127 protein-coding genes, 4 pseudogenes and 1 riboswitch (1 of these 132 only partly in view) are annotated in these 115343 nt (G+C 46.1%); of the genes and pseudogenes, 112 read left to right on the top strand and 19 right to left on the bottom strand.

All coding sequences use genetic code 11. The annotated features are described in order from the left end of the window. Positions 1–340 carry the 5' end (the start) of an ABC transporter ATP-binding protein gene (locus ACOZB4_RS05005; protein ID WP_379407049.1) on the bottom strand. It extends 824 nt beyond the left edge of the window, so 340 of the gene's 1164 nt are visible here — the first part of the coding sequence; its start codon is at positions 338–340; the stop codon falls past the left edge of the window. 935 nt (positions 341–1275) lie between these two features. Here ACOZB4_RS05005 and ACOZB4_RS05000 point away from each other — a divergent pair. Next, positions 1276–2391 carry a protein kinase family protein gene (locus tag ACOZB4_RS05000; protein WP_379407050.1) on the top strand — a complete coding sequence of 372 codons (1116 nt, stop codon included), beginning with the start codon at positions 1276–1278 and terminating at the stop codon, positions 2389–2391. Positions 2392–2491: 100 nt separating this feature from the next. On the opposite strand, the gene ACOZB4_RS04995 is transcribed toward ACOZB4_RS05000, so the two are convergent. Continuing rightward, positions 2492–2917, bottom strand: a complete 426-nt coding sequence (locus ACOZB4_RS04995) for an exosporium protein C (protein WP_379407051.1) — start codon at positions 2915–2917, stop codon at positions 2492–2494. 221 nt (positions 2918–3138) lie between these two features. Between ACOZB4_RS04995 and ACOZB4_RS04990 the strand changes: the two genes are divergently transcribed. The 4 genes from ACOZB4_RS04990 to ACOZB4_RS04975 all read left to right on the top strand — a co-directional run bounded on the left by ACOZB4_RS04990 (position 3139) and on the right by ACOZB4_RS04975 (position 5821). Then, positions 3139–3591, top strand: coding sequence for a GNAT family N-acetyltransferase (locus ACOZB4_RS04990; RefSeq protein WP_422759493.1), 453 nt, complete (start codon positions 3139–3141; stop codon positions 3589–3591). 120 nt (positions 3592–3711) lie between these two features. Next, entirely contained in the window at positions 3712–3861 is a 150-nt protein-coding gene (locus ACOZB4_RS04985; protein ID WP_379407053.1) for a hypothetical protein, read from the top strand. Between the two features lie 108 nt (positions 3862–3969). Beyond that, a complete protein-coding gene (locus ACOZB4_RS04980; RefSeq protein WP_379407054.1) occupies positions 3970–5184 on the top strand; it encodes a macrolide family glycosyltransferase in 1215 nt (404 codons plus the stop codon). Positions 5185–5230: 46 nt separating this feature from the next. Then, positions 5231–5821 (top strand): haloacid dehalogenase, encoded by a 591-nt coding sequence (locus ACOZB4_RS04975; protein ID WP_379407055.1) that lies wholly within the window; start codon positions 5231–5233, stop codon positions 5819–5821. A 269-nt stretch (positions 5822–6090) separates the two neighbouring features. Here the strand turns inward: ACOZB4_RS04975 and ACOZB4_RS04970 are convergent, their stop codons facing one another. Then, the gene (locus tag ACOZB4_RS04970) at positions 6091–6909 is read right to left on the bottom strand and encodes a FlxA-like family protein (RefSeq protein ID WP_379407056.1); all 819 of its coding nucleotides are present in this window, start codon (positions 6907–6909) and stop codon (positions 6091–6093) included. 557 nt (positions 6910–7466) lie between these two features. Here ACOZB4_RS04970 and ACOZB4_RS04965 point away from each other — a divergent pair. The 15 genes from ACOZB4_RS04965 (at position 7467) to ACOZB4_RS04895 (ending at position 17737) form a co-directional block, all read left to right on the top strand. Further along, positions 7467–7970, top strand: coding sequence for a DUF4275 family protein (locus ACOZB4_RS04965; RefSeq protein WP_379407057.1), 504 nt, complete (start codon positions 7467–7469; stop codon positions 7968–7970). A gap of 46 nt (positions 7971–8016) precedes the next feature. Further along, positions 8017–8475, top strand: coding sequence for a hypothetical protein (locus ACOZB4_RS04960; RefSeq protein ID WP_379407058.1), 459 nt, complete (start codon positions 8017–8019; stop codon positions 8473–8475). A gap of 49 nt (positions 8476–8524) precedes the next feature. Then, positions 8525–9457 carry a phosphotransferase gene (locus ACOZB4_RS04955; protein ID WP_379407059.1) on the top strand — a complete coding sequence of 311 codons (933 nt, stop codon included), beginning with the start codon at positions 8525–8527 and terminating at the stop codon, positions 9455–9457. A gap of 317 nt (positions 9458–9774) precedes the next feature. Further along, the gene (locus tag ACOZB4_RS04950) at positions 9775–10224 is read left to right on the top strand and encodes a GNAT family N-acetyltransferase (RefSeq protein ID WP_379407060.1); all 450 of its coding nucleotides are present in this window, start codon (positions 9775–9777) and stop codon (positions 10222–10224) included. A gap of 65 nt (positions 10225–10289) precedes the next feature. Then, positions 10290–11474, top strand: coding sequence for an alanyl-tRNA editing protein (locus ACOZB4_RS04945; RefSeq protein ID WP_379407061.1), 1185 nt, complete (start codon positions 10290–10292; stop codon positions 11472–11474). Positions 11475–11797: 323 nt separating this feature from the next. Beyond that, positions 11798–12202, top strand: a complete 405-nt coding sequence (locus ACOZB4_RS04940; RefSeq protein WP_379407062.1) for a hypothetical protein — start codon at positions 11798–11800, stop codon at positions 12200–12202. A gap of 20 nt (positions 12203–12222) precedes the next feature. Continuing rightward, a complete protein-coding gene (locus ACOZB4_RS04935) occupies positions 12223–12381 on the top strand; it encodes a hypothetical protein (RefSeq protein WP_422759492.1) in 159 nt (52 codons plus the stop codon). A gap of 127 nt (positions 12382–12508) precedes the next feature. Further along, positions 12509–12892, top strand: a complete 384-nt coding sequence (locus ACOZB4_RS04930) for a hypothetical protein (RefSeq protein ID WP_379407063.1) — start codon at positions 12509–12511, stop codon at positions 12890–12892. After that, positions 12882–13316, top strand: a complete 435-nt coding sequence (locus ACOZB4_RS04925; RefSeq protein ID WP_422759491.1) for a GNAT family N-acetyltransferase — start codon at positions 12882–12884, stop codon at positions 13314–13316. The genes ACOZB4_RS04930 and ACOZB4_RS04925 overlap by 11 nt, the downstream gene beginning before the upstream one ends. Positions 13317–13414: 98 nt before the next feature. Then, positions 13415–14230, top strand: coding sequence for a GNAT family N-acetyltransferase (locus ACOZB4_RS04920; protein WP_379407065.1), 816 nt, complete (start codon positions 13415–13417; stop codon positions 14228–14230). 27 nt (positions 14231–14257) lie between these two features. Next, positions 14258–14794 (top strand): NUDIX hydrolase, encoded by a 537-nt coding sequence (locus ACOZB4_RS04915; protein WP_379407066.1) that lies wholly within the window; start codon positions 14258–14260, stop codon positions 14792–14794. A 53-nt stretch (positions 14795–14847) separates the two neighbouring features. Further along, positions 14848–15339 (top strand): GNAT family N-acetyltransferase, encoded by a 492-nt coding sequence (locus ACOZB4_RS04910; protein ID WP_379407067.1) that lies wholly within the window; start codon positions 14848–14850, stop codon positions 15337–15339. Positions 15340–15403: 64 nt separating this feature from the next. Continuing rightward, positions 15404–15874, top strand: a complete 471-nt coding sequence (locus tag ACOZB4_RS04905) for a GNAT family N-acetyltransferase (protein WP_379407068.1) — start codon at positions 15404–15406, stop codon at positions 15872–15874. A 594-nt stretch (positions 15875–16468) separates the two neighbouring features. After that, positions 16469–17116, top strand: coding sequence for a FusB/FusC family EF-G-binding protein (locus tag ACOZB4_RS04900; protein ID WP_379407069.1), 648 nt, complete (start codon positions 16469–16471; stop codon positions 17114–17116). Positions 17117–17212: 96 nt separating this feature from the next. Beyond that, on the top strand, positions 17213–17737 hold the full coding sequence (locus tag ACOZB4_RS04895; RefSeq protein WP_379407070.1) for a GNAT family N-acetyltransferase: 525 nt from the start codon (positions 17213–17215) through the stop codon (positions 17735–17737). A 138-nt stretch (positions 17738–17875) separates the two neighbouring features. Here ACOZB4_RS04895 and ACOZB4_RS04890 read toward each other — a convergent pair whose 3' ends face one another. From ACOZB4_RS04890 to ACOZB4_RS04880, 3 genes are all read right to left on the bottom strand, one after another. After that, entirely contained in the window at positions 17876–18652 is a 777-nt protein-coding gene (locus tag ACOZB4_RS04890) for a prolipoprotein diacylglyceryl transferase (RefSeq protein ID WP_379407071.1), read from the bottom strand. Between the two features lie 100 nt (positions 18653–18752). Beyond that, positions 18753–19514, bottom strand: a complete 762-nt coding sequence (locus ACOZB4_RS04885; protein WP_422759490.1) for a M56 family metallopeptidase — start codon at positions 19512–19514, stop codon at positions 18753–18755. Between the two features lie 35 nt (positions 19515–19549). Continuing rightward, complete coding sequence (locus ACOZB4_RS04880; RefSeq protein ID WP_379407073.1) at positions 19550–19981, bottom strand: BlaI/MecI/CopY family transcriptional regulator; 432 nt, start codon at positions 19979–19981, stop codon at positions 19550–19552. A gap of 209 nt (positions 19982–20190) precedes the next feature. Here ACOZB4_RS04880 and ACOZB4_RS04875 point away from each other — a divergent pair, with 209 nt between their 5' ends. The 24 genes from ACOZB4_RS04875 to ACOZB4_RS04760 all read left to right on the top strand — a co-directional run bounded on the left by ACOZB4_RS04875 (position 20191) and on the right by ACOZB4_RS04760 (position 40812). Continuing rightward, positions 20191–20697 (top strand): DUF6985 domain-containing protein, encoded by a 507-nt coding sequence (locus ACOZB4_RS04875; protein WP_379407074.1) that lies wholly within the window; start codon positions 20191–20193, stop codon positions 20695–20697. A gap of 100 nt (positions 20698–20797) precedes the next feature. Then, entirely contained in the window at positions 20798–21346 is a 549-nt protein-coding gene (locus tag ACOZB4_RS04870) for an HAD-IIIA family hydrolase (protein WP_379407075.1), read from the top strand. A 16-nt stretch (positions 21347–21362) separates the two neighbouring features. Further along, positions 21363–22055 carry a DinB family protein gene (locus ACOZB4_RS04865; protein ID WP_379407076.1) on the top strand — a complete coding sequence of 231 codons (693 nt, stop codon included), beginning with the start codon at positions 21363–21365 and terminating at the stop codon, positions 22053–22055. A 45-nt stretch (positions 22056–22100) separates the two neighbouring features. Continuing rightward, positions 22101–22640, top strand: coding sequence for a DinB family protein (locus tag ACOZB4_RS04860; protein WP_379407077.1), 540 nt, complete (start codon positions 22101–22103; stop codon positions 22638–22640). 197 nt (positions 22641–22837) lie between these two features. Beyond that, a riboswitch (adenosylcobalamin (AdoCbl) riboswitch) is annotated at positions 22838–22991 on the top strand. A gap of 456 nt (positions 22992–23447) precedes the next feature. Continuing rightward, positions 23448–24590 (top strand): 1-propanol dehydrogenase PduQ, encoded by a 1143-nt coding sequence (locus ACOZB4_RS04855; RefSeq protein WP_076325818.1) that lies wholly within the window; start codon positions 23448–23450, stop codon positions 24588–24590. A gap of 229 nt (positions 24591–24819) precedes the next feature. Beyond that, entirely contained in the window at positions 24820–25176 is a 357-nt protein-coding gene (locus ACOZB4_RS04850) for a BMC domain-containing protein (protein ID WP_076325819.1), read from the top strand. Positions 25177–25188: 12 nt separating this feature from the next. Then, positions 25189–25620 carry a EutP/PduV family microcompartment system protein gene (locus ACOZB4_RS04845; protein WP_076325820.1) on the top strand — a complete coding sequence of 144 codons (432 nt, stop codon included), beginning with the start codon at positions 25189–25191 and terminating at the stop codon, positions 25618–25620. Between the two features lie 88 nt (positions 25621–25708). Next, entirely contained in the window at positions 25709–26281 is a 573-nt protein-coding gene (locus ACOZB4_RS04840; RefSeq protein ID WP_076325821.1) for an ANTAR domain-containing response regulator, read from the top strand. Beyond that, positions 26274–27698 (top strand): sensor histidine kinase, encoded by a 1425-nt coding sequence (locus ACOZB4_RS04835; RefSeq protein WP_379407078.1) that lies wholly within the window; start codon positions 26274–26276, stop codon positions 27696–27698. The genes ACOZB4_RS04840 and ACOZB4_RS04835 overlap by 8 nt, the downstream gene beginning before the upstream one ends. A 134-nt stretch (positions 27699–27832) precedes the next feature. After that, positions 27833–29263, top strand: coding sequence for an ethanolamine ammonia-lyase reactivating factor EutA (eutA, locus tag ACOZB4_RS04830; RefSeq protein WP_422759489.1), 1431 nt, complete (start codon positions 27833–27835; stop codon positions 29261–29263). Between the two features lie 62 nt (positions 29264–29325). Next, positions 29326–30690, top strand: a complete 1365-nt coding sequence (locus tag ACOZB4_RS04825) for an ethanolamine ammonia-lyase subunit EutB (protein WP_379407080.1) — start codon at positions 29326–29328, stop codon at positions 30688–30690. A gap of 18 nt (positions 30691–30708) precedes the next feature. Further along, positions 30709–31662, top strand: a complete 954-nt coding sequence (gene eutC, locus ACOZB4_RS04820; protein ID WP_379407081.1) for an ethanolamine ammonia-lyase subunit EutC — start codon at positions 30709–30711, stop codon at positions 31660–31662. Between the two features lie 18 nt (positions 31663–31680). Beyond that, positions 31681–32334: an ethanolamine utilization microcompartment protein EutL gene (eutL, locus tag ACOZB4_RS04815; RefSeq protein ID WP_339291167.1), complete on the top strand. Its 654-nt coding sequence runs from the start codon at positions 31681–31683 to the stop codon at positions 32332–32334. Between the two features lie 11 nt (positions 32335–32345). Next, on the top strand, positions 32346–33149 hold the full coding sequence (locus ACOZB4_RS04810) for a BMC domain-containing protein (protein ID WP_379407082.1): 804 nt from the start codon (positions 32346–32348) through the stop codon (positions 33147–33149). Positions 33150–33254: 105 nt separating this feature from the next. Continuing rightward, positions 33255–34724, top strand: a complete 1470-nt coding sequence (locus ACOZB4_RS04805) for an acetaldehyde dehydrogenase (acetylating) (protein WP_379407083.1) — start codon at positions 33255–33257, stop codon at positions 34722–34724. Between the two features lie 91 nt (positions 34725–34815). Then, positions 34816–35106 carry a BMC domain-containing protein gene (locus tag ACOZB4_RS04800; RefSeq protein WP_076325828.1) on the top strand — a complete coding sequence of 97 codons (291 nt, stop codon included), beginning with the start codon at positions 34816–34818 and terminating at the stop codon, positions 35104–35106. 155 nt (positions 35107–35261) lie between these two features. Next, complete coding sequence (locus ACOZB4_RS04795) at positions 35262–36092, top strand: cobalamin adenosyltransferase (RefSeq protein WP_379407084.1); 831 nt, start codon at positions 35262–35264, stop codon at positions 36090–36092. Between the two features lie 13 nt (positions 36093–36105). Next, positions 36106–36732, top strand: coding sequence for an ethanolamine utilization phosphate acetyltransferase EutD (gene eutD, locus ACOZB4_RS04790; protein ID WP_379407085.1), 627 nt, complete (start codon positions 36106–36108; stop codon positions 36730–36732). Positions 36733–36759: 27 nt separating this feature from the next. After that, entirely contained in the window at positions 36760–37455 is a 696-nt protein-coding gene (locus ACOZB4_RS04785) for an ethanolamine utilization protein (protein WP_339266672.1), read from the top strand. A gap of 16 nt (positions 37456–37471) precedes the next feature. Beyond that, the gene (locus tag ACOZB4_RS04780) at positions 37472–37747 is read left to right on the top strand and encodes a EutN/CcmL family microcompartment protein (RefSeq protein WP_076325832.1); all 276 of its coding nucleotides are present in this window, start codon (positions 37472–37474) and stop codon (positions 37745–37747) included. Continuing rightward, positions 37740–38285, top strand: coding sequence for a BMC domain-containing protein (locus tag ACOZB4_RS04775; RefSeq protein WP_379407086.1), 546 nt, complete (start codon positions 37740–37742; stop codon positions 38283–38285). The genes ACOZB4_RS04780 and ACOZB4_RS04775 overlap by 8 nt, the downstream gene beginning before the upstream one ends. A 77-nt stretch (positions 38286–38362) precedes the next feature. After that, positions 38363–39469, top strand: a complete 1107-nt coding sequence (gene eutH, locus ACOZB4_RS04770) for an ethanolamine utilization protein EutH (protein WP_379407087.1) — start codon at positions 38363–38365, stop codon at positions 39467–39469. A 67-nt stretch (positions 39470–39536) separates the two neighbouring features. Then, complete coding sequence (locus tag ACOZB4_RS04765; RefSeq protein WP_379407088.1) at positions 39537–39809, top strand: aminopeptidase; 273 nt, start codon at positions 39537–39539, stop codon at positions 39807–39809. A 67-nt stretch (positions 39810–39876) separates the two neighbouring features. Next, a complete protein-coding gene (locus ACOZB4_RS04760; RefSeq protein WP_379407089.1) occupies positions 39877–40812 on the top strand; it encodes a hypothetical protein in 936 nt (311 codons plus the stop codon). Between the two features lie 203 nt (positions 40813–41015). Here the strand turns inward: ACOZB4_RS04760 and ACOZB4_RS04755 are convergent, their stop codons facing one another. The 6 genes and pseudogenes from ACOZB4_RS04755 to ACOZB4_RS04730 all read right to left on the bottom strand — a co-directional run. Further along, complete coding sequence (locus tag ACOZB4_RS04755) at positions 41016–41456, bottom strand: hypothetical protein (RefSeq protein ID WP_379407090.1); 441 nt, start codon at positions 41454–41456, stop codon at positions 41016–41018. Between the two features lie 16 nt (positions 41457–41472). Then, entirely contained in the window at positions 41473–41955 is a 483-nt protein-coding gene (locus tag ACOZB4_RS04750) for a DinB family protein (protein WP_379407091.1), read from the bottom strand. Positions 41956–42138: 183 nt separating this feature from the next. Next, positions 42139–43530: a hypothetical protein gene (locus tag ACOZB4_RS04745; protein WP_379407092.1), complete on the bottom strand. Its 1392-nt coding sequence runs from the start codon at positions 43528–43530 to the stop codon at positions 42139–42141. A gap of 251 nt (positions 43531–43781) precedes the next feature. Further along, a complete protein-coding gene (locus tag ACOZB4_RS04740; protein WP_379407093.1) occupies positions 43782–44651 on the bottom strand; it encodes a DUF4097 family beta strand repeat-containing protein in 870 nt (289 codons plus the stop codon). 33 nt (positions 44652–44684) lie between these two features. Continuing rightward, positions 44685–45107, bottom strand: a pseudogene (locus tag ACOZB4_RS04735) (ABC transporter permease); the annotation flags it as partial. Next, a pseudogene (locus ACOZB4_RS04730) lies at positions 45107–45693 on the bottom strand (ATP-binding cassette domain-containing protein); the annotation flags it as partial. The pseudogenes ACOZB4_RS04730 and ACOZB4_RS04735, both read right to left, overlap by 1 nt. 181 nt (positions 45694–45874) lie before the next feature. On the opposite strand from ACOZB4_RS04730, the gene ACOZB4_RS04725 reads away from it, so the two are divergent. The 10 genes from ACOZB4_RS04725 (at position 45875) to ACOZB4_RS04680 (ending at position 54577) form a co-directional block, all read left to right on the top strand. After that, complete coding sequence (locus ACOZB4_RS04725) at positions 45875–46594, top strand: response regulator transcription factor (protein WP_098747698.1); 720 nt, start codon at positions 45875–45877, stop codon at positions 46592–46594. After that, positions 46585–47679, top strand: a complete 1095-nt coding sequence (locus tag ACOZB4_RS04720) for a sensor histidine kinase (RefSeq protein ID WP_379407094.1) — start codon at positions 46585–46587, stop codon at positions 47677–47679. Before ACOZB4_RS04725 ends, ACOZB4_RS04720 begins: the two co-directional genes overlap by 10 nt. 13 nt (positions 47680–47692) lie before the next feature. Continuing rightward, the gene (locus tag ACOZB4_RS04715; RefSeq protein WP_379407095.1) at positions 47693–48247 is read left to right on the top strand and encodes a GNAT family N-acetyltransferase; all 555 of its coding nucleotides are present in this window, start codon (positions 47693–47695) and stop codon (positions 48245–48247) included. A gap of 133 nt (positions 48248–48380) precedes the next feature. Then, positions 48381–49028 (top strand): TetR/AcrR family transcriptional regulator, encoded by a 648-nt coding sequence (locus ACOZB4_RS04710; protein ID WP_379407096.1) that lies wholly within the window; start codon positions 48381–48383, stop codon positions 49026–49028. After that, entirely contained in the window at positions 49021–50319 is a 1299-nt protein-coding gene (locus tag ACOZB4_RS04705; RefSeq protein ID WP_379407204.1) for an MFS transporter, read from the top strand. Before ACOZB4_RS04710 ends, ACOZB4_RS04705 begins: the two co-directional genes overlap by 8 nt. Further along, on the top strand, positions 50304–52622 hold the full coding sequence (locus ACOZB4_RS04700) for an ABC transporter permease (protein WP_379407097.1): 2319 nt from the start codon (positions 50304–50306) through the stop codon (positions 52620–52622). The genes ACOZB4_RS04705 and ACOZB4_RS04700 overlap by 16 nt, the downstream gene beginning before the upstream one ends. Before the next feature lie 4 nt (positions 52623–52626). Then, positions 52627–53385: an ABC transporter ATP-binding protein gene (locus tag ACOZB4_RS04695; RefSeq protein ID WP_379407098.1), complete on the top strand. Its 759-nt coding sequence runs from the start codon at positions 52627–52629 to the stop codon at positions 53383–53385. Further along, positions 53386–53550, top strand: coding sequence for a KR domain-containing protein (locus tag ACOZB4_RS04690; RefSeq protein ID WP_422759519.1), 165 nt, complete (start codon positions 53386–53388; stop codon positions 53548–53550). Between the two features lie 61 nt (positions 53551–53611). Continuing rightward, entirely contained in the window at positions 53612–53836 is a 225-nt protein-coding gene (locus ACOZB4_RS04685) for a hypothetical protein (RefSeq protein WP_379407099.1), read from the top strand. A 165-nt stretch (positions 53837–54001) separates the two neighbouring features. Continuing rightward, positions 54002–54577, top strand: a complete 576-nt coding sequence (locus ACOZB4_RS04680; RefSeq protein ID WP_379407100.1) for a GNAT family N-acetyltransferase — start codon at positions 54002–54004, stop codon at positions 54575–54577. Between the two features lie 39 nt (positions 54578–54616). On the opposite strand, the gene ACOZB4_RS04675 is transcribed toward ACOZB4_RS04680, so the two are convergent. Beyond that, complete coding sequence (locus ACOZB4_RS04675) at positions 54617–55663, bottom strand: PocR ligand-binding domain-containing protein (protein ID WP_379407101.1); 1047 nt, start codon at positions 55661–55663, stop codon at positions 54617–54619. A 204-nt stretch (positions 55664–55867) separates the two neighbouring features. Between ACOZB4_RS04675 and ACOZB4_RS04670 the strand changes: the two genes are divergently transcribed. From ACOZB4_RS04670 to ACOZB4_RS04635, 8 genes are all read left to right on the top strand, one after another. Then, positions 55868–57004 (top strand): glycerol dehydrogenase, encoded by a 1137-nt coding sequence (locus tag ACOZB4_RS04670; protein WP_076325853.1) that lies wholly within the window; start codon positions 55868–55870, stop codon positions 57002–57004. Between the two features lies 1 nt (position 57005). Next, positions 57006–58766 carry a dihydroxyacetone kinase subunit DhaK gene (dhaK, locus tag ACOZB4_RS04665; RefSeq protein WP_379407102.1) on the top strand — a complete coding sequence of 587 codons (1761 nt, stop codon included), beginning with the start codon at positions 57006–57008 and terminating at the stop codon, positions 58764–58766. A 314-nt stretch (positions 58767–59080) separates the two neighbouring features. Next, positions 59081–59392: an ArsR/SmtB family transcription factor gene (locus ACOZB4_RS04660; protein ID WP_076325855.1), complete on the top strand. Its 312-nt coding sequence runs from the start codon at positions 59081–59083 to the stop codon at positions 59390–59392. A gap of 168 nt (positions 59393–59560) precedes the next feature. Beyond that, on the top strand, positions 59561–60682 hold the full coding sequence (locus ACOZB4_RS04655; RefSeq protein ID WP_379407206.1) for an MFS transporter: 1122 nt from the start codon (positions 59561–59563) through the stop codon (positions 60680–60682). A gap of 347 nt (positions 60683–61029) precedes the next feature. Then, a complete protein-coding gene (locus ACOZB4_RS04650) occupies positions 61030–61536 on the top strand; it encodes a DinB family protein (RefSeq protein ID WP_379407207.1) in 507 nt (168 codons plus the stop codon). A 56-nt stretch (positions 61537–61592) separates the two neighbouring features. Next, on the top strand, positions 61593–62387 hold the full coding sequence (locus ACOZB4_RS04645) for a hypothetical protein (protein ID WP_379407103.1): 795 nt from the start codon (positions 61593–61595) through the stop codon (positions 62385–62387). A gap of 62 nt (positions 62388–62449) precedes the next feature. Beyond that, positions 62450–63067: an SUKH-4 family immunity protein gene (locus tag ACOZB4_RS04640; RefSeq protein ID WP_379407104.1), complete on the top strand. Its 618-nt coding sequence runs from the start codon at positions 62450–62452 to the stop codon at positions 63065–63067. 38 nt (positions 63068–63105) lie between these two features. Beyond that, positions 63106–63510 carry an NUDIX hydrolase gene (locus ACOZB4_RS04635; RefSeq protein ID WP_379407105.1) on the top strand — a complete coding sequence of 135 codons (405 nt, stop codon included), beginning with the start codon at positions 63106–63108 and terminating at the stop codon, positions 63508–63510. 233 nt (positions 63511–63743) lie between these two features. Here the strand turns inward: ACOZB4_RS04635 and ACOZB4_RS04630 are convergent, their stop codons facing one another. Together ACOZB4_RS04630 and ACOZB4_RS04625 are read right to left on the bottom strand one after the other, a co-directional pair. After that, positions 63744–64622, bottom strand: coding sequence for a carbohydrate ABC transporter permease (locus tag ACOZB4_RS04630; RefSeq protein WP_379407106.1), 879 nt, complete (start codon positions 64620–64622; stop codon positions 63744–63746). Between the two features lie 37 nt (positions 64623–64659). Next, the gene (locus ACOZB4_RS04625) at positions 64660–65586 is read right to left on the bottom strand and encodes an ABC transporter permease (RefSeq protein WP_076325245.1); all 927 of its coding nucleotides are present in this window, start codon (positions 65584–65586) and stop codon (positions 64660–64662) included. Positions 65587–66044: 458 nt separating this feature from the next. Here ACOZB4_RS04625 and ACOZB4_RS04620 point away from each other — a divergent pair, with 458 nt between their 5' ends. From ACOZB4_RS04620 to ACOZB4_RS04540, 17 genes are all read left to right on the top strand, one after another. Beyond that, positions 66045–68324 carry a helix-turn-helix domain-containing protein gene (locus ACOZB4_RS04620; protein WP_379407107.1) on the top strand — a complete coding sequence of 760 codons (2280 nt, stop codon included), beginning with the start codon at positions 66045–66047 and terminating at the stop codon, positions 68322–68324. A 125-nt stretch (positions 68325–68449) separates the two neighbouring features. Continuing rightward, positions 68450–69967, top strand: coding sequence for a DUF3502 domain-containing protein (locus ACOZB4_RS04615; protein ID WP_379407108.1), 1518 nt, complete (start codon positions 68450–68452; stop codon positions 69965–69967). A 356-nt stretch (positions 69968–70323) separates the two neighbouring features. Further along, on the top strand, positions 70324–71697 hold the full coding sequence (locus tag ACOZB4_RS04610; protein WP_422759488.1) for an alpha-L-fucosidase: 1374 nt from the start codon (positions 70324–70326) through the stop codon (positions 71695–71697). A 3-nt stretch (positions 71698–71700) separates the two neighbouring features. Continuing rightward, positions 71701–74817, top strand: a complete 3117-nt coding sequence (locus ACOZB4_RS04605; protein WP_422759487.1) for a glycoside hydrolase — start codon at positions 71701–71703, stop codon at positions 74815–74817. Positions 74818–75114: 297 nt separating this feature from the next. After that, positions 75115–77406, top strand: a complete 2292-nt coding sequence (locus ACOZB4_RS04600) for a glycoside hydrolase family 3 N-terminal domain-containing protein (RefSeq protein ID WP_379407111.1) — start codon at positions 75115–75117, stop codon at positions 77404–77406. 196 nt (positions 77407–77602) lie between these two features. Next, a complete protein-coding gene (locus tag ACOZB4_RS04595) occupies positions 77603–78079 on the top strand; it encodes a DinB family protein (protein ID WP_379407112.1) in 477 nt (158 codons plus the stop codon). 136 nt (positions 78080–78215) lie between these two features. Then, positions 78216–78641, top strand: coding sequence for a hypothetical protein (locus tag ACOZB4_RS04590; RefSeq protein WP_379407113.1), 426 nt, complete (start codon positions 78216–78218; stop codon positions 78639–78641). Positions 78642–78947: 306 nt separating this feature from the next. Further along, positions 78948–79871: a DUF7638 domain-containing protein gene (locus tag ACOZB4_RS04585; protein WP_379407114.1), complete on the top strand. Its 924-nt coding sequence runs from the start codon at positions 78948–78950 to the stop codon at positions 79869–79871. A gap of 62 nt (positions 79872–79933) precedes the next feature. Then, positions 79934–80701, top strand: coding sequence for a class I SAM-dependent methyltransferase (locus ACOZB4_RS04580; RefSeq protein WP_379407115.1), 768 nt, complete (start codon positions 79934–79936; stop codon positions 80699–80701). An 84-nt stretch (positions 80702–80785) separates the two neighbouring features. Continuing rightward, positions 80786–81184, top strand: coding sequence for a DUF6508 domain-containing protein (locus ACOZB4_RS04575; RefSeq protein ID WP_379407116.1), 399 nt, complete (start codon positions 80786–80788; stop codon positions 81182–81184). Further along, the gene (locus ACOZB4_RS04570; RefSeq protein WP_379407117.1) at positions 81181–81390 is read left to right on the top strand and encodes a hypothetical protein; all 210 of its coding nucleotides are present in this window, start codon (positions 81181–81183) and stop codon (positions 81388–81390) included. Before ACOZB4_RS04575 ends, ACOZB4_RS04570 begins: the two co-directional genes overlap by 4 nt. Before the next feature lie 59 nt (positions 81391–81449). Further along, positions 81450–81545, top strand: a complete 96-nt coding sequence (locus ACOZB4_RS04565) for a putative holin-like toxin (protein ID WP_227793437.1) — start codon at positions 81450–81452, stop codon at positions 81543–81545. Positions 81546–81615: 70 nt separating this feature from the next. After that, positions 81616–82973 (top strand): IS3 family transposase gene (locus ACOZB4_RS04560; RefSeq protein WP_379407118.1). Its coding sequence is split into 2 segments (ribosomal slippage): positions 81616–82069 and positions 82069–82973, totalling 1359 coding nucleotides; the frame shifts between segments, so codons are not numbered across the junction. 308 nt (positions 82974–83281) lie between these two features. Then, positions 83282–83758 carry a hypothetical protein gene (locus ACOZB4_RS04555; protein ID WP_379407119.1) on the top strand — a complete coding sequence of 159 codons (477 nt, stop codon included), beginning with the start codon at positions 83282–83284 and terminating at the stop codon, positions 83756–83758. 58 nt (positions 83759–83816) lie between these two features. Then, positions 83817–84347, top strand: coding sequence for a GNAT family N-acetyltransferase (locus ACOZB4_RS04550; protein ID WP_379407120.1), 531 nt, complete (start codon positions 83817–83819; stop codon positions 84345–84347). A gap of 97 nt (positions 84348–84444) precedes the next feature. Then, positions 84445–84867 carry a VOC family protein gene (locus ACOZB4_RS04545; protein WP_379407208.1) on the top strand — a complete coding sequence of 141 codons (423 nt, stop codon included), beginning with the start codon at positions 84445–84447 and terminating at the stop codon, positions 84865–84867. Positions 84868–84918: 51 nt separating this feature from the next. Beyond that, positions 84919–85755, top strand: coding sequence for a PIG-L deacetylase family protein (locus ACOZB4_RS04540; protein ID WP_379407121.1), 837 nt, complete (start codon positions 84919–84921; stop codon positions 85753–85755). A gap of 83 nt (positions 85756–85838) precedes the next feature. Here ACOZB4_RS04540 and ACOZB4_RS04535 read toward each other — a convergent pair whose 3' ends face one another. Further along, entirely contained in the window at positions 85839–86633 is a 795-nt protein-coding gene (locus ACOZB4_RS04535; RefSeq protein WP_379407122.1) for a lipase family protein, read from the bottom strand. A gap of 255 nt (positions 86634–86888) precedes the next feature. Here ACOZB4_RS04535 and ACOZB4_RS04530 point away from each other — a divergent pair, with 255 nt between their 5' ends. From ACOZB4_RS04530 to ACOZB4_RS04460, 15 genes are all read left to right on the top strand, one after another. Further along, positions 86889–88439, top strand: coding sequence for a tetratricopeptide repeat protein (locus tag ACOZB4_RS04530; protein WP_379407123.1), 1551 nt, complete (start codon positions 86889–86891; stop codon positions 88437–88439). 244 nt (positions 88440–88683) lie between these two features. Then, positions 88684–89460 (top strand): glutamate racemase, encoded by a 777-nt coding sequence (gene murI / locus ACOZB4_RS04525; RefSeq protein WP_379407209.1) that lies wholly within the window; start codon positions 88684–88686, stop codon positions 89458–89460. A 96-nt stretch (positions 89461–89556) separates the two neighbouring features. Continuing rightward, a complete protein-coding gene (locus ACOZB4_RS04520) occupies positions 89557–89946 on the top strand; it encodes a hypothetical protein (protein ID WP_422759486.1) in 390 nt (129 codons plus the stop codon). Positions 89947–90280: 334 nt separating this feature from the next. Next, a complete protein-coding gene (locus ACOZB4_RS04515; protein WP_379407125.1) occupies positions 90281–90958 on the top strand; it encodes a class I SAM-dependent methyltransferase in 678 nt (225 codons plus the stop codon). A 202-nt stretch (positions 90959–91160) separates the two neighbouring features. Continuing rightward, a complete protein-coding gene (locus ACOZB4_RS04510; protein WP_379407127.1) occupies positions 91161–92069 on the top strand; it encodes a serine hydrolase domain-containing protein in 909 nt (302 codons plus the stop codon). Beyond that, entirely contained in the window at positions 92056–93168 is a 1113-nt protein-coding gene (locus ACOZB4_RS04505; RefSeq protein WP_379407128.1) for a Gfo/Idh/MocA family protein, read from the top strand. Before ACOZB4_RS04510 ends, ACOZB4_RS04505 begins: the two co-directional genes overlap by 14 nt. 38 nt (positions 93169–93206) lie before the next feature. Further along, the gene (locus ACOZB4_RS04500; protein ID WP_379407129.1) at positions 93207–93617 is read left to right on the top strand and encodes a DUF4830 domain-containing protein; all 411 of its coding nucleotides are present in this window, start codon (positions 93207–93209) and stop codon (positions 93615–93617) included. Positions 93618–93827: 210 nt separating this feature from the next. Further along, positions 93828–93971, top strand: coding sequence for a hypothetical protein (locus ACOZB4_RS04495; protein ID WP_422759523.1), 144 nt, complete (start codon positions 93828–93830; stop codon positions 93969–93971). A 92-nt stretch (positions 93972–94063) separates the two neighbouring features. Next, positions 94064–94636: a hypothetical protein gene (locus tag ACOZB4_RS04490; RefSeq protein ID WP_379407131.1), complete on the top strand. Its 573-nt coding sequence runs from the start codon at positions 94064–94066 to the stop codon at positions 94634–94636. Positions 94637–95486: 850 nt separating this feature from the next. Continuing rightward, on the top strand, positions 95487–96032 hold the full coding sequence (locus ACOZB4_RS04485) for an NUDIX hydrolase (RefSeq protein ID WP_379407132.1): 546 nt from the start codon (positions 95487–95489) through the stop codon (positions 96030–96032). A 253-nt stretch (positions 96033–96285) separates the two neighbouring features. Further along, the gene (locus ACOZB4_RS04480) at positions 96286–97179 is read left to right on the top strand and encodes a phosphotransferase family protein (protein ID WP_379407210.1); all 894 of its coding nucleotides are present in this window, start codon (positions 96286–96288) and stop codon (positions 97177–97179) included. Positions 97180–97370: 191 nt separating this feature from the next. After that, a complete protein-coding gene (locus ACOZB4_RS04475) occupies positions 97371–98168 on the top strand; it encodes a class I SAM-dependent methyltransferase (protein ID WP_379407133.1) in 798 nt (265 codons plus the stop codon). Between the two features lie 39 nt (positions 98169–98207). Then, positions 98208–98606 (top strand): DUF1801 domain-containing protein, encoded by a 399-nt coding sequence (locus ACOZB4_RS04470; RefSeq protein ID WP_379407134.1) that lies wholly within the window; start codon positions 98208–98210, stop codon positions 98604–98606. Positions 98607–98670: 64 nt separating this feature from the next. Next, positions 98671–99483, top strand: a complete 813-nt coding sequence (locus ACOZB4_RS04465) for a class I SAM-dependent methyltransferase (RefSeq protein WP_379407135.1) — start codon at positions 98671–98673, stop codon at positions 99481–99483. A 353-nt stretch (positions 99484–99836) separates the two neighbouring features. Next, positions 99837–100280: a GNAT family N-acetyltransferase gene (locus ACOZB4_RS04460; RefSeq protein WP_422759485.1), complete on the top strand. Its 444-nt coding sequence runs from the start codon at positions 99837–99839 to the stop codon at positions 100278–100280. Between the two features lie 78 nt (positions 100281–100358). Here ACOZB4_RS04460 and ACOZB4_RS04455 read toward each other — a convergent pair whose 3' ends face one another. After that, the gene (locus tag ACOZB4_RS04455) at positions 100359–100616 is read right to left on the bottom strand and encodes a VOC family protein (RefSeq protein WP_379407137.1); all 258 of its coding nucleotides are present in this window, start codon (positions 100614–100616) and stop codon (positions 100359–100361) included. Positions 100617–100869: 253 nt separating this feature from the next. Between ACOZB4_RS04455 and ACOZB4_RS04450 the strand changes: the two genes are divergently transcribed. From ACOZB4_RS04450 to ACOZB4_RS04400, 11 genes and pseudogenes are all read left to right on the top strand, one after another. Continuing rightward, on the top strand, positions 100870–101136 hold the full coding sequence (locus ACOZB4_RS04450) for a hypothetical protein (protein WP_379407138.1): 267 nt from the start codon (positions 100870–100872) through the stop codon (positions 101134–101136). Positions 101137–101216: 80 nt separating this feature from the next. Further along, positions 101217–101957 carry an SDR family NAD(P)-dependent oxidoreductase gene (locus tag ACOZB4_RS04445; RefSeq protein WP_379407139.1) on the top strand — a complete coding sequence of 247 codons (741 nt, stop codon included), beginning with the start codon at positions 101217–101219 and terminating at the stop codon, positions 101955–101957. Positions 101958–102011: 54 nt separating this feature from the next. Beyond that, positions 102012–102130 (top strand): annotated as a pseudogene (locus ACOZB4_RS04440) (NUDIX domain-containing protein); the annotation flags it as partial. A 71-nt stretch (positions 102131–102201) separates the two neighbouring features. Then, a complete protein-coding gene (locus ACOZB4_RS04435; RefSeq protein WP_379407140.1) occupies positions 102202–102723 on the top strand; it encodes a GrpB family protein in 522 nt (173 codons plus the stop codon). Between the two features lie 5 nt (positions 102724–102728). Further along, complete coding sequence (locus tag ACOZB4_RS04430) at positions 102729–103610, top strand: class I SAM-dependent methyltransferase (RefSeq protein ID WP_379407211.1); 882 nt, start codon at positions 102729–102731, stop codon at positions 103608–103610. 74 nt (positions 103611–103684) lie between these two features. Further along, positions 103685–104170 (top strand): histidine phosphatase family protein, encoded by a 486-nt coding sequence (locus tag ACOZB4_RS04425; protein ID WP_379407141.1) that lies wholly within the window; start codon positions 103685–103687, stop codon positions 104168–104170. Between the two features lie 144 nt (positions 104171–104314). Continuing rightward, a complete protein-coding gene (locus ACOZB4_RS04420; protein ID WP_076325210.1) occupies positions 104315–105010 on the top strand; it encodes a response regulator transcription factor in 696 nt (231 codons plus the stop codon). Then, a complete protein-coding gene (locus ACOZB4_RS04415; RefSeq protein ID WP_379407142.1) occupies positions 105007–106542 on the top strand; it encodes a sensor histidine kinase in 1536 nt (511 codons plus the stop codon). The genes ACOZB4_RS04420 and ACOZB4_RS04415 overlap by 4 nt, the downstream gene beginning before the upstream one ends. Before the next feature lie 177 nt (positions 106543–106719). Next, complete coding sequence (locus ACOZB4_RS04410) at positions 106720–107928, top strand: WD40 repeat domain-containing protein (RefSeq protein ID WP_379407143.1); 1209 nt, start codon at positions 106720–106722, stop codon at positions 107926–107928. 72 nt (positions 107929–108000) lie between these two features. After that, the gene (locus ACOZB4_RS04405; RefSeq protein WP_379407144.1) at positions 108001–108690 is read left to right on the top strand and encodes a stalk domain-containing protein; all 690 of its coding nucleotides are present in this window, start codon (positions 108001–108003) and stop codon (positions 108688–108690) included. A 301-nt stretch (positions 108691–108991) separates the two neighbouring features. Further along, a complete protein-coding gene (locus ACOZB4_RS04400) occupies positions 108992–109423 on the top strand; it encodes an STAS/SEC14 domain-containing protein (protein ID WP_379407212.1) in 432 nt (143 codons plus the stop codon). Between the two features lie 168 nt (positions 109424–109591). Here ACOZB4_RS04400 and ACOZB4_RS04395 read toward each other — a convergent pair whose 3' ends face one another. Beyond that, positions 109592–109852 (bottom strand): hypothetical protein, encoded by a 261-nt coding sequence (locus ACOZB4_RS04395; protein ID WP_379407145.1) that lies wholly within the window; start codon positions 109850–109852, stop codon positions 109592–109594. Positions 109853–110192: 340 nt separating this feature from the next. Here ACOZB4_RS04395 and ACOZB4_RS04390 point away from each other — a divergent pair. The 6 genes and pseudogenes from ACOZB4_RS04390 to ACOZB4_RS04365 form a co-directional block, all read left to right on the top strand. Next, positions 110193–110648: pseudogene (locus ACOZB4_RS04390) on the top strand (GNAT family N-acetyltransferase); the annotation flags it as partial. Between the two features lie 39 nt (positions 110649–110687). After that, positions 110688–111122, top strand: a complete 435-nt coding sequence (locus ACOZB4_RS04385) for a GNAT family N-acetyltransferase (RefSeq protein WP_379407213.1) — start codon at positions 110688–110690, stop codon at positions 111120–111122. 29 nt (positions 111123–111151) lie between these two features. Then, on the top strand, positions 111152–111835 hold the full coding sequence (locus ACOZB4_RS04380) for a hypothetical protein (protein ID WP_379407146.1): 684 nt from the start codon (positions 111152–111154) through the stop codon (positions 111833–111835). Further along, positions 111793–112038, top strand: coding sequence for a GNAT family N-acetyltransferase (locus ACOZB4_RS04375; protein ID WP_379407147.1), 246 nt, complete (start codon positions 111793–111795; stop codon positions 112036–112038). Before ACOZB4_RS04380 ends, ACOZB4_RS04375 begins: the two co-directional genes overlap by 43 nt. A 27-nt stretch (positions 112039–112065) precedes the next feature. Beyond that, on the top strand, positions 112066–112509 hold the full coding sequence (locus ACOZB4_RS04370; RefSeq protein WP_379407148.1) for a GNAT family N-acetyltransferase: 444 nt from the start codon (positions 112066–112068) through the stop codon (positions 112507–112509). A 39-nt stretch (positions 112510–112548) separates the two neighbouring features. Beyond that, on the top strand, positions 112549–113007 hold the full coding sequence (locus ACOZB4_RS04365) for an NUDIX domain-containing protein (RefSeq protein WP_098747528.1): 459 nt from the start codon (positions 112549–112551) through the stop codon (positions 113005–113007). A gap of 68 nt (positions 113008–113075) precedes the next feature. Here ACOZB4_RS04365 and ACOZB4_RS04360 read toward each other — a convergent pair whose 3' ends face one another. Continuing rightward, positions 113076–114284, bottom strand: coding sequence for an S-layer homology domain-containing protein (locus ACOZB4_RS04360; RefSeq protein WP_379407149.1), 1209 nt, complete (start codon positions 114282–114284; stop codon positions 113076–113078). Positions 114285–114653: 369 nt separating this feature from the next. Between ACOZB4_RS04360 and ACOZB4_RS04355 the strand changes: the two genes are divergently transcribed. Beyond that, positions 114654–115331 carry a class I SAM-dependent methyltransferase gene (locus ACOZB4_RS04355; RefSeq protein ID WP_379407150.1) on the top strand — a complete coding sequence of 226 codons (678 nt, stop codon included), beginning with the start codon at positions 114654–114656 and terminating at the stop codon, positions 115329–115331. Positions 115332–115343: the final 12 nt, after the last annotated feature.

Here is a 115343-nt window from a genome sequence, read left to right as displayed (position 1 = left end):
TTTGATCTGTTTTGTCTTTATCCCACTTTTTCAGACGTGGAACCACGCCCGCGTTCTTGGAGATATTCATATGCGGAAATAAACCAACGCTTTGAATGACATAGCCGATATTGCGCCGCAGTTCAACCGGATTCAATCTCGAGATATCTTTACCGTCAATCAGAACTTTGCCCGATGATGGCGTATTAAGCGCGTTGATCAGCTTCATGGTAGTCGATTTGCCACAGCCACTCGGTCCGATGAGGACGGTAATTTCCCCTTTTTTGAATTCCAGATTAATGTCTTTCAGCGCGTGAAAGCCATTATCGTAAACCTTGTTCACATGCTCCAGTACTATCATTCAATCGCCCCTTTGCAAGCAGTATCCATATTATGCGGAGCATTTGGCATATCATCCATCGGGACCCAAAGTTGTTGAAGGAAAAGTGTGGTGCCAGAGATAAGGGAAGGCTTCAGCCTTGTTATGTAGAAATGGAAAATGAAGCTAAGCAAGTTAGCTTTAAAAGAAATCAAAATGGAATAGGATTAAGCGCATGATTAAGGGGTGGAGAAAGATCTAAGAGGAAGCCCTGAGGGTACTAACAATTTAAGTTAAAAATCATCGTTATGGTATTGACTTACATACCCAAAATTCCACCTTTATATGCATTTTAGCTTTCCAAACTGTGCAATCCCATGTTACATCCATCCGAAGAAGTATTCCAAGCCTGTATGCCCCTGTTCGTATTCGGGAAAATATGCGATCTCATACATGAATCCCAGTTATACCTGCGAGAATCAAGCAGCTATGTCATGGTGCCACTGCTTCCCTCGGCCCAAATGGATATATGCAAAATGCGTAAGCAGGCAACGAGTCCCTTTCGAGAAGGACCGTATAACTGCCTAATGCATTAATATGTTTAATACTATTACCCAGTTAGCATTAGTTTGAAACATGTACATGGAATGATTTTGCAGTATTATTTACGAAGCACGGGAATACACGTACTATGGACGTGTTGTTAAAGTTTGTTTATAAGATGTTATGTGAAAACAGATGATTCGACATGCTATGACTTTTTTTGATATGTTTATACTAGAAGAATATAGAGGTCAAGGATTAGGGAAGAAGTTAACTGAACTTATTTAGAGTGGATGACTGGATTATTGGGAACAGCTGATGCACATGGTTTTCAAGCAGAGCTCCGATGAGCCTTGGTGCGAGCCGGATTTTAAAGAGGCAACTCAGCAGGCAATGTTTAACCAAAACAACAGAACGAAAGGATAATATTTCTTATGAAATTATCACCTGAAGAGCGATATTCGTCTTATGACACTCGACTTGCTCGCTATACGGCCGTGTCCACTGCCTTAACTCTGTTTAGTAATGAACAGCTTAGAAAGCGAGTGGAAAAAGCCACGGTTCTAAATACTGGCATTGGTGGTACGACAGCTTTCTTACAAATTGATGGTAAACCCGTATTCATAAAAATGGTGCCGCTTACGGAATTAGAAAGAAGCCCCGAAAATTTTATGTCTACTAGAAACGTGTTCAATCTTCCTCCATATTGTCACTATGGGATTGGTTCACCGGGTGGTGGAGTGTGGCGTGAGGTCGCCGCCCATACAATGACCACCAACTGGGTTCTAGCGAGACAGTGTGAGAACTTTCCCTTAATGTATCACTGGCGGGTGTTAAAAAGTCCAGAACGGCGTAATCCAATCTCTGAGGAATTGAGCGATGTTTCCCAAATGGTTGAGTTCTGGGGTTCTGCAAAAATAGGTGATCGTATTGAAGCAATTGAGGAATCCAATTACGATGTTGTACTGTTCTGTGAGTACATACCCTACAACCTGCATAATTGGCTCGCCGAACAGGTCGCTATTGGTGAAAGTGCAGCCAATTCAGCGTTTGCCTTGGTGGATTCAAGTCTGCAGTCCACTGTCTCCTTTATGAATGCGAACGGATTACTACATTTCGACGCTCACTTTAAGAATGTTTTAACCGACGGACACAGCGTTTATATTTCGGACTTCGGCCTTGCAACGTCTTCTCGGTTTGAACTTTCAGCTTCCGAATTGGAGTTTTTTGAATTGAACAAGACGCATGATGGATGTTATGTGGTAACACAATTAGTGAACTGGCTTGTAGCAGCATTGACTGGTACGGTGAATCGTTCTGAACGATTAGAATTCATACGTCGTTGTGCTGAGGGTAACGAATCCCTAAAAGTGATGGATTCGGCAGCGGAGATTATAATGCGGTACGCTCCTATAGCTGTAGTGATCAATGATTTCTACACAAATCTCGTTTCGAAGAACAGAAATACATCGTTTCCAGTCGAGGAGATTGAACGGGTCTTTTTGAAAACGGGGTTCCAGCTGCCTTTCTCGAATCCCAGGATTGTCTAGCTTGCATTCACGCTGTGCCCCCTGAAGAGCAAAAGCAGCCCGTTCTCTAACAAGGAACGAGCTGCTTATTTCTTTTCTTTCCTATCCTGAATATATGGGGTTAGTTTCTGGTTTTAACGGCTAAACCACTAAACGATATAGGCCCAACCACATCGGCTCTTGTATTTGCAGTAAGATTTTCTGCTGTGACTGTGTAAACATGGGCACCGGCTGATACATTTCGATCTTCCGCCTGGAACGTAACTGCATAATTTTGTTCAGACCCGGCAGATTCGATACCTTGTTGAGTGTTGAAGATCTCTCTTCCATCGCGGAAGATTCTAAACAGTATTTGCGCAATGCCAGTGACGCCTCGAACACCCACAGTTGCTACCAAATCTACCCGATTTGGTCGAGAGTTTACTGGAATTCGTAAAATGATTGTTGCAAGGCGCGATCTTGCTGGTGAACGTCGGATAATCAATGAGTTTGCCAAGTTGAACCTACGGCGCGGCTGGACGGCAGCTTTATCGAGAATTTGTGCCAAAATATATCAACTCCTCTTGTTTTGATATATTCAAGATATGCCCGACAAAAGGAGGGTGATTGGACAATTATGGAAGAATGCTTTGATTTGAATCAAATACCATACAGGAACCATGGTATAGAGCAACGAATGTTATAGGAACTCGGGGGAATAGCCGAGGAATCACAGGGTTCCCAGCGCTCCCAAGAGTCTATATAATCTTTGCGATGATGGAGGCAATGATGGATAAAAATGTTGCGTACAAAAAACTGCAAGTCGGGGATGAATTGATATTTTTTGAGTTAGTGTTGCTTTTCAATAAGGAGTTCGAATCGCCTAATAAGGACTACGTCAATATTGAAAATACTACGGATCTTTTACTTAACCCTTTTTTTGCTTGTATCGTTGCAATAAAGGGTGACGAGGTTATTGGCGGATTAACAGGCTACGAACTACCAATGTATGATCAAATGGGGTCTACTTTATATTTATATGACATAGCGGTAGGAATGAATTATCAACGCAAGGGAATAGGAAGCAGTCTTGTTAGGCAATTAGTTGAATATTGTAAATCAAAGCAAATCAATGATATCTTTGTTCAAGCAGAAGCTATTGATCAACACGCGGTTGATTTTTATAGAAAACTTGGCGGAGAGATTTCTAGTGTTTGTCACTTTACATTTACAGTTAAATAATTCTAACGAATCACAACAAGTGTTGTACCCATGTTCATTAAAAACTAATTTGAAGGGGAGCCTTATGTCATCCAAATTAACAGGCGCAGCGTCAATTATATTTGACGCCGAACGCTACGGATGCATAACGTCGGCCAAGGTTTTCCCCTCCACGCCGTATTGGTCGAGAACACGGTAGATCGAAACCGCTTTTTAGAGTTGACGGTTACGGTCCACGATCTGCAGCGAATCGATCCGCTTCATTTCCAATATTTTGATGGTTTCAGCTAATCCCGGCTCGGGAATGCCGTGACCGGATTCGTAATCATCACTTCATCTACAAACGGAATTTCATAGGTGCTTTCATTTTCATTTTGCAGGCGATAAGGAGTGGTAAAAATGGCGCGTGTTTTATTTATTAACGGCGGATCAGAGGGACATATCAATCCAACGATTGGCGTTGTGCAAGAGCTTATTTCGCGTGGAGAAGAGGTCGTGTACTTTTGTATAGAAGCTTTTCGGGAGCGTATGGAGAAGACGGGGGCAACCGTTCGAACATTTGATGATCAAAAATTTATTAAAGCCTTTATCTCAGGTGGGAGAGATTATTTGCTCGAAAGAGTCAACGGTCTTTTACTTACGGCTGATATCGTCATACCAAGCGTTCTTGAACAGATCAATGGAGAGCATTTTGATTATATCATTCATGATTCCATGTTCGGTTGTGGTCGTTTACTTGCTCAAATTCTTAAGCTTCCTGCAATCAACTCTTGTACTACTTTTGCGCAGACAAAAGAATCGTTCGATAAAATGCTGGAACAATTTTTTGTGAATGTCCCTGCAGACATCGCGAAACCCATAAACGATAAATTCCAAAGCCTGACGGCCATGGTGCAGGAAAAATATGATGTGGAGATCGATTCGCCTTATGAAGTGATTTGCAATCCTGCGCCGCTGACGATTGTTTATACAACAAGGAAGTTTCAACCTGAAGAAGAAGCATTCAACCAAACATATAAATTTGTAGGTCCATCCATCTCTTCACGATTAACCCATGAAAACTTCGACTTTACTGCCATCCAGGGGAAAAATCCCATTTACATATCACTGGGTACCGTGTTTAATCATGCGATAGATTTTTATAAGCTTTGTTTTGAGGCATTTGGGAACACGGATCATACGATTGTCATGTCGATTGGGGATAAAGTCCAAGTTTTTGATTTAGCTGATATTCCTAAAAACTTCATCGTAAAACATTATGTTCCACAAACCGATGTGCTGCAACACGCTAAATTATTTATTACACATGGTGGAATGAACAGTACCCATGAAGGTCTTTATTATGGGGTTCCGCTCATTGTAATCCCACAAAGCGCGGATCAGCCGATCATTGCGCGGCAAGTCGCTAATATCGGAGCAGGCATTACATTGCAAATGCAAAGCTTAACTGCAAATCATCTGCGTGATGCTGCAGATCATGTGTTAAGCCGCTCAACTTATAAGAAAGCTGCTATTAATATTGGGAAATCTTTTCGACAATCGGGTGGGTACCATCAAGCTGTTGATGAGATTTTCGAATTAGTAAGGAACGATCATTGGTTTGAGAAGGAATGACAGCCCGGCGAGGAGCGGAATTAATAAAGGATAAGGAGACGATTCAATGACTGAAAAGCCACAACTGGTATTGGATTTAGCCGGTGTATTAATCCGTAATTTTTCATCTGCGGTTTGGCTCCAGTTATCTGAGGGTTCAGAAATTTCATTCCAAGACATTCGAGAACAATTTGATGAGATTCGAAAGGATTTATGGACTGGAAAGATCAAAGAAGATGAATTCTGGGAATGGATGAGCCTTCGAATGAAGCGGATCAACAAAGAGCGGGCCAGAGCGTTGTTGATGCAATCACTGGAACCGCTGCCAGGACTAAATTACTTGGCTGAATGGAGTGAAATCGCAGATATTCATATATTAAGTAATCATTGTAAGGAATGGTTGGAACCGATTTTAGAAAGAGTAGAACCTTATACAAGGAGCATAACGATTTCAAATCAATTAGGGTTAAGAAAACCTGATATCCGAATTTATCAACATGTCGGGAAACAATTTGAACCAGGTCAAATGGTTGTTTATATTGATGATCAGGAAAAGAACCTAAAGCCTGTTATCGAACTTGGATGGAAAACCCTGTTAGCGGATAAAGAGCATAAATGGATAGAAAAAGTTGAACCCATGATAGGAACGAAGATTTAATGTACTGAGCAATATATACCACGCTTTTTTCCAGAAGCAATTCATAAATGATCCTTACTAACCGCAAGTCCACCAGCATGTTCCGTGTATTTCTTTCTAATAGTTCGCATATAAATATAGCTTTTTTAAACTCTATTCCAATATAACAATAGCACCGTTACAAACAGTCAATAACTGTTCGCACGGTGCTATTCATATTTTATGTCAATCCTTCACCCGACGGGTTCTCTCCGTATGATAAACATATGTATATTAAACATAATTTTCTTCTAAACGCGAATGTCAATACCAATATTCCGTTGTGTATGTAGAGTATTATCCTTTTTCTTGTCAGTATCCTGATTCCGCGTTAGCGTATCCGCAGCGTTTACAGTTTGAGTAGATACGGTTACATCCTCCTTATCATCAACCTTTCTGGTGACGAAATTCTTGTTATCGTTTTGAATCTCTTCTTTCGTGGCTTCGATCTTTTCACTCATTTTACGATCCAATTCAGTAATTTTCTTCTCGATGTTTAGCGCTTCATCTGTTTTCGATTTATTAACTGTCAATTCTAGATTCTTTCTCATTTCCGATTTGCCTGGGTCGCCGGGTTCATTCTCGCCTCCAAGAAGTTCTCTTCCCTTTCTTACTTCATGCCTAAGAGTGTCAGTTTCCACTTTCAGTGATCTACGTACACTTGCCATTTTGGTCAATTGGTCATGTAGATTACTAGCTTGTAAAAACTTTTCCATTGATATGCCTGATACATCTTGCTTACCTGTATCCATTTCGATTTTATTACTCGAATTCTCCTTTTGAGAAGAAGCACTATTGTTATTTTTATTCTCCTCAGTCTTCTCCATTCTCTTCTGCATAATTTGAGATTCAAGTAATTGCATATCCGTGGTTAAAAGTTTAATCCTTTCATCTTTTTGTTTAGAGTCCAGCTTTTCGTCTGATTTAATACTCGCGATTTTTTCATTAATAATTCCTTTTTGATTAATTAGCTGCTCAATCTCCCGGTCAATGGGAGACATAATATTTGTGCTGGACTTTACAGGCGGTGTAGACTGTGGTCTGCTTGATACGCTTGAAATTTGAGGCATTTAAACACGTCCTTATAACGAGATGGTGAATATTTCCTTATGGTTATTATCGGTTGTTAACCATAGGAATATTAACAAGTATTTTAGAGAAAAAATTATGACCTCTAATTGAATTTCAAGCGGATTTGAGCGAAAAAGTAAGGGTTTTTTTACTTCTCCATCGGTCTACACATTGTAGTGAAAATCCTTTATGTAGTAGATCAGATAACACAGTATTTTAACTATTGAACTACCACCGCTTGGTGGTCAGATGTATAATCATGGAAGAGATTACTTGAACATGAAATAAAACACCTGAAAATAGTAATATTAAACAATTGATTAAAGGGACAATGGGCCATAAATTAGTTTTTAGTTTTAATAAGGAGGCTAATATCTTGGATTTTTTTTGGATGGTAGCGTTATCTCAAATATTCATAATTTTATTAGTTTTATTGTTCTTTGTAGGATTATTCCGATTTGTGAATAGATTAATTTTACACACCAATAACTTTATAATAGGTATTTCGTGAATACAAGAATTAAGAACATGAACGACTTATTTAGGGGGAGAACGCTTGATTAGAAAAGAGATTCAATTAATATTAGATAGCTTGCCAGAAACAGAATTGCAAAAAATATATTGGTCAATAAAAATATTTCAAGAAAACTATTTATACAGGGAAAAATTAATTGAAAAAGCCGTAAACATCTCAGATGTATTTGATGGAGCAACAGAAATTATTGATAGATGGGATAAAACGTTTACACTAAATATTGGTGACGATATAAAAGAAAGCATTTATTACTATCAATACAAGTGGCATATTTTTAGTTATGAAATACAAGATTGTTTGAAAAAACATGAAGCAAGAAATGCTTTTAATACCGAAAATAAAGATGAATTATATGTTATGTACCAAAACTCTCCCAATGTATTTCTATACAGTAAAGCAAATGCCATAGTCGCGGAGGATTTCGATTCTCAACAAGATATATATATTTTTGATAAAAACTTTACTTGGACGTATGTGAATACCCATGAAGACATGTGTGGGCCATATTTTTATAAAGCGAAATAATTTCGACAGTAACCAGATTACTATACATTTGGGAGGGATTCAGGAAGTGGATAGAAAACCAGTATTCATTATTTTCGTCATCTTGTGCTTACTAATTAGCGTAAGTTGTAGTAATAAGAGAGAAGTTACTACAGACGACATTGACAATATTAAATTAGAATTAATAGAACAAACAGAAGAAGCAAATGGAAAAGTGTTCACATTAAAATTACATAACAAATCCAGTCATATTATAGTACAGAATATTGTATATTTAAGTTTTCCCATAAAAGTTGAAAACGGTATTAGAGGCAATGATTTTAAGATTGAAGCTAGAAATAATAAACTCAATATTAATCCAGGAGAAGAATTACTTCTCACCGTATTTGCTCCTAAGGAAATGTATGAAGGAAATCATAATATTGACTTAGAAGATCCTCATATCGAGATTAAAGGTTTCTTAAATGAAGTAACCGAAATCAATCAATTCAATATGATTGGAGGGCATCGTACTATGGACTCATAGATATAAAAGCGTTATATGCAATCACTGTAACGAGTTTCAAGGAGGAGAAATGTATATTGATCTTAGACAAACAATTCAGAGTACCATTGAACGATACATATCGCCAACCGCTGAAATTTTAAGTATTAATGATCTTGAGTTAGCCTACGGTTTATCAGCCGTTGCACTAAAGAGACATGAAATACGATTGAGAGATACTAATGATGAAAGAACTATTAATCTTATTTCAAAGCAAGCAACTCTGATTGAAAGGCGAGTGCTTTCACATCTTTTCGAACAATCAGCAAATGTACCTTTTAGTTACACACCTGATTTAATAAGTAGTAATAGAGTGTATCTTTGCATGCAAGATGTTGACTATAAGACAGATTACAGTCATTTGAATTATCATTTGCTTCAATCAAATGAACTATTGGCATTATCTCATATTCATGCGGTTAATTATCAAAAGTCGGATAAATTGAGTTGGCTCCCTTTTGCAGACCCCAATCATATTGAATATGCATTAAACGAAAAGTGGAGACCAAGTTGGGATGAGGCAAAGCTGGATGCAGATTTTATAAGTACATTTGGTCAATATATTTCTGAAGTTGAACAATCAGCAAAATATATTGTTAAAGACATCAAGGAAGTGCTTTTAGACCAAAGTTCCCATACCCTCATACATAATGATTTACATCCTGGAAATACATTAATTTATAACAATAAAGAAGTATATTTTATTGATTGGGAAGAAGCGAGATATGGGTCTTTGTACTTAGATATTTTACTTAGATTTAGAGAAGCTTCCCAAGCGGAAAATTATAGGCAATTGGTAAATTCGCGGGGGCTGAACTTATCAAAGGATATTTTTACGAGACGTTTTAATGTAGCTTCACGATATATGGGATTACGTTATATGTCATGGTTCCTGCAGGTATGGAAAGAAGAAGAGAGATGGCTGAATGAACTAAATAAGTATCTGAAGATGGCGATATCGTAGATAAGATGATGAATGTGATTCACAGTAGGGAATTTAGTATAAAGAATACACGAAATACAATGAGAATGCTCGACTCTTAGTATGATAAAATCATGATAGAAACGGAAGAAATGATTCTTTGGAAATATAGAGAAGGTCTCCGAGAATGCTGAGTTTGATTCTATTTTAAAAGAATATTTTGATGTTTTACAATCTGGTTTCATTACCCAGCCTAAGATAAGAAATGTCTAAGGCGGGGTTGTTCCGTTAATATCCACGTGAGCTACTAGGAGAAAACCTGTGAAGGACAAATAAATCACATAATGGAGTTGTATCTCATGTTGATACTAGAACGAGCAATAAAACGTGATGCATCAAAACTTGCTGAAATACAAAAGGCCAGCTTTGATGATGAATCGAAACATTTTAATAATAATGAAATCTGTGGCCCACTAGGATACGATTCCGTAAGTTGGCAAGAAGAGATGATGCATAGTTGTGAATATTTTAAAGTGCTCTATAATGGAGAAATCATTGGGGGCGCAATGATATTTATAGAAAGCAATCAAGTACATAATCTAGGGCGGATTTTTATTGATCCAAACTATCAGAATCAAGGAATCGGTAAGAAAGTAATGAAAAAAATTGAAGGAAGTTTTCCGGATAGCGTAAAATGGTGGCTGGATACTCCTAGGTGGAGTGTCAAGAATCATCACTTCTATACAAAGTGTGGATTCACCAAAGTCAGAGAAGAAGGTGACCTATATATTTTCGAGAAGACTATCTAGTTCCGTATCAGGAGTAAATAGCTGAGCTGAAGTAAATTTAATCTGAGAACTGTGAGGACATAGAGATGACGAAGAAGCTATATTACGAATCCGCTTATATACGGGAGTGGGAGACACGAATCACACGCACACTGGAGCGGGAGGACGGAACCTATCTGGTAATGGAGGAAACGGCCTTTTATCCGCATGGTGGAGGGCAGCCTTGTGACCTGGGGTGGATCGATAAAATTCCTGTTCTTGATGTCGTTCAAGAGGAAGGGGAAGTTCTGCATAAAGTTGAGCGTTTGCCTGAGAAGGAAGAGGTTAGCTGTCGTGTGGATTGGGATAGAAGATTCGACCATATGCAGCATCATAGCGGTCAGCATCTCCTGTCTGCCATGTGTCTGGAAGTATGCCAGGCGGAAACAATCAGTTTCCACCTGGGACAGGATTACGCTACGATTGATATCGCCCGATCTGACCTATCTCAGTCCCAACTGATGATGCTGGAACTGGAAGTTAATGATCAGATTTACCTTAATCGAAAGGTAACGAATTATATTGTGAACCGGGAGAAGGCTGCAACCCTGCCGCTGGTGAAGCAGCCGAAGGTAACCGACGATATCCGGATCGTAGAAACCGAAGGTATCGAGTATAACGCTTGTGGGGGTACACATGTCTCCGCAACGGGTGAGATCGGAATGATCAAACTGCTCAGAGCTGAGAAACAGAAGGGACATTTGCGTATCTATTTTAAATGCGGATATCGGGCGTTGAAAGAATTTAATGCCGGAATGGAGATTCTCGGCAGCCTATCAGCCAGGTTTAATACGGCAAAGGAAGAGATTCTAGATCGGATTGCAAAATGGGATCAAGAACAGAAGCAGCTCCAGGCTGAATTGAACGCCGTGAAAGCCGAGAATGATGCTTACCTGGCAGGAAAGCTGTTGGCAGACCGTCAAGGCAGCCTGATCCAATATGTTTTTGCGGACAAGTCGCTGAAGGATATGCAGAACCTGGCGGCCAAGATCATCGAAGAAGCTGATGTTATTGTGCTCTTCGTGTCCAACGCAGACCATAAGCTAGTCCTCGCTCAAGGAGGCGAGATCCAGCTCGCCTGCGGTACGTTCTTTAAGCAGTATCTGGCTGATTATAGCGGTAAAGGCGGAGGCAGCGACAAAATGGCACAGGCCGGTTTTGCCACCGGGGAGGATGCCATGGCGTTTTACCATTTTGCGGCGCAGTCATTAAATCAACCTGAAGAGGAATAAGTGATCTATAAGCAGATAGAGAAAGTACCCAAGCTGCTTAAGCAGCAGTTTTTGTAATGATGACGAGCATGGGCGTACATTTCATATATTCGATGTTAAAGATTGGCTCTGGCAAGCTTTAGCCCGCCTAAACACTGGCGTGAGTGTAAGCATTACTTACACTTTGGGGCTTACGCCCCTCGGTTATCAGATGTATAATCATGGAAGAAGCTCAACCAATAAACGCCTCAGCCTAAGATAAATGCTATCAAGGTTGGGGCGTTTTGTGATTACCGAACGTTAGATGGGAAGGTTCGGAAACTTTACTGGAGGGAAGTACAATTATGCATACCGTGTATCGAAGCAACTCTTACATACCTGAATTAGTTCTAACCACAAAGAAGCTTGCGAAAGAATATGGATTCACGGATTCATGCACAGATGAATTTGGACGATTATTGCGTGCGTTAGTTGGTCCAGTGAAGGGGAGTATCTTAGAAATCGGTACCGGTTTTGGGGTAAGTACGTCTTGGATAGTATCTTCCATGTCGTCAAACCACACCAACCTCATCTCGATTGATAAACAGCAGAATCAGATTAATGCTATTGCTCCGTTATTCAGTCATGCTAAAGTAGAGTTTATTGCTAGTGACTGGAAAAAAATTAAACATAAAGGCCCAATTGTTTCATTTTTGCTGATGTTAAAGATGCAAAGGAAACAAATGCTGAGGAGCTATTCAAGCTTTTGAGAGTAGGCGGAGTTTTAATTATGGATGATTTTATCCCAGAAGAGTATTGGCCGGAGGAGTGGAGAGGAAAGCCTGACTTAATACGCGAGTACTGGTTGAATCATCCTAAGCTCGCAGCAACCGAAGTGTTATTAACACCACGGGATGCCGTAATTATTGCTTCGAAGTTGTTGCCATAAGTTCGTGAGGGTTCATGAAGATCAGATAACATAGTATTTACGCATTGGATATTTAACATTAAGCAACGGTGGGATATGGATAATATAAAGTCCAAGAAAATCCGTAGTTAGAAGGAAGTGAGATGAAGTGAAATCTCCTGGCGGTTCAATATTTCCTTATTATTATAAGGGCGGTGAAATTCATTGTCTAAAGTATGGAAACAAATATAGAGATGAAGAAAAGTTTTTCGAATTGATGAAACAAGAAGAGGATTTCATAATCAAAACAAACAAGAAATTAAAAATATGGGTCGATATGTACACAACACCGGTGACAAGTAAGGTTCTTCAAGAATTAATAAATAATCTAAAGAATTTAGATAACTATATTGAGAGACTATCGTTTGTCGGGTTATCTGGAATAAACGAATGGAGGTTAAAAAGAAGTATCAAAAAAGCAGGAATTACCCTTAAAATTTCTTATTATTCTGACCCTGAAGAGGCCAAGACATGGTTAGTAAGTGAAAAATAAAATAAACGAGGGTTTGACTGTGAATTTGGAATATAAAATCAATGATAACTGTATTGTCAGCGAGGTTGAAGAAGTATTTATTCGATCAGGTATCAGGAGACCGGTAGGCGATTCAGATCGAATTCATAGGATGATAGATAATGCAGATGAGATTATAACGGTAAGAGAAGGAAGTAAACTGGTGGGATTTTTAAGGGCAATTACAGATTATTCATATTGCTGCTATATTTCAGATATTGCAGTGGATATGGACTATCAGGGATTAGGAATTGGCAAAGAACTAATAAGAGTATTGAAGGACAAATTAGGAGAAGACGAAATTCAATATGTCCTCACTTCAGCACCGAAAGCCGTAGGATTTTATGAGAGGATCGGATTTGAAAGGGCAGATAAAGCATTTGTAATAAAAAGAAAACGGAATTGAATATATGGATCAAAAATCCTCTCCGGTTCGTAATACAAGAAACTTATATGCTCCTTAATTCAGTATAATCAATAAATCATAGAATCGGGGATGTAACAATGATAACAGAACTGAATAAATCAGAGTTTTATAAAATAAGACACATTACGGATAAGTGTAAGAATATCGAGGTTAGGGCTGTGGTTAGCGGGAATAACCCGGGTGGTGTCTATGCAGATCATCCAACAGAACCCACAGCAGCATTAATTTGGATTGAAGGACAAAAAGGTTTTCAGATTGTTGGAGATGCTCGGAGTAAAACATTTTTAACAGGATTAGAAGAATACATGAGAAAGCATATAGAACCCAAACTACAGAAGCAAAATATGAATTGGGTCGAGATTGGCTTAGATCCTGATCCTTGGGATAAAACGATACAAAACATTTTTCAGCAGCGTAACATTTCGAGTGAAACTCAACATGTGTTTACATTAAGAGGGAATCCCCAATCTATTGAATTTCAAGATCAAGAGGTGAATATTCAACGGATAAGTTGTGAGTTATTGAAGTCAAGACGATTGGAAAACCATTCGTTTTTAGAAAGCAAAATATTACGGTTTTGGGATTCTACAGACTCTTTTTTAGAGCAAGGCTTCGGATACTTTGTTGAGGATAATAACTATGTGGTGAGTTTATGTTTTTCAGCATTTGTTGTGGATAAAACGCATGCAATTGATATCGAAACTCTTGAAGAGCATAAAAGAAGAAATTATGGCGCTGCAGTAGCTCAAGCATTTGTTCAGGAATGCCTACAACAAGGAATTCAGCCATACTGGGACTGTACTCCGGAAAATACAGGGTCTATTCGACTTGCAAAGAAAATTGGAATGTCCCCTGATTTTGACTACCAAATATCCTATTATGGTTTATCCTAATGGCATTTTAGAGAAACATCTCAGTTGATGAAAGGGTCTAAAGTTAATTTAGAGGAAGTGAGTAGTTTGGAATACCAGGTACCTAAACAATGTATTTCTGTTTCAGCACTGGTCACTAATGATCGTGGTGAGGTATTGTTGCTTAGAACACATTGGCGTTCAGATACATGGGAAATGCCAGGTGGCAATGTTGAATTAGGGGAACCCCTTGATAAAGCAATTTGCAGAGAGTTTCTTGAGGAGACGGGCATCGTTATTAAGCCAATTGGTATAACCGGTGTTTATATGAATACAACAAAACAAGTTTTGTCTATATGTTTTAGAGCTCAATATATAAGCGGAGAAATTAAAATACAAGAAGACGAGATACTCGAAGCTAGATACATAAAAATTGATCAATCTAATATCGAGGAATACATAACGAGACCGCAGCAAAGATCTAGATTATTAGATGCGATGAATGCAGCATGTTTTGTGCCCTTTGAAGCTTGGGAAGCAAACCCCAATTATATGTTGTTACATAGATTGGAAGGAGGTTGGAAACCAGGTAAACCGGATCTTTAGGCCGAATCTATGAAACTTCCAAGAGATAGTAGGATGATAACAAAGGAGACGTTATGGAAATCGAACTTATTCCTGTTACAGTTCAAGAGAAAGAAAGATTATCAAACATGTATCAATTTTATCATTATGATTTTAGTCGATATACTAATGAGGATTTAAATGATGATGGAACATACGGGGTGAGCATTGATTTCTATTGGGAAGATGACCCTAGATGGAACCCGTTTTTCATAGTATCGTCAGGAGCAATTGTAGGATTCTTGGTTGTGCTTTTTGAAAACTTAGACACGGATCCAGACCCAACGCATGTAATTTATGATTTTATGATTTTGAAGAAATATAGAAGAAACGGGATCGGTCGCACCGCAGCTAAGCAGGCATTTGGGTTATTCAAAGCAAATTGGAAAGTAGCTCAGATGGAGAGTAATATATCTGCCATATCTTTTTGGAGAAAAGTAATCAGTGAATTTTCCAAGAATAATTACACGGAGAGATATAAGGAAGATTCAAAGAAATACATTCAAGAATTCAGTACAAAAAAGTAACATCAGATAGTGTGTGGAGTTATTTGAAAGGTAAAGTGATTTTAATGAATTCTGGGGTGTTTCAATGATAATAAGACTTGCGACTAAGGAAGATATGGATCAACTCATTCAAATGAGATGGGATTTTACACTTGAGGACGATCTAGATGGAAAATTACAAAATGAAACCTATAGCGACTTTTACGAGGAGTGTTATGAATTTTTATTAGGTGCTTTTCAAAGTGATATTTGGGAAATATGGGTTGCTGAAGAAGACGGGATGGTCGTGTCCAACATCTATATTGAACTCATTCACAAGGTACCGAGACCAGGAAGAATCACACATCCATTTGCATATATGACGAATGTATATACGAAACCTGATTATCGAGGTAAAGGAGTAGGAAGTAAATTAATATCAAAAATCAACGAATGGGCAAAAGAGAACAAATATGAATTTATTATAGTATGGCCTAGTGATGGAGGGGTTAATTTTTACAAAAAGAATGGATACCAGCACTGCAATGAACCAATGCAAAACATGCTTTGTGAGTAAAACAGCCGGTATGAGTTCTAGAAAGACGAAGCGTGGAGGTAATCAATTCAACGAAAGAGAGTGAGCCCTATGAAAGTAGTCGAGCTCCATGAATTGAAGTTAGTCGGAATAAGAGTGGTATGTTCAGGTGACCAGTATGTCAATGAGATCCCCAAGGCTTCTGTTAAACTTAAAGAAAGATTGCATGAGATTCATGACGTTGTAACACCGGCAAGACTTGTCGGTGCCTGAGATCCTGGCATCTGGAGATTTCGGATGAATGGGGACAAGGGAAAGTGGATGATATTGAAGCAGACTTGTATGACACCATTAAATAGATTTATAGTTTGAGAAAGACGGTGTTCCATTCCAACGGAATAAATTGCGCCATCTGGCACTTGCTGTTATAATTTTGCGTATGATATGTGATTGGGGGTTATACTGATGGCAATACCGAATTGCTCATTAGCTAGGAAGTCCTCATGCAAAGCCTGATCTGGGGCGATACTTTGCGTGGGGTGCGATAGATGAATTCGATCGCCCAACCTTAACTTTATCGTTTCTAATAACAGGCTTTGCACCTTCATTTTTAATAAAAATAAGGGGCTGAAAGCTATGAGTACACCATTTATTAGAAACAACCAGTTTAATGTGATTAAAAAACAATCGGAGTTCCTTCTGAAAACATTGCGAACGGTCGCGGATCGAAAGGTTTTGGAAACGGTTAGATATCGTGCCGTAACGAACGCTATGGAAGCATTTCCGTCTTTGACAGAGGATCAGAAGCGGATGCTGGACGAAATATCAACCATCGAGAGGGCCGAGGATTTCCAGAAATATCTTAACGCATTAGAACCCTATCTGGAGCCTTATCCGACGATTACGCTGAAACAGATTCAGAAGCTATTTCCTAAAAATAAGAAACTGAAAGTTCCGGATCTGCAATCGATCGATTTTCGATATGTAACGTATTTAGGCTGGGTGGACATTGCCACTAACAAGTTATTTATCGTATATCCGTTCGAAGGAAGATTCATCGGGATCGAGGGAAGAATTACCCCGACCAACAAGAAAGGGTACTGTCTGTTCTGCAACCGGCATCAAGAGCTTGCCTTGTTCTCGGTCAAGACCAAGCCAGCCGTCGCTTCACCAGATAATCTTTCTTTCATTGGCCAATACGTATGTTTGGATAGCCGAGCATGTAATCACAGTATTACCGATACAGGGGCACTTGAGAAGTTCCTTCTCTCCGCCAGCAAGTAAACACAGTAACTAGAATAGGCTGCCTTTAGGGGCAGCCTATTTTGTACTATGTTCCCGTTTGAAGGACATAAAAAGCCATGAAAGGACGTTCAACATATGAACCATGTAAGATTAGTTAAGCCTCAGCCAGAGCTTGAAGAAGAATATTTATCATTTTATCAAGAATGGAAAGAATCCGGTGAGAATATGATCCCCTGGGTCATAAGTAAGGATCCAAGTGATTTTCAGGGAATGTTGAAGGAACTCTCTAATCAAGAGAAGGGTATTGGTGTAAAGGAAGGCTGGGTCTCCGATTCAACCTTTTGGTTGGTCGATCATCATCATAGAGTATTAGGTGCGGCTAATATTAGACATCAATTAACCGAACATTTATATAATGCTGGCGGGCATATTGGTTATGGAATCCGCCCGTTGGAAAGATTGAAAGGCTATGCGACTAAACTATTGGAATTGTCCTTGATTGAAGCTAAGAAACTGGGGATAAACGATGTATTAGTTGTCTGTGATGCCGATAATGTGGGATCGGAAAGAACCATTATCAAGAACGGTGGGAAGACGGATACAGATTACATAGAGGAAGATGGAAACGTAATTAGAAGATATTGGATTGAGAATAGGTGACATTAGCTATCAAGATTAGTTTCTACAAGAAGACAGGATATACTATCGGGGCTCAGTTTTTTCATTTGTTTAAGGCTGAGCCCCGCCATGTATCTAACGCTTTTACTCTAGGGAAGAAAACACGATATAGTGAAGGACTCAAGATTGTCCGTATCTTATATCGTGATCTTTTTTGGGAGCCTTAGTCAAGAATGCGATGCAAGTGACCAAAATAACAGCTAGTGCGATCCACTGCGAAGTAGCGAGGGCACCGAACTGTCCTCGGATGATATCGCCTCTGAAAAATTCGATAATAAATCTCCCTGAACTATAAAAAATGAGATATAGACCTGCTATTAGGCCGTTAGGTCTTTTTCTTCTTGCAATGTAGATTAATATAAAAAAAATGGAAAAGCTGAGTAAGCTCTCTAATATTTGTGTAGGAATGAGTTTGACATCATTCGGGGCAAGCTCGGATTCGTGAAACGTAATTCCAAACCAACCATCCGTTTCTTCACCATAACAGCAGCCGGCCAGAAGGCAGCCAATTCTTCCAAAGCCTTGCGCTAATGCAAGGGAGGGTACAAAAAGGTCAAGGTATTTTAGAAAGTTTATCCTTTTCTTCTTACAATAGACATAACCAACCCCAATTCCCCCGATAATTCCACCGTATACAACAAATCCTTCCGAAAAATTCAGAACCAATGAAGGATCATGGATGATATTATTTATTTGGGTTATCCAAAACAAAAGCTTAGCCCCGACCAATCCGCCTAATAAGCTCCAGAAAGTCAGAGAGGAAACATGAGAAAGTTCCAGTTGCCTAGATGCGGTTCTATTAACAACGATCTTGTAAGCGATAAGGATTCCGATTGCGATCATCAATCCATATCCATAAATGGTCACAGGTCCGATACGAATGAGTTCATTGTGCATATGTTCATACCCCCCTCATAGATTCCCGGATAAAAATATTCTGTTTTATGCTCGGCGTGATCAAACTACATGATGTAGTATAATAGTTCAAAAAAAGGGATTACGAATCCCCGGTCAACATAAAGAGTAGCAAAATGGAGCAGGATCTCAGAAAAGGCTTCAGCAGGGCTAGCGGAACATTCACCCCTCTGTCAGGCTCAAGAACCTGCATGACCCGGTATTGCAATGTCGTATCCGTGAAATGAACGGCAGCCTCATAACGCCGAAGCTTACCAAGTTGGGCTAATTTTAATAAGACACTGCCTAAATACAGCTCCGTGCCCATCTTCCGGATGGCGAATCGGTCAGCAAACAGCTCTTGCCACGTCTGATAGTACCGAAGAATCGGTTTAACGATTGGTAAATAACCAAAGGCGTCTGCCAGCAGGGTCGAAAAGAACGATTTTAAACCATCATGATTGCGACAGTGATATCGTTCATGCAGTAAAATTGCCTTTACTTCCTTGTCATTAAACATCTCTAAAACCGTAGTGGACACGACAATTTTCGGTCGCAGAAGACCAATTGTCAGAGCTACAAAGGCATTGTCCTGTACAACGATGATTTCCGTTCCCCAGCCGCGGTACTTGTAATTCAGGCGCATGGTTAATTTATCGTGCCTGTTGGCACGGAAGTGCTTTAACCATTTATGCGATAAAACCAATTGCCGGGTACTTCGCCAAATGAGCTGAACAATTGTATATACAATGACAATGTCGATTAAGGCGTAATTCAGAACGGAACCTTGAAATATTCCGCTTCGGACCTGGTAGGTAATGAACATTCCCATATGTACGATGACAACAGAAACGAATACGATCATCAGTGCATAGGTACATCTTAGCCGTGTGGTGGGATTCATTGCTTTTTCCCGTGTCTGATATCGTTTAATTTACGCTCCAGCTTTGCGATCACCTCGGGATCGACATCATCCAGCGCATCGATCATATGGTTCACGACCAAGCTCCCATACTCTTGAATGAGTCCCTGCGACACTTCCTTTGTCTGTTCGGTGAGAAATTGCTCCCTTGACTGCAGCGGACCGAACTTGGCTGCCCGTGTCCGGCCGGTTCCCGTCATCGTCTTTGTCAGCAGGCCTTTATCCAGAAGACGATTCATGACGGTCATCACCGTATTGATCGAGATCGGACTCTCCTGATTCAGGATCGACTGGACTTCCTTGATACTAAGCGCTTCCGAAGACCAGAGAATATCCATAATTCGAGACTCCAGTGGTCCAAAAAATCGATTCAGGCCTTCACCATCGATATTCATTTTTTTAATCTTCATTCCTATTCCACCTCATACTACATATCGTAGTATGGTTGTGGATAAAAGTCAACTTCCTTCAGCCAGTGCCTAGCCTGGGGGACCATGGAGTGTCCCGGTACATGCGAAGCGTCAGTGGCAAAAGGTTTTTTGCCGTGCAGTCGAGAATGAAGAATATAGCAATTGAATTATAAATCAAGAATAAACGGATTATTCGGGAGGAAGATAGCGTGAGCGAAAGATTTGAGTTAAAACACGTAGGAATAGAAGATCCTTCAGAGGAAACCGGCATGTCTGGGTTTGGGTATCTTGCGTTGTTCGAATGTGAAGTTGAATATCGTTTTAGCACGGAAGACATGAGTGTGGAAGAAGCGGAAATTTACATACAAGATCTGTTGAATCAGCTGCCGGATGAAACCATAAACGAAATATGCAAGAAAGTATGCGCGTGGAAAAATCTCAAAATGGCTAGCGATACGGCTGATTATTCTCCCGGCTTAGAGGGAGTGTATGGAGAGGATATTTTGAAGTTTATGTCCGTAGGGGAAGTTGACCTTTATCGAAATCCTTATGATCGAAACGATAATACATTCGGAGCAATCTTGGGTGGAGGTACAGCGTGGGACTCCGAAAATGGTATGGAAATTCTGATACGGGGCAGTAAGGTTCTTGAGGTGCGCGAGTATTTAGGCTACGGCGCATATGCTATTTGGAGCGAAACCGACGAAATTGAGTGAGAAAGCGATATGAATCGGGCAATCAGTGATGTTTAAATCGTCCGGGACATCCTGGTACTATCCAACGCAAAAAAATGAATAAGGAAAGGAGCATAACTAATTGCTAGAGCTCTCAAGACAAGCTGTTTTCATTGACAGGGACGGAACACTTGGAGGAACCGATCGGGTTGTTTTGCCCAGTGAATTTGAGCTATTTCCACAAGTACAGGATTCGATTCGTTCACTCAGAGCCGCAGGCATGCTTGTTTGTTCATTTACGAATCAACCTGGAATTGCTCGTGGCGAAGTAACACAGGACGAATTCGAATCGGAATTATTAGCCTTTGGTTTTGATAAGATCTATCTTTGTGCTCATGAGCATGGAGCGGGTTGTCCGTGTAGAAAGCCATCCGCAGGGATGCTGATGAAAGCCGCGGAAGAAAATAATTTGGACTTAGGGGAGTGCTTTGTCATAGGGGATAGATGGACGGATATGGTTGCTGCCAAAGAAGCCGGTTGCAAGAAAGTGCTAGTGAAGACGGGAGCTGGCCCCAAGGAACTAGAAAAATATAATAACAACGAGTATTTCGGCAAATGGAAAGAAGCGTATCCTGATTTTATCGCGACAGACTTTAATGAAGCCGTTACATGGATATTAGGGGGCGGCTAGAAAAGGATGGTTCTCCATGGATTTGAGTGAAAGAAAACGGTGGAATGAAAATCACAAAAAGCTAACCCGGATAATTCTGGATCCGGCCAAGCATCAGCGTGCGGTTGACCTATTCTTGCAGCAGCATCGCTTGTTACATTCATCAAGAATGAGCCATTCACCCATTGCGACCCTTGAGGATGAGTTAGTTAAAGATCTACAAGAGGAAACATATCGTCAATATCCAGTTACGGCTCCTGATACAAAAAACTCCATAATATGGCATATGTGGCATATCACGCGTATTGAAGACATGACGATGAGCGTGCTCGTAAATAACGATGTCCAAGTATTGCATTCAGGTCAATGGAACAAGAAACTTCACATTGATGATGTTCATTCTGGAAATGAAATGACGGAAGCAGAAATCGCTAATTTGAGTGCGGCTCTTGATATTGGTTCTTTATTAGCTTATCGGATTGAAGTTGGGCGAAACACTCGTGAAGTCATATCCCGTTTATTGCCAGGCGACTTTAAGCAAAAAGTTGAAGCGGCAAGAATTCATGAACTTAAAGTACAGCATGCGGTTAAGGAAGAAGCATCGTGGTTGCTTGAATACTGGGGAAACAAAACGATTGCGGGATTAGTGCTCATGCCGGCGACAAGGCATATTTTTCTGCACTTGAATAAATCGATACGGCTGAAACAAAGAATTCAAAAGTCCAAATAGTGAGGCTGGGATGCTATTTGTATTTACAAGGGAGGTTGTGCTAGGATGTTGTACGATTTGCCAGGCGAAGAGAGTATGTCAACGATCGTGGGAATGTTATATAGCGCTGTCAGAGAGAACAGCCAACGGCTAAAGTCCATATCAGAGGGCATGGCCCAAGAGGAAATAGACTTCAAGGGACCTTGTGACAATTTCAATAGTGCCGCTCAGTTAATGAAACATATCATGTACGTCGACCTGAACTGGATTTATAGGATTAAAGGGGAGGCGCTTCCCCAGTCATTCATAGATGAATACGGCCCCATGATCGATGGACATAACAGGCTGCCAATGGTCAAAGGGATGCCTTTGGACATGCTTATATCTAAATATGAAGTTGTATTAAATATGTTGAAGGAAACATGCACGCAATTAACGGATGCTGATCTGGATAGCATTGTCACCTTTGGTCACGAAAATGAAAAGCAAGCCACCATCCGGTGGGGATTATGGCATATGGCCGACCATAACCGTTATCATCAAGCCCATATTAATCAGCTTAGAAAGTGGTACTCTGAGCAAAAGAGAGACATGGATCATGAATAAAAGAATGGGAAAACCATTTCCTTGTTTATCTTTCTGAGACAATTCACCGTATCTACGCTGCAGCGTTCGTCCCTTGGTCTGCCCGAGGCATTTTATTTTATTTGAGTTTCATTCGGTCAATCATTTTTTTAAGGTTTATATCGCCAAACGCGTCGTTTGTGCTATAATGATGTCGAATGGGCAACTATTCGCGTCATGTACAATAGAAAAAGTTATAGGTAATGGAAGTTTGGTGCAAATCCAACACGGTCCCGCCACTGTGATAGACCGAATGATCGGTCTTAAGTCAGGTCTTTTGCCTAATAACTTTGGAGAGACCAGTCATTTCGAGGCGAAAATGGCTGGTTTACAAGTCTAGTGACGTTTCCCGCCTCGCTAGGCTTTTTTTAATTGCAGCAGAGGCTGCCGACGATGTTGTCGGCCACAGCCGGGTGTTCGCCGCCGAATATATACAATGAGGTATAGCTCGCAAACGGGGAGATTCTCCAAGGACGAAGAAGCACGTGCACTATGGGGTGCATATCCCTTTTTTTTATTGATAGAGGCTGTTCCCAAAGTCCGCTTTTGATGACCGACCTTTTTGAACAGGCACTTAAATTCGTGCAGTTAATGTGTCTGATCTAAGGACAAGTTCCGGAAGCGGTTGACGAAGATCGGAATGACGGTGTACAGTATATATGCAAAACTAAATGATAAGAAGCTGCACAATGGCGTGCATACATGATAACAAGCAAAGAGGCTTTTGAAGGGGATTTCCCTTTGAATGGCCTCTTTTTTTGTTGCAATTACTTCTTGGAGGTGCTTTACATGGATAAACTTTCGATTAAAGCCGACCTCTATATGGGTCAAGGCGCGATGGATCGTCTAACAGAGTGGCAAAACAAACGTATGTTCATCGTCACAGATCCATTTATGGTAAAGTCGGGCATGATTAACATGGTGTTTGATCGCCTGCACAGCAGTAACGAGCAATATGTTTTCAGCAATATCGTGCCTGATCCGCCGATTGAAGTCGTCACGGAAGGTGTCGAGGCGCTCTGTGCGTTCAACACCGATCTAATCATTGCCATTGGCGGCGGTTCTGCCATTGATGCCGCTAAAGCGATGAAGCTGTTTACGAAAAAGCTGCTTGACCAGCGAGATATCCCGTTCATTGCAATCCCGACGACAAGCGGGACGGGTTCTGAAGTTACGTCATTCTCCGTTATCAGCGACAAAGAAAAAAACATCAAATATCCGCTTGTATCCGATGACATGCTGCCGCAAGAAGCGATTCTCGATCCTGAGCTCGTCAAAAGCGTGCCGGACTTCATTACGGCCGATACCGGACTGGATGTTTTGACGCATGCCATTGAAGCCTATGTATCCACCAAATCCAATGATATCTCCGATGCGCTGGCGGAGAAGGCGATGAAGCTGGTCTTTGCTTATTTGCCGCGAGCTTATAAGGACGGAAATGATCTTGAGGCGCGTGAAAAAATGCATAATGCATCCTGCATCGCGGGGATGGCGTTTAATATTGCGTCGCTGGGATTGAATCATGGGATCGCGCATGTGGCGGGAGCCAAATTCAAAATTGCCCACGGACGCATGAATGCGATTCTTCTTCCGCATGTCATCGAATTTAATGCCGATTACAAGCCGGGTTACGGCAAGGAAGAAAGCAATAGAGCGGCGGTTCGGTATGCCGAAATTTCCAAAAGCTTGGGGTTATCCGCACCAAATGCCAAGAGCGGCGTCCGTAGTCTCGTACAGGCAATCAAACTGCTGCAGAAGCAATTGAATATGCCGCAAACGCTGCGTGAATGCGGTGTGGATCAATCGCTGTTTGGAGAGATGAGAGAGTCGATCGCCGAAGGCGCGCTGAAAGACGGATGCACGGCAACAAATCCACGCGTTCCTACGGCAGAGGACGTGCTTCAAATTTTGAACAAAATGTTTCAATTCTAAGATCGAGTCGAAATTTGACGGATTTCGTATTGACATCGCTTGCAATATTCAAATATAGTGAAAGTAACACAATGGCGTGTTGCATACAAATCAAAGCAAAGTGGCTTCTTAAAAATTCCGCATGGACTTTTAAGGGGCTTTTATTGTTTTTTTGCAGGTTTTCTTATCAAAAGTGGACTTTTTGAACAACCTCTTTTAGTGTTTTCGATACGAGAGTGAGATGAGAAGTATGGAACAAGGAGCCGAGAAACAACGTGTGATTCAGGAGTATGTGCCTGGCAAACAGGTTACGCTCGCTCACATTATCGCGAACCCGAACCCGGACATTTACAAGAAGCTGGGACTCGGAAACGAAGCGCATCAGTCCATCGGCGTTATGACGATCACGCCAAGCGAAGCCTCCATCATTGCAGCGGATATCGCTACAAAGGCGGCTGGCGTACAAATCGGCTTTGTCGACCGTTTCAGCGGTTCACTCGTCATTACGGGCGATGTATCATCGGTAGAATCTGCGATCAGCGCAGTGCTGCATGGATTGCAGAATATATTGGGCTTCTCGGCAAATACGAACATTACGAGAACGTAGGAGAAGCTTATGATGAAGAAAATTATTTTTGCCGGAAGTACAGGATCGGGCAAAACCACGCTGTGCCAATGGCTGCACGGTGAGGAGATTGCCTATAAGAAAACGCAAGCCGTCGAAAATTTCGATCAGGCGATCGATACGCCGGGCGAATGCATCGAGAACCGGTATTTATACAAAATGCTGTTAGTATCCAGTGTAGATGCCGATGTCATTGGGCTGGTTCAGGATTGCACGAAAGAAGACAGCTATTTCCCGCCGGCTTTTGCAACGGTATTCGCCAAGCCGGTTATCGGAGTGGTAACGAAGGTGGAACTGGCCAAGTCGCAAGAAGAAATCGCGCAGGCCAGAGCGCATTTAATGGCGGCCGGCGTGGAGCGGATTTTTGAAGTCTCGACGATCGAGAACGTGGGAGTGGATGCTCTTCGGGATTATTTGAGGGCGTAAACGACTTGGATTCTAGTTCAAATGCAAGCGGGGCTTATCGATAGACAAGCGACAAGCAAATAACGACAGACAATGAGGTGCATGACGCATGAATGGAAAAATTGTAATAGTCGATGACGAACCTATTACAAGAATGGATATTCGTGAGATGCTAGAAGAGGCTAACTACAATGTAGTAGGCGAAGCTTCCGATGGCTTTGAAGCTATCGAATTATGCAAGAAGCATCTGCCTGACCTCGTCATCATGGATGTTCAAATGCCCATTTTGGATGGGCTCAAGGCGAGTAAAAGAATTCTTTCAGAACAGCTGGCGGGCGGGATCATCCTTTTGACCGCCTACAGCGACAAACAGACGATTGAAAAAGCATCTTCTGTCGGTGCGCTTGGTTACTTGGTAAAGCCGCTTGATGAAAAGTCGTTCATTCCTATGGTGGAAGTCACGATAGCCAGAGGCAAGGAATTCCGAAAGCTGGAACAAGATCTCTCAAAGCTGACGCAGAAGATGGAAGAACGCAAAGCGGTCGAGAAAGCGAAAGGCATATTAATGAGAGAAAATGGCTACACGGAAGAGGAAGCCTATCAAATCTTGCGAAAACTCAGCATGGATCGGCGATGTCCTCTGATTGAAATTGCTAGTACCATCGTCATTTCCTATGATTGATTTCAAAGAACGGATCAGGCAGCTTTGCAGCCTTCATACCGGATTGTCGGAAGAGGATATAGTCCGGATCTGCGAAATAGCGGAGTCATTTCAAATGACCGAGGTAGAGGATGATGTGTTCATCGACGTATTGTCGAGCGTGGCAAGCGAAGCCATCGTGGTCTATCATCGTCGTCCATGTGACGGCAAATCGGTGTATTATTTTCCGGTTACGGGGGAGAAGGCGCTGCGCGAGAATGAACCTGGCGTCCTGCGGACGCTTGAAACAGGCATTATGTCGCAGGGGCTCGTCGCCAGGACGCAGGAGAATCATCTGGTTCGGCAAACGGTATATCCTATTAAAAATCAAAGCGGCGTCATTGCCGTTCTGATCTATGAAAAAGATGTCCGCGACAATATACAAGCCCACTTCAACAGGCAGAGAGCGTCATGCGAGGATGGGGAGATGTCCTCGATGCTGGGGGCTATGCTGCAGTTCAAGGATTCGATTATCAATCAATTGGAAGACGCCGTTCTGGTGTTCGATAAATATGGGTTTTTGAAGCTGAAAAATGAACAGGCGGACGTATATTACAGACAGCTTGGTTATTTGGAAGATATCCAAGGATTGCATTATGATAATTTGTCGCTTGATCAGACGATGTTCTCCGAGGTCATGAGCCAGCATTCATCCTCGCTATGTTGTCCGCTTACGGTGGAAGTGAAAGCCGCCGGACGTTACTATCAGGTGAAACGCTTGTTCATTGAGGAAAAGGATTTATGCGTAGGCGTTATTCTGCATGATATAACTGAGATTAGAAACAAGGAAGCTGAGATCGTTTCTAAATCGGTTGCCATCCGCGAAATTCATCACCGGGTAAAAAACAATTTGCAGATGGTAGCGTCTCTGCTGCGCATTCAGGGGCGGCAGTGCAAAAGCCCTGAGGCCAAGAAATGCCTTGATGACAGTGTCAGTCGCGTGCTCGCGATCGCCGCAACCCATGAATTGCTGTCGACGGAGATCGAAGCCGAAGTGGATCTCATGGATGTTATACGATTGATTACATCCAATATCGAACGCTGTTTTGTTGATTGCCGCGCCGTCAAGGTGGAGATTGCTTCAGAGCAAAACATTTGCTTGGACAGTGATCGGACCGTAACTGTCGCGCTGATTGTAAGCGAACTGCTACATAACAGTTATGAACATGCGTTCGGCGATTGTTCGGAGGGAAGAATTTCCGTCAAGACAAAAGTAGAAGGCGGGCTGGTGACGGTCGTCGTGGCAGATGACGGAGCCGGGTTCGTTGTCGGGGAAACTTCGCATAAAAGCTTGGGGCTGACGATTGTCCGCAGCTATGTCAAAGACAAGCTGAAAGGTAAGCTTTCGATCGTATCAAGCGATACGGGCACAACAGTGACTTTTACGTTCAAAAAATAATATCATCGGACTACAAGGGCGTAGTCTTCGAAGCAATGAGGCTTAAAGTAAACCTTCCGGTATATCCGGAAGGTTGTCACTTTAAGCCTTTTTGTAGTCCGAATGATCAGAAATCAAGCCAGGGGGTGAACAAAGTGGAAGAACAATTGCTCAGCGTTGGCATCGATATGGGAACTTCTACGACCCAACTGGTGCTGTCTAAGCTCCATATTCAAAACATGGCTTCTTCGTTTTCGGTGCCTCGCTTGGTTATTACGGACAAGGAAGTGGTCTATCGAAGCGACATTTGTTTTACACCCGTGCTGGAAGATAACCGGATCGATATGTTGAAGATTCAGTCCTTCGTGCAGGAGCAATACGAGAAGGCAGGCATCCGCAAGGATGAGATCCAGACAGGAGCGGTCATCATCACGGGTGAGACGGCACGCAAAGAGAATGCGAATGAAGTCGTGCTCTCGCTAAGCGGCTTTGCCGGTGATTTCGTAGTCGCAACCGCAGGGCCGGATCTGGAGAGCATTATTGCCGCCAAAGGCGCGGGTGCACATTCGTATTCCAAAGAGCATTCCACCTGCATCGCCAACATCGACATTGGCGGCGGTACAAGCAATTTGGCATTATTCGCCGATGGCGAACTGTTGGATACGGGCTGCCTCGATATTGGGGGGCGCCTGATCAAGGTTGATCAAAGTTCGCATGAAATCACGTATATCGCGCCTAAAATCAAGCAGCTTGCCGAGCAAAGGGGATTCCGTCTTGCTATAGGCCAGCGGGTCACTCCAGATGATCTTCAGCCGATTATCGGGGAAATGGTCAGGCTGCTCGAAGAAAGCGTCGGCCTCAGACCACCGGGAGACTTCTATAACACCATCGTCACCAACAAAGGGCTGAAGCTGGACCTTGCGATTCCGTGTATTTCCTTCTCAGGAGGGGTTGCAGACTACATTTATCATGAATCCACAGGAGACGTATTCGAGTTCGGAGACATCGGTATATTGCTTGGAAGAGCAATCGCCTCTTCTCCGCTAACGCAGCAGCTGACCGTTGCCCGTTCAGCCGAGACCATCCGGGCTACCGTTGTCGGAGCAGGATCCCATACGACGGAGATCAGTGGAAGCACGATTACCTATACGGACGAAAGTTTCCCGATCAAGAATTTACCGATCTTGAAGCTTTCTGTGGTCGACGAGTCCGGAAGCAGTGAGCAGTTGGCAAAGGCCATCACCGATAAGCTGGATTGGTTCAAACTGAACAATGATTTGCAGCGGGTGGCCATTGCGATTGAAGGAAAGAAAAATGCAAGCTTTCAGGAGGTTCAGAAATATGCCCAAGGTTTGTACAAAGGGATGTCTGAACTGCTGGAGCGGGAGTATCCGCTCATCGTAATTGTTCATCACGATCTGGCGAAGGTGCTGGGGCAAACATTGTACGCGTTGCTGAATTACAAGAAAGATGTCATCTGCATCGACAGCGTACAGGTAGACAATGGCGACTATATCGACATCGGCAAGCCGATTGCGGGTGGCAAGGTGCTGCCCGTCGTTATTAAAACGCTTGTTTTTCACTAAGAGTCGCACATTAACGATTCGAGTTTCATCTATTCGAGCTGCAAGTGGAAGGAGGAGCTTTTGTGATTTTAAAAACGAAATTGTTTGGGCGAGTCTATCAATTCAAGACGCTCATGGATGTCATGGCAAAAGCCAATGAAGAAAAGTCGGGGGATACTCTGGCCGGATTGGGAGCCACTTCGGCAGAAGAACGCGTAGCCGCCAAGGTAGTTCTTTCCCAGATCAAATTGTCGGACCTGCGCAATAATCCGGCGGTTCCTTACGAAGAGGACGAAGTAACACGTATCATTCAGGATGCGGTAAATGAGCGCATTTACAGTGAAATTCAAAACTGGACCGTCGAAGAGTTGCGGGAGTGGATTTTGAATGAGAACACAACGGAAGGCGACATCAAGCGCATCTCCCGTGGACTGACAGCAGAAATGATCGCTGCGGTTGCGAAAATCATGACGAACCTTGACCTGATTTACGGGGCCAAGAAAATTCGGGTTACGGCGCATGCCAATACGACGATCGGGCGTCCGGGCACGTTGTCGGCACGGCTGCAGCCGAATCACCCGACAGATGATCCCGACGGTATCATGGCTTCCCTAATGGAAGGCCTGACTTTCGGGATCGGGGATGCGGTGCTTGGCCTCAATCCAGTCGACGACTCCGTAGAAAGCGTGACGCGTGTCCTGAAACGGTTCGAGGAGTTTCGGCAGAAGTGGGAAATTCCTACGCAAACCTGCGTGCTCGCTCACGTTACGACCCAGATGGAAGCTGTTAAGCGCGGCGCGCCCACGGGACTTATTTTTCAATCGATCGCAGGTTCGCAGAAAGGGAATGAGGCGTTTGGCTTCAATGCGGCCACGATTGAGGAAGCGCAGCAGCTTGTGCTGAATCAAGGCCAGGTGGTTGGGCCAAATGTAATGTATTTCGAGACGGGGCAAGGCTCCGAACTGTCTTCCGAAGCTCATCATGGCATCGACCAGGTGACAATGGAAGCACGCTGTTACGGTTTCGCGAAGCGGTATAACCCGTTCCTTGTCAATACTGTTGTTGGATTCATCGGACCCGAGTATTTGTACGATGCGAAGCAGGTTATCCGTGCCGGCCTGGAAGATCACTTCATGGGCAAGCTGACAGGCATTTCGATGGGCTGCGACGCTTGCTATACGAACCATATGAAGGCGGATCAGAACGACTTGGAAAACCTGGCGGTTCTCCTGTCTACAGCAGGCTGCAACTTCTTCATGGGTATCCCGCATGGCGACGATGTCATGCTCAACTACCAGACGACCGGATATCATGAAACGGCAACGCTGCGTGAATTGCTCGGTTTGCGTCCAATTCGGGAGTTCGAGCAGTGGATGGAGAAAATGGGCTTTATCGAAAACGGCAAACTGACCAAAAAAGCCGGGGATGCGTCAGTATTTCTCAAGTAAGGAAAGGAGGAAGCTCACATGAACGAGAAAGATCTGAAATCGATGATTGAATCGATTTTGAACGAGATGGTAGGAAACAAGGCAGAGCAAGAAGTTGCTAAGCCTGTTGAAACAGCGACAGTTGCAGCACCGATTGCGCATAACGCGGAGCCGCACGAAGGTGGACTTGTACAGAAAACTGTACCTGAGGAAGCACAAGAGGACGACGGTGAATGCTTGGATGATATCACGGAAATTAACCTTCGCAAGCTGCTGCTCGTGCCTGATCCGGCGGATCGCGAAGGATACATGAGAATGAAAGCAAAAACGCCGGCCCGTCTTGGCGTTTGGCGCGCAGGTCCGCGGTACAAGACAATTACATCGCTGCGTTTCCGCGCAGACCATGCCGCTGCTCAAGATGCCGTGTTCTCCTATGTATCCGAAGATTTCGTCAAGGAGATGCACCTTGTGCCGATCGCCACCAAGTGTCAGGACAAGGATGAATATATTACGCGTCCGGACTTGGGACGTCAATTCTCGGATGAGACCATCGAGTACATCAAGCAGCACACGACCAAGCAGGCCAAAGTGCAAATCATGGTTGGAGACGGCTTAAGTTCGGCAGCGATCGAAGCCAACTTGCGGGATATCATTCCATCCATTACGCAAGGTCTTAAGATGTATGGCATCGACGCAGGCAATATCCTGTTCGTCAAGCATTGCCGTGTTCCTTCCATGGACGTCATTGGCGATGTAACGGAAGCAGATGTGGTTTGCCTGCTGGTCGGCGAACGTCCGGGGCTTGTAACGGCAGAATCCATGAGTGCCTACATTGCTTATAAACCAACAGTGGGCATGCCCGAAGCAAGACGTACCGTTATTTCCAACATTCATTCCGGCGGTACTCCTGCCGTAGAAGCTGGGGCGCATATTGCCGAATTGATCAAGACCATGATTGATCGCAAAGCATCAGGTATTGATTTAAAACTATAGGAAAGGCTGGAGGCACGTATGAGAAACGAACCGATTCATGCACAAGTGCTCGGGATGAAGCTCATTTCCAACGTAAGCCTGGATATGGCAAACAAGCTGGAGCTGAAGCCGCACCATAAAAGTTTGGGTATCATTACTGCTGACATTGATGACGTAACTTACGCAGCACTGGATGAAGCAACGAAAGCAGCCGCTGTGGATGTTGTGTATGCAAGAAGCATGTATGCCGGATCGGCTAATGCTTCAACGAAGCTGGCAGGTGAAGTCATTGGGATTCTGGCTGGGCCAAATCCCGAGGAAGTACGCAGCGGCATGAACGCTGTCGTTGATTTCATCGAAAGCGGCGCTCATTTCGTTAGCGCCAATGAGGATGACAGCATCACCTATTTCGCCCACTGCGTATCCCGAACAGGCTCCTATTTATCCGAGACGGCGGGGATCCAAGAAGGTGAGGCGCTCGCTTATTTGATCGCTCCGCCGCTGGAAGCGATGTATGCGATCGATGCAGCACTGAAAGCCGCCGATGTTACGATTGCAACCTTCTTTGGCCCACCGTCCGAGACCAACTTCGCTGGCGCACTGCTGACAGGCAGTCAATCGGCCTGCAAGGCAGCATGCGACGCTTTCGCAGACGCTGTCCAATTCGTTGCGGATAACCCAACGAGTTATTAAGGTAGCGGACCATGAGATATAGCGCGTTAGGGCTAGTTGAAGTCAGAGGGTATCTAGGTGCAGTCGCCGCAGCGGATGCCGCATTAAAGGCGGCAAGCGTTACCTGTATCGGCATGGAAATCATCGGGGGTGGACTGGTGACCGTCAAGCTGGATGGAGATGTCGGAGCGGTGCAGGCTGCTGTTGAGGCGGGAGCGGAGATGGCGAAGCAATTAGATGTGCTGCTGACCCGCCATGTGATTGCTAGAATGCATGAAGAAACGGCAGTTTTGGTGGAAGAACAGGATGATTCTGACGAAAGTCCGCTTCAGGCAGTCGCAACCATGGATGAACAGGCGCAGGAACAAACGACAGAAGCAGCTGAAGACGGTGCTGAACAAATCGCTGTAACCAACGACGCTGCTGATGAGGCCGTACACCTTGCCATCAAAGAAACTGCCGCTTCTAAAGATTTGGCGGAAGAAGGGGCAAGTTCAGAAGAACTCGAAGCGGCAGATACGGCTTGGCCGCAGGCATTAAAGACAAATGAAGCGAATGCTGCTGGGTCCCAGCCGGAGCGGAAACCTTCACCGATGAAGAAAATTCAAACTCAAGCGGAGGAGAAATCCACACCCGACGTCAGGGAAACAGAAGAAACAAAAGCCGCAGTAAAGCTTGTCCCTGAGCAGAAGGATGCCGATGATCCGGCAGCAACACCGGATAAGAAGCAGGCCGATGCGCCAAAGAGCAAGCACAATGACAGTAAACTCCGTGAGCAACCGAAGCAAAAATCGGCAGCCAAGTCCGGCAAGAAGTCAAAAAGGGCAAGCTCATAGGAGAAACATCTATCGATGAAAATACAAAGAAGACCGACCGCTTTTACTAAAGAAAACAAATACACATCTATCGATGTAAAAACGCAGTAGAGAGAAGGAATATTGATGGAAACATTGGATAAAGACCTGAGATCCATTCAAGAAGTCCGTGATCTGATCAACAAAGCCAAGGAAGCGCAAGTTAAGCTCGCCGCCATGACGCAAGAGCAAATCGACGCGATTGTCAAAGCGGTTGCCGATGCCGGATACAACCATCGCGAGAAGCTGGCGAAGATGGCCAATGAGGAAACTGGCTTCGGCCGCTGGCAGGACAAGGTCATCAAGAATGCTTTTGCTTCGCAGCAAGTCTACGAGTCCATCAAGGACATGAAAACCGTTGGCATCTTGAAAGATGACAAAGAGAATAAGTTGATGGAGGTAGCTGTCCCAGTCGGTGTCATTGCCGGTCTAATTCCATCCACCAACCCGACTTCGACGGTTATCTACAAAACGCTCATTGCGCTTAAAGCAGGAAACAGTATCGTGTTTTCCCCGCATCCGAATGCGCTTAAGAGTATTCTGGAAACGGTGAAGGTCATTAACGAGGCAGCTGTGCAAGCAGGTTGCCCGGAGGGCGCCATTGGCGTCATGACGGTTCCGACAATTCAAGGAACAGATCAATTGATGAAGCATAACGATGTCGCTTTGATTCTAGCAACAGGCGGAACGGCGATGGTCAAAGCCGCTTATTCATCCGGTACGCCGGCAATCGGTGTTGGTCCAGGCAACGGCCCTGCTTTTATCGAGAAGAGCGCGAATATTCCGCTTGCAGTCAAACGCATCATGGACTCCAAAACTTTCGATAACGGCACGATTTGCGCTTCGGAGCAATCCGTCGTCGTCGAAGCATGCAGCAAGGAAGCGGTTGTGGCTGAATTCAAAAAGCAAGGAGCTTATTTCCTTTCCGCAGAGGAAGCCGATCAGCTTGGCAAATTCATTATGCGGGCCAATGGCACCATGAACCCGCAAATCGTTGGACGCAGCGTAGATCATATCGCAAAACTGGCGAATCTGAATATTCCTGCTAGAGCTCGCGTGCTGATCGCCGAAGAAACCCGCGTGGGACGCAATGTTCCATATTCACGAGAGAAATTGGCTCCAATTCTGGCTTTCTACACAGAGGATAGCTGGGAAGCTGCATGCGAACGCTGCATCGAAATTCTGAATGGAGAAGGCGCAGGCCATACGATGTGCATTCACTCCGAAAATGAAGAGATTGTACGCCAGTTCGCTTTGAAAAAACCGGTATCCCGTTTGTTAGTCAATACGCCGGGTACGCTTGGTGGCATCGGCGCAACGACAGCACTTGCACCAGCGCTTACGCTTGGTTGCGGTGCGGTTGGCGGAAGCTCCACATCCGACAACATCAGTCCGCTTAATCTGCTTAACATTCGCAGAATCGCCTATGGACTAATAGAAATGGAAGATTTGGCGGACCGGAAGGAAGAATCGCAGCCGAAAGCCGCATGCAGCCTTCCGGAAGACAAAGAACAACTTATCGACATGATTGTGGCACGTATTCTTGAAAAAATGTAAGTTTTCGTAGATTTCATCGGCAAGACGAGCAACCCATTATAGGTAACCCTAAAATTCATTATAAATACAAATTATTAGGAGGAATTTTATCATGGCAAACGCAAACGCATTGGGAATGGTAGAAACAAAAGGTTTGGTAGGAGCAATCGAGGCAGCAGACGCAATGGTGAAAGCAGCGAATGTTACGCTGATCGGCAAAGAACAAATCGGAGCAGGTCTCGTAACGGTTATGGTTCGCGGCGATGTGGGCGCTGTTAAGGCAGCTACTGACGCAGGCGCAGCTGCGGCAGAACGTGTTGGCGAATTGCTTTCGGTACACGTGATTCCAAGGCCTCATGCCGAAGTGGACGCAATCCTGCCTAAAACCACAAAAGCAGAATAAAACTACTCTGACAAGCCGGAAGAGGAAGACAGCAGAATGCGGGCACTTCGCCCGCATTCCACTTCTGACTATGGCGATTTATCCTGGCTTGTAACAGTTCGGACGATCGCGTAAGGAAATATGAACACGCATTCGCCTTAGAAGGATGTGAAAACATGGCTGTGATTACGGAAAGCGAGCTGCGCAAGTATTTTCGAAATCGGAATTTGAAGGATGTTGCCGTTTATGAAACGGCTGCGGGAACGATACTGACGCCATCAGCCAAAAGTTTTTTGACCGATCATCAGATTGAACTGCGGTATGTGACAGCTTCTGAGACGGATAAGGATACGGTAAAGGAACCGGTACAGGCACCAGCGCAAGAATCGACGCTGCAAAAGGAAGTTAAGCTTCAAGTGACGACCAACCTGGATGTTGAACCAGCAACCGGCGGGAAAAAGCGATTTCGAACGCTGTACGGCGGATTTTTGGAAACGAAGCCTGAGCATATGACCCATTTGTATGGAAATATGCTCGTTTTTAAGGATCATCCACGGATATTATTCCGCGGCAAGCTGGACTCATTGGAAACAAAAATATTGGAAGCGCAAATCAGCTGCTTCAAGCTGAATATGACCAAGCTGGTCAACGATTTGGAAGAGATTTTGCAATTCGTTAGGCGGATCGTACGGTGCGAAGTGCTTAGCGAAAGCATTGAAGAATTCCATTTGCTTGGGCTGAACCCCAAGGAACTCAGGGAGCAATCCCATTTTCCCAAGAAATACTTTGGACTGGAACATTTTCAACCCAGCTATGATATGGGCGAAGCGGTTGTTGTCATAAATGCGTTACGCACATTGACGAGGGAGACGGAACTGCTGGCTTATCAAGCCTTCAAGAAGGAACACGGAGATGTAGAACGTGAAGATATCATTCGATCACTGAACAGGCTGTCTTCCTTGTTCTGGATTATCATGTTCCGCATCCGTGTTGGAGAGTACAACTGATGAGGTGACTAAGGTGGATAACCAACTGGTAGAGAGCATCATTAATGAAGTGGTTAAGCGGGTGCAGGATGAAACCTGTTTCGAAATCGAAGCATCCGGCAAGCATGTGCATTTGAATCGGGAAACAATCGATGCCTTGTTCGGCAAGGGATATCAGCTGACGAAAGCCAAGGATCTTTCCCAGCCGGGGCAATATGCTTGCAAAGAACGCGTGACGCTGATCGGGCCCAAGGGCTCTTTGCATAATGTCGTCGTGCTTGGTCCGGAACGCAAAGAATCGCAAGTAGAGCTATCGCTCACAGATTCGGTTGTGCTCGGAATATCTGCTCCGGTAAAAGAAAGCGGTAAGTTGGAAGGAACCCCGGGAATCGTCATCGCTTCGGGCAGCAATATGGTTCGGCTCGATCGAGGATTAATCGCAGCACAACGCCATATTCACGTGAAATCGGAGGATGCGGAGAAATACAACGTAAAAAACGGCGAAATCGTACAGGTAAAAGTGTATGGCAAACGTCCGCTTATTTTTGACGATGTGCTGGTTCGAGTGAGCCCGAACTTTGAGACCTACATGCATATTGACTACGACGAAGCAAATGCATGCGGTTTTACGAAAGGTACGAAGGGGAAAATTTTGAAGTAGGGCATCCAGGTTTAGGAGCGTGAAAAAATGAACATAGAAGCTCTGGATCGGGCAGCGATTATCGAAACCGTAACGGCTGAGGTGATGAAACGGCTGGAACTGGCACAGACGGAGAAGCCGGATGTATCCAAAAAGCAAGCGGTTCTTCTGACTGTGGAACCGCTGCCGGAACTGGAAAATAAGCTGAAGCCATATTATGAGGTGCGTTATTACGATGAGGCGCTCAGAGATTGTGATGTGCTGATTATTCCTACAATATGTATTCAGCTGTTATCCCACCTTGCGAACGGCATAAGCGCAGGCCCGCGTGAACGGTTCGTGCTCACGATGCTGCTGAAGGGACGAAAGGTGATTGCGTTCGAGGAAGGATTGCTTTACCGCAAATACAAGTCAACGGCCCCAGTTTTGCTGTACAAAATGTACGATGAATTTACAGACAAGCTGAGCGATTACGGAATCCGGATGGTCAAAGAAACGGAAATGCTTGCGGCTTGTATGGAGGAAGGGCGGCTTAAGGATATGACTCAGGTTGAGCCTCATACCGAATCCGTTTATGCACCGCATGATGCGGAAGTATTGAGCCGAAAAGTCATTACCGAAGCGGAAGTGAAAAAGCACCGTCTGCAGAACCGGACAGAGATCGTGATAGACCGGCATAGTATCATTACGCCGCTTGCTCAGGATTACTTACGCATGCAGCAGATGCAGATACGTAGAAGATAACGGGCGAGGTGAACTTATGATCATGGGACAAGTTATGGGAAGCCTGTGGGCTACCCGCAAGGATAATAAGCTGAACGGGATGGCCTTCCTCGTGGTCAAACCGTTATCATATGCCAAAGAACCCGTCACACGTGAATATTTTGTCGCTGCGGATAATGCCGGGGCGGGCATAGGGGATACGGTATTGGTAACGACCGGAAGTGCGGCCCGAACATCGTTTGCCAATGGAGACGTACCCGTTGATGCGGTCATCGTAGGGATCGTCGATTCGATCGAGGTGACACATGATTAGTGCAATAGGCGTTGTTGAGATGCGCAGCATTAGTAAAGGTTACGAAACAGCGGACCAAATGCTGAAGACTTCGCCTGTTGAAGTGCATCATATGAAGCCGATCTGTCCGGGCAAGTTTCTGATCGTCATGAGCGGGGATACCGCAGACGTACAGGCAGCGATGGAGACAGCCAAGGTCGAAGCCGGCGACTTCCGGATCAGCGACTTTGAACTGCATGGCGTACATCCCGATATCATCGATGGATTGAAACGCCGTCCTTCCTCCCCGCCTGTGAATGCGCTTGGCATTGTGGAGACGGCTACGGTGTCTCCCGGCATTTTTGCATTAAATGAAGCTTTGAAGCAATGCGACATTCATGTGAAAAAAATGAATCTTGGCATGGCGATTGGGGGCAAATTTCTCGCCGTGTTCACAGGAAGTGTCAGCGATGTGGAGCAGGGGATGAAGGTGTTTGTATCCTCCATGGATCCAAAGCGGATCATTCATCATGCGGTGCTTCGTTCCCCGTCCGAAGAAATTATACAACACTTCCGGTAAGGGAGTTTTCAGGGCACGATGGTCAATGAAAACCATTTGCTTTGGATCATATAGCGATAGAATGGGGGAGCATGTACGTGGAGATTAATGAAATTATCATATACGGCATGGTTATTTTCATGATTCTCGGTGCCATCGATAAGTGCATTGGGTACAAGTTCGGATTGGGACATCAATTCGATGAAGGGATTATGGCCATGGGTTCGCTTACGCTCGCCATGGTGGGGATCATCTGCCTGTCTCCGGTCCTGGCCAAAGTGCTAAGTCCGGTCGTCGTTCCGATATACAGCGCATTGGGAGCAGACCCCGCCATGTTTGCGACTACATTGCTGGCGAACGACATGGGCGGCTTCTCGCTGGCACAGGAACTCGCGCAGAGTCCGGAAGCGGGATTATTCGCAGGAACGATTCTGGGGGCTATGCTTGGCCCTACGATTGTATTCATCATTCCGGTTGCACTTGGCATTATTAAAAAAGAAGACCAGAAATTTTTGGCTACCGGCGTGCTGGCCGGTATCGTAACTATACCGCTCGGTTGCTTGATTGGCGGATTGGTTGCCGGTTACTCGATCACAATGATTTTGTCCAACCTGGTTCCAATTATTTTGTTTGCTGTACTTATCGTGCTGGGATTGTGGAAATTTCCGCAGGGTATGATCAAAGGGTTCACGGTTTTTGGGCAATTCATCGTTGTCGTTGCTACTTTGGGACTCGCAGCTGGCATCACGCAGCAGTTGACGGGGATTACCATCATTCCAGGGCTTGCTCCGGTTGAAGACGGAATCAAGATCGTTGGCGATATTGCTATTGTACTCGCCGGCGCTTTTGCGATGGTATTTGTAATTACGAAAGTATTTAATAAACCGCTTATGAAGCTGGGCAAGTTGCTCGGCATGAATGAGATTGCGGCAGCCGGGCTGGTTGCGACGCTTGCTAACGTCATACCCATGTTTGGCATGATGAAAGACATGGATGCGCGGGGCAAGGTCATCAACGTCGCATTTGCCGTGTCGGCCGCATTTGTTTTCGGCGATCATCTTGGTTTTACGGCCGGGGTCGCGAAGGAAATGATTTTCCCAATGATTGTCGGGAAGCTTGTCGGCGGAATTACGGCGGTTGTTGTAGCCCTGTTTTTGGCTAAGAAGATGGCTCCGGAACCGAAGGAAGAACTTCAGGAGTCATAATAGCGGTTTTTTTCAGAATATTATTTTTACGTATGCAGGTTTCTATCTAATCCTCTCATTTGAGCCCATGGGACCGATCACGGCAGCCGACCTGATCCGGCTGATTACTCTGCATGTTTACAAGGCAGGCGCCCATAATGTTCATGTGGAATACAATGATGATCAGCTGTCCAAGATTAAATACCTGCATGCACCGGAAGAAGTATTCTCGGAATTTCCGGAGTGGAAAGTCAAATCGATGGAGGAATCATTACCAGTGAATGCAACTCCAGTTTCTTTGAAGCAGGAGAAATTGGCATTGGCAACACAAATAATAAGAATGTTTTGGGAACTTTGGTGAGATTAGAAATCTATGCAAAAATCAATAAACGATTTCGAGGTTGGAATGAGAACAAATGTTCCAGGGAATGATTGACATATTATTAGATCAAATATATACTATTATCAAATCGAAAGAAGTGCGGGAGAAGCACCTCGCAGGACAGGCTATGAAGCCTTTCTTGTGGGGTGCTTTTTGCTCTTCCTTTGAGGATGATATGGATAAGGGAGATGATTGTTTGTTGCAACGAAGAAGAAAAAACCGCTATATAAACAGTCTAGTCGTTCTAATCATATTTTTCCTGCTTGTGGCCAGACCGCATTATGCAGAGGCTTCAAATACTGGGTGGGATGCTGCGTTAACAAGCATTGACCAGTTGTATGACAATTTTTCCGCATTGGAGTTAGTCAATAAACAGGATAAGCAGCAAATACAGGTGCTGCGCAAACAAAACAATGACAAACTTAAAGAAATTAATTCGAAAGTACAGCTCATTGACAAGGTAAAGCTCGACAAGTTAAAGACAGAAGCAGACCAGACTCAGAAAAAATACGCTCCTATGCTTGCGGAATATACTGATCTCGGCAAGAAAGCGACGGAAGCAAGGAAACGCAAAGATCGAAAGTCCGCTCTTCTGTATGATCTCAAGCGAAACCGTATAAAGGGTGCTGTTAATACGGCGCGACAGGAGATCAAATTGAAAAAGGATGCTCTAACAGCTGCGAAGAAGCAGGCTGCCGCAAAAGCCAAAATCGTCAAAGATGCTTTATTACCGGTGCAAACGCTAAAGAAACAAATCACAGCCGAGAACAAAAAAATAACAGACTTCAATAAAAATAAAAGTGAAGTGAATAAACGTTATAAAGCAGCTGTCAAGGAGGGAGATGCTGTGAAGGCTGCTGCAGAATTGAAACGGATCGTTGATGATGCTAATCAGATTCATGCTTTACAGAAGAAGATATTTGAATGGGAGGGGAATATTAGGAGTACAATTCATGCTGCAGATGCCAAGCTATCGAAATAAGTGTTTATTTACGGATGTACCCAGCTTCCAAATGATGAACGGAAGCTCGTTAATTCACTTGTTGTAGCTAAGCGGTGACATCAAATATCTGTAGGCACTCTGAATAAGCCAATCTCATAACCCAAGAGCAAAGAGCCCGTGCAAGACACAGGCTCTTTGCTGTAAAGCACTAGTCGAAGAAGAAATCCGACAGGCCGCGCCCTTTACCGGATCGTTTGATCTCTTCCAAAAGCACGGTTGCGCCAGCAATATATTGCCTCGAAAATCCCGAATACGCCGACGACTGCGGCGACCAGAATAACCGCCCAAACGCCGAAAGCGGTCATCGTCACTGTAGTTCCTTTATCCGCTAGCAGAAGCGCACTGCCGACAACCCAGAGGAAGTCGAGTACTGTAATAACAAGCACGGCCGCTGGAGAAACAATGCTCCTGGATGCAGTCCATACGAGAAATGCGACGAATACGAGCAGGAAAACACCCGTTGAGACCAAACCGGTTCTACTGTCTAATCCAATCCATTCAGCAACATACCCGGGAAATAATAACAATAGCAACCCGCATGCTCCGGACGAAACGGAATTTATCACCAGAACTTTGCGGATGAAAGTTTCTCCTGTAGGCGTTATAGCTTCATTTGGTTTCATATTTATCCCCTTTCATTTAGCACGCTTCATAGTCCGCTTGTACAGTTTTCACAAGCGAAGAAATGATCCCCAAGTGCATTGCTTCGTGGATGAATGCGAAGTTAAACAGCTCGCCTGCCGATTCGAACCTTAGCGGCCCCATTTCAAACGGTGGATTCAAAGGCATTATCAACGACTCGGGGTTTACCTTGGACAGATCGTCGTACTGCACGGATAAATATTGAATCAGTTCCTCCTTCGATGGGGGCGTGACAGTCCAGTCCGACGGTTTCGTTCCGGTCATGAATAAGCCGGAATAGTTTTCCGGCAGCTTCGTATTTAACGCCGGGCTTGCGGAGAGAAACCAATTCAGCATAGTCACGATATGACCGGTGTTCCAACGAATGGTATTCTTAAATCCTGCTGGAGTTATATCGTAGATTTCTTCCGGAATCGCTTGAATGGATCCGATCACTAATTGATGCACCGTTTTTGCGGTTTGGATGCTTGCTTGGGACATTGTACATTCCTCCTAATGGTTTGGTTATGCTCTAACAACCCGAGATTAGCCCAAAAACTACTGCCAAAACCATACTTTTCACTGCCATTTGGTGCCAATATGGCTTTTTTTTCGGTCAGCAATAAAAAGCGGTTGTTTTTTGGGTGGATATACCCAAGAAAACAACCGCCATCTAAGTCATCGTTATTGCGCCTTGATCAGTGCGTTTTTCTCCTTCAGACTTGTTGCTATAAGACGCGCGCCAGCATTCTGCCAATTGTAGCAGGTGCGCTCGGGCACGCAGGAACGGAACCACGCCAAAGCATCTTGGGAAGGGGCATCCAGCTGATTACCCGAATAACGTACGCTATATGGCTTAATTCCGACGACGTAAGGGAAGTACAAAGCATTGTAAAACTTCCATTCGTCCGTCGTGCCAAACGATTCATCCTGGCGCGGCTTTATTTGCAGTATACTTTCGATAAGCAGAGATTTAAGCTCGTTAGCCCGTTCCATTACACCATCAACCGCTCCTCGCTTCCGCAGCCTTTCGTCAATGAGCTTTAACTGCGTGAGCGGGCTTGACGCCAAACGCTCCAGGTTGCCCAAGTTGCTAGTTGCGCGCCGGATATGACGGTAGAGCTCCTCATCGTCCATCTCCTCCGGTTTCGCAGCCTCATCAATACGAGCCTGGACGCTTTCGACCAAACGCAGTTTGGAGCGTTCCAGACGCAGCTTCGGGAACATCATTAAAGCGAAGTTGTCGAGCAAAGCCCGAATCGGATACACAAACACTTGGAATGCAATGGAAACCATCATGCTGATCATCAATAACAACAGTGTAATAAAATCGAAACCCGTCCCCGTTCCAAGCCAAATAACAAGCGCAACCTGACCGGAAAAAATGAGCGTAAAAAAGACAGAGTAATCGAGGGACCGAAACAAATCGGGCAGCCAGGATTCCCCTTGCTCCCTGATTTCTTTGATCATCGTATACGCGCTGAACACCAGCATTCCCGTACCTTGTGCCATTATGACTCCCTTGTTCCATGCGTCGTTCGGATAAAAGAAGGCCAAAGCCGTCATGCAGGCAAATATAAGAAGCGGCACATAACTGAAGACATAGAAGGAAAGGGGCCGCTTTATCTTATCGGACAATGTTCCCCATAGGGAGAGCACTATAAACAAGATGAAAAATGTACATAACGCAGCTTTATAGGAAACAACGAATTCGTCAGGATTCACAGCGAAGGCCAGCCAAATCACGCTGCCCAGCGCCAGCCCTATTAAACCATACTTCCATAACGTCCATAAGGCGTTCCGTTTATCTTCTTTTCCCGCGACAGTGGATAGAACGGCACCTTGCCACAAAACCAAAGGCAGATAGGAGAAGATATCTTGTATCTTGCTAAGTGGCAGTGCGATGCGCTGAGGCTCTAGGCTGTAAGACATCAATACGGCTGCCCCAACACCGAACGAGCAAACAATTACGCCAAGACCGGCCAGCAATAGCCGAACGTTTCTTGCATCTCGGCTAACTATATATAAGCCGAACCAAAACATGAGTCCGAAATAAATAAGCTGCACAGTAATCATGCCGATGGTTCTCCTTTACTTGAAGCTATAGAAATAAAAGTCGAAATACTGGTCATGATTCTCTTCTAAATATAGGCCGAATGTTTGCGCAGCCAGTTTTTTAACGATATTGTAGCATGGAGGGCTCTGACACAACAATATGATAAAGCTATGGGTATACTCAGTTGACCTTGCAACCGGAGGTAGCGTGGGGGATTTCTGCTTTATTAAGGGTTGACGACAAAAATATGTTGCTACTCGTATGGATGCAGCTATTTTACAGCAATCGTTCCGGCGCGGCTGATAAGCTCCATTGAATTAGATGCATCCCCAATCGTGCCTTTGATTAATTTTTCCGTGCTCTGTTTTACCTTGAAGCCATCTAAACCAACGCTTATATCCGATGAGTCGCTGCTTGCGGTAAGCTTTAACGAAGCAGGAGGTGTTTTATAAGATACGGCGATATCTCCCGATTGTTTCTCTACTCGCAGCAACGTTCCCTCTTCGATCTCTTTGACGGATACTTCCCCATAGGTTGAAGTGATGTTCATCACGGGACTGGTCACGTCTGTCATATAGCTGGCGCCGCTGCCTGTGGTTACCGTTAATTCGTTTAGCGAGCCGTCTTTCAATTTGATATCCCCGTCTTTGGAAGTAAACACACCCTTTTCTGCTGAAAGTCCTTCGATGTTCTCAGACCCCGAATTGTTGGCGATGACAATGTTTTGCGCCGCTACATTCTTCATCTTGATGTCACCTGCATTATTGTTCAATGTAATTGTATCGACTTCACGGTCGGGAATCGAGATATAAATCGTCCCTTTTTTGCCAAAAGTGAACCCTGCCATGGCACTACCCTGGTCTTCCTGGGTAACAACAATTTTATTCCCGTCATGTATAATCGTTACAGGGGCGCTCTTATTGTTCTGCCGCTTGCCTTCGCAAGCGATGGTGATGTTCGGGGAATCGGAACGCTTGAATTCAATGTCCCAAGATTCGTTGTTGACATCAATTTCTTCAATGCGGTTAGCTTCGTAGGAAGATTCATGGTTATAACTTGTTGATTTCCCTACGCCTTGGCAGCCCATAACTAACCCGCCAACGGTAAGCAAAACAAGCGAAGCGGTTATGATTTTCCTCATGCTCTAGTCCTCCATTCATATACGGTGAAATTTTTAAGCCACGTCGGTTCGATCTACTTTATGAAAAGAAAGATAGCCAAGGATAAAGCCAAGCAGACAGAGAGCAATCGGGATGGCGATGAAATGAAACAGACTGGTCGAACTTCCCCCGTCGGACACCGTTGTGTTAACCACGAATCCAATGACGACAGCCGAGGTGATCGTGGAAGCCGTCGATTTTTTTCGCATGCCAAAAGATAAAGGAATCAGGCTGATTCCAGCTATCATAAATGCATGGATCAACGTTGCTGGAAGGGTAGCCGTCATGTCACCAATATGCACCGGGTCTTCGAATAAACCGATCATCGGATTCAAGAAGTACACTAACAAATTGATCACAAACGTAGAGACGATCATGCTGAAGAAGCTAAATCCAAACACAATCGATAACTTGGCTTGAATGATTTTTTTTCGCTTTCGATTTCGGATACGATATGACTCGAAATTAAAATGGTCGTTCCGTATCTCTCCTTTAAATGCAAGAAAAGCTCCCGCATTTCCTTAATCCCGATCGGGTTAAGTCCATTGATCGGTTCATCCAGAATGAGAATGTCGGGTTTCGTTACAATCGCGCGCAATCCCTAATCGCTGCTTCATCCCTAAAGAGAATTCATGGATTTTTTTCTTCCCCACACCCTGAAGACCGACGATCTCCAGCGCTTCCTTGATCGCAGTCTTATCCCGATAGTCCATGTATCTACAATGAAACTCCAAGTTGGCCTCCGCTGTTAGCCGGTCGTAAAACACGGGGTATTCAATGATGCTGCCGATTCTTTTTAAGTATTGAACCGATGTTAGCAGAACCAGATGATCGAATACTTGGATATCACCGGAAGACGGTTTTAGGATTTAAGATCATTTTCATAATGGTTGTTTTACCGGCCCCATTCGGACCTAAAAATCCGTAAATATCTCCTCTGCTGATACTCATAATTACGTTTGTAATGGTTTCCGTGCCCTTGAATGCCTTGCTTACTTGATTGATTTGAATGGCGGCGTTCACTTGTCATTTCCTCCCTTAATGATGTGCTACCCTAAGCTTGGGGAATGAAAGTAAAAATAAAGTAAACACAATGGAAAAAGCTCGTAACATTTTAACTAGAGTAAACTCGGGATCTTGGTAAATAGAGTAAGATAGAAAAGTGAATACACAGGATAAAGCTTGAAGTGAGGGGAAAATCGCAATGGAATCTGCATCCATACTAGCAGTCGATGATGAAATCGGTATTTTGAAGTTATTGGAGATCACGCTTCGCAAAGAGAATTTTACGCATATCGACACCGCATCATCGGGCAAAGGCGCGCTGCAGCGGATCAAAGAGAAGGCATATGATATGATTTTGCTCGATATTATGCTCCCGGATCTAAGCGGTTTTGAACTATGTGCGGAGATTCGGAAACATACGAATGCACCGATTATTTTTATTAGCGCACGCTCCACCGACTTCGATAAATTAACGGGTCTAGGGATCGGCGGGGACGATTATATTACCAAGCCGTTTAATCCACTGGAGGTCATTGCCCGAATCAAGGCGATCCTTCGCCGGCAAAGGTTTATGGAGAATGCTCATCAACAAAACACGGCGTTCGATTACGGCTATTTCTCTTTTCATCCGGAATCGGCAACGTTAACCGTGAAGCGTCAACCTGTAGAATGCACGGCGAAGGAGCTGGAGCTGCTGCATTTCTTTTGTAAACATCCGAATCATATCTTCACGACGGCTCAGCTTTACGAATTGGTATGGGGAAATGATGTGTACGGGGAAGAAAAAACGGTCACGATCCATATCGCCAAGCTGCGAAAAAAACTCGGCGATGATACCCGAAAACCAAAAATCATCGTGAATTTGCGGGGAATCGGTTATAAATTCATCCCCCCGAATGAGGCGCTGTCATGCGAATAAAAACTCGATTTACGATTCATTTGGCATTAGGGCTTATCTTATGGTTGCTTGGGACGGGTTTGCTCGGTGTTTTTATAATTGAAGGCATTCTTCCCTTGCTCGGTATCCATGTCAGTATAGATGAGGAAGGGCTTGTTATAGGATGGGTTTTTGGTATCAGCACGCTGCTGTGCATCGTCTTGTTTGGATGGTATTTCGGCGGCCCGATCGGATTCATCATGGCCTGGATTCATCGACTCTCGCAGGACAACTATGAGCAACCTGCCGATTTGCCTCAAATATATACCCGTAAAGGGAAACTTCGCATGCGGTTCCGCCTGTATCAGGAGGTGCTTGAGTATCTTCAATCCTTGAGAGTCAAACTGCAAGCGAACGAAATCGAGAGGAGCCAAATCGAAGAAGCCAAGCAGGAATGGATTGCGGGGATTTCTCATGATTTGAAAACGCCGTTAACCTATATCAAAGGCTACTCAGCGCTTTTATTGAATGAGCAGTACGAGTGGTCGAAAGAAGAGGCGATCTCTTTCATTCGGGAAATGGACGACAAAGGAAAGCATATGGAGGAATTGATTCAAGATTTAAGCCTCGTCACACAGCTCAATCGCGCTGACGGCGCTTTGCCATTACAGAAGACGAATCAAGATATCGTCGAATTTACAAAACGGGTAGTTGCCGATATCAGCAATAGTCCGCAAGCGAGCAGCTATCATTTGCATTTTCAAGCGGATCCACCTGCCATTTATGTTGATTTTGATTTGAAATTCATGCAGCGCATCCTGCAAAATATGATGATGAATTCCATCCTCCACAATCCTGAACATACGAATATATATGTACAGATTGCGGACACAGGAGAGCATGCTGTAATCCGCATCAAGGACAATGGCGTAGGGATGCCGGCCCATATGGTGGAGCACCTATTCCAGCAATATTACCGGGGCACGACAACGGATTCTACCTCTGAGGGCACGGGACTCGGAATGGCGATTGTCTACAAGCTGGTTCAGGTTCATGACGGCACAATTAGTGTAGAAAGTGAGCCTTCACAAGGAACTTCGTTCACGATTCGATTGCCGAAAAACTAAGGGGGAGAACCATTTGAAGAAACTGCCGACCATTCAATTGGAAAGATTGACATTACGGCCTTTCCGTCTAGATGATGCCAAAGTCGTTCAACAATTAGCAGGGGATCCATATATTGCGGAAACAACATTATATATCCCGCATCCGTATGAGGATGGGATGGCAGAACAATGGATAGAAACACATGCTCATAACTTTAATGAAGACCGATCACTGGAACTAGCTATCGTACATAAAGAAGAACAGCATGTAATAGGCGCTATCTGTATTGGATGTAATAGGAATTTTGATCATGGTGAACTTGCATATTGGATTGGGAGACAGTATAAGAACAATGGATATTGTACGGAAGCGGCAAAAGGTATCGTACGGTATGCGTTTGACGAAATGAAATTGAACCGTATATTTGCCCGTTATCTGGGGAAAAACCCTGCATCGGGTAAAGTCATGGAAAAGTTAGGAATGAAATATGAAGGTCGTTTAAGACAGCATGTGAGGAAATGGGATCAATATGAAGACCTCGTGTATTATGGCCTTTTAAGGGATGAATATATTTCGGAGAACAGCTAATGGATAACTAAAAGTGGCTCATTCCTCAATAGAGGATGGGCTACTTTTGTTTTTCAGCTAACTATTGACAATAACAGGAAACCTGTTATTCTATAACCGACAGGCAGTCGGTCTGTAATGGGGAGGTGTAACAATGAGAGTTGTAAAAAAAGCGGAAGAACGCAGGAACGAAATCCTCGACGCCGCGGATGAACTCTTTGGTCAGAAGGGTTTTGACGGCACAAGTACAAACGATATTCTCGAAAAGGTCGGGATTGCGCGGGGAACCTTGTATCATCACTTCAAGGCGAAGGAGGATATTATGGATGCGTTGATTGATCGGTATAGTGACGGTCTTCTGGATGCGGCACAGGTCATTGCCGCCGACAAGACGATACCCGTAGTCGAACGCATTATCCGCGTTGTGATGGCAATGAACTTAAGCGGCGGAAGCAGCAAGGAAATTATGGAGCATATTCACAAGCCGCAGAACGCGCTGATGCATCAAAAAATACAAAAGGTCATCATCAATGGCCTTCCGCCGATCCTGACCGCAATCATCCGCGAAGGCATTGAGCAGGGAATGTTCAGCACACCGTTTCCGTATGAATGCATGGAAATGGTTGTGATCTATGCGAATACCGTTTTTGATGACGATATGATTACCTTGACAAATGAGGAGCGCGGTTCACGAATGCTGGCCTTTGTTTGCAACGTAGAAAGGCTGCTTGGTGCAGCAAGCGGAAGTCTGATGGACGTCATGCAGATGTTTGGTGGAGGAGACGAAAGCAGCCATGAATAAAGCAGGGAAATCTTTCAAGAAATTTCTCCTACTGTGGTCGGGACAGCTTATTTCAACCATAGGAAACGGGCTCACATCGTTCGGGCTTGGGATTTATGTTTTCCAACAGACGGGAAAGGCTTCGGCCATGGCGCTTGTAACCTTGCTTGCGTTCATGCCGTCGTTACTCTTAAGCGCATTTGCCGGAGTGCTTGCGGACCGCTATGACCGCAGACTGTTAATGGTGCTAGGCGATAGTCTTTCTGCGATCGGCCTTGTATTCATCCTCATATGCATGCTTCGCGGAGAAGCACAGCTATGGCAAATTTGTGTGGGAGTTACCATAAGCTCGGTGTTTTCATCGCTGCTTGACCCCGCATACAAGGCTACGGTTACGGATTTGCTGACCGAGGAGCAGTATACAAGGGCAAGCGGTTTTGTTCAGGTGGCAGGATCGGCAAAATTTCTGATTTCGCCGATCCTTGCGGGATTTTTGCTCACCGTTACGGATATAAAACTGCTGCTTGTCATCGACATTTGCACTTTTTTTGTCACCGTTGCAACTACGCTTGCCGTCCGCAGGGGCCTCGTCTCCAAGACATACGAACACACGCAATCGTTCATCCACGAAATCAAAGCCGGTTGGAACGCTGTCTCTACTAACAGAGGTGTGCTTGTTCTTGTGATTATGACATCGGTGCTGACATTTTACCTTGGAGTTATTGAAACACTCTCCATTCCCATGCTGCTGACGTTTACAAGCAGCTCCGTCGTAGGGATGATAGAAACCATTATCGCTTCGGGAATGCTCGTATCCAGTGTCATTATAGGATTTCTTCCCATTCAAAAGGGTTATGTGAACATTCTTTCGATTTCTTTGTTTGGTGTAGGCGTGTTTATGATGGCGTTCGGATTTCGAGAACATATTGCCTTGATCTGTGTTTCGGGATTTCTGTTTTTTGCAATGCTTCCGTTTGCCAACACAAGCCTGGATTTTCTAGTTCGTACCAACATTGATAATTCCGTTCAAGGCAGAGCTTGGGCACTGATCGGAATCCTTTCCCAGCTTGGATTTGTAGTGGCTTATGCCCTTTCGGGTGTTTTGGCGGATTATGTGTTCACCCCTTTTTTAGTTGAAGGTGGCGTGCTTTCTGACAGTGTGGGAAAAATCATCGGTACGGGACTCGGCAGAGGGATGGGATTTCTCATTATCATCGCCGGGATGCTGTTATGTGTAACTTCGGTCATTCTGTATAAATTAAAGTCAGTTAAAATGCTTGAAAACAGAGGTGTCTTATGTACTCCAGAATAATCCGCAATGATCTTTTAAAAAGCAAAGCCACTACGCTAACAACTATGGTATTTGTCGCTGCTGCGGCAATGCTTGTTTCGCTCGCGGCGATCCTCGTCGTCAATCTCTCGGGTGCGCTTAACACATTGATGACGCAAGCTAAAACCCCGCATTTTATGCAGATGCATTCCGGTGAAATAGATACTGCGCGGCTTTCGACGTTTGCGGAGCAGCATAGCAATGTGGATGATGTACAAGTGATAGAATTTCTCAATATGGATGGTGCGCGGATACGATTAGGCGAACATTCGCTTGCGAATAGTGTCCAGGATAACGGATTTAGCATGCAGAGTCAAAAATTCGATTATCTTCTTGATCTCGACGGTAACATCATTAAACCCGCCATCGGCGAGTTGTATGTTCCAATAAGCTATATGAAGGATGGCACCACCAAGGTCGGTGATCAGGCGGTCATTAGTGGGAAGGAGTTTATCGTTGCGGGATTCCTCCGGGATTCGCAGATGAATTCTACACTCTCTTCATCCAAGAGATTTCTTGTACATGAACATGATTACGCGGAAATCAAGGGCCTCGGCAGCATGGAGTATCTGATTGAGTTTAGATTAAAAGATTTATCTGAGCTCGGTTCATTTGAAACGGCTTATGCCTCCGCAGGACTTGAAGGAAACGGACCAACCGTTACATATAAGCTTTTTAAAATGATGAATGCACTTTCCGATGGGTTGATGATCGCGGTTATACTTCTTGTGAGCGCGCTTGTCGTGGCCATCGCATTGATGTGCATACGTTTTACGCTCCTGGCGAAAATCGAAGACGACTACCGCGAGATTGGCGTGATGAAGGCAATAGGGCTGCGTGTTTCCGACATAAAGAAGATGTATCTTGCGAAATACGCAGCGATTGCCGCGGCGGGTAGTATGCTCGGTTTTGCACTGTCGGTTATGTTCCAAGGCATGCTTCTTGAAAATATAAGGCTGTATATGGGGGAAAGCGAAAATTCAGCTTATGCTTTATTGTTCGGAATCATCGGCATACTGCTTGTATTCCTTGCCATCATCGCCTATGTAAACGCAATGTTGAAACGTTTTCGAAAGATATCCGCCGCAGAAGCCATACGCTTTGGCACTTCACAGGAGAAAAACACAGGCGCCAAAGGTTTTAATCTAAGTGGAAACAGGCTGTTGAATACGAATGTTTTCCTCGGTATCCAAGACATTCTCGCAAGGAAAAGGCTTTATGCTACAAGCCTAACGGTGTTGGTGATTGCAGCTTTTATCATGATTGTTCCACAGAATTTGTACAACACCATCTCCTCTACAAGCTTCATCCAATATATGGGGATCGGAAACTATGATATACGTGCTGACATACAGCAGACCGATAACATTTCAGAGAAAACGGCTGAACTACGAAATGCGATGAGCAGCGACCGTGCCATATCCAAAGTTGCCGTCCTTACAACAAAAGCATTTAACATCAAAACAGAAGACGGTTCTGAGGAAAACATAAAAATCGAACTCGGTGACCATTCCATATTCCCAATTGCCTATTCCATAGGCAGAGCACCCGCCGCAGAGGATGAAATTGCACTTTCGGCTATGAATGCTGATGAGCTGAGCAAGAAGGTCGGTGATGTCATTACGCTGGTGATGGAGGGACAGGAGAAGGAACTAACGGTAAGCGGAATATATTCCGACATTACCAACGGCGGCAAGACCGCAAAGGCGGTATTCACCGACAATTCGGCGGATATGATGTGGAGCATGATCAATGCTGAACTTTCGGATAAATCTTTGGTCAGAGCCAGGATTTCGGACTACGTGGACAGGTTTGATTTTGCCAAGATTTCAGATATTGATGAATTTGTTACACAGACATTCGGCTCAACGATAAATTCCGTCAAGAAGGCTTCACACGCCGCAATGGCTGTTGCGCTGATAATATCGGTACTGATTACCCTGTTGTTTATGAAAATGCTTGTTGCTAAGGACCGATATTCCATTGCCGTTATGAAAGCTCTCGGATTTACGAACACGGACATTAAGGTGCAATATGCTTCGCGTTCTGTATTTGTTCTGATTGTCGGCATTGTTCTCGGAACCCTTCTGGCAAACACGCTCGGAGAAAAACTTGCGGGTGCGGTTATCTCTTCGTTTGGAGCGTCGGCGTTCCATTTTGCAGTCAATCCGCTTTCGGCGTATCTGTATAGCCCGCTTATGATGATCGCCTCGATACTAATCGCTACCATGATCGGCACATCGGGCGCAGGACAAATAACAATATCCGAAAATATAAAGGAGTAGGCAGATGAAAAAGATGATTATCGGTGATGATATCGTAAAATCTTTCGGTGAAGGCGGCGAACAGCACAATGTTCTGGACGGGGTGTCCGCCTATATTCACGATGGCGAGTTCGTAGCTGTTATGGGACCATCAGGCTCGGGGAAATCAACGCTATTGTTTGCACTGAGCGGGACGGATGGCGTGAATGGCGGAAAAGTCGTTTTTGAGGGTAAGGATTTATCGACGCTTGGGGAGAATGAGCTTGCAGATATGCGCAGAACCAAAATGGGTTTTGTGTTCCAACAGCCGACGATGCTGAAAAATTTGAATATCCTCGACAATATCATTCTCCCATCCATGCGGGATAACCGAAAAAACGCCGCGAACATTTCGGTGAAGGCAAGGGAGCTTATGAAAAGGGTAGGCATCGCAGAGCTAGAAAAACGCAGCATCACCCAGGTTTCGGGTGGTCAGCTTCAGCGTGCGGGGATATGCCGGGCGCTGATGAACAACCCGAGCATTATTTTCGGCGACGAGCCTACGGGCGCACTCAACTCCATATCCGCTCAGGAAACGATGGACATATTCTCTGAAATCAATGCAGACGGTACTGCGGTCATGCTTGTCACTCACGATGCACAAGTTGCGGCACGGACGGAGCGCATTATGTTTATGCGCGATGGGAAGATTGTAGGCGAACTCAAGCTTCCAAAGTTTGGGGGAACGGATATGGATGGAAGGGTCAAGAAAGTTATGGTGAAAATGCAGGAGATCGGAATATAAATTAATAATGGATTTCTGTTTAACAAAAATATAAATACATTTCGTGATGTCATAAGACCAAAGATTAATGGTACGGTAGTATTGGACGCTCTGACGAGAGGAGAGACGCTTGATTGCTTTATCCTGTTTTCTTTGATGACGAATAAAATTCTAGAAAGGCCATGATAGATCGTTTTATTGTGAATTAATCTTCATTTATCTTAATTGGAAAAGAGGTTTTGAATCAATGAATAGCAATATTATTTGGGGGATAGTATTATTAGCGCTGAGTTTGTTTCTTAAGCCATTATTGGCGATTGTGGGGCTGAATGAAAGGTTGTTCCAATTGCATTGGCAAGGCGAAAATGTGTTTTCAATGAGTCCATTCTTAGTTCGGATTATTCTAGCAGTAATTGGGATTCTCATGCTTATCATCGGCGGTATGCAAGTTGCAAAGCAGAAGAATAAATAGTTGAAAGGCTAGAGAGCCATTATGAGAAGATTCGTTCCAAACAAGAACTATCTCTCGGAAGTTTACTTAAGTGCAAAGGAACTATATTATACATAATTAAGGTTTTATGCAGATGTTATCTGTCTCTTTTCAAATCAATCGTGATAGCTTTGGAGGGTGAATGATATGCGGATCGAAGATGTCTTTTCGGATCTCCCCACGTTAGAAACAGACAGAACGATATTAAGAAAACTGAGGAGCGAAGACGAACAGGATATATTTCATTACGGCTCGGATGATGACGTATCGAGATATACGGCCTGGCCGACGCATCAAACGATTGAAGATACCCGTATTTATCTAAACAAAGTGCTGCAAAAATACGCCCATCATGCTGTTGCCCCTTGGGGAATCGTGGACAAAGAAACCGGAAAGATCATCGGGACCTCAGGATTTATGTCTTGGAATGTTCACCATGCTAAAGCTGAATTGGGTTATGCCCTCTGCAAGGATTATTGGAATCGTGGTTACATGACCGAAGTGATCAGGACCATCATCGCTTTTGGATTTGAAAGAATGGGATTAGTCAGAATCGAAGCCAGTTGTCACCCATTAAACGTAGGGTCAGCCAGAGTGATGGAAAAGGCCGGCATGTCCTATGAAGGTTTATTAAGAAAAGCGATTTGGGTTAAAGGGTCACATGAAGATTTAAAATTGTATTCGATTATTATGGATGATGTGCAAAAACCCTTTCGTTCATGAACGAAGGGGTTTACTTGTAATGATCGGTTGGTAAACCGATCACTTAGCCGATAGCCCGGCATGCATGTTCCGATACACGGCCGGGGTGAGGTGCTCGAACTTTTTAAATGTTTTGATAAAATAGCCCGTATCGCAGAAGCCCAAATCATCACTCACTTGATGGATCGGCGAATCGGTGGACTCCAACAGCTGCTTGGCCCATTCAATCTTGAGTCGGGCGATGAAGACGGAGAAATTCTCTCCCGTTTCTTTCGTAAATATGCGGCTGAAATAGCTGGGACTAATATGGCAAAGCTTGGCCATTTCCTTCAGGGTGAAATTCTTATGCTTGTGCGTAAAAATGTAGTCAAACGCAGGCTGAAGCACGGCATTCGATGAGACGAACCACCCAGCGCCATTCTTCAATTTGGTATCGATCAGTGCTCCTGAGAGCTCTTGCTGCATGGACTGGATGCTGCGGATCGCACGATCCGACTCGTTATAACCTTCCATGGAAGCTGGCGCATCCATGTTGGAAGTGAGCACTTTTTTGTATAAATCGATCGTGGTATGCTTCTGAATCGCTTCCTCCACGATATAGGTGCTTAATTGCAGCAGCAGATCCACGCATTTCGTCACCTCATCATAGGATAAGACGGGCAGTGCATCATAATCCCCTTCGAGTTCCTTAAACTTTCGGTTTGACTCCACATTGGGCGGCCGAGATACGATCTGCTCCAGCATCGGCGCGTCAGATTCTCGGAGCTTGAGCTGTCCCGCCATGATCGCACCAAGATATTGGTTATCAATAATGATCGGGATGGCGATATCGATAATGTTGAAATGGCATAAATAGATGTATGGCTTGTTTTGGCGAACCGCTTCAATGCCGGCACGCGCGTCGCATTTTTGACAATATGGAGAGAGATGGGAATCCTGGCGCACGCCTTGGCAGAAAGGCTGACAGTAGCTGTGCTTGGTGACGGGAACGCCCTTGTAATCGACCGTAAGGATCGCCATTTGGGTCACAAGCGATAAGGAATCCTGCAGCTTCTCCCATTTCTCCAAATCAATGATTTCTTCTAAATCATATCGGGATTTGGACATGACAACATTCTCCTATGAAAAGGTATAGAAACTCTACTGAATATTATAGCGAATGCTTCTACTGAAGAACAAGATAATACAATTTTCCATAGAGATGACAAAAAAACACGATAAGAAAACGCTTTATTCCGATCTCATTGTTTCATGCTTCCCGATTAAGTACAACCTATAATAATAAGTATAGTTTACTTAGGAGGAATGAACATGAGAAGAGCGTTTATCAGTCCGACAAAATATGTGCAAGGTGAGAACGAACTGTTGAATTTAGGTTATTTTGTGAAGACATTCGGTGAATCCGCTCTGCTGATTGCCCATCCCGATGATGTTGCACGGGTGAAAGACAAGCTGGAGTCAACGAAACTGAAATTTAATATAACGCTAGTTGAAAGCGGCTTCCGTGGGGAATGCTCCCGGCAGGAGGTTGCCAGATTGCAAGCTTTGGCGAAGGAGCATCAATGTGCCTGCACGATTGGCCTCGGCGGAGGCAAAGCAATTGATACGGCAAAATGCGTAGCCGAAGGTGAGGCCCTGATTGTTGTCCCGACAATTGCGGCAACCGATGCACCGACAAGCCATTCGGCGGTACTCTATACTCCGGAAGGCGAATTCGATGATTATGCTTATTTCAAACAAAGTCCAAGTGTCGTCATGATTGATACGACGGTTATTGCCAAAGCGCCGACTAGATTCCTTGTTGCTGGTATGGGGGATGCGCTCTCTACCTATTTCGAAGCAAGAGCGACGGCTCAATCTTACTCCAATGTCAATGCCGGTCTGCCGTGCGGTGTTCGCGAAGGCGTATGCGGTGACGCCAAAGGGACGATTACAGCGCTGGGACTTGCCAAGCTATGTTATGAAACACTGCTTGAGAACGGGTACAGAGCAAAACTGGCCTGTGATCAAAATATTGTGACGCCAGCCTTGGAGAATATCGTCGAGACGAATATTCTGTTATCGGGACTAGGCTTCGAGAGCGGCGGTTTGGCAGCGATTCACGCGATTCACAATGGCTTGACGGCTCTTGAAGGAACGCATCATTATTATCACGGCGAGAAGGTAGCCTTTAGTACGATTGCTCAATTGGTGCTTGAGAATGCCGACCGGGACGAAATGAAGGAAGTGCTGGACTTCTGCCTGTCGATCGGTCTTCCTGTATGCCTGGAGGATATCGGCGTAGAGCGTGTGACCTACGAGGAGCTGCTTGAAGTGGCCAAGAAGGCATGTATTGCCGAGGAATCCATCCATTCGATGCCATTCCCGATTTCGGAGGAAGCGGTAGCATCCGCGATTATGGCCGCTGACCAGTTGGGTCGTCAATACAAATTAAGTAAGGAGATATAAGATGAAGAAAATCATGAATAAACCGGAAATCTTGGTTCGGGAAATGTGCAATGGGCTTGTGCTGGCGCATCCTGAGTTAGCGTTCAGCCCTAAATTCAAAGTGATTTCCAAAAAAGAGATCAACCAAGATAAAGTTACGCTGATCAGCGGCGGCGGAAGTGGCCACGAACCAGCTCATGCCGGATTCGTTGGAAGTGGCATGCTGGATGCGGCCGTGTGCGGCGATGTGTTTGCTTCCCCGTCCCAAATCCAGGTGTATCAAGCGATCCGCAGCTCTGCGAGTAATAAGGGAACGCTGCTTATTATCAAAAATTACAGCGGCGACATCATGAACTTCAAAAATGCGGCTCACCTTGCGAGCGAGGACGGTATCCAAGTGGATTATGTGAAGGTCGACGATGACATCGCCGTTGAAGACAGTCTCTATACGGTAGGGAGAAGAGGGGTTGCCGGAACGGTGCTCGTTCATAAGGTAGCCGGAGCAGTCGCAGAAGCGGGACTGTCCCTGCCGGAAGTGAAAGAAGCGGCGCAGCATGCGATTAACCATGTTCGCAGCATCGGCTTTGCGTTTACCTCTTGCACCGTGCCCGCCAAGGGAACTCCGACGTTTCATATCGAAGATAACGAGATGGAATACGGTGTCGGCATTCACGGCGAACCGGGAATCCGCAGGGAGAACGTTGTTCCTGCAGATGAGCTGGCGCAGCGGATGGTCACATCTTTGCTGGACAACTTGCAGATGAATGATTCTGCAGAGAACGAAGTTGCCGTATTAATCAATGGGTTTGGCGGCACGCCGCTGCAGGAGCTGTACTTGCTGAACAATTCGGTGATGCGCGAATTAGCGTCCCGAAACAAGCGGGTATTCAAAGTATTCGTCGGCAACTATATGACCAGCATTGATATGGCAGGCGCATCGGTGACAATCATGAAGCTGGACGAGACGCTTAAGAAGTGGCTGTCTGCGCCATGCGATACGCCGGCACTGTCGGTTAAGGGATCTTTTGAGCCCGTGAACTATACCGAGGTTATTCAAGAAGAGAAGTCAGAGAGCGTGGTTTCGTATAAAAACAATACGGATGCTGACGCTGCGGTGATTAAGAACAACCGGCTATCCTTGCAAAATATCGTATATCTGATCGATCAAATGAGCGAGGTCATCATCGAGAACGAGGTGCCGTTCTGCGAGCTCGACGCCCATGCCGGAGACGGCGATTTCGGCATGAGTGTCGCCAAGGGCTTCAAGCAGCTCAAGGCGGAGTGGGACGATATTCTGACCCACCATCTCAGCGATATCGGCGATTTCCTCGACGCCTGCTCGTTGATCATCATGGAGCATTGCGGCGGGGCTTCCGGACCGATCTGGGGATCCGCATTCCGTGCAGCGAGTAAATCTGCCGGTCAGAAGCAGGAATTGTCCGTTCAAGAGGTCGCGGATATGATGCAGGCCGTTGTAAAAGGAATCCAGGATACGGGCGAAAGATCGTTCGGAAGAGGAGCTGTCGTCGGCGACAAGACATTGATCGACGCACTCGTCCCGTTCGCGGATTCCTGGACGCAGAGCGCAGAGCAAGGTGAAGAGATGAAGCCAGCAGCGATTAAGGCGGCTGAAGCGGCGGTGCTCGGAGCGCAGAAGACGGCAGACATCGTTGCCCGAATGGGTAGAGCGGGCACGGTAGGCGAACGCAGCATCGGATACCCGGATGCGGGCGCACACGCGCTCGGGGTTATTTTCACGGAGCTTGCTAAAGTGATGAGGTAATGTATAAGTATTCTATTTATACATTAATCAATCCAATCAATCATCATTGATTTCAGCTGAGTCGCACAGCTATTACCAACATCAAACCTTCGTTTCCAAATGAATTTATCCGAAGAAGAAAAAACAGACACGCTATTCAGCGTGTCTGTTTTTGTTCTGCATATTTATAATGCCAGTAGATTTCCTCGATGCACTCTTGGGAACTTGGCAATCCTTTGTCTAGAAAGTCTTTTACTCTAGATTATCTATTTAATCCAGCGGCCAGTATTCAAAAAAACATTTACAAATCTATATAAATAGATATAATGATCTGTATGGAACCTATTTTAATTTACAAAGCGTTATCCAATGAGACCCGTTGTCAAATCATGGATTGGCTGAAAAACCCGGAGCATCATTTTGAGGAGAAAAAATATATGGAATACGGCATCAGCTTCCGGACCGGAATTTGTGTAGCCGATATTCAAAAGAAGAGCGGGCTGGCGCAATCCGTCATTTCCAATTATCTGCTGACACTTCAAAGAGCAGGACTGCTTGAGTCCGAGCGTATCGGAAAGTGGACCTATTATCGCCGGAATGAACAGACTATCAAGGAATTTTCCGAGTATATTCAAAACAAACTATAAGGAGGTGTTTTTTTGCTTAAATCCATCTAGATATATAGATATATAATTGAATATAGATGGTGAAACTGCGGACTAACATATCTACATATACAGATATGAAAATACAAATGACAGAATAGGAGCATCATTTCTTTGAGACAGAAACAAGTGAACCCTTTACTTATTATCATGTTGGCTTTAGGTGTTTTTGGCATTATTACGACGGAAATGGGTATCGTTGGCGTTCTGCCCCAAGTGGCCCGGAAATTTAATATCACGGCATCACAGGCGGGTACGCTCGTCAGTGTGTTTGCCCTTGTGGTCGCCATCTCGGGGCCCTTTCTGACATTATTGGCATCCGGTATCAACCGGAAAGTGATTCTTCTTATCGCAGTATTCATGTTTGCGGTGTCCAATATCGTGTACGCCATGACATCGAAATTCGAAGTGATGCTGGCGTTCCGGATCATACCGGCCTGCTTTCATCCGGTCTTTTTTTCCGTGGCTTTGGTCACTGCGGCCCAGCTGGTTCCACCCGAGAAGAGCAGTAAAGCGGTCACGAAGGTATTTGCCGGGATTACGGTCGGATTTGCATTTGGTGTGCCTTTGACATCTTACCTCGGGGAAAAGGTTTCACTGGAAACCGCATTTTTGTTTGGAGCGGCTGTTAGTACGATTGCCTTTGCAGGTATATTGGCCTGGCTCCCGTCCATGCCGGTTAAGAACAAAATGTCATTCGGCAAACAGCTGGGGATATTGCGGAAACCCGCATTGTGGTTAAATATAACGTCGGTCATTTTTATTTTTGCGGCAATGTTTTCGGTGTACAGTTATTTTGCGGAATACCTCGGCCAGGTCACACCTATGAACGGATCGGCGATCAGTGTGATGCTGATGGGTTTTGGAATCATCATGATTTTCGGCAATTTCGTTTTTGGCGCCATGCTGCAAAAAAACATACGGGTGACCGTGTTGATGTTCCCTATGCTGTATATTACGGTTTACTTACTGCTGTATAGCCTGGCGCCATACTGGATTCCGGCCATGATCGTTGTGGTTTTATGGGGGATGGTCCATTCCGGAGGATTAATCGTCAGCCAAACATGGCTGACAACGGTGACTGAAGATGCACCGGAGTTTGGCAACAGCTTGTTTGTATCGTTTTCCAACCTGGGCATTACACTGGGCACCACGGTAGGGGGCTGGTTGATAGCCGTTGCGGGTATCCATCAGTTAATCTGGAGCGGAATCGTGTTTGCTATCCTTGCCCTGGCTTCGATTTTGCTCAAAATAAAATATGTTCCTTCGTAAATCAAGAAGCCAGCCTAGCGCAAGGTAATGTGCCGCAGGCTTTCCGTGCTTGATTCGTTGTTCCCAAATGCCCGTCCAACCGTTATATTTGTAAAACTGAAAGACCTCCTATAATGGATTTGCAGCGGGAAGAAACAATTTTTTTATTGCCATATTTGCACGCAGGGCTTACACGCCTCGGCTATCAGATGTATAATCATGGAAGTAGCAGACAGATCATGCCCCAGCCTAAGATAACAGCTATCTAGGGCTGGGGCATTTTTTATTGACTATTTTAGAAATGAAGATCGTCAACAATCCGGAAAAGCAATCGCACCTTAAAAAACCAATGGAAAGGAGTGGTTACCCTGGAATTTCAAGAAATTAATCAAAAATTAAAAGAAACAAGGGATGTATTGCTTACAGTCCTCAATGGATTGAGCGGAGAGCAGCTGAACAGGCGACACGACTCAAACAGTTGGAGTATTAGCCAGGTATGTCAACACCTATATAAGACAGAAGAATTATATGTCGTTGCAATAAAGAGAGGATTGAAGGGCAAGGAAGATTCATTTGTTGAAAATAAATCTGTGGAATTTCTGCTGGATAGAAGTAAAAAGTTAGAAGCTCCTGACATTGCTAAACCAACCGATGAAATTATGGAATATCAAGAAATTGTCGAGAAACTGCATCATTCAAGAGAGAAGCTGACGGAACTGCTCCATTCATTAGAAGACCTTTCCGTGCTAAGCAGAAGACATTTTATCCACCCCGTCTTTAAAGAGATGTTATTAATAGAATGGGTTAAATCACTGTACTTGCATGAACAAAGACATATTCAACAAATGAATGAAATTATCGAAGGATTTAAATAAATCTTTTGCTTGTTTTGATATGATAAGAGAAAGAAATTAATGGGAAGTGAGAAGCTGTGGACAAAAAGGCAAAAAAGATATTATTGCAAACGTTCTGGTCATCCAGCGGCTGGAAGAACAATCCTATGCCATTTGCTGGGGAGGATTTTGAATACGCGAAAAGCATGGGACTGATGTTTGATCCTATCACCATGGGCCATGATGAGCTAATCCAGCGACTGCAAAGCCTGCATCAGAGCGTTACAAAAGAAAAGGTTGCGGCTGCTTTTCTGCACAGCTTGTCTACGAAACAGGTGCATTTGCGAAGCGCGCTCTCCAGCTGGGCACTGACCTCGCGCCTGCCTCTTCATACATACGAAGAACGGCGCTCGGCAGTGCCGAATTACAGCAGCTGCGGGGATTGCAATCACGCCGGGATGCAGTCTGACCGGGATTATGTGAATACCGACTTGAACGTGCTGAATTTCGAACGGGTCAAATGGGGCGGCGTCCGCTTGAATCATCTGATCTACTGCTGGCTCGATCTGGAGCTGTTGAGCCATGAGGAGACCTTAACGGTGGGTGATGAAGATATCGGCATCCTGCGGGGCCTGATTGAAGCCGTTGAAGACTGTACCGAACAAGAAAGCCCACGTCACTTGGAGAAGCGATGGAAGGATATTCTGCCTTCAAGCAAGCATGAACGAGACGTGCTCATGGAAGTTTGGGGATATGCCGGCGTGTTGGTTCCGAAGGACACGCCTCGCACGCGCCCGAGGAGAGACGACGATTTCTTCTCGATGTCGGAGTGGCAAGGAAGCGATGGGTATTCCCGGGAAGCGCTGCAGTTCTATTTCGGCGAATATCTGTAGACCATTTCATCACCATATGCTAAAGACTGCGTACCAGTTTAGAATTTTAGGGGAGGGATAGAGTGGAGCAGCAATTTCACACGTTGTATGATCACGGAGTGCTGTCTTATACGAGGGAAAGCTTGGATCGTCTGGGAATGCCCGAGAAGACGGCGGAAATGCTCGTGCATTGGGGAATGCCGAACTTTGAGCTACAAGAGCCTCCTTTGGGTCTTCTGTTTCACCAAGCGTTACCGCTACAAGATGTTAATGGCGACTATATCGCGATCGGAAAGGAGATCTGGAGCGAAGGGCTTCATGTCGCGATCAAAACGGATACAGGGGAGATTTGGGCAGTAACGGAGGGCGGTATACAGAAACCGACCTACATGAACGCCTCCATCGAGAGCCTGCTCGCCTTTATGGACCGTGTGCTACGATTCAAACAGCAAACGGAGCGCTTGCAGCCCGATCCCCCTCCCATGATCTTGACGGCAGAAGAATCTCGTTTGAAACTTGAGAAGTTCAGGAGAGGGGAGATCAAGCCGAGAACACGACCGGACGCCTCGCAGACTCAGCGCGAGTGGAAGAGCGCCTTCGAACAAATGAAGCGGGAGCTGAAAGATATGGATCAACCAGCCGTCCGTTCCTCTTCATGGTGGGGAATTGTGCTGGAGGAAATGAGGGATCGTTTGCGTTAGCAGATATAGCATTTTAATTCAGGATGGGAGGATGAAATTTGGGCTTTCAGGATACATACAGATTTGGTGTGCATGCCATCATATCGAACGCCGACGGCAAGCTGCTCTTATTAAAACGGACCTATGGGAACAAGGGATGGAGTTTGCCCGGAGGCGGGGTGGACCCCGGTGAAACGATTCATGAAGCCATTTTTCGGGAATGCCGCGAAGAACTGGGCATCACCCTACATGATGCGGTTTTGACCGGATTTTATTATCACAGTCATATCAACGCGCAGGTCGGCATATTCCGCTGTTCGATCCCTCTTCATGAGGAAATTATCCTTAGTTCGGAGCACTCTGAGTATAAATGGGCCGAGTTGTCGGAGCTGAGCGAAGTTCAGCGGTTAAGGGTCCAGGATGCATTGGCTTATCAAGGAGAAGTTAAAAGCCGAGCGTTTTAGCATTCTTCCTGTTCTTCAAAGAGCGGATTACCGTTACTGACCCAATGCACAACATCAGGGTTACGCTAACATCCCCGTTGACGATGCTCCATCCGAAGCGGCAGACTTTGTATCCATAAAGACATCCATCATATAAAAAAGAGGCTAACCGTGTGAGCGGTTAGCCTCTTTGATTTCGGTTAAAGCTGATTCACAGTTTTTTTCCAAAGACCATGGCATGTGGATAAAACCTCTTACTCCTTCAAAGAGCCAATCAACAGCCCTTTAATAAAATATCGCTGCAGGAACGGATAGAACAGCACCACCGGGCCGATCGTGAGAATGGCGGTGGCCATCTTCACCGATTCCTGAGGAAGCGTCTGGGTGCCGAGAATGGCTCCGCTGCTCTGCATTTGTTGGATCATGCTGATCTCGGAGTTCAGCTTAAACAGCAGATACTGGAGGGGATACAGCTTCTCGTTGTCCACTAGCATGATGGCGTTGAACCAGTTGTTCCAGTAGGCAATGCCGTAGAACAGCGTGATCGTTGCAAGGACGGGCATGCACAGCGGGAAGTAGATCCGGAACGCGATATAGAAATCGCTCGCGCCGTCGATCTTGGCCGCCTCCGTAAGGGATGGCGGAATTTGGGACATGTAGTTGCGCACGAGAAACAGGTTGAACGGGTTAAACACCAAGGACGGAATGATCAGGGCCCAGATCGTGTTGTTCATGCCGAGATTGAGGTTGATCAGATACCAGGGAACCAGGCCCGTGTTAAATACCATCGTAATGAAAAAGAACAGTCCGAGCCCGTTGCGGTAACGGATATGCTTGGCGGCCAGCGTATATCCGGCCATGGACGTAATGGTGACCGCAAGGATCGTGCCGACCACCGTCACGAGGATCGAGATCATATAACTTCGGTAAAGCGGCGTGCTGCCGAACAGGAGCAGCTTGTAAGCATCAAGCGACAGCTCGCTCGGAAACAGCTGGTAGCCGAATTGTTTAATGCTGGCTTCGTCGGTAAAGGACACCATGAGCACAAGCAGCATCGGTAGGATGCAGAGGATGGAGATGATACCGATCACGGCGGTGTTTACGGCATCGAAAAATTTGGGTCTGGACGTCATCTAAGTTTCGCTCCTTTCCGAGTGGTTCCGGCACGCTTTAGAACAAGGCATGGTCCGGATTCACCTTTTTCACGATTTTGTTGCTGCCCCATACGAGAATAAAGCCGACCACGGATTGATACAGTCCGACGGCCATGGCCTGTGCCGGATTCCCGATGGTGCGGAGGGAACGGAACACATATGTGTCGATGACGTCGACGGTCGGATAGAGCAGCCCGTTGTCCTTCACGATGGCATAGATCATGTCGAAGCTGCCGTACATGATTTTGCCCAAGGCCAGCAAGGTCAGGATGGATATGGTCGGCAGCATGAGCGGAATGGTGATATGGCGGATGAGCTGCCAGCGGGTTGCGCCGTCGATCCGGCCGGCTTCGTAATAACTGTCATCAATCCCCGTAATGGCCGCCAGATAGATGACGAGGTTCATCCCGAGGTCCTTCCAGACCGCCGCGGTCGTAAGGATCCACGTCCAGTACTGTGGCGAGGCGTACCAGTTGACGGGATCAATATGGAAGAACGCCAGGATCCGGTTCAGGATGCCGTAATCGGTCGACAGCAAGCTATAGATGATGTAGCTGACGATGACCCAGGACAAGAAATGCGGGAACAGAATGGTGGATTGCGTCACCCTCGAGAACCAGCGGCTGCGTAGTTCATTGAACAGAATGGCCAGCGCCATGGCTCCGAGCGTGCCGACAATGATGAATAGAAAATTGAGCTTCAAGGTGTTGAAGGTGACCTCCCACGCCCGGGGCGACGAGAAGAAGAACTTGAAATTGTCAAAGCCGACCCAGGCGGAATTGAAGAGTCCTGTCTTGAAGTTGAATTTCTGAAACGCAATGAGCATGTACGGAAGCGTGAAATAGCCGAAGACCAGCGTATAGATGGCAGCCGGTACGACGAGCAGATAGGCGGATCCGTTCGAACGGATTTCGCTCAGGAAGCCGGAGCGGCTTTTTTTCATAGGTAGGCACGTCCTTTCGTAAGTGATGGGGGCTGCAAGCGTAGCAGTTCTGATTCGAGTGTAAAGAGAGTTGCCGCGTGCAGTAAACTATGAAAATGGAGTTTGAGCGGATTGAAAGGGGGAACGCCTGCTTTAAAAAACGGCAAAAACTTCGAATTTGAGTATTTCGCACAGTGTCGCCAGGATTGAATAATAACCGGAAAAGCTTGGTTTTATAAGGGGTTTAGCCGATGAAGTCTATGAAGGGGAGTTTGGGGAGGAAAATAAAGAATGCGTTTTCATATTGATGTATGCCCTGAGCAAATGTAAGATGAGAATAAAATATCGATCCGTTCCAAGCGATCGGATGGCTAGGCAACCCTATTAAATTAACATGTATATTACATATAATGTTAGTAATTTTCATGAATGATAAGATCTCAGTTGACTATACAGACCGAATGATAAGGAGGGAGAATATGATCCGGCAGCGATTATTCCGTTATGCAGTGTATCGAAATATGTTTCTCAGCTTTGTTTTGCTCACGGCAGCGATGATTGCCCTCGTAACCGTCGTCCTGTACATGATGTTCTCCTGGAGCACCGCGAAGGAGGTAGGGAAAATATCCGAGTCGATGCTGAAGCAGAACAGCGCCGTATCCAGCGTCATCCGCGACCAGGTGTATAACGTGGGCAACCTTTTGCTCAGCGACAAGGAGATCGTGAATGCCCTTTTGGACAAAGAGGCCGATCCGGTGAAACAGTATGGCGTGTTCGGCACCCTTAACCGAGTTCAGTCCACCTATCCGTTCATCCATTCGATCGGGATCTATAACGGCTCGAATAACACGTATCTGAATACGAAGGGGATTACCAAGGAGCAGGAGAAGGCGCTGCTGGAGGAGATCAACAGCAAGAATACATCTTATTTTCACCTGTTTCCGCGCAAGATTTCTTCCGCTACTTCGGCGAACCGGAGCGAAGATGTCCTTACTTTCGTCCTCCTTCCGAGCTATTATTCGCCGTTAAGCTCCAAGGGCGCGATCGTGATCAATATGAGCACCGACACCATTCAGGATCTGATCGGAGGCTACCGCAACGAAGCGGTGGATTCGCTGCACGTCATTGACGACAAGGGGACCATCATCACCCATTCGGATCGGTCCCGGTTCATGGAGGATGTATCGCAGGAATCCTATGTCCAGTCCATTCTGGGAACGGACGCGGAAAGCGGTTACTTCACCCGCTCCATCGACGGCCGCAAAAGCCTCGTTACCTACGTCAAATCCAGGGATATGAACTGGACGTTTATCAGCGTAAGCCAATATCAAAATCTGTTGTTCAACATGCAGGCCCTCCGAACGTCGGCGCTGGTTCTCGCTTTGGCATGCTTCGTCGTCAGCATGTTCTTGTCGATCTGGCTGACGCATCATGCGTACAACCCGATCCGCCACCTGCTGGAGAAAATGAGCGCCATACCGAAAATGAAGGAAAACCGGCGGCAAATCAACGAATTTGCCATATTGGATACAACCTATGCCGAAATGACGGAGAAAATGAAGTCGATGGAGTCCGAGGCTTCCGTCGCCAGGCAGGCGCACGTGCTGCAGCTGCTGAAAGGCGGCGACGAGACGGCATTCCGCCGTTTGGCCCGGGAAGGCAAGGGGCCCTATTTCTTGGCGGCTGTCCTTTTGCTCGACAGCTTAGACGGCTCGCCCGGGGGCGAGGACGAGGAGCTGCAGTCCTATACCTGCGCAGCCGTCGCCCAGGCGGCCCAGCAGATGCTGGAACCGGAGGGAGCGAGCGTGGCAACGGTGGGGGACGGGACCATTGCGATCATTCTCCCCATGAAGCAGAGCCGGCTTCCGCTCCATGTATTGGGCATGCTGGAGGAGCTGCAGGGCGAGATGCTCCGCACGCTCCGCGTGTCCGTCACCGTCGGCATCGGAACTGCCGCGCAGACGTACGAGGAGCTGCGCGAATCGTTCGATTGCGCGCAGTCCTGCTTCCAGCAGCGCTTCTTCGCAGGCAAGGGCAGGATGTTCCATGGCGATCCGGTCATCGCCGCGGAGTCGGAGCATAACGAGGCGCAGTATCCGGACAAGCGGGAAAAGCGCATCATCGAGGCCATCAAGCTGCAGCAGCGGGATAAATTAGAGAAGGAAATCGATCAGTGGATTAAGGAAATTCGCGATTACAACTATCATGAAGTCATGTTTTTCATCAACCAATTCATCGGGGGCCTGTACAAGCAGCTCAATGTCCATACGGTGAAAAATCGGGAAAGCGCGGATCTCTTCCTTGACTTTACCCGGCGGATTACCCGTTTTCAGACGCTGCAGGAAACCGCGGATGCCCTGAAGGATCTTGCCCTTAGGCTCTGCAGCCTGTCCGAGGAATCGGGAGCGGTCCGGCATGCGGAGGTGGTTGATTTTATCCAGATGTACGTACGCAAGTATTATGCAAGGCCGGATATGTCGCTCGAGCAGGTCGCGGGCGAGGTGAAGCTGTCCCGCAGCTATGTCGGCAAGCTCTTCAAGGCGCATTGCGAGCTGTCGTTCAACGATTACCTGAATGCCGTTCGACTGGAAAAGGCCCGAGAGCTCCTCGCAAGCACCGAGGAGTCGGTTCAATCGATCAGCGAGCAGGTGGGCATTCTGAATACGACCTATTTCTATACGCTGTTTAAAAAGCACTACCAGATCTCCCCGGCACAGTTCCGAAGCCAGCATGCGATCGAGACGAAAAAAGCGCAGTGACGGGCATTTTCAGTGTTTTAAAATGGCGAAAATCATCATTTTGAAGTATACGTCATCCCTAATGTCTCCTTAAGATAGGAATCGTACCGCATGAGCAAACCAAATGAAGACAGGGGGAGACACACATGAAAAAAAGGAAAGCGCTCGCACTATGGCTAGCCGCGATATTTATGGTATCCGTAATCGCAGGCTGCTCCGGCGGGGGTGATGCCGGCAGCGAGAACGGATCGGCGAGCAGCGAGAACGGCGGAGGGGACAAGCTGCCGGTCCGGTATCTGCTTCCGGGCTCCGCGCCGCAAGATTTGGAAACGGCGGTTAAAGCGATCAACGAGAAGCTGGAGGCCGACGGTCTGAACCTCACGTATGAACCGACTTACATCGCGTGGGACGTATGGGATCAGAAGACCAACCTCATGATGTCGACGGGCGAGGAGTTCGAGCTGATTGCCATCATGCACGATACAAAAGGACCGACGGTGCTTGCCGGCAGCGGCGGAATCATTCCGATCGACGATCTGCTGGATCAGTATGGCAGCGAGCTGAAAGCTTCCATGCCGGACTGGATCTGGGAGTCGTCGAAAATCAACGGCAAGATCACGTACGTGCCGAATTTCTGGGCGGATACCGCTTATAACGATGGCATGTTCACGATCCGCACCGATCTGCTCGAGAAAAACGGTCTGAAGCCACCGACATCGCCGGGGGAGCTGCTGGATGCGGCGGAGACGCTGCAGAAGAACTGGCCGCAGGACAACAAGAACGTGTATATCAAGATGCTGGAGGAGCCTGCCTACTTCCTGCATACGACGTACGACACCTATCCGTTTACCGTGGCGGACAACATGATATATATCGATCAGCAGGGGAACGTGAAGTCCTGGTTTGAAACCGAGGAGTTCAAAAAAGACGTGTTGTACATGAACGAGGCATACAAGCGCGGGCTGATTATGAGCGATCTGCTTACGACACCGACGGAGGTCATCAATCAGGAGGAGCTGGCCGGGCGTTATCTGTATCGACCGGGTGACGTCGGTTTGAGCGACGCCATTCTTCAAACATTCCCGGACGCGAAGCTGGATATTTACTATTTGGCGGACCAGCCGAAATTCAGATCCTACGCGATCCGGAATTCCAACGGGATCTCGGCCACGACTCCGCATCCGGAGGCCGGCATTCAATTTTTGAATTGGGTGTACAGCAGTCAGGAGAACATGGATCTCGTACAGAGTGGCGTGAAGGACGTCCATTGGAAGGATACCGGCAAGAATACGAAGGATTATCTGGCCAAGAACGAGAACGGTTCCCCGGCTTATGAGCTTCCGTACTGGCTGCTCGGCCACGTCGAGATGAACCGTTACCCGACGAATACAGATCCTGCGCGGCTGGAGCGCCGTACGACGGTTGCGGACGATGCCGTGAACAGCATCACGATCGGCTTCACCTTCGATCCGACAAACGTCGCTTCCCAGTACGCGAATTGCATCGCAGAGCTGAAGACCAGCGTCTATCCGGTCATGCATGGGGTCGTTAAATACGAGGACGCCTACGATAAAATGCTGGCCGCGATGAAGTCCGCCGGTCTCGATGAAGTCGTGGAGGAATATAAACGGCAATTCGATGAGTGGAGAGCCGGTCAGTCGTAAGTGCAGACGCGATCGGCGGCAATGAACATGATTTTTAAACAGGGCAATTCCTCCCGGCTAGTGCTGGGGAGGAATTGCTTTTTTTCGTGCATGAAGCATGAAGCAGGTCGTGAGGAATTTCGAATCGAGTCTAAGGGGATTCGGGAGTGATCATGGGCGCCGCCTTACGGCTTCAATTCTCCGATATTGGCCAAAATCAAAGTTTTCTCTCAAAAGTAAAGTGTTCAAGACAGGGATTCCCAGGCTAGAGTAAAGGTCATAAGAAGCCTTGAGACTGCTCAAAGAGTTAGAAGCGAAAGTCTTTATTAAGGCTGGCCGCACGGCAAGAGCCGTGCAGAATAAGGAGGACGTAGTTCATGACCAAGCAAACACAAGCCATCCGGGAAGGCTGGCAATGGTTTACGGAAAGCCGGTACGGCATGTTTATTCATTTCGGGCCTTATGCCCAATACGGGCGCGGCGAGCAGGTTCTGTTCCGGGAGCATTTGGACCAGGCCGAATACGCGCAGAAGGCCTGCGAGTGGAATCCGGAGTTCTTTGACGCCGAGCTTTGGGCGTACACCGCGCGCAAGGCGGGCATGAAATATGCCTGCTTGACGACGCGGCATCATGACGGATATTGCTTGTGGGATACGGCCACGACGGATTATTCCAGCGCGAAGCAGGCGCCCGGCCGGGATCTGGTGCGCGAGTTTACCGATGCGTTCCGGGCCCAAGGACTTCGGGTTGGCTTATATTATTCCTGGATCGATTGGCGGATTCCGGCTTACTTCGACGGACCGGAGAAGGATCCGGAGGGCTGGGAGACGATGAAGCAGTATTTGCATGCCCAAGTGGAAGAGCTGGTCACGAAATACGGGCGCATCGATCATTTCTTTTTTGACGGGGTCTGGCCGCGAACCGCGGAGGACCTGGACAGCATCAAGCTGGTGGAACGGATGAAGTCGATTCAGCCGGACATTCTGGTCAACAACCGCCTTGGGTTGTCCGAGGAGGAGAAGCTGCATGCGGACGGCGGCGGCGGCTCGGGCGATTCTGAGGTGCTGGGCGATTTCGGCTCGCCGGAGCATGTCATCGTTCCAGATCAGAAGCGGCTGTGGGAATCCAGCCAGGTAACAACGTGGCGGTTGTGGGGGTATACGAACGGCGAACGATGGCGTCCGGCCGACGTTCTGCTCGACATGCTGTGCGAGTGCGCGGAAAAAGGGGGGACCGTGGGCGGCAATCTTCTGCTTAACGTCGGACCGCAGCCCGACGGACAGCTTCCGCCGGCCTTCGTGGAGCGGGCGCTGAAGATCGGGGAGTGGCTGGACGTTCACGGCGAGGCCATCTACGGCTCCGACGGCGGGAACCTCACGGAGTTCATCACCTACGGGCGGCAGACGATGAAAGACAACAAGCTGTATCTCATCATCCGCTTCTGGGATGGGAGGCCGGTGCTGAGGCTGGCGGACTTGGTGACGCCGGTATCACGGGTGACGCTGTTGACAACGGGGCAGGAGCTGTCGTTCCGGCAGGAAGAGGACGTGCTGTGGATCGAAGGGCTGCCGCGGGAACGTCCGACCGAGCTGTTCCCGGTCATCCGCATCGAATGCGAGGAGCGGCCGCAGACGAATCAATGGGGAGTGAACCGCCTCTGGACCGGCGACCCTTCCCGGATCGCCGACTGGGCCCGAACGCGCGGAACATCCGTATACGTCGACGGCCAGCCGCGGACGAGAAAGGAGTAAGCGATGAGAACGCTGGTATTTTACGACGAACATTTTCCTTACGAAGGCGAACGTCCGTCTGCAGAGGCACTGGATCGATTGCGGGAATGGGCGGTGGTCGCAGGTGCCGCGGACGTGGCTGAGCGGCTGACGGAAGGCGGCTGGGACGCGCTGGTTCATCTGCACGGGCCGTACTTTCCGAAAGCGGCTTGGGCGGCCATCGAAGCCCACCTGAAGGCCGGCGGCGGTCTGGTTCATGCCGGTGGCGTGCCTTTCCGCAGGCCGATTCGAGAGCTGAACGGAAGCTGGCATGCCGAACGCGAGCAGCTGGCTTATCATCAGCGAATGGATATCCATGATGCGCTGGCGGTTGACGTATCGCGCGTCCGGGAGCTGAAGGCTTCTGCCGAATTTCCGATTCTGCATGGCCGCGAGGAGCTGTTCGGCATCGAGCCGACCTGGGGCTTGACACTGCATCCGACCAAAGCAAGCGACATCCCGTCCGAGATGGGGGCGTGCGGTCCGATGGATGCCGTCATCTCGCCGCTGCTGATCGGCATGGACCGTGATCGACGAGAGCGGTCCGCTCCGGTCGTCATGCTGGAACAGCATAAGGGCGATTACGCGGGGGGCCGCTGGATTCTGATCAACCAGCAGCTGAGGGCATCGTTCTGGGATACGAAAGGGATTGATGTCCTGCAGGATCTGGCCGAATACGCGGGAACAGGCATGACAGAGCTGTGGCTGAAGCCGAACTATGCCTCTTACGAGCCGGGCGAGCAGATGCGGTTGACGATCCAGCTGCAGGCCCTGTCCCGGACATCCGTCCCGGCGCAGACATGGCATTTTGCCGTGAGCGTCATAAAGGAAGACGATCGTGAGACCGTCTGGACCGGGCATGCGAAGTCGGAAGCCGGCATGGAGCAGCGGGATCTGCAGCAGCTTCGCTTGTCGGTGCCGATACGGCTGGAAGCGGGCATGTACCGGATCGTTTGCGAAGCCGAGTCTGAGTTCGGGGAGCGCCGCAAACTGATCCAGGCGGTTTGGGGCGTCAACCGTCCACTGCTGCAGGCAGGGGAACGGCTGGAATGCGGGCGAGATTACTTCCACCGCGGCGTACGAACGGTTCCGATCGTTGGCATGACGTACATGACCTCCGACGTCGCACGCAAATTTCTCCATCTGCCGAACGTGCAGCGATGGGATGCGGATATGGCGGAGATGAAGCGGGCGGGGATCAACCTGATTCGGACGGGTATATGGACAGGATACCGGATGATCATGTACGCCGACGGTCATGCTGCCGAGGACGTTATGCGGGCGATCGATGCCTTTATCCTGACGGCCAAGCGGCATGAGCTGGAAGTGACGTTTACGTTCTTCTCGTTTGCTCCCGAAGCCTGGGAAGGCGTGAACCCGTACCTGGATCCGCGATCGGTGGAGGCGCAAAAGCGCTTTGTCGCCTCCATCGTGGGACGTCACAGGGGCACGACCAACGTGCATTGGGACCTGATCAATGAGCCTTCGCTGTTCGATCCGAAGCGAATCTTCGAGGGGCCAGTATCGATAGGGGACCGGTTCGAGCGGCAAGCTTGGTCCGAGTGGCTCCGGGAGCGCCACAGGGATGATCTCGCGCTGCTTCAGGAGCGATGGAACATGACGCCTGGCGAGCTTCCGTCCTTCGACTCGGCGCCGGCGCCGAGTCCGGACGACAAGCTGTTCAACAGCGTGCTGCAGCCGAAGAAGTGGGGACCGTGGATCGATTTCACGCTGTTCACTATGGATATGCACAATCGGTGGGCATCCGAGCTCATCGGCACCATTCGCCGCTCCGATCCCCGCCAGCTAGTAACGGTCGGGCAGGACGAGGGCATCTGCTCCCAGCGCCCGTCGCCTTCGTTCTACGGCCCCGCAGTCGATTATACGACGGTCCACTCCTGGTGGCAGAACGATCACCTGGCTTGGGACGGTATATTTACGAAAACGCCGGACAAGCCGAATCTGATCCAGGAGACCGGCATCATGCACGTGCAACGTCCGGACGGCATCGCCAAGCGGACGGAGGAAGAGCTTCGCAGCATCCTGGAGCGGAAGTATGCGTATTCGTTTTCGACCGGGGGCGCGGGTGCCGTGCAGTGGATTTGGAATATTAACTACTTCATGGATAATGCCAACGAATCCAACATCGGAGCGCTTCGGGCGGACGGAACGCAGAAGCCCGAAGCGGATGTGTCCTATGACTTCGGCCGCTTCATGAAGGAAGCAGCCGGCCTGTTCGACGATGAACGGCAGCTCGAGGACATCGCCGTCGTTTACCCGTATTCGAATGATTTTTCCAGCCGCAAGCTGGCATACGAAGCAACAACGAGGGCTATGCGCGCGTTGACGTTCGGCATGAACGTCCATCCGCGAGGCATCGGCGAATACCAGTTGGAGGACCTGAAGCGCTATCCGGCCAAGCTGATCATTGTGCCGAGCGCGCACAATTTCGACGATACCGCGTTTGATCAGCTCCTCGACCTGGCAAGGGAAGGGAGCACGGTCCTGTGGACAGGCCCGCTGCGCACCGATGCGTATTGGGGGCCGGCGCCGCACCGCCTGCAGCAGGAGATCGGCGAAACCGTCCATGCTAACGTTCTTCGGGAAGAAACGCTGGAGCTGGCGGGAGAGCATTTCGCCGTTTCGTTCGGCGAACGGAAGATTAACGCGCTGGCGGTGGATCGTCCGGCGGGACGGTTGGATGGGACGCTAGAGCCCATCACGGTTATCTTGGGCGCGGGACGGTTCATCTGGTGCCCGCTCCCGGTCGAGATGAACGAGCGCTGGGAGCCGATCCAAGCGTTGTACGCGGAAGCTATCCGCTCCGCAGCCATTTCGCCTGAGCTGGAATGGCTGAAGGGAGGCGAGCTGCCCGGAATCTACGGCCGCAAGCTGGCGTTCGGGCATGGAAGCTTGTACGTCTTCGTCTCCGAGCATGGGGCAAGCGCAGAAGTTGAGGTAAGGGATCGGGTAACCGAGGCGGTTTATGCCTTCGAATTGGAACGGGAGCGGACCGTGATGTTCATGACCGATGCCGGGGGACAAGTGCGGACCGTATACCGGCCGGAGGAGGTACGGATCCGGCAGAGCCAACCATCTTGAGGCGTACTCGCCCCTTAAACGGTTGGAAGAGGGTTCTTTCTGTTGACCTGGATAGTCACGGCGCGGCCTTCTGCACGATACACATAGAGGGAGGTTCTCCGGTCGAGCGGATCGTGCCGGAGGGCCTTTTTCTTCAATTGGGAACGTCGGAAGGGCTGCTGCTTGGGCGGTGTGGCGTTGAATTCGATGGGAAAGAGCCTAAACCCGAACCCTTATAGGATGGGGGAACATTCAACGAACGGTTGTATGTAATCATATTTTGAACGATTTTAACTGGAAAAAGAAAGGGTGTGCGCCATGGACTACAAGGACGCTGCATGGCCAGTTTCGAGGCGGGTCGAGGACTTGCTGGAGAGGATGACGGCGGCAGAGAAAATCGGACAGCTGATCCAGCCGTTCGGCTGGAAAGCTTACATAAAGAACGACGACGGTACGATCAAGCTTACTGAAGAGTTCAAGTCGCAGCTTACGGAGGGAGGAATCGGTTCTTTGTACGGTACGTTGCGGGCCGATCCCTGGACCGGGGTGACGCTGGCGAACGGACTGTCCCCGCGGGAAGGGGCGGAAGCGGTTAATGCGATTCAGCGTTACGCGATGGAGCACTCGCGGCTGGGGATTCCGATTCTGTTCGGGGAAGAATGCTCCCACGGACATATGGCGATCGGGGCGACGGTGTTCCCCGTACCACTCACGATCGGAAGCACCTGGAACACGGAGCTGTTCCGCAGCATAAGCCGCGCCGTTGCCGCCGAGACAAGGGCTCAGGGGGGAGCAGCCACCTATTCGCCGGTGCTGGACGTGGTACGCGATCCCCGCTGGGGCCGTACCGAAGAAACCTTCGGCGAGGACCCCCATTTGGTGGCCGAATTTGCGGTTGCCGCCGTGCAGGGACTGCAAGGAGAGCGCCTTGATTCGCATACCAGCCTGCTGGCTACGCTGAAGCATTTCGCAGGCTACGGCGCTTCCGAAGGAGGGCGCAATGGGGCACCGGTGCATATCGGGCTCCGGGAGCTCCACGAAGTCGATCTGCTGCCGTTTCGCAAGGCCGTTGAAGCGGGAGCCTTGTCGGTCATGACGGCCTACAACGAAATCGACGGAGTACCTTGCACGTCCAGCCGGTACCTGCTGCAAGACGTGCTCCGCGAGGCATGGAACTTCGACGGCTTCGTCATTACCGATTGCGGCGCTATCCATATGTTGGCATGCGGTCATAATACGGCCGGAACGGGCGTGGAAGCGGCAGCCCAGTCGCTAAAGGCTGGTGTCGACATGGAGATGTCCGGGACCATGTTCCGGGCACATCTTCACCAAGCGCTGGAGCAAGGGCTGATCACCGAAGACGATCTGAATAAGGCAGCCGGCCGCGTGTTGGAACTGAAGTTTCGGCTGGGTCTCTTTGATCGGCCTTATATGGATCCAGCCTGGGCAGAGCAGGTCATAGGCTGCAAAGAGCATATCGCACTGGCCTACCAAGCAGCGGCTGAAGGAATCGTGCTCCTGAAGAACGAGGGGAACATGCTGCCTCTGGGTCCGAGTGTCGGAACGATTGCCGTCATTGGCCCCAACGCCCATGCGCCGTATAATCAGCTTGGCGATTATACCTCCCCTCAGCCGCCGGGGCAGATCGTGACGGTGCTGGACGGCATCCGCCGACGGCTGGGAGACAGCCGCGTTCTGTATGCGCCGGGCTGCCGCATTCAAGGCGATTCAAGGGAAGGGTTTCCTCGGGCGCTGGCGTGCGCCGAGCAAGCCGATGTCATCGTGATGGTGCTTGGCGGCTCCAGCGCACGGGATTTCGGGGAGGGCACCATCGATCTGAGAACCGGCGCCTCGGTCGTGACCGGGCATGCCGAGAGCGATATGGAATGCGGGGAAGGAATTGACCGCTCGACCCTGACGCTGATGGGCGTGCAGTTGGAGTTGCTGCAGGAGCTCCAAAAGCTCGGCAAGCCGGTGGTCGTCGTCTATATCAACGGACGGCCGATTACGGAGCCATGGATCGACGAGTTTATTCCGGCGATCGTAGAAGCTTGGTATCCCGGCCAGGAGGGAGGCAACGCGGTCGCGGACATGCTGTTCGGCGACGTCAACCCGTCCGGCCGTCTGCCGCTTTCCATTCCGAAGGAAGTCGGTCAGTTGCCGATCCATTACAATGCCAGACGGACCCGGGGCAAGCGTTATCTGGAGACGGATCTGGAGCCCCGATATCCGTTCGGCTACGGGTTAAGTTATACGGAATTCCATTACGGCCATCTGACGGTCGAGCCGGAGTTCATCCCAATAGGTGGCGAAGCCACGGTCCGGATCGACGTGACCAACTCGGGAGCACGAGACGGCGCGGAAGTCGTTCAGCTGTACGTCTCGGATCTGGCTGCCTCCGTGACCCGGCCGGAGAAGGCTCTGAAAGGGTTCCGAAAAGTATTCTTGAAGGCAGGGGAGACGCAGGAAGTGACGTTCACCATCGGCAGCGAGCAGCTGGAATTGATCAGCCTTGACCTGAAGCCGGTGGTGGAGCCCGGCGAGTTCCGCATTCAGGTCGGCCCCGACTCGACAAGAGGAGCGATCGCGAGTTTGCAGGTGAAAGGCTAAGAATCACAAGGTCCAATGGGGCTGAACGCGTTGAAAAAAGGATAACCGAATCCAATGGAGAATACCCATATATAAAGCCAATTGCTGTTCCATATCGGGTGTAGAATCCGGGAGCTTTTTCGACGAGATCGATGTTGTATTAGGATATCGTGCATTCCGATCGACCGATAAAGCGATCAAGAGAGGAGAGAGCAGAATGAACAAACCGTATCTTCAATTGTACGACTATCACATTTGGGCGAACGAAAGAGTTTTGAATCATTTGCAATCCTTGCCGGAAGGCGTGTTTCTCCAGGAAGTGAATCTGGGCTTCAACTCCATCGCGGAAGTCCTCGGTCACCTTGCAGCTGCGGAGGAAGTTTGGTTTGCCCGAATCAAGGAGGAAAGTCCTCCGTCGCTTGTCGCGAGACCATTTGCAAATATGGAAGCAGCTCGTCAATACATGAGCCAGCTCCAAACCGAGCATCGTGAATATTTAACGTCGGCTCACGATATGGGGAAGGTTGTGACTTATCACAACACTGCGGGGGAATCATTTCAAAATTCGATTTCGGAGATTCTCCAGCAGGTCGTAAATCATGGAACATATCATAGAGGCAATATCACGACCGTGCTTCGGCATTTGGGACACAAGGGGATCATAACGGATTACATTGCCTTTTTAAGAGCGTAGCTTAAACGCACCACACATAGGGGACTTCCTGTTGCCATGATTTTCATGAGCCGGGGGAGTCCTTTTGCTATTTTTACCAAACGGAAATTAGGATGTAATATAGAATGAGAATGCTAGGAACAAGAAGGATGGTATTATGAAAATATACAGGCTGGATGAGCTGGAAGGTTCATGTTACATAGAGGTATTGCCGGGGCCTTACCGGAATCGGTGCTGGAACGTGGATTCGATCTATATGGATGAAGAGACTTTCGGTTACCTGGAAAGCGCCGTTGAAAAAGAATATGAACCGTACGACCACTATGCATTCAATGAATTGGATGCAGAAAGATGGAGGCGGATCTTGAACAGACTTGAAGAAACCCTGATTTTTTTGAAAGGCCGTCCCCAAGCGGAGGAGTTGAAGGAGCATATTGGCTTCATATTTACTTCGTCTGAAACGGATTTTATCGAGGCCCTGGAAGAGAATATGGATCAATTAATCCGGCTCATGCAGGAATTCGTGGACTGGATTACGCTTCAACTGCAGAATCACAAGGTCATTAGCATATTAGGCATATAGATCAATCAATCATTATCGATTAAAAACCCAGCGTTAAATATGACTCCATTCGCTACGATGCGAAGAAGAACACCAGGGTCTTGCATGTGCCTTGGGAATCGTTTTAAGTAGAGATTATTTATAAATATAAATGGTATAGTTCTTTCTGTAGCTCTCTTATATGATGTAAGGAATGCCTCTAAAGAAATAGATTCTAATCGCTTCACCTAACATGCGGATTACAGGTTCAAACTTTACGATCCTGTTTAGCCACCAGGCTCGCAATAGACGGAAGCATCATTAACTATAATCGAAAAGGTGATTGCTATGAAAACAATTAGAAGATCCAAAATCGTTGAAGGTACAACCATCCCGGGGATGATTTGCAACGGAGGGCAGTACTTTTATATTGATGTAGATATTTATGATGATGGCATGACGAATTGCTGGGAGCTTGTTGACCTTAAGGGCTTAAAAAACAAGATCGACTCCAACTGGCTGACGCCTGTCGTACCGGTTGGCCAAAATCTGTCTATACATGGCCTGGGTGCGTTCCAAGTGAAGGAAGCGAACTGGAGATTTAATCAAGAAAGCTACTATGAGCACATTGAGGAGACCATTCGGCTCTTGAATCCGGAATTCGTGAATATATATGAAATTTCAGAGCGGGAGCAGAAGCAATGGGAAGCCAGAAGAGTGGCCCATTCCCCCCGTCCCACTGATTTTTATGTAAAAAGCGAACTGTTCTATCAGACGGTGGAGGGTGACGGCTTCAACATTTTCATGAAATACGAAGGTGCGAACTATTTAGTTAATCTGAATGTTTACCAGGACGGTCAAGTCATGATCTACAACCTGCCTCAAGACGTCCAGTGCCATCTTGACGAAGCAAACGTTTGGTTTCAGGACGGGACTTTGTTTACTACCTTTGATAGGGAATTGCCTATTCGCATGGCCGGACTTGGAGAGGTTACATTATCTGAACCGCTGTATGCGGCGGAGATCGAGGAGAAACATAAGGAATTCATGGATCTTCACAAGAAACTGAATGGAGAGAAAACAGCGCTCGAAGAATGCAGGGATGCTTATTATTTATATTTAGAAAATCCCACCCTGTTTTACAGAGAAAAACTTAGAGAGAAATATGAACGAGTACCTGAGCATGAGAGAATGTATCTAGGCGATATGGATACTAAAGATTGGGATTACCAAAGAATCCTCTATCGACCGGATGAGAAAAGAGAAGTGTAATGATACTGATTTAGAGGGCATTAACAGCAAAAAAATACATATAGATTGGAGAGTTTTATCCTATGTATAGTTTGTACGGAGAGCTGTGTACGGAAGTGTATGATCTGAGTAAACCATTAGGTTTCTCGTTTGGTGACGTGGAGTATTATTTAGAGCGTCTGAAGGACGTAAAAGGAAAAGTCCTGGAAGTCGGCTGTGGATCAGGCAGGGTGTTAATTCCGTTGCTTCAAGCGGGGATCGATATGGAAGGTGTCGATAACTCAGCAGCCATGCTGGATTCTTGCAGAAGAAAAGTCGAGGAATTGGGCCTTGCAACTAAACTGTATGAAGACGAAATGCATAACTTTGCGTTGACGGATTCATATGAAGCCATTATTATTCCCGCCGGATCTTTCCAATTAGTGGAGGGTCGGGAGCAGGCAGTCGCGGCACTGAAGCATTTTTATTCTCATCTGAAACCTGGTGGCAGATTAATTATGGATTTGTTTATTCCTACTGATATCCAAGCGAATCATGCCTCTACTAGAACTTGGGAAACTTCTGATCATGAAGTGATCATATTAGAAGAAAGAATCACGGAAATGAATCTGCTGGAGCAGAAAACTGTGTCGATTATGAAATATGAAAAGTGGAAGGAAGGGAATCTGATTCAGACCGAGCTGCAACGGTTTCCTCTAAGTTGGTATGGATATCACGAATTTGAACTCATGCTAGAGAAGCAGGGTTATGAAGAGATCACGAAATCGGCTGACTATGCATGGTTGAATAAACCCGTAAAAGCGGATCAGATGATTACATTCGAGGCTAGGAAAGCTCCGATAGGGCGCTAGTAGAACTAGTGCCCTCAGGGGGAGTATCCATAGGTGCCATGGGAACCCTGTGCAGGGATTAATTAGAATCAGTGAGGTGATTGAATGCCGTATGACGCAGACTTAACCTCCGCAGATGTGGATCGATTACTCCATTACCTCGAATATTTCCAGGATCCTGGGTCCGTTTTTTATCATGAAGTAAATGGATACATGTGCGAAAGTGAGAAAATTGGAAGTTTTCGTAAAGCGTTAGATGATGTCGGCTTCTTAATGGTATTTAACTGGAGCGACTGGTTAATGGAGAACGAGATCTATAGGAACTTAGATAACAATATGGATAGCAGCATCATGAACGCCGATCTGGAAACCCTTAGGAAATTAATGACCAGTTATATTCGCGGGGATCGATTTAACGAAGGGTTATTTATCAGCGTATGTATGAAAGGGCATGCAGCTCAAATTTTGTTAAGACTGAGGGAATTAAAGGGCACGTTATCATGATCATTCGCATACTTGTCATCGTCGGCATGTTGGTAGAGCAATATAAAACAGAGCAAGAAGCGATAGATAGGTATATCGAAACCGAGACAATAACAGGAACACTTATTCAATTCAATTTAAGTGATGATAAAAAGATACTTCTGGCCGAATATAAAAGCTGGTGTTATATTGGACTGCAAAACTTGGGATGGCAGTCAGCACGGTAAAATATAACTACAATTGAATCTTGGGTGGGCATGGTTTCCCTTCGAAAGGGGGTGAAGCCGTGGAGGTAAAGGATGCATTAACGATTATGTTTCTGTTTGGATCGTTCATTCTTGCTCTTTTAACATACATTAATAATAACAACAAGAAAAAGTAAAAAACCCACCCAAAGTGAACTGCACCCCAATTGTTAGACACCATCTAACATTGGAGGTGCAGTTTTTTCTATGGCTAATTTTAGTCCGGACGAAAAATTACAAGCGGTTATACGTTATCAAAATGGATCAGAAAGCATGAAATCGATTGCGAAATCAATAGGACTTCATCATACTGTCCTATTACATTGGATTAGACAATATGAGCACCATGGTGAAGAGGTCTTTAAAAAGCGCTATACACCGTATTCCGTACAGGATAAACTAGACGTACTTAATCATATGAAAGAACACGGGACGTCTATTAGAGAGACAGCTGCAGTATTTAATATTGCCAGTCATAGTACCATTCTAAGCTGGCAAAGAAGCTTAGAATTACACGGAATAGACGCCCTACAACCAAAGAAAAAGGGGCGTTTATCCATGAAAAAGGATCCAAAACAACTGAATGATCAAAAGCCTGTAGAGGGGTCTGTAGAGGCTTTACAAAAAGAGATAGAACTTTTGCGTATGGAGAATGCTTATTTAAAAAAGTTGAACACCTTAGTTCAAAACAAGGAAAAATCACCAAACAAGACAAAGCGCAAGTAGTCTATGAACTAAGGAACGAATTTTCGGTGAAAGCACTTCTGCAGCTCGCAGATATCCCTCGTAGCACGTATTACTACTGGGTAAATACATTCGGTATGCCGGACAAAGATTCTGAGTTAAAGGACGTTATTCAAGCGATTTACGAGGAACATCAGGGGCGTTACGGTTATCGCCGTATTCGAGATGAGTTAGTGAACCGCGGTCACCATGTAAATCATAAGAAGGTGCAGCGTTTGATGAACGTGTTGGGATTGAAGTGTCTGGTACGCATGAAGAAATATCGTTCATATAAAGGTTTGATTGGCAAGATTGCACCAAACATTCTAGAGCGTAACTTCCTCGCGGAAAAGCCAAATGAGAAGTGGGTAACGGATATAACAGAGTTTAAATTATTTGGAGAAAAACTATATTTATCTCCCATGTTAGATCTTTATAATGGGGAGATTATTACGTATACGATCGGTTCAAGACCAATCTATTCCCTTGTTTCAACAATGTTAGATCAAGCATTCAATCGACTAGCGGATGAAGATACGCTTTTGATTCATTCGGACCAAGGCTGGCACTACCAGATGAAACAGTATCGTCATGCCCTCAAAGAACGCGGTGTCAAGCAAAGTATGTCCCGTAAGGGTAACTGTTACGACAACGCCGTCATCGAGAACTTTTTTGGCATCATGAAATCTGAATTTCTATATATAAATGAATTTGAAAGTATTGAGCAGTTTAAACAAGAGCTCTCTACATATATCGATTATTACAATCACAAGCGTATTAAAGCAAAACTAAAAGGCATGAGTCCGGTACAGTACCGAACTCATGCCCAACAAGTTGCCTAATAAAATAATATGTCTAACTTTATGGGGTCACTTCAAAGGTTAAGCGCCGAAGGTGGGTTTTTCGTTCCTGAATGACTTAGAAGGGAATAAACCATCCAAGCCAACTGTACTGACCAAGTGTTCGCCGCACTTGGTCTTTATTACATATATAATACCATAAAATAAATATGTATCAAAGCTTAGAAAATTCTGATGAAACGTAGATGATGAGTTGTATGCAAGAAAGCTCTCATCTTGTAACATCGCTCTTTCGCTGTCGATAAAAATTGATCGGAGCATATAGAATCTGGTTAAGGAAAGGTAACAAAATGACCAAAAAATCCACTGTTTTTATATCGCTTCTTGTTGTACTTATTTCAATTCTAATGACTTTCATTTTACTCCCAAAATCGAATGAGGCTACCACTCCTAATAACTCCGTTACCCTGACATTAGATGAACATACAGACTCAGTTATTTGGAAAGATCTTATTAAGCTCATGGTTGGACAACAAGATGGTCCGACAGAACATGTGAGCATTCGAAACCATTCGGAAATAACGAACAAAGAAAGTATACACCTGCCAATTGGTCAGGCTACATTAATTAGATTTCTACATGGTGGTTCGGCAGCTTATCCAGCTCCGGATAAAGTATTTTATTTGATATATATTCAGAAACCCGTTAAAGAAAAGTCGGAGGAATTAATAAGAACTTATTATATTGAAGGAGAAGTTATAGGCGATAGTGAAATAGAAGCGAAAGAAGAACTCATAAAATTAGCACATGCTTGGAAGGTTGAGTAGAAAATATCGTATTTGTGTGTATGAATCGATACTATGATAGTAACAAGAAAGGAACCTTATGGAGATCTATGGAGAACACGTAATCTTATCTAGAATCACAAACGAAGACTTGGATTTTATATGCAGGATTGAATGCGATCGAGATTTATGGCAGTTTGAAGAATCCATACCGACCGACGAACAAGTTGTTCGAAGCACCTATCTGGAGAAAATCAATGAGGGAAACGAAACAAGCTATGATTTTATCGTTCGTTTAGTGAATGATGGGAATAGAACTCCAATCGGACTCGCTCAAGTGTGGAGTTATATCGACTACAGGAAGAGTTGGGAATTGGGATTCGCGATCCTCCCTCAACATGGCGGACAGGGGTACGGAAGTGAGGCTGCTCAGCTCCTTTTGAAATTTGCTTTTGAACAGCTGCATGCGCATAAAGTGGTTGGTATGTGCAATTCGCAAAATGCGCGATCTGCAGCTCTTATGGAGCATATCGGTATGACTCAAGAAGCTGTTTTTAAAGAAGAGCTTTTTTGGAAGGGAGAGTGGACGGATCAGTTCTATTACTCCATTCTTGAAAGAGAGTTTTTTTAAGGTAAAACAGTTGTAGGAAAGACTAGTTGAGCTCCCGGACGGGAACTTCATGATGATCGTACAAGAATTGAACAATCATATCGGAGGGGGAGAGAACATGATACAATCCATTGTCCATATCGCCTTAGTCGTGAAGGACTATGATGAGGCTATCGCATTTTATACCGAAAAGCTGAATTTCACCTTGATTGAAGATACATACCAGCCTGAACAAGATAAACGTTGGGTGGTCGTAGCACCTGCCGGCTCGGTCGGCACGACGATATTGCTTGCCAAGGCGTCCAAGCCGGAGCAAGAGCCATTTATAGGCAACCAATCGGGCGGCAGGGTGTTCCTATTCTTAAACACGGATGATTTCTGGAGAGATTATCGTGAAATGGTATCGCGGGGAATTGAGTTTGTAAGAGAGCCCAAAGAAGCGGATTACGGCATGGTGGCGGTATTCAAGGATTTATACGGGAACCTGTGGGATTTGCTGGAGTTGAAGGAAGATCATCCATTGATGAAACGGACGAAGTAATCGGTATCATATCGATCGTATATTCAAGAAACTACAAGGAGGAAGCAGCAGATGTCTAAAATTCTCAATGTGATTGTCATTGCAGCGCATCCGGATGAACCTGAAATCTATGCTGGCGCGATCTCGGCAGCTTACGCGGAGATGGGGCATCGGGTGAAGTTTGTAACGTTAACCGATGGATGCTGTGGTCATCATGAAATGAGCGGGCAGCAGCTGGTCGAACGTCGGATTCAAGAAGCGCAAGAGGCAGCAAAATGTCTTGGGGTACTGGAATACGTCGTTCTACCCATTCCCGATGGCGAATTGATGCCAACGCCCGAAGTACGCAAGGAAGTGATCCGTCAAATTCGTGGCTGGGAGGCTGATATCGTCATTACGTTCCATCCGGACGGTCCCGGTCATGTGGATAACCGCAATGTCGGGAAGGTAGTGCGGGATGCGGCAGATTTTGTTGCGAACGTACCTAATGCCGTCCCTGAAGTGCCGTCATTGAAGAAATCGCCGATATTTCTGCTGATGCCGGATTATGCAGCACGGGCGACGTATCAATCAGATATTGTCTTCGATGCAGGAAGCGTCATCGAGAAGAAATTGCTGGCCTGTGATGCCCACGCTTCCCAATTCTATGAGTTTGCACCTTGGCAGGGCGGTTTCTTGGATGCGGTACCGAATACCTGGGAAGAGAAGCGGGACTTTATTCTGAAGTATTGGGATCGGTTCCTGAGCGTCTCGAACGAAATGCTGCCCTCACTTGCGAAGCAATATGGCCAAGACCATGCAGCCAGCGTACAATATGCAGAGCCTTTCGAAATTGCTGAATATGGCAGAAGACCGAATGAAGCTGAAATGAAGGTTTTGTTCCCGATGTTAACCGGTACTCATGTGTAATCTATTCTTGGTTAGATCAGAAATAAAAGAGCGGATTCCTTTCTCAGGGAAATCCGCTTTCTTTTATGATCCGAAAAATAGGCTTACACCTTCTCCAAAGGTGATTCTACAACCGGACAGAACTCGGGATTCGTCGAACTTAAGCGTTCGGCAAATTGCGGCTGGAGCTTGGCAAGCTCCGTATAATAACTTCCGATCACGTGGTTTCCGCTCACCGACCCATTCTGGAAGGTCAAGGGCCATTGGGTATGCACATGGCTGTAATAGAATTTCTTCTCTCGTTTTGGCATCTTGTAGATATGAGGCGGGGCGTGCGTTACGACGTCAAACAGGTTAGCAATGCGGCAGCTGCTTCGAACATATTTGGCAAAGACCTTGGCAAAATCGGGATCTCCCACACGAGGGGACCCATAGGTAAACACATAAGGGTATTGGTGGTCCGTGTTGGCGGCCACATCGACTGCGCATAAGGTTGCGAGCGCTCCTCCAAGGCTGTGGCCGGTAATGAACAGTGTCTTGTGGGTAGGAAGTTGGTTAAGTGCCGACATAATCTGGCCGCGAGCAGAGGCGTATATGTTAGTGAAACCGCGGTGTGTGAGAGAAGAGTCCTTAATATATTTGAAGTTTTTTTGGGAGGCGATGGCATCTGAGATCCAGTTTGTCGTGGAACTGGTGCCCCGAAAGGCGATAATAATTTCATCCGGTGACTCTAGAATAAACCCAAAGCGCTCGGACACGCTGATTAAGGAGTTCGCCTCAATGGTGTCATAAAGCGAATAATTTAGCGGAAGGACAAATGAGCCGTCCGTATTGGTGAATTGTGTATAGGTCTGTCCGCAGATCGCTGCCAAGAAAATGGCCCATTGTTCTCGTTCCATGTTCGTACCCATGCACATCCCGCCCTTCTGTTCTCCTACACTATATTAGGGTGTGGAAGGAAAGGTGCCTATACGCCTAAGAATGGCATATTTGCCATCAAGCTCAAGCCTATACACAGGATTTTATGATTAGAAGGTTTGGGTAGAACCAAGTTATATGGTACGATTCAATAGACGTTCTTGGTCGACCGGTGCATATGAGCATGCACATCATCAGAGTGTACTTTAATGATACAGAGAGCAGGGTTATATAGAATGACGGACAATATTCAACAACGCTTCCGTTACAGTGAAGCACCCATTTGGGAACTACAGCGGAATTATTACGAAGAACTGGGGATGAAAGCCTGGAATAATGATCAGGTTCCACAGTATATTACGAGCAACCCTATGATTGCTACAGCTTACGCCGAAATTATATTCGGATTCCTTCGGGACCGCGCCGATCAAGGTGATCTCAACGAAACTGTAACAATTCTGGAATTGGGAGCCGGAGCCGGGCGCCTCGGTTATCATGTGCTGCACAAGCTGTGCGAGCTGAGAGATTTTGCGGGTATAGCACTGCCCCCTTTCCGCTATGTCATGACCGATCTGCCGATTAAAAATGTTACAGCATGGAATCAACATCCTGCCATGCAATCCTATATTGAACAGGGACTGCTGGACTTCGCGAGGTTCGATGCCGTGCATGACACGGAATTGAACCTGGTGGTATCGAAGACAACGATACGTCCTGGAGATCTGAAGCAGCCGCTGCTGGTTGTTGCTAACTACTTTTTTGACGGCATTCCGCAAGAACTGATTTATGTGGGGGAAGGCAAGATTTATGAGAGCGATGTTGTCATCGAATTTCCGGAGCAGCACAACAAGCTCAAGCCAGCTGAAGTACTGGAACGAATGAAACTGGCATACGAGCACCGCCGTGCACCCAGATTCGAGGAAGACACCTACCCGTACCGCGATGTGATTGACCACTACCAGCAAGAGCTGGAGGATTCGCATATCCTGTTTCCAGAGGTGGGTTTGACCTGCATGGAGCGTCTGAATCAGTTATCAACGTCGGGTTTTATGCTTCTCACAGCGGATAAAGGAGATCATCATATCGATAATTGGAAGTTCGCCGAACCGCCGCAATTAATTTTCCATGGCAGCTTCTCTCTAACAGCAAATTATCATGCGTTTCAGTATGTGTTTGAGCAAAGGGGCGCAGAGGCGATTTTCCCCACGCAGCATTATAAAAATATTAACATCGGCTGTATCCTCATGCTGGAAGCACCCACGAGTTATGCCAATACTCGGATCGCTTACCGCCAATTTATCGAACGCTTCGGACCGGATGAATTCTTCAGTATGAAGGAATGGATCGACCGGAATATTGAGAGCATGGGCATACAGCAAATTTTGTCTTTTTGGCGATTGGGCGGGTATGACGCCGAGTTCTTCATTCAAAGCGCGAAACGCATCTCGAATCTGCTGCCGGATGCCAATGACGAAGAAATACTGGATATCCGAACAGGCATATATAAGATGTGGTCATCGTACTATGTGATGGAGCAGCGTTATGATCTGGCATTGGACGCGGGGCTGGTGCTGTTCGAGATGGATATGTACGAGGATGCGAGGTTCTTCCTGAAGGAATCCGTGGAGACGGATGAAGACGAGCCGGTGCCAACGGTTTTATATTGCTTGGCGATCTGCTGCTATGAGCTTGGCCTTGACGAGGAGGCTTTGGAATACACGCGTGAGGCGCTTGTTCTGGAACCCGATCATGAAGAGGCCTTGGCACTGTTGAAATGTTTTGAGTAAAACACGCATTTCTTAATGTTTGCGAAGGAAGTTACATGTTTTTCTCAGAATTGCATAGAAACGACGCACGCGACCCGGCCTCTGAGATTACAATAAGGCTGGGTCGTTCTGTATTTTGAACCTGATCCACTTACGATCCCAATCGTACAGATGGCCCTGCGAAGATTGTAGTAGTGGAGTATAATGTATAAGGATATTTACGTAAGGATGCTGACAGAAAAACATACAACGATAGGTGAAAAACATGAGAATAGCTTTTTTTGATTCAGGTTTAGGCGGTTTAACGGTGTTATCGGCGGCTATGAAGAAGCTGCCGCATGAAGACTTTTTGTTTTATGCGGACACCCTCCATGTGCCATATGGTACCAAAGACAAGGAAGACGTGAAATCTTACATCCATCATGCGATGGAAACGATCATGAAGGAAGAAGTTAAAGCCATCGTCGTTGCATGCAACACGGCTACAAGCATGGCGATTTCCGATCTGAGGAAGGCTTATCCGATCCCAGTCATCGGGATGGAGCCGGCCGTAAAGCCGGCTGTCGAAATCAATCGTTCCAGCGGGAAGCGAATCCTGGTGCTTGCTACGCCGCTGACCTTAAAGGAATCGAAGTACAGGGATTTGGTTCGACGAGTCGATAGCATGCATATCGTGGACTCCCTGCCTCTGCCGGAGCTGGTAGAGCACTGTGAGGCTTTGAATTTCGATCAAAAGGTCATGAATGCTTACTTTACCAAGCAATTCGAATCCTTCGATATGAATGAGTATGGAACCATCGTCTTGGGCTGTACCCACTATCCTTTTTACAAAAGAATCTTATCGGATCTGCTGCCGGATCACATTCGCATGATAGATGGCAGTAAAGGAACCGTGAACAGGCTCATTCAGGTATTAAGTGACAAGGATCTGCTCAGCTCCAGCGGGCGTCAGGATGTTAAGCTATTAAATTCGTGCAACTCCATGGAGTACACAGAGAAGATGAAGAAGGCACTGAGCACTTATAGAGAAATAGAGGGGTAGGGAAACTGGTGGAGATTGGCTTTCTACCCAATCATTTCAAGGACGAGGTCGTGGTCAAAAGGTTCCTGCTATAAGGAGCGTCATGAGAGGAAGTGAGTGAAATATATGTATATGATCTCGGCCGTTTTGTATTTCCTCACGCATCACCCGATCTGGTCATTTTTGATAATCTTATTCTTCAGCTTTGCCATGGGTATCCTCCTATCGATATGGCGTAACGCCATTCTTATTCCGCCCAAGGGTGAAGTTTTCGTTGCCAAATATGTTCCAGGTTTCGAGGGTAATATCCTCATCATGAGCGACAAGTCAGATTATGGGAAGAAATGGGTACTCAATAAAGACCTGAAACCAGTTGCAAAAGCCGAAGCCCAGCTTGCAACAAGCCCCACCAATCCGACATTCATATCAGAATATCGCTTGGCACTTCAGGCGTTCATCGAAAAGCACCGTGATGGGCCCGATCCAGATCTAATACGGTCAGTATAGGCAAAAACTCGAGGCGCTTGAGGCGATGGAACGCGAGCGGCAGCCTTAGCATATGGAAGGATTCTAGCCATCTTCATCATCTTCAGTGCAGCGCTTGTGCTGCATAAATGGACGGGAAACGAGAGCAAAATAGAGTGATTCAGCAGGCTGTTGGCGATCGGAGCCTTGTAGTGACATCTATCTTGCATTCATTAGTTTACTCGTTTCCTAAATTCGTCGGTAGAGTTCAATTACATATAAATTCTCCATATCCTGTCAGGCTTGGTTGTAGCATAATAGCCGATATACGTTTAATTATGAAACGCTTGTGTTTGGCAGGCAAGGAGGTTGCAAGATGAAAGAACAAGAGGATATCATTAAAAGATCTTGGGATGAATGGTCAGACTCGTGGTATGTAGGATATCGGACCGAAGAGGTCATAGCCAACATCATCAAACAACCGGAATCCGCATTTCATCCTACAACGTTCTCCATGATCATGAAGGCTTTCCCAGACCTGCGGGGCAAAAGGATATGTGTTCCTTCAAGTGGAGACAATCATGCTGTGTTTGCTTTTCATCTCATGGGGGCTAAGGTTACTTCGTGTGACATTTCGGAACGACAGCTGGAGAATAGCTCGGTTATAGCAGAGAAATACAGATGGGATATTGAGTTCATCTGTGACGATACCATGAAGCTGAGTTGCATCAAGAGTGATGAATATGATTTCGTCTACACCTCGAATGGGGTCCATGTATGGATTCATGATTTGAATTCGATGTATACCCAGATCCATGGAATTCTTAAACTAGACGGGACGTACATGATGTTTGACATTCATCCGTTTATGCGTCCATTTGGAACCAGCTCTACAGAGAAGATCCTAGTGGTGAATCCATATGATTCTACGGGACCTTTTGGAGAAATACCGACGTATAAGTGGCGTATTCAAGATATATTGAACGCCATGATGTCATCCGGTTTGAACGTAAAACATATGGAAGAAATGTTCGCAGTGGACGGCAGATTCTGAGTGGATGAATCCAAAGACGAGGCTAGCCGTTTGTCAGATCAAGAGCTGGAAGATTTCCGCAACTGGCAACTGAACCCGCTTGCAGCGCTTCCTCAGTGGCTATCGATTTATGCAACGAAATAAAATAATAAGACGACGTTTGACCCGACCTGAGAAGAGCATGATCTAAAGGACGGGTTATGTCGTTTGAAAGGGACTTTCTATGAGTGATCCGTTCCAGAACCTAGTTTCATATACTCAAGCCTCTCAGGAAAAGTATGGTGCTTCTGCCTCCGCTTTGTTCATCATTCAAGATGCTCATGTCGCAACGGAATGGTATTCTGGTCAGCATCATTTTAAGAGCGGGGCATTGCCGGTAACCGGGGATTCTATGTTTAATCTATATTCCATCAGAAAGTCATACGTTGGTATGGCAACGGCCATTGCGGTTACAGAAGGGAGCATCTCCATCGATACGGTTGTCTCTGATATCGTTAAGGATATGCCAACAAGCGATTTAAAAGGAGTGACCATCCGCGATTTAGCAACCAAAACCAATGCCAAATACTTTGGTCCCCAGCGAATCGAACGCGAGGAAGTCGCAGGAAAACTAATAAAAGCGATAACAGGCAAGACGATCTCTCAATTAATAACAGAACGCGTATTTAAACCACTGGAGCTGAACCATTCGGAGTGGGTGTCTGTGCCATACTCCAATTTAGTATGTGATTTTCAGGCTGCGGAGGGGTATGCATCCATTCGAATAGAATCCGATGAAGGCCACGACCGAAATTTGTATGCGAGCGCCAAAGATTTGGCGATGTGGGGATACCTGCATCTACACCAAGGAGCCGTTCATAATCAACAACTCCTATCTAATGAAGTATTTCGTTTGATTAACCAATTAAGAGCTGAAACTCAAGATCAGCACCGGATTTTTGGATGGTATTTTCAAGAAAAATGGTTTTACGCTTCCGGAGCCGCCGGGTGTCATTGCGTAGTTATTCCTGAATTCAATGCGGTAGGGGTTCGGATGCTAAACAAATATACAGAGAATTATAGTGAAGATCAGACCATGTTTAATGAAACATTTTACGAGTGTTTGGGGTTATATTTCCATGAAAAAGATTAAGCTTGGCATGATCGGTAGCGGCCATGTCAGCAATCGTTATTTTGAACAGGCGGCAATGCTTGAAGGTGTGCAGATTGTAGCAACATACTCCAGACATTTGGAGAATGCGAAGAAGAAGGCAGCGGCATATGGAATTCGCGGGTGGTATGATGATTATCGACTCATGCTGGAACGAGAAGATTTGGATGGTGTAGTGGTTACGACTCCTCATTCCATGCATGCTGAGCCCGTGCTGGCTGCGCTGGAACAGGGATTGCCTGTTCTGAACGAGAAACCGATGGCGACCACATTTGAAGATTGTAAGCGTATGGTTACGCTCGCAGAGGGGAAGGGGCTGATTTTCATGAGCCTGCCTTTTGACTTGAACCCCGTCTTTCTAGCTGCTGCCGATTTCATTGATGAGCGTTACATTGGAAAAATCACAGGAGCGGAAGCACAACTCTCCCTTCCCGGCCCATGGCGCGATAACTGGTATTATGATAAATCTATAGCGCATGGGGGTGCGGTACTGGATTGCCTGGCTTATCCTGTTAGCCGTCTGATTGGTTTGTTAGGCCCCGCTGCAAGTGTGATGGCTGAAGTCAACACGCTGATTCCCAATCGCATCGTTGGTGATGGTAAGAAGGTGAACAGCGATGTGGATGATAATGTCACCCTCATCCTTCAATTTGCAGGTGGGCAGCATGCCGTTATTCGGTCGTTATGGGGAATGTCCTTCAAGCAGAATAATACACTGATCTACGGACGAAAAGGCACTATAGCTATGAATGACGGTGGATATCCTTTGGTTGTTCACACGTTGGGAGACGCTGTTCCAGATGCGGAGCCAGTCAATTGGCGGGGGAATGAGAACTGTTATGTGCCGTATCGTCAAATTGCGGAACAACGTGATGAGAGTGTTATTGCCCATTTTGTTCGCTGCCTTCGTACGGGTGAACAGCCCGTCCAGTCTGCGAAACAGCAGCTGCATGTGCACGAGATTCTGTTCGGTGCCTATCAATCTGCGGAATCCGGTGGGCGGTACGCATTGACGACAACTTTTACGCCAGCGGTAAAATTGGACCCGCACATATGGGATACTCGTAGCCGTTTTGTGTAGAAGGAATTAAAGGCTTCTCATTCGGATATATAATCCTGATGCAAGAAAGGACTGGAGAATTGAAATTAAAATTATTTTTCATTCTAATGTTAGTTATCCTTGTTGGTTGTAATAAAGAGGATGATGGGGTCGTCATAGAAATCCATAAAGAACAGCATATTAATTACTTGGAGGATTACGGATGGAGCATTGATAGATTTGCGTCCGAAACAAAATACGCTGCTCATACTTTACAATCCTTTAAGTCGCATGTGAAAGATATTAAAGAATTGGGTCATGTGGACCTGAAACCATTTTTGGATAAAGAGGTTATCGAAACAGGGTATATTCTGCAAGAAAAAACAATGACTTACAATCAGATTGTGGGATATATACTGGAGTCAGGCAATGAATCATTGGAGGGTATTTGGTATTTAATCATGAGGCAAAACAAGCTGATGGAACATTGAACATCGATCAAAGTAATATGAATCCTATTCTTCATCGCAAGGAGTTGGGTAGTGATGATCCGCCTTCGCATAGCAAGACGATGCGATCGGGATGATTTTTTATTTTCCTTAATTGATAAACCGGGGACGTACGCATCGATGTTACCCGATAACAAATATTATTAGAGATCAATCTAAGAACGGAAAGGATGCATTCTACATATGATCGGTTTGATTATTATCATTATGATAGTCGGCTTGGCCGGGATTATCAGCAATCAGTATTCTGCTCTGAGAAGGATGGAGCGCATGCAGCGTTCATTGGATGAGCTTAACACAAGAATACAAGAGGTTAACCATCATCCTAAACAGTGATATTTTTTTTCATTGAGCGTAGCTAGTCTTGCTAACCAGCAGAGAAGGAATGAGCGTATTCGCCTTAATTCAGATCAATGTGGGAGTATGATATGAACCCTTTTAAACATTCAAAAAAAGAAATCAGAACGAAGTTTGAGATCGATTTGCTGCACCAGGCACAAGCCAAAGAACCTACGAAACCACCACATCCTTGGAGTCATGAGGTTATCATTCCAGCTGCGGGGTGCATTGCGTGCGGATGGGATGCCGATGAGAACCTTGTTCTGATCAGCAGCTCCGGTTACAGCATTACACAGGCCAGAACCGGATACCGGCTGCACAGAGACCAGGATCCTAATGTAACGGATGATCATATTAGCGATAATTACTTGGATTTTCGTATTCCGCAGAACGGACAGGACATTTCTATTTTTGGATTTGAGTCTGGAGACGGGATTCATATCACGAACGATGGCTGGATGCTGGAAGTCATTTACCCCTGGTGGCCAAGGGCTTCCGTAGTCTTGGATCGGGTGTTTGTCCCTAACTATGAATATCTCAAACATGCCGCGATAATCGATTTGAACCGGCTGGATGGGAAAATAAAATGCGGTTTTTCCCCGTCTGGTCAACATTTCGTTATTCTGGGGTCTGGTGGTGCGCTCTTGTACTCGAGGGAGTAGTTGCTTGGAGTGACTATACATTGATAGCATTAGAGAGAGGTCATCATGTCTAAACAAAGTCTTAGAGATTTGATCTATGTGAATGGGAAGGAACAACATAACCTGTACTTTTATTCCTACGGCATTGAATTTTATGAATTTATGTCATGTGTAAGTAACCGACCGGAGAATTTGATTCTCCTTAAACACAAGTTCGAAGATGCCCAGTGGAGTATCCATTCCAGATTAGATTATGTGACATCTCAAGAACTTGATGGATTAGTGGAAGATAGCGTATACGATTATGGAGATTTTTCTGGGTTGATTTTGATAGGGAAGAAGATCTGGTCAAATTAACCAAACTACAAATTGCGGAATTATTAACCTTCGCTCATTTTGCAGAGCCCTTACATGAAATACCGAAAGCTAGGTTTGCTTACTACGCGCATGATGATGGATGGTTCAATAAGCTGTATGTATCTGACCTTGGGGATTATAAGACTCTGTTGTCTAGGGTCATCGTGTCCAAATTACATAGATTAACACGTCGGAAAATGGAAGACCTTCCAGATGACATAGCCGCCATGCTTCTGGAATCGACTAAGGAAGGCTTATTCATCGATTTCTCGAAAATCGTTAAAAGCAAAGCGGGTATAAGCGTACCTGTTACTGCAGTAGGGCATTACTTGGATATGGATAAGGTATATGAATTTAGAGATGAAATCACTGAGTACCAGGTCTGGTTAACTTACTCGAACAGGAAATGGAGTTTTGTCAAAGTAAACTGACATGAAGATGAACAGAAGCCAATCGAAGATAAGACCAGAAGCTTAACATAAGAGCAACCGATGCAGAAGGGGGATCCATTCAAATGATTAAATACAATATTTGTTTTGTTCGGCGCAGTGATGAGGTTTTATTGTTGAATCGTAAATCCCCGCCCTGGATGGGGTGCTGGAATGGCGTGGGAGGCAAGCTGGAGGCGAACGAAACCCCACGAGACTCGATGTTACGTGAACTGGAAGAAGAGACACATCTACAAGACTATAGTCTAACCTTTAAAGGCGTAGTGACTTGGTCCGTCAACGGTTCTATTACGGGTGGTATGTATTTATATCTAGCAGAGGTGCCTGAGGATTACATCTACCATACTCCAATCACGACAGCTGAAGGCATATTGGATTGGAAACCCGTTAAATGGATAACGGACGATGCGAATGTTGGAATTGCAGCCAATATACCGGGCTCGCTCAAACTTATCTTGCATGATCCCAATTGCTATGATCATCGCTGTACATATAAAGACGGTAAGCTCGTCGAACAAACCCCGATTCAGATCAGTGCCTTGATTGAAACGGATGAAGCGATGAGAGAGGCGTTGTTGAAGCCGTATCGGGAAGAGGGAGTTACGATCTAATCTCATTAGAAAAAAATACTCAAACACCACATGACCCGACTTAGATAGGAAATATCTTAGGCCGGGTTTTGCTTTCAGTATGAGGAGCTCTGGAACTCACTGGCAGAGTGAAATAGAATCCTAAAGGTGTTGAACGGATTGAAAAAGGTTGTTACCCCAATAATCATTGTCGTAGAAGTATTAGAATGAAGTAGACGATGAGAACTTTAAGATGATGCTATTACCGTTTAAAGGAGGTGCTGCCTTGTCAGCCATGGACAGTCTTTGTTCCCACTTGCAAACTGCTGCAGCGAATTTCGGCCTGACTGAAGTTATGCCAAAGATCTTAAGCTGCGGAGGAAATATCATCATTCACTTGGCCCCTCATCCGATCGTTGCCCGGGTTGCTGCGTTTACCCCTGAACAAGATCCCAAAATAGGCAAGAAACTTGAACAAGAGCTGCGCGTAGCTTCTCATCTTCACGAGGAGGGAGTTCCAGTGCTGCTGCCTGTGCATTTCTCGCAAGAAGGACCATTTGAGCTGGATGGGCACTGGATGACGTTCTGGGAGTACATTCCTCAAACAGCACTCCCATTCCCTTCACCGAGCGAAGTGGTCAACATAGTGAATACATTAACCCTTGCCATGGAGCAATATACCGGAGAACTCCCTATTCTGGGTGTGTGGGATAGGATCTATCAATCGGTTACGCGATTATCCGATCATCCAGATGATCGGATACAACGATTAATCCACAAATTTTATGAAATAGATCAACAGATGCGCGCAGAATCCCAGCTGTTAGTTCCCAGCCATGGCGATGCTCATGCCCGCAATTTAATGCCGAGCCCAAGGGGCTGGCTCTGGATGGATTTTGAAGATGTATCCTTGATGCCTCGTTACTGGGATCTGGCTTCATTTGTGGCAAATCTGGCTTTATTTAAAGGGGAGCAGGAGCCAACATTCCGGTTTATGATAAGCCGTCCCGACATTGTGGCAGACCGGGATGCCTTTGGATTTGCACTGTCCGCCCGCATATTAATGTCTACACTTGGCAACGTGGATTACGCCATTGCAGGTCATGGGGATATGGAATTCGCCTGTTCACAATTGGAACTTGCAGGGGAGTTTATCTACCGTGTGGAACATATTTGTAAGGGGCCTTAAGTCAGACGAAGCTTGATTAAGGATTCTGAAATCCAGGGAGATTATCAGCATAATGGGCAAATTTATTGAAAAGGCGTTAGTCCCCATATTTTTTGGACTCTTGCTTGCTCCCAAAGACGGTTTAAGATTTGGATCCACATTATTAACAATACTCGCATAAAAACATGCATTGTTCATAGGAGGGGATAAGGTTGAAGGACACAAGCTTGTATTTTTACAATGAGCTATCGGAAACATATCACCTGATATTTAAGAATTGGCCTGAAACGGTTCAATGGCAGGGGGCTTTCTTCGATAAGTTTATTCGTTCGTTATACGTAGAGGGCCATGAGGGTCCGATCGATCTCCTGGATGCATCATGTGGGATAGGAACACAGGCTTTGGGATTAGCGCAGCATGATTTTACTGTAACGGCAACAGATATTAGCCCCAATTCGGTTGAGCGAGCGAAGAGGGAAGCTGACAAGTTTGGGGTACATGTTCGTTTTGGAGTCGCGGATTTCAGGACGCTGGATAAGGATGTTCCTGGACAATTCGATGTCGTTTTGTCTGCTGACAATGCTGTTCCCCACCTACTGGACGACCAAGAATTAAGCGTGGCTTGCCGGAACTTCTATGAGAAGCTTAGAGACAAGGGGCTACTGATTATATCGATGAGGGACTATGACGAGATTCTGCAGAATCGACAGCGCTCCACGTTGCCCCGAGTTATGGATGAAGGAAAACGTATCGTTTTTCAAGTCTGGGATTGGGCTGAAGCTGGCAATCACTATATAACCAACCAATTTATTATGCAAGAGCTTGATGGGTCATGGAAGACTGAAGTCAACAGCACATCCTATAGAGCTTTATTGAGAACGGAATTAAGTGGGCTATTGGAAGAAGCGGGATTCACCGATATCAGATGGCATATGCCTTCGGAATCGGGTTTCTATCAGCCGATCTTGACGGCAAGGAAATTATGTATGAATTCCACCTGGGTAAAATGAGTTCCTTCAATTGCCTTAGTATATGAGGAGGAGTTATGGATGGCAAAATTAACAGGTCACGAACAAGTCGTGGAGTATCTTCACCATCTTGAGCATCCATTAAAGGCTGAAATTGAGGAAGTAAGAAGCTTCATATTAAGCGTCGATGATCAGATAACCGAGCAAATTAAATGGAATGCACCCAGCTTCTGCATTCAGGGCGAAGACCGAATCACATTGAATTTACAAGGGAAAGGCTTCTTTCGCATCATTTTTCATTGTGGGCCAAAAGTTCAAACTCATGACATCAAGGAAGCCATGCCTGAGGATACTCTATTGGAATGGGCCTCTAATGATCGGGCAATCGTGAAGATTTATAATTTAAACGATCTGGAGGAGAAGAAAGAACAATTAAAAGAAGTCATCGTTAGATGGATTGAAGTGACGAGTAAGGGCTAATCAGGGAGTATTGTGGTTGTTGTTCAGCTCTACAAGCAGGCGATTAAGTGAAGGGGTGAATCAGTTGAACAAAGTGATAGATTATTATAATGCCTTCGATGAATGGGGGCGCTTGGATAGGGAGCCCATTGAATTTATCGTCAATTTGCATCATATCTTGAGTATGCTGCCTGAGAAAGGTCATGTGCTGGATAACGGTGCGGGACCTGGGAAGTATTCGATGGAATTAGCGAAGAACGGTTACGATGTGACCTTAACAGACCTTACGCCAAGATTAGTCGAGATTGCGGCTGCTAAAGCCGAAGAATTCAAGTTAACAGGCCAGTTCAAGGGGTTTCACCGTGCCAATGCCAACGATCTTAGCCTATTTCAAGATGAGGTGTTTGACGGTGCACTTATGATGGGACCGTTATACCATTTACAGACAGAATCGGATCGGTCTACGGCTGTCCGAGAATTGAATCGTGTTACCCGAGCAGGCGGTTATGTATTTGTGGCATTCATGACTCGAATTCGGCATCTGATGACATCATTATCATTTCCGGAACAATGGAAACCGAATGATAATATCAGCAGCATTAAGGAATTTGTTAGGACCGGGATATTCAATCATAACGATGAAGGAAGATTTACCGGTGCGTATTATTATAACTTGGAGGACGTTAAGCCGTTCATGGAATCGCATGGCTTCGAGACGATCAAATTGATAGGTTCGTCAAGTATAGCAGGTTCCTTCAAGGCAGAGCAGTTCGATTATTGGCGGTCCCGTGGGGAAGAGGAATTCCAAGAAGTCATGAATCTGATCTACCGGGAAGCGGAGAACCCAAGCATTTTGGGAGTCTCATCTCATTTATTGTATATTGGGCAGAAACGATAAGGGTTATGAACAAAGTAATCAGAAGAATGGTTGCAATATTGGTACTAGTTCTCATCATTTTAGCAGTTACCTGCCCCAATGAGGCCGATTACAACAGATGGTTGTCGAAGGAATATGGAATTACGTGCGTAAACACAGGGATAGAAAATAAATGTAGTAAATCCGGGAAGGACATCCGGTTTAAGTCAGGGCATATAAAACATGCTGCCATTTATATGGGAGTCGAACAAATATATACGGAAGATAACAAGGATTATCAATTACGAGCGATTGGCATTCTGAATACTTTTTTTAAATACTAGACTCTACACAAATAATAAAAATTGCAGGGAAACAGAGGGTAATGATATACCATGAACAACATGATCGTTCACGAAGTTTCCGACCTGGGTGCAGTAGACATCACCGAGCTCCTGACTGAAAGCAAGGAAGAAGGATTTAGGAATATCCATAGGCTAGTGAATGAATATAAAGAGGGTATCAATACGTTTCAGCATGTAGATGAAGCCTTGTTTGAATGTCGAGTTGGTCATAGAGTCATTGGCATTTGCGGGTTAAATCGTGATCCGTATTCTGACGGAAGCATCGGCAGGATCCGCAGACTGTATGTGTTAAAGGAATTTCGGCGTCATGGAGCCGGGAGAAAGTTGGTTGATGCGGTAATTCATATGGCGAGCAGCCATTATACTAAACTCGTCTTGAAAACGGACAATCCCAAGGCGGCTGAATTCTATAAGAATTTAGGTTTTAAGGAAAATGCGGATGATGAACTAGTCACGCATGAACTGGAGTTATGATGTAATCACTAATGTCCCGCCTCGATCTGATAGAGAGCTTTCAACGGTTAAGAAAGGCTACCCTAAAGGCAGCCTTCCTTACCCCTCGTATGCTTGTTGTAACGTCTGCATGTCAATTTTTGATTTCGTCTGGAGTAAAGCTTTCATGACTCGTTCCGATTTTGCCGGATCGGGGTCGGTTATCATTTCGCTTAAATTAGCCGGGACGATCTGCCACGATACGCCAAACTTGTCTTTCAACCAACCGCATACTTGTGCTCCCTCGTCACCGTCCTCAGACAGCATCTCCCAAACATAATGCTGGGTTGCTTCCTCGGCTTGGTGATCAAACCACAAGTTTGGCGAAATCTTCTGGACCCTATTTTTTCATGATTTCAACTCCTTCATCACAGGAATAGTATGTAATGCAATCGTATCATGTCCTTTACCATGATTTCTTACCGATTGCGATTTATTCCTGCCACTTTTGGGTTCGCGTAACAATGCAGTTAGAAAATTGTGCGATGGTTGCAGGATAACGGATGTCTCATGTGAAATCCATTAGGTATAGACGATGGAAGAAAACAATAGGCGACTGGGGTGACTAGTGATGATTGAGGTGCTATTGCGAGATGTGTTCGAAGACGATCTTGCCATATTTTTTGAGCAACAACGAGACCCTGAGGCAAACTACATGGCGGCTTTTACAGCGAAAGATCCTTCGGATAAGGCAGCTTTTGATGCGCATTGGGCCAAAATCTTAGGCGATGAGACCATCATCAAGAAAACCGTTTTATATGAGGGACAAGTAGCCGGGCAGATTTTATTATTCGAACATATGGGTCAGCCCGAAGTCAGCTACTGGATAGGGCGCTAAGGGCTATGCCCATGCTCGTGGTGAAGAAGTGGAAGAATATATTATGAAGCTATCTTTTTAGAATAACGGAGGTTAAAACATTGAGTGGAGGTCATTTCATAATTACGGGAACCTCGAGAGGAATCGGCGAGCAGTTGGCCCACATGCTTCTAGAGAAGGGCCATGCCGTGCATGGGGTCGCGAGAGGAACGTCCGAGAGATTGAGCAGCTATCCAAAATACAGTCACCATGTATATAATCTGAGCGATACGTTGGGTCTGGAGGAGCTTGTAGATAGAGTGTTTGACGAGATTGATGCCGATCATGCGGATATGATCTGCCTTATCAATAATGCGTCCATGCTTGAACCACTGAAGGCCATTGAACTATGCGATGCGATAGATATTCATATGAATGTGCAAATCAGTCTGATTGCGCCGATGATCTTAACTTCCTGCTTCATCAAGAAAACGGAGGGGCTCTCCATTCGAAAGAAAATCATCAACATCTCTTCTGGCTCCGGAACATATCCAGCACCTACGATGAGCGTATACTGCACGGCGAAGGCTGGGATCAATATGTTTACACAGAGTGTTGGGACCGAGCAAAGGAACCGGCAGAACCCGGTGGAGATCATTGCGGTCAATCCTGGAATGGTGGATACGGAAATGCAAAGACTGGCGAGAGGGAAAAATGAGCAGGAATTTGAAATGGCCAAAGCCTTCGCCCATGCGCATGAGTCTGGACAGCTGCTATCTACAGAGGAAATCGGGGCGCATCTGCTACATATCATCGACAAGGATTTTGAACCCGGAAGCACTGTAAATTATAACGATATCTAAGGGGCCTTGTCTTGTGAAAATTGAAGTATATCTTATCTATCGGGGGCTGTTGTCATGATGATGCCAACACATATGTCGCTGTAGGCGGCGTGGTTGAGAATGAACGCGGTGAAATATTGTTGGTGAAGGACCGTAACGGGTGGGTTTTTCCAGGTGGGCAGGTGGAAGCCGGAGTTTGAAATTAAGCTGAGACGGAATATATAAGGACTTCGTATTGGTTTATCATATCGAAAGGAATATTCGCATGGAAGAAGTTATTGTAACACCGTACAATCCGGACTGGAAAGACGAGTTCGAACGGGAAAAAGCTAAAATTGAGTCAGCACTGAAGGGACTTGATGTCCATATCGAACATATCGGGAGCACGTCTGTGATGGGTTTAGGATCGAAACCGATCATTGATATGATGGCTGGTGTTTTGAGTTTAACGATAGTAAATGAACAATATATAGAGAATCTGGCCAGAATCGGGTACGAATATGTGTTTAAACCGGAGTTTCCGGAGCGACTCTTCTTTCGTAGAGGGCAATGGCGGGCGGGGACCCATCATCTTCATGTTTACAAGTATCAAGGCCAACAGTGGAACGACCAGATTTTATTCAGGGAGTATTTAATGAACCATCCGGATACAAGGGATCAGTATTATACCTTAAAAAAAGTTCTTGAGAGTCAATATAAACATGACCGCGTGGCCTATACCAACGGCAAGGCTGATTTCATTCGTGAAGTGATCCATAAGGCAAGGCTTGATGCTGGAAGGAAGTAAAGATGATGTCCGAATATTACTGGGATTCTAAAATCGAATATTTGAGAAATACCAGATGGTTATATTACAACGATGATTATTTGGAGTTTCTAGTGAAGAACGTCTGGAAATTGAATGCCCCCGTTAACATCCTGGATTATGGTTGTGGCTATGGGTATCTTGGACTGAAGCTTCTCCCGCTATTACCCGAAGGGTCAACCTATACAGGGATAGACAAGGGTGAAGATTTGATCAAGGAAGCAAGAGAAGTGTTTGATAAGCTGCCCTATTCCGCTGAATTCATTCAAGGAGATATTGAGGACATGTTTGTGCATCATCAGTATGACGTTGCGATCTGCCATGCATTTTTATTACATATGGCAAACCCTCGGATGATTCTTCAAAAAATGATCGATAGTGTACTGGACGGTGGCCGAGTCATTTGTTTTGAGCCCCATTGGATTGCTAATACGGCAAATTATGGCTTTGATGAAATCCAGCATTCTGAAGTTGTCCCTCTAGGCATATTACAGAAATTGTACGAAGAGAGCGCCAAAGATAGCGGAAAAGACGGAAACATCGGCATGAAGCTGCCGATATTCCTAAGTCAGCTGGGATTACGGAATGTGGAGTGCCGAGTCAGTGACAAAGTGAATTTTTTGGACCAGAATATGGACGCCGCAGAGAAAGATCGGCTTTTTCAGTCCTTGAAGGAAGAAGGCATTGGGCAGGAACTCGAGGATTCGGTTAAGGTAGTGGAGCAGTTGGTACAGAGAGGTTTATCAGTGGAAGAAGCACAAGCCCAATATGCCGCCGAACTTAAGCTGTTTCAGGTGTTTGATAGCGATTCGTGGTTAACTTACGCACCGAATATGAAGATATCTTTTGGCACGGTTAGTCGAGAATAAACGACCTAAGGAGCCCTATGAAAATTGGATTGGTAAGACATTTTAAAGTTATACATGAACTCGATAGAAAATGGATGACGTCCAATCAGTTTAATGCTTGGGTGGAAGCTTACAATAACGCTGAAATTGAACAATCGGACCTGGATTATGGTTTTTCGGAGTGGAACGTATGTATATCCAGTGATTTATCCCGAGCCATTCAGACGGCAGAAACGATATATACAGGCCCTATCATCGCAACGAATCGGTTAAGAGAGATTGAGGTCCAATCGATTCATCCTTTGGGAAATCTAAAGCTTCATTACCATATGTGGTTGCTGATGGGGCGTTTGGCTTGGTATTTGTCTCACGGCTCACAAGCGGAGCGGAGAAGCGAGACACTGGAGCGAGCTGGGCATATCATCGATTGGATCGAAGAACGTTACCATAATCGAAACGTATTAGTGGTTAGTCACGGTGCATTCATGAAAGTGCTGACTCAGGAATTGTCCAAAAGAGGTTACCGAGGAAAGGGATTTGTACAACCCAGGAATGGTGCCATGTATATTTTTGAAAAATAAGCGGGTAAATCAAAGAGAGCCTTGGGTTCTCTTTTTCTGTTGAAGTGTACTGCAGCCCATCCAGGTTGAATTATGATGCAGGATACGGTACCATCATTGCACTAGTAAATGTTGTAATCGGCCAGTAAAGGAGTCGTATCTGCAATGACCAAGGTACTTGTAGTGGATGATGAGATTAGTATCTCAAGCGCAGTCGCTTATGCGCTGCGAAGAGAAGGACATACGGTGGAGACGGCAGGGGATGGGCAGGAAGCGCTGGAGCGTGTGGAATCGTTTGATCCTGACGTGATGGTGCTCGATGTTATGATGCCGAAGCTTAGCGGGTACGATGTTTGTCGCAAGCTCGAGGATCGGCAGCGTCCTGCCATTCTGCTCTTGACGGTGAAGGACGATATTGTGGATAAGGTGCTCGGGCTGGAGCTTGGCGCGGATGATTATATGACAAAGCCCTTTGACATGCGGGAGATCATCGCCAGGGTAAAGGCATTGTCCCGAAGAAGCCGCACCCCTGAGACAGTTGGGCAGCAAGCCCCGGAACAGCATGTCATCCGAATATCCGGGCTTACCATTAACCTGTTGAATCGCACCATTCATGCTGAAGGCAAACCTCTTGAGCTCACACCGAAGGAGTTTGACCTTATGGCTCTTCTGGCTCGGAATCCGGAACGGGTATATTCGCGCGAGGCCTTGCTTGAACAGGTATGGGATATGGATTTTGCCGGCGGCACGCGTACGGTGGATATTCACGTCCAGAGATTGCGCAAGAAGCTGGGAAACCAGCACGAAGTGATCCAAACCGTTTATGGCATTGGGTATAAAAGCACGGAGATTCCATCATGAGCAAAAGAAAGGTCCGTTTCGGCTTAAAGTGGAAAGTCGCACTTCTTCTCGCCTTGCTGTTGATCGCCGTTGTTGTTGTTCTTAGCACATTGGTTCTTGCTGGGATACGGGAGGATCAGCGGGTGCGCCTAGAGCAATCCTTCGCCCGTGAAGCCGAAGCGGCCAATCTCAGGGTTCATCAGGAATTTTTGACGAATCCTCAAACCCAGCCAGATGATTTTATGGAAAATGTCGGTCAACGGCTAGCGGTTGATCTTGGAACCCAGAGCGGCATGCCGGTGACCCTGTATAAGCTGGATGGTACATTCACAGGGACTTCCCTTCCGTTTCAGCCGAAAATGGATGTACAAGATGCACTTGCACACACAGCGCAAGGGCGTTCCGCCTACATTACCGAGGGGGACCAGCTGCTTTATCTCGCTCCGCTTCGGAATATGGATAAACCGATCGGAACGATTCAATTCCACGCATCGCTAGCTGAGCAGCATGCTTTCTATGATCGGATCCAGAACCTGTTTATCGTGACGGGTCTTGCCGTATTGGCCGCGGGCTTCTTAATCGGTTTTCTATACGTCTGGCGGCAGGTTCATGTCATCAGCAGATTGAACCAGGCTGCGCAGAAGATTGGCGAAGGAGTCTATCTTAGCGAGCCGACGGTTAAGCGAAATGATGAACTCGGTGAGCTGGCGCAAGGCATATATGAGATGAGCGGGCGAATTTCCTCCTCGGTGAGCCAGCTCACGGAGGAGAAGCTGAAGCTGCTGGATGCCATCGAACGGCTGCAGGAGCTGGAACAGCAGCAGAAGCAGTTTATCGGGAATATCAGCCATGAATTGAAAACGCCGCTGACTTCCATACTGGCCTATGCGGATTTGCTTGAAATGTATCGCGATGATCCAGCCCTGCTTGAGGAAGCCAGGGGACAGATCAGCAAGGAAGCACAGCGTCTATATCGATTGGTGGAGAAGGCGCTTCAGTTATCGTCCATGGATATTTACGAATTCGAAACCCATGCGGAGCACGTAGAGCTTCTGCCGATTCTGCAAGAGGCGGCAGCCCGACTGGAAGCTAAGGCAGAGCAAACTAACATTGCGATTCAGCCCTCCCTAACGGATGGTAAGGTATGGGCCGATCCGGAGAATCTGATGCACATGGTTCTGAATCTGTTGGATAACGGAATTAAATACAATCGGCCCGGAGGAACTGTCACGCTCTCGAACGAAGTGAAGCAGGATGAGCATGGCCATGATCGGATGATCATCAAGGTAAGTGATACCGGAATCGGAATCCCGGACGATGCCAGAGAACGGATCTTCGATCCGTTTTATACGGTGAGCAGCGACCGCTCCAGGGTTCACGGAGGAACTGGCTTAGGGTTATCTCTGGTACGCAATCTGGCGGAGAAACAGCATGGTTCCGTTCAGCTTGCGGAATCGGGTCCCGGCGGTTCTACGTTTGTGATTGTCCTGCCGATGAATCGGCCACAATCGACAGAGGTTATTTCGACAGAAGAAAGTTCAGACTTAGAATAAGGTCTGGGCTTTCTTTTTTCAAGCTTATCTATTTGTTTACAAGTTCGTTACAAGCTCGATATCGTATCGAGATATTCGCATTCTATACTGAGTTCAACAGGGAAACATGAGGTATGCTAAGACGAAAACTGCAGCTGCCATAAGCTCCTTGGGGGATATACATGGGAGGAACCTGTTATGAAAAACAGACTAGGTAAACATGGGCTCAAGTTGTTGTCTGCTGTTGTTATTGCTGCTGCACTGACAGCCTGCCAGTCCCAGGATCGGTTGACGATTGTGGAGCCAGGCAACAGTGCAACCGGTCAGCCTCCTGTATCGAATGCTGGAGAGACGGCATCGGGGGAGCGCAAACTCACGGTTGTAGAAGGGGCGAGTGGGCAATCCAGTCAGGAAGTGATCGTGAATCAGACGCACCGGATCACCTCGTCCAACATTGAGGCATGGCTGTCGGAGAATGAGGTCAAGGTGCTAACAACCAAACTGATCAAGGAAGCGACCGAAACGGAAGAACCGCAATATGCTTATACCACCGAAGCAGTGAACGTAAGTACAGGTGAGCGGCGTGAGCTCACGAAGCATGAAGAGTCGCATCCAGGCGAACAGCTTGTCAAAGAAGAGATCTCGCCAGACGGTAAATATAGCTTTATTCAGAAATGGAGGGATAAGTACACGGCTGACAATTTCCTGAAGGATTTGAGTACTGGCAAGAGCATCCCGGTTAAGGGTGACAATTACATGGAGATTGGGGGATGGCTGGATTCCGACACCTATGTTCTCGCAGCAGGCTCCATGAGCGGCAAAGGCGATATTCGACTCATTTCCACGGACGGCACTTATACCACCATAGCCATTGAGGATGAGGATGTTGAATTTTACAACCAATTCGGAGCGAGTAAGGGCCGGATCTATTATACCGATGTGAACCAGGTGCTGAAGGTCGTTGAACCCGGACAGTCGAAGCCGATACATCTCATTGAAAATGTATGGAACTTTGCGATTTCTCCGGACAGCGAGTACATTGCCGTTGCGACAGCGACCAACACAGGAGGGGACGAGAGCAGCAAACTGCTGATCTATGATGCTGCCGGAAGTTTGCAAGGTTCACTTATCGGAAAAGGCAATCTGATCTCGTACTTGTCCTGGTCGCCGGATTCCGCCAGAATAGCCTTCGATGTGTATTCGGAGAATGAGAGCGGGATGAACGGAGTGTACGTATTTGATACCTCTTCGGGGAAGGTAAGCTGGATGGCGCCCTATTATTCTGCAGTGCATCCTGCCGCCCATCCTGTCTATCCTCTGACTTGGAGCCCATCTGGAAAAAGACTGGGAATTACGATTGATGATAAAGAAGCTTTAATTGCGACGTATGTGATGGATTTTAAATAGGTTTATATCGAGCTTCATCATATTACTCATCGACTTAGTGATGTTGGTGAGACAACGAGAGGAATGGATAAAATGAAATCATTAAAAAAATCAATCGTGGCAGTTGCTGTGCTGGGAATGACGTTAACGGGAGCCGCGGGCGTCTATGCGGGGGCAAACCTGGAGAAAATCTCGGCTTACCTGAATCACAGCATCGGTATCAAAGTGGATGGAACCGTATATAACACGGGCAAAAAATTGACACCGATCACATATCAAAATACAACGTACTTGCCGGTTCGCGCGATTGCTGATGTACTGAATGTACCCGTGCAATACGATGCGAAGAATCATCAGGTGCTGATCGGAAGTAATCCTGGAAACGATCAGACGATCGAGTTAACTACAGTGAAATATAGCGATGCTCAATTAAAAGAAATCAAAAATGCATTCTCTAAATTTGATGGTTTCCAAGCACCGTTTGCTCCAAGTCAGATGGTAAAAGGCGATGTGTATCAAAAGACGGGTGCTTCGGGAGATGGCGTCAACATGGTCTTCAAACATATGACGGTATACATTTCCCCAAGAGACTACGCTCACGGATATGACAGCAAACCGGTTACTTTGTCAAATGGGGTTAAAGCGAAATGGTATACACCGGATGATACGGACATGCTGGGATTTCAGATCAATGACCGCTTCGTGACGATCAGCTCTCCGGATCATTCCTTAAGCAAAGCACAGCTGGAGAAGGTTGCCGTAAGTGTTGCCCTTTTGAAATAAATACAGAGACAAAAGATCATAGAGATATGGTTTAGATATGAAAAAGGTGAATAGAGGTTCTTACGAGGAAGCTTGCAGGGGAAAGGAATGCCCTGCGGGCTTTTTCGTTATGAGAGGCTAACGAGGGAGTATTTCCTGGGCAATCGATCTGGAAATCGATGCGATCTTGTGAAATGAATGGAGAGTTCCTGAGCTGTAAATGTATGGGTATAGAGGCTGGTAATGTGTATCGAAACTCGTAAATAAAATAGACTCATTTCGTAAATAGTATTGCTTCAGTGGCAGAGTAGTTTTTGTTTACATTGATTTTATAGCAAGTTTACGCATAATAGATACTAAGGGAGATGATTCCACTTTGATCGACAAGAATATTAGCACTACAGTTGCAGGAGATTTGATTGTTACTCGTCTGATAGGGAAGATAAACACTGATGACGTTATTGAATGGTTTAATGGTTTTGAAAAGTCTTGTCAGCAGTTTATTGGTGAGGGTCTGAAATACAAATTATTGGTAGATAGAAAAGGATATACCCCAAACCACTTCTCTGTTCAAAAAGCATGGAAAGATAAGTTCTTCAATGAAACCATTCTGAATCATAGCAAAGCAATTGCGTTTCTTCTTGAAGAAGGGGAGATCATGAATTACTTACAGCAATCCAACACAAAAGAATCCGTTAAATTTTTTGATAATTATGAACAAGCATTCACGTGGTTAAAGAACTATCCAAGATAAGAACTTTACTGAACCAGTTGCTCTCAACAACTGGTTTTCTTATGCCCGCAGCTTTACTGTTGTTGTGAAATTGACATACTTGCAAGCTTCTAATATCTTGTTTGCAACAATATTAATGAAAAGAGCTAAAAAAAGAAGCAGCATGATCGCTGCTCCTTCCCAAATCTATTAATTACGCTGCAATAATAGGTATCCGCTAATGTTGGATGTTCTTTGGCGGAATACGATTTTGAAACCTACATCATGATCCAGTAAGCAGGCTAAGGCGGTTCTTAACAGTGCATTCGGCGTCAAATCAGCTCGGCAGGGAGAAGCATTGCCAATGACACGGGCAGCAACGATTCTACGCGCGGAGCCCGTAACAAGAGGGTTTCTTGACCAGCTGATTAATACTAAATCCGGTTGAGGAACAGCAGTGACACCACCCATTCGATTCACCTCTTTTATTATAGTAGAGCCAGTATATTAAATGATAAGCTGATGAGAAGTGTGCAAAGCAAAAGGCGGAGTTTTACAAAATCATGGTTGCTACCCAAACTGATGAAAGGAGATATGTAATGTGAATCCTATGAAAATGAAGGACTTCTCCTATCGTTGTCAGACTATCGTTGGTTATTCGTTTGAAGATGGTGGCTGTGGTAGAGGATTACAGTTGATTGGGCTGGATGTATTTTGGAAGAGTTTATCTAAAGTCGTTTATATCCGGGCATATCCCAACTCCATATGGTATTATTTGGTTTAGTGTATGCTCGCTTGGGAGGACAATGATATGGACATAGAGTTAATGCCGGTCAATCGAAAGAACTGGGAAGAAGCATTGGCACTGCAGGTTTTGGACCAACAGCAGGGGTTTGTGCCAGCGGTAGCTGTATCTCTAGCCAAGATCTACATCAAACCGGATGGTGAACAAGTAGAATACATTCCTTTTGCGATATATGACGGGAACCGAATGGTCGGATTTATCATGCATGCTTATGAAGTGAATACAGCCGACGGTTATTGGATTAACGGCTTTTTAATAGATGCAAGAGAACAGGGCAAAGGATATGGCAGAGCAGCTTTACTCCAGATGATTACATGGATCCAAGGCCAATTTCCGCAATGTAAAGAAATACGCCTGACCGTGCATAAGGATAACCAAATAGCGAAAACTTTGTACAGCAATCTAGGTTTTGTGGAAACGGGAATCTGGTTTGGCAATGAGGAAGTTATGAAGCTGAATGTTCAATTTAACCTACAAGTAAAGAGAAAGGGGAGTGACGAAATGCCGCAGATTAACATCAATCGAAGCAGTCCTGAAGAATCGAATTCGGTACGGACGAATCTGATTAAATTTAATGCGAAGCATATTGCAGAAGACTTGCAGCAGAATTACGAGGAGATTAACTTACATATAAAAGATGAGAATGGTGATATCGTAGGCGGGATCAATAGCGTGTTTTGCTGGAATTGGATTGAGGTCGATATTCTGTGGGTGGATGACCGATTCCGGGGGCGGGGCTACGGCTCGAGATTATTACAGGAAATCGAGAGGATAGCCAGAGAAAAGAAATGCACCTTCATCAAACTCAATACTTTCAGCTTCCAAGCGCCGCTTTTCTATCAAAAGCATGGGTTTCAAGAGATTGCTCGTATCGACGATGCCCCGAGGGGTCATCAGCATTATTACTTACTGAAAAGATTGGTCATGGAAAGTTAAGTCTTAGTCGAGGAAGGGAGCTATAGAGAATGGGAGAGGCGCAGCAGCATATCCATCCGGTATATTCATTAGTTAAAGCAGAGCCTGTCCTATATTCCAGGTATTTTGCAACATATCGGAAGAATGTTTGGTCCAGACCGAGTTGGAAGCATGTGCAGCAGATGATGGCGGATGCGGACGACTGCTACTGGATCATGTCTGGCGGTATAAGAATAGCAGGAATATCAATATCGGAGAATACGCTGGGATCCCTGTTTGTTATTCCTCCCTTTGGTTTTTCGCAACCGATTGCAGCTTATTTGAAGAAATATATCTTGGAAAATATAACTGGAATCACTAGAATACATGCGTACAACGTTCTACCTGAACATATGGCAGCATTCGCGGCAGAAGGCTTTAAACCCGAGCAAGCAAGAAAATGCATGATTCGACCCACAGTGGATACACACAGCCCCTTACTTGTCGATCAATTTAGGTGTGAACAACCAGAACCAGATGAATTGGTGCAAATAACCCGACTGATGATGGATGCCTATCGTAATAGTATCGATGACCGTGATGGTGAGGCTTTTACCCAGGATATACTTTATTATTTTGAGAATAATTCAATTGATATTCTATTAGATGCTTCTTCAACTATAGTCGATCAACAATCCAATCCAATGAAATCGTGGGTGTATGTTTCGTATCCCTTTGGGAGGACCTACCGTTAATTTATGAAATTGCTGTTGCTCATGCCTATAGGGGGAAGGGATTGGCCGAGTATATGTTACGAAAAGTCATACGCAAATTAGACCGCTATTATGACGTCCTACGATTGTTTGTAACTACGGGGAATAGAGCTGAGCTTTTATATACGAAGCTGGGGTTCTTACCAGGAGATGAACTGACGAGCATGATCTATACCAACGAATAAAACCAACAACCATCGAAGGAGCTTAACATGATTAGACTGCAACCAGTTGATAAGGATAATTGGACCGAATGCATTAAACTGAAAGCCAAGCCGGAGCAAGAAGGCTTTATTGCCTCCAATCTGTATTCGATTGCCCAGTTTCAATTTCTTGAACATTTTGAAGCGATGGCCATTTATGATGAGCAGACGATGGTCGGATTCGCGTTATATGGCTTGGACTCCGATGACGGGAACTACTGGATTTACCGTTTGATGATCGACGGAAATTTCCAAGGGAAGGGTTACGGTAAAGAGGCTTTGCGACGCATTGTTGAAGAAATCCGAAACAAACATGAACGGACGGATGTCCTTATGATAAGTTTTGATCCGAAGAACGAACGGGCCAGGCAGCTTTACGTCAAAGCGGGGTTTGAGGAAATCGGCGTCATGCCGTGGTCGGATGGTGAATCCGTAGCGAAGCTGATGCTGTAAACCCTCAGTCTATAAGTATGCGGAGAGGATGATGCTGATATGAAAATCATAGTGACTGGCGGCGCCATCATCCGGGATCATCATGGGCGAATCTTGCTCCAACGGCGCTCGGACTACGGCAATTGGGGTCTTCCCGGCGGCGGTATGGAGGCCGGCGAATCCGTTGAAGAGACGATGAGACGGGAAGTGCTCGAAGAAACGGGGCTGGTCGTCCTCGATCATGAACTCTATGGGATCTATAGCGGACCCAGAATGCAGTATCGATATCCGGACGGAAATGAAGTGGTATTTGTGATGTTTATTTTTAACGCCACGGTGGATTTGAGAGGGAGGACGGAGGAGCAAGGCAGAATACTGATTCATCACGATGAGGATAACGAGTCGTTACAGTTGGAATTCAAGGCATTGCATGAGATTGAGCTAGAGGACATCAGCTCTGTGCAAAGACCGGTATTTGAGGATCTGCAAAGCGGGAAGGCAAACATTTTAAGGACTTGAATATGTCTTGTAACACGATAAAAAGGGAGTGCCTACTGTTTGCAACAGTTGTGCACTCCCTTTGTTAACTAGAACTTGGGTTCATACCATATGGCTTTGGTAAAGTCCTGGAACGTATCAGAGTAATAATACATAACTTCAATGTTGTTATTTTCGCCGGTTGCTTTTTGACCCTTGCTTCGGATAATGGGGATGAATTCTGCATAGTATGCGCCATTCAAGGAGATTCGAACAGGCTGCTTAGGGTTGCTCAACTGCTCGTAAGTATAATAGGATGGCTCCCCGTTCACGTTGATCTGCAAGTCGATTTTCTCCGTAGCCTTCAAGGCCAGATAGAATTCCGGCAGGGCATCGCTATTCACTAAAGCAAAGTCATAAACCGGACTTTGTCCGTGTCCTGATGGGGAACCCGCATAGATAAAGTTTCTTGTGCCATTCGGAATGAGATCATCCGGCGATGGTTCCCGGACATAGTCGCTGCCACTATAATAGTCGTAAATTCGATGCAGGACAACTGCGGTTTCTGCTAACGTTACCTTTTGATTCGGGCGAAAATACCCTTTCGCGTCGGGTTTCATGATGCCGGCCTCGGCAAAGCCGAGCAGTGCATAAGCTTTGACGTAATCCAGATCGGAGGCTAAGGAAGGCCCCCATTTTTTGTCTTGCATCAATCCGATTTCGGGTGCCAACGGCTGATAGGCATACTTCCACTTATCATATTGCTTGTAGGAATTGAAATTTCTTTTGGGTAGGTCTTTAATCGCCCGCAATCTCGCGATATCCTCACCGTCGTATAACTCCAAGGAATAACCAATATCATCGAACAGCGCATTCAGCGTAATCAACAAGTCCCAGCGTGTTAACACTTTCTCCGGTATATACTTGAAGGTTTCATCGTCGTAATTGATTCTGTCTGCGGCTCCGATTAATCCGTTCGGCGCTGAAGGTATGCTGCCGTAAACATCCTTAAAAATCTGGTAGGAGGGGTGTCCCTTAGGCACGCCGGGAATGTTGATATTCTTATCGGCTTCGACCCGGAAATCGGTAAACAACCGATGAACCATGAGGGTAAGATCAGATTTGGTCACCATCTTGCCTAAGGTTCTTGTTTGATACTCCATATTCTCAAAAACCCCATGGGATCTCAGGAAATCAACGGACTCATTGGCCCATGCATACTTGGCTTGACTAGATTCCGCCGCACTTGCCACGGATGTCATGCAAAACGATAAAATGAGGGTTAAAGATAATAGTTGACGCCACCTTTTTAAAAACATGAAATCCTCCTGTATGTATCGATGTATTGGATTAATATTCCTCCATTGTAGACGACAAATTATGACAAGAGCAATGTTTTTTTAGTCCTCCTTACCTATTGAAGGAGAGTTGGTTTGCGTTTTTCTTAAATCCGAAGCGTATTGGTCGAGAAGGCGAGAACCGGGGAAATCAAATGATACAAGATGATTTTCGACGGAAATTTTTTCAATGTAACCGTTGACATTACGGAACAAAATGGTAATATTTTAAGTCATTAGATATATCGGTTGAATGGGTACCAGTCGGTTTCCATAGAGGATCATGTAACAACAGGTTTCTGCTATCTTGGATGGTGAATGTAATGCAGCCTATCAGCGGAGGAGGTAAGTATGGGAATAGCTTGGTATGACATGATCGCACGAAGGAATGGCGGCTACAAAGGAAGAGCGGTATGTACCGTCGTCGGCAGGTCGGCGGAAGAGGTATTTGAGGAGCGATTAGTGGAGATGCTGCCGCAGTTTCATTCGGTGCTGGACGTAGGCTGCGGGCATGGCGAGTTCACGCTTCAGATGTCCAGGCATGCCGAGAACATCATTGGTTTTGACAACTCCGCGGAGATGATCGGAATCTCCCAATCCTTACTCGAGAGCAGCGGAATCGGTAATGTGGAATTTGTGTATGCCACAACGAAGTCCGAGATGCCCTTTCAAGATGGTCAGTTTGATCTCATCTATGACCGCAGGGGACCCACCTCGATCCTTGAACATCCCAGGATATTAGCTTCAGGCGGCTCTATCATCGGCATACATAATGACGTGACTGCCGTTCGAAGGCGATTGTCGGAGAATGGCTACATGAATGTCGAGATCGAGGAGTATAATGAAGCGATTACTTACTTCCCGAATGCACACGAATTTGCATTAAATCTGTCGGATACGCCAGGGAATCCCGATTTCACCTTGCCGGAGATGAAGGGGGAGCTGGAAGCCAAGATACGAGAGAATCAGATTGACGGACAGCTTGGGGTTCGTGAACATAAATACATCTGGAAAGCGATGAAGGCGTGACATCAAATCGTT

This window comes from Paenibacillus sp. NPDC058898, assembly GCF_049316025.1.
In the GTDB taxonomy this organism is placed as follows: domain Bacteria; phylum Bacillota; class Bacilli; order Paenibacillales; family Paenibacillaceae; genus Paenibacillus_AQ.
The sequence above is the reverse complement of the archived record's forward strand: the minus strand, read 5'-3'. Positions and strand labels throughout refer to the sequence as shown.

Bases quoted from the DNA above. Each gene is read 5' to 3' on its own strand.
- ACOZB4_RS05000 (WP_379407050.1), top strand. From the start codon at position 1,276: ATGAAATTATCACCTGAAGAGCGATATTCGTCTTATGACACTCGACTT.
- ACOZB4_RS04990 (WP_422759493.1), top strand. From the start codon at position 3,139: ATGGATAAAAATGTTGCGTACAAAAAACTGCAAGTCGGGGATGAATTG.
- ACOZB4_RS04985 (WP_379407053.1), top strand. From the start codon at position 3,712: ATGCATAACGTCGGCCAAGGTTTTCCCCTCCACGCCGTATTGGTCGAG.
- ACOZB4_RS04980 (WP_379407054.1), top strand. From the start codon at position 3,970: ATGGCGCGTGTTTTATTTATTAACGGCGGATCAGAGGGACATATCAAT.
- ACOZB4_RS04975 (WP_379407055.1), top strand. From the start codon at position 5,231: ATGACTGAAAAGCCACAACTGGTATTGGATTTAGCCGGTGTATTAATC.
- ACOZB4_RS04970 (WP_379407056.1), bottom strand. From the start codon at position 6,909: ATGCCTCAAATTTCAAGCGTATCAAGCAGACCACAGTCTACACCGCCT.
- ACOZB4_RS04955 (WP_379407059.1), top strand. From the start codon at position 8,525: ATGTATATTGATCTTAGACAAACAATTCAGAGTACCATTGAACGATAC.
- ACOZB4_RS04950 (WP_379407060.1), top strand. From the start codon at position 9,775: ATGTTGATACTAGAACGAGCAATAAAACGTGATGCATCAAAACTTGCT.
- ACOZB4_RS04945 (WP_379407061.1), top strand. From the start codon at position 10,290: ATGACGAAGAAGCTATATTACGAATCCGCTTATATACGGGAGTGGGAG.
- ACOZB4_RS04940 (WP_379407062.1), top strand. From the start codon at position 11,798: ATGCATACCGTGTATCGAAGCAACTCTTACATACCTGAATTAGTTCTA.
- ACOZB4_RS04935 (WP_422759492.1), top strand. From the start codon at position 12,223: ATGGATGATTTTATCCCAGAAGAGTATTGGCCGGAGGAGTGGAGAGGA.
- ACOZB4_RS04920 (WP_379407065.1), top strand. From the start codon at position 13,415: ATGATAACAGAACTGAATAAATCAGAGTTTTATAAAATAAGACACATT.
- ACOZB4_RS04915 (WP_379407066.1), top strand. From the start codon at position 14,258: ATGAAAGGGTCTAAAGTTAATTTAGAGGAAGTGAGTAGTTTGGAATAC.
- ACOZB4_RS04910 (WP_379407067.1), top strand. From the start codon at position 14,848: ATGGAAATCGAACTTATTCCTGTTACAGTTCAAGAGAAAGAAAGATTA.
- ACOZB4_RS04905 (WP_379407068.1), top strand. From the start codon at position 15,404: ATGATAATAAGACTTGCGACTAAGGAAGATATGGATCAACTCATTCAA.
- ACOZB4_RS04900 (WP_379407069.1), top strand. From the start codon at position 16,469: ATGAGTACACCATTTATTAGAAACAACCAGTTTAATGTGATTAAAAAA.
- ACOZB4_RS04895 (WP_379407070.1), top strand. From the start codon at position 17,213: ATGAACCATGTAAGATTAGTTAAGCCTCAGCCAGAGCTTGAAGAAGAA.
- ACOZB4_RS04890 (WP_379407071.1), bottom strand. From the start codon at position 18,652: ATGCACAATGAACTCATTCGTATCGGACCTGTGACCATTTATGGATAT.
- ACOZB4_RS04885 (WP_422759490.1), bottom strand. From the start codon at position 19,514: ATGATCGTATTCGTTTCTGTTGTCATCGTACATATGGGAATGTTCATT.
- ACOZB4_RS04880 (WP_379407073.1), bottom strand. From the start codon at position 19,981: ATGAAGATTAAAAAAATGAATATCGATGGTGAAGGCCTGAATCGATTT.
- ACOZB4_RS04865 (WP_379407076.1), top strand. From the start codon at position 21,363: ATGGATTTGAGTGAAAGAAAACGGTGGAATGAAAATCACAAAAAGCTA.
- ACOZB4_RS04860 (WP_379407077.1), top strand. From the start codon at position 22,101: ATGTTGTACGATTTGCCAGGCGAAGAGAGTATGTCAACGATCGTGGGA.
- ACOZB4_RS04855 (WP_076325818.1), top strand. From the start codon at position 23,448: ATGGATAAACTTTCGATTAAAGCCGACCTCTATATGGGTCAAGGCGCG.
- ACOZB4_RS04850 (WP_076325819.1), top strand. From the start codon at position 24,820: ATGGAACAAGGAGCCGAGAAACAACGTGTGATTCAGGAGTATGTGCCT.
- ACOZB4_RS04845 (WP_076325820.1), top strand. From the start codon at position 25,189: ATGAAGAAAATTATTTTTGCCGGAAGTACAGGATCGGGCAAAACCACG.
- ACOZB4_RS04840 (WP_076325821.1), top strand. From the start codon at position 25,709: ATGAATGGAAAAATTGTAATAGTCGATGACGAACCTATTACAAGAATG.
- ACOZB4_RS04835 (WP_379407078.1), top strand. From the start codon at position 26,274: ATGATTGATTTCAAAGAACGGATCAGGCAGCTTTGCAGCCTTCATACC.
- eutC (WP_379407081.1), top strand. From the start codon at position 30,709: ATGAACGAGAAAGATCTGAAATCGATGATTGAATCGATTTTGAACGAG.
- eutL (WP_339291167.1), top strand. From the start codon at position 31,681: ATGAGAAACGAACCGATTCATGCACAAGTGCTCGGGATGAAGCTCATT.
- ACOZB4_RS04810 (WP_379407082.1), top strand. From the start codon at position 32,346: ATGAGATATAGCGCGTTAGGGCTAGTTGAAGTCAGAGGGTATCTAGGT.
- ACOZB4_RS04805 (WP_379407083.1), top strand. From the start codon at position 33,255: ATGGAAACATTGGATAAAGACCTGAGATCCATTCAAGAAGTCCGTGAT.
- ACOZB4_RS04800 (WP_076325828.1), top strand. From the start codon at position 34,816: ATGGCAAACGCAAACGCATTGGGAATGGTAGAAACAAAAGGTTTGGTA.
- ACOZB4_RS04795 (WP_379407084.1), top strand. From the start codon at position 35,262: ATGGCTGTGATTACGGAAAGCGAGCTGCGCAAGTATTTTCGAAATCGG.
- ACOZB4_RS04785 (WP_339266672.1), top strand. From the start codon at position 36,760: ATGAACATAGAAGCTCTGGATCGGGCAGCGATTATCGAAACCGTAACG.
- ACOZB4_RS04780 (WP_076325832.1), top strand. From the start codon at position 37,472: ATGATCATGGGACAAGTTATGGGAAGCCTGTGGGCTACCCGCAAGGAT.
- ACOZB4_RS04775 (WP_379407086.1), top strand. From the start codon at position 37,740: ATGATTAGTGCAATAGGCGTTGTTGAGATGCGCAGCATTAGTAAAGGT.
- ACOZB4_RS04765 (WP_379407088.1), top strand. From the start codon at position 39,537: ATGGGACCGATCACGGCAGCCGACCTGATCCGGCTGATTACTCTGCAT.
- ACOZB4_RS04760 (WP_379407089.1), top strand. From the start codon at position 39,877: ATGATTGACATATTATTAGATCAAATATATACTATTATCAAATCGAAA.
- ACOZB4_RS04755 (WP_379407090.1), bottom strand. From the start codon at position 41,456: ATGAAACCAAATGAAGCTATAACGCCTACAGGAGAAACTTTCATCCGC.
- ACOZB4_RS04750 (WP_379407091.1), bottom strand. From the start codon at position 41,955: ATGTCCCAAGCAAGCATCCAAACCGCAAAAACGGTGCATCAATTAGTG.
- ACOZB4_RS04745 (WP_379407092.1), bottom strand. From the start codon at position 43,530: ATGATTACTGTGCAGCTTATTTATTTCGGACTCATGTTTTGGTTCGGC.
- ACOZB4_RS04740 (WP_379407093.1), bottom strand. From the start codon at position 44,651: ATGAGGAAAATCATAACCGCTTCGCTTGTTTTGCTTACCGTTGGCGGG.
- ACOZB4_RS04725 (WP_098747698.1), top strand. From the start codon at position 45,875: ATGGAATCTGCATCCATACTAGCAGTCGATGATGAAATCGGTATTTTG.
- ACOZB4_RS04720 (WP_379407094.1), top strand. From the start codon at position 46,585: ATGCGAATAAAAACTCGATTTACGATTCATTTGGCATTAGGGCTTATC.
- ACOZB4_RS04710 (WP_379407096.1), top strand. From the start codon at position 48,381: ATGAGAGTTGTAAAAAAAGCGGAAGAACGCAGGAACGAAATCCTCGAC.
- ACOZB4_RS04705 (WP_379407204.1), top strand. From the start codon at position 49,021: ATGAATAAAGCAGGGAAATCTTTCAAGAAATTTCTCCTACTGTGGTCG.
- ACOZB4_RS04700 (WP_379407097.1), top strand. From the start codon at position 50,304: ATGTACTCCAGAATAATCCGCAATGATCTTTTAAAAAGCAAAGCCACT.
- ACOZB4_RS04695 (WP_379407098.1), top strand. From the start codon at position 52,627: ATGAAAAAGATGATTATCGGTGATGATATCGTAAAATCTTTCGGTGAA.
- ACOZB4_RS04685 (WP_379407099.1), top strand. From the start codon at position 53,612: ATGAATAGCAATATTATTTGGGGGATAGTATTATTAGCGCTGAGTTTG.
- ACOZB4_RS04680 (WP_379407100.1), top strand. From the start codon at position 54,002: ATGCGGATCGAAGATGTCTTTTCGGATCTCCCCACGTTAGAAACAGAC.
- ACOZB4_RS04675 (WP_379407101.1), bottom strand. From the start codon at position 55,663: ATGTCCAAATCCCGATATGATTTAGAAGAAATCATTGATTTGGAGAAA.
- ACOZB4_RS04670 (WP_076325853.1), top strand. From the start codon at position 55,868: ATGAGAAGAGCGTTTATCAGTCCGACAAAATATGTGCAAGGTGAGAAC.
- dhaK (WP_379407102.1), top strand. From the start codon at position 57,006: ATGAAGAAAATCATGAATAAACCGGAAATCTTGGTTCGGGAAATGTGC.
- ACOZB4_RS04660 (WP_076325855.1), top strand. From the start codon at position 59,081: ATGGAACCTATTTTAATTTACAAAGCGTTATCCAATGAGACCCGTTGT.
- ACOZB4_RS04655 (WP_379407206.1), top strand. From the start codon at position 59,561: ATGTTGGCTTTAGGTGTTTTTGGCATTATTACGACGGAAATGGGTATC.
- ACOZB4_RS04630 (WP_379407106.1), bottom strand. From the start codon at position 64,622: ATGACGTCCAGACCCAAATTTTTCGATGCCGTAAACACCGCCGTGATC.
- ACOZB4_RS04625 (WP_076325245.1), bottom strand. From the start codon at position 65,586: ATGAAAAAAAGCCGCTCCGGCTTCCTGAGCGAAATCCGTTCGAACGGA.
- ACOZB4_RS04620 (WP_379407107.1), top strand. From the start codon at position 66,045: ATGATCCGGCAGCGATTATTCCGTTATGCAGTGTATCGAAATATGTTT.
- ACOZB4_RS04615 (WP_379407108.1), top strand. From the start codon at position 68,450: ATGAAAAAAAGGAAAGCGCTCGCACTATGGCTAGCCGCGATATTTATG.
- ACOZB4_RS04610 (WP_422759488.1), top strand. From the start codon at position 70,324: ATGACCAAGCAAACACAAGCCATCCGGGAAGGCTGGCAATGGTTTACG.
- ACOZB4_RS04605 (WP_422759487.1), top strand. From the start codon at position 71,701: ATGAGAACGCTGGTATTTTACGACGAACATTTTCCTTACGAAGGCGAA.
- ACOZB4_RS04600 (WP_379407111.1), top strand. From the start codon at position 75,115: ATGGACTACAAGGACGCTGCATGGCCAGTTTCGAGGCGGGTCGAGGAC.
- ACOZB4_RS04595 (WP_379407112.1), top strand. From the start codon at position 77,603: ATGAACAAACCGTATCTTCAATTGTACGACTATCACATTTGGGCGAAC.
- ACOZB4_RS04590 (WP_379407113.1), top strand. From the start codon at position 78,216: ATGAAAATATACAGGCTGGATGAGCTGGAAGGTTCATGTTACATAGAG.
- ACOZB4_RS04585 (WP_379407114.1), top strand. From the start codon at position 78,948: ATGAAAACAATTAGAAGATCCAAAATCGTTGAAGGTACAACCATCCCG.
- ACOZB4_RS04580 (WP_379407115.1), top strand. From the start codon at position 79,934: ATGTATAGTTTGTACGGAGAGCTGTGTACGGAAGTGTATGATCTGAGT.
- ACOZB4_RS04575 (WP_379407116.1), top strand. From the start codon at position 80,786: ATGCCGTATGACGCAGACTTAACCTCCGCAGATGTGGATCGATTACTC.
- ACOZB4_RS04570 (WP_379407117.1), top strand. From the start codon at position 81,181: ATGATCATTCGCATACTTGTCATCGTCGGCATGTTGGTAGAGCAATAT.
- ACOZB4_RS04555 (WP_379407119.1), top strand. From the start codon at position 83,282: ATGACCAAAAAATCCACTGTTTTTATATCGCTTCTTGTTGTACTTATT.
- ACOZB4_RS04550 (WP_379407120.1), top strand. From the start codon at position 83,817: ATGGAGATCTATGGAGAACACGTAATCTTATCTAGAATCACAAACGAA.
- ACOZB4_RS04545 (WP_379407208.1), top strand. From the start codon at position 84,445: ATGATACAATCCATTGTCCATATCGCCTTAGTCGTGAAGGACTATGAT.
- ACOZB4_RS04540 (WP_379407121.1), top strand. From the start codon at position 84,919: ATGTCTAAAATTCTCAATGTGATTGTCATTGCAGCGCATCCGGATGAA.
- ACOZB4_RS04535 (WP_379407122.1), bottom strand. From the start codon at position 86,633: ATGGAACGAGAACAATGGGCCATTTTCTTGGCAGCGATCTGCGGACAG.
- ACOZB4_RS04530 (WP_379407123.1), top strand. From the start codon at position 86,889: ATGACGGACAATATTCAACAACGCTTCCGTTACAGTGAAGCACCCATT.
- murI (WP_379407209.1), top strand. From the start codon at position 88,684: ATGAGAATAGCTTTTTTTGATTCAGGTTTAGGCGGTTTAACGGTGTTA.
- ACOZB4_RS04515 (WP_379407125.1), top strand. From the start codon at position 90,281: ATGAAAGAACAAGAGGATATCATTAAAAGATCTTGGGATGAATGGTCA.
- ACOZB4_RS04510 (WP_379407127.1), top strand. From the start codon at position 91,161: ATGAGTGATCCGTTCCAGAACCTAGTTTCATATACTCAAGCCTCTCAG.
- ACOZB4_RS04505 (WP_379407128.1), top strand. From the start codon at position 92,056: ATGAAAAAGATTAAGCTTGGCATGATCGGTAGCGGCCATGTCAGCAAT.
- ACOZB4_RS04500 (WP_379407129.1), top strand. From the start codon at position 93,207: ATGCAAGAAAGGACTGGAGAATTGAAATTAAAATTATTTTTCATTCTA.
- ACOZB4_RS04490 (WP_379407131.1), top strand. From the start codon at position 94,064: ATGAACCCTTTTAAACATTCAAAAAAAGAAATCAGAACGAAGTTTGAG.
- ACOZB4_RS04485 (WP_379407132.1), top strand. From the start codon at position 95,487: ATGATTAAATACAATATTTGTTTTGTTCGGCGCAGTGATGAGGTTTTA.
- ACOZB4_RS04480 (WP_379407210.1), top strand. From the start codon at position 96,286: ATGGACAGTCTTTGTTCCCACTTGCAAACTGCTGCAGCGAATTTCGGC.
- ACOZB4_RS04470 (WP_379407134.1), top strand. From the start codon at position 98,208: ATGGCAAAATTAACAGGTCACGAACAAGTCGTGGAGTATCTTCACCAT.
- ACOZB4_RS04460 (WP_422759485.1), top strand. From the start codon at position 99,837: ATGAACAACATGATCGTTCACGAAGTTTCCGACCTGGGTGCAGTAGAC.
- ACOZB4_RS04450 (WP_379407138.1), top strand. From the start codon at position 100,870: ATGATTGAGGTGCTATTGCGAGATGTGTTCGAAGACGATCTTGCCATA.
- ACOZB4_RS04435 (WP_379407140.1), top strand. From the start codon at position 102,202: ATGGAAGAAGTTATTGTAACACCGTACAATCCGGACTGGAAAGACGAG.
- ACOZB4_RS04430 (WP_379407211.1), top strand. From the start codon at position 102,729: ATGTCCGAATATTACTGGGATTCTAAAATCGAATATTTGAGAAATACC.
- ACOZB4_RS04425 (WP_379407141.1), top strand. From the start codon at position 103,685: ATGACGTCCAATCAGTTTAATGCTTGGGTGGAAGCTTACAATAACGCT.
- ACOZB4_RS04420 (WP_076325210.1), top strand. From the start codon at position 104,315: ATGACCAAGGTACTTGTAGTGGATGATGAGATTAGTATCTCAAGCGCA.
- ACOZB4_RS04415 (WP_379407142.1), top strand. From the start codon at position 105,007: ATGAGCAAAAGAAAGGTCCGTTTCGGCTTAAAGTGGAAAGTCGCACTT.
- ACOZB4_RS04410 (WP_379407143.1), top strand. From the start codon at position 106,720: ATGAAAAACAGACTAGGTAAACATGGGCTCAAGTTGTTGTCTGCTGTT.
- ACOZB4_RS04405 (WP_379407144.1), top strand. From the start codon at position 108,001: ATGAAATCATTAAAAAAATCAATCGTGGCAGTTGCTGTGCTGGGAATG.
- ACOZB4_RS04395 (WP_379407145.1), bottom strand. From the start codon at position 109,852: ATGGGTGGTGTCACTGCTGTTCCTCAACCGGATTTAGTATTAATCAGC.
- ACOZB4_RS04385 (WP_379407213.1), top strand. From the start codon at position 110,688: ATGCCGCAGATTAACATCAATCGAAGCAGTCCTGAAGAATCGAATTCG.
- ACOZB4_RS04380 (WP_379407146.1), top strand. From the start codon at position 111,152: ATGGGAGAGGCGCAGCAGCATATCCATCCGGTATATTCATTAGTTAAA.
- ACOZB4_RS04370 (WP_379407148.1), top strand. From the start codon at position 112,066: ATGATTAGACTGCAACCAGTTGATAAGGATAATTGGACCGAATGCATT.
- ACOZB4_RS04365 (WP_098747528.1), top strand. From the start codon at position 112,549: ATGAAAATCATAGTGACTGGCGGCGCCATCATCCGGGATCATCATGGG.
- ACOZB4_RS04360 (WP_379407149.1), bottom strand. From the start codon at position 114,284: ATGTTTTTAAAAAGGTGGCGTCAACTATTATCTTTAACCCTCATTTTA.
- ACOZB4_RS04355 (WP_379407150.1), top strand. From the start codon at position 114,654: ATGGGAATAGCTTGGTATGACATGATCGCACGAAGGAATGGCGGCTAC.